This is a genomic window from Gracilibacillus phocaeensis (assembly GCF_900626275.1).
In the GTDB taxonomy this organism is placed as follows: Bacteria; Bacillota; Bacilli; order Bacillales; family Amphibacillaceae; genus Gracilibacillus; species Gracilibacillus timonensis.
The window spans coordinates 922,359-1,037,701 of the sequence record NZ_LR131145.1 but is presented as its reverse complement, the minus strand read 5'-3'; the positions used below and the strand labels follow the sequence as shown (position 1 = coordinate 1,037,701).

Sequence of the window (115,343 nt, the reverse complement as noted above, 5' to 3'; positions counted from 1 at the left end):
GTTGTTTTTGGCTGCCGAAGACGAAGAAAAAGATATCTTTATTTATATCAATAGTCCAGGCGGTTCAACTTCTGCTGGATTTGCTATTCTGGATACCATGCAATATGTGAAGCCAGATATTTGCACTATTTGTACCGGGTTAGCTGCTTCATTTGGGGCGATGCTGTTACTGGCTGGTACCCCCGGAAAACGCTATGGGTTGCCTAATAGTGAAGTAATGCTACATCAGCCATTAGGTGGGGCACGTGGTCAAGCGACGGAAATAGATATATCCGCCAAACGAATCCTAAAGCTTCGGAAGAAACTAAATCAGATTATTGCCGAGTGTACCGGTCAACCTATAGAAAAGGTGAAGACAGACACCGATCGTGATTTTTTTCTAACGGCAGAAGAGGCGAAGGAATATGGATTGATCGATCAAATTATTTAACAGGGGTGGAGTTCTTACGGAGACACTATCCTTTGTTGTGCCGTTTCTGCAATGGACAGGGAGATGCACTACAATGATATCGTACGGTGGTTATTCTTTCGGAGGTGAACATGGAAAAACGGTATATACCCCTAAACGAAAAGATACCTACGAGTCATAGAGGTTCGGGAACTAGACAGGAGATTGACCAGAAATTCGATGCGTCATTTTTATTGGGCTTTTTGAACAACCTCTATAAAAAGAGACTAGCTGATTATTATCGGTTGGTCCCTTTTATTTTATCGCAGTGTAACAGGCTGTGATCCCACTTTGGAAGATCTAACAGCCATTTGATTCAATTAACATTCCTTGGAGAATGAAGGTTCACTTTATTAGTAAGTCAAGTACTCCGTTCCCTTCTGCAAATGATTAAAAAATTAAGTAAGGAACCAAATAAGGCACGTACATAACGAAAGGGATCAAGTGAAGTAATGCTTATGTAACGAATTTGAATGAACAGGACAAATTAACATCCTAGTTTCATATAGAACGGATGAGTTATGTCCCTTTTCATTTTATAATCAAATCTTTTCCCTTTCTTTCCTGTCTCTAGTACCCTAGAACTGATGTGAAAGGGGTATTTGCTATGAAGCAGGTTTATTCGAGAGTGCTGCCATTTCGTGGTTCGCACTATGATTTTGGTTACTATCAAGGAAAACAATTACGGAATCATATGTTATTAGCTAACCGTGAGCGGCAATGGAAGGTAAGAAGACCGCTTTTTGATATTAAGCCGGATGAGACAAGGGAAATGTTTCTCAAGGTGGCACCACCGATCTGGGAGGAGCTAGAAGGTTTTCGGGATGCGTTGGAATGGCCGATGGAGCGTGTGCTCTTGGAATTTGGCGGGTATCGAGTACCAGTAAATCGTTCTGGCTGTTCTATTTTAACGGGCTCTGATTATCTGGTACGCAATTATGATTATCATCCGAAAACGTATGAAGGCTGTTACAGCATATACCAGCCCACAGATAGTGGTAATGCAGTGATTGGCGCGACACAAAAGGTGACTGGCAGATCAGATGGGATGAACGAGAAAGGGTTGGCGATGGGGTATACCTTCATTCACCGCAAAAGACCAGGCGATGGATTTGTTTGTAATATGATTGGCAGACTGATTTTGGAGCGATGTGATGATCGCGATGAAGCGGTTGATTTGCTGCAAAACATCCCACACCGAGGTTCTTTTAGCTATGTGTTATTTGATCAAAAACAGGCAGGAGCTACTATTGTGGAGACATCTCCAAGAGGAGTGGAGGTTCGACAAGGTATGGCCTGTACGAATCATTTTCAACGGTTGACCAAAGAAAATCGTCATTATCTAAAGGATTCTCAGCGTCGCTTGAATATCTTGGAGGATAAGCACGGCAATGCTTTAAATGGGGGAGAAGCATTTCGCCTGTTAAATAGCACAGAAAAAGGTGTTTTCTCTAAGCTGTACGGTCAGTGGGCAGGTACGATTCATACCTCTGCCTATTTTCCGGCAAAACGAGAGGCGTGGTTTGCACTTGGTGGTGATCAACAGCCAACCAAATTCGATTTTGCGGCATGGCTGAAGGGGCAGGCATGTTCTGTTTCCAAAGTGACTGGTGAAATAGACACAGCAATCCCGTTTGCGCATATGGAGAAGACGGATTGGTATCGTTCTTCAGTGGAGAAATAATAGTGATCATTTCTTTCTTTTTGATCAATGACATAGGAACAGGTGGCTTCTTGTATAGATATCAAAAGGAGCGGTGAATAATATGCCAAAGATTAGACCTAGTAGATCGATTCATAAATATCGTTAACATATTGTATCATTGATTTGCAGATTCTAAACCATATTTCCATCTGAATGGAATAGGGTTTTCATTGACTTCCTGAAGATAGAGTTCTATGCGCGCTTTTAACTCTTCTTTTGAGTGAACACGGATATGGCGAAGAAAGCTCTTGCTCATCTTGGCGAAAAAGGCTTCTATAATATGGAGCCAAGATCCGTGTTTCGGAGTAAATACAAACTCAAAGCGATTAGGAACGGTTTCTAAATAGGCTCCTGTTTCTTTCGATGTATGAGCAGAATGATTATCAAGCACAATTTGGATGCGTAAATCGGAGTCATAACGGTCATCTAACATTTTTAGAAAGTCTACAAATTCTCTGCTGCGGTGACGGTCTTCTACAGCCCCTATGACTTCTCCGGTGACCAAGTCAATACCTGCTAATAAGCTAAGCGTCCCGTGTCTAATATATTCAGAATCACGTCCAATGGTAGTATGTTTTCCGGGAACTGGCGGTAAATCTGCTGCTTTATTTTCAACCGCTTGAATGCCAGGCTTTTCATCATACGACAGCATCACATCCCAAACAGGCTGAAACTCCCCATCTTCAAGTGTCCACTCTATTTGCTGGTACACGTGAAGTACTTGAGCCATTTTCGTATCGAATGCTGGATCGCGGGTTTTATTCGAAAGCGAACATCGAGGACCTATTGCACCAGCGTTTTAAATTTTTGATCGGTACCAAGAATGTCTTTGCGTTATGTGAGAGACGCTCTGGATCCGATGTATGAGCAGTTCCGACACATGGATCACTGCAACGAAGATTATGAACTGTATTGCCAAACAGTCCCGATGAAGTGGGAGTATAAGCGGAAACGCCCTTATAAAAAAGATGTCCGCACCGAGCATCGACGCGTTTATCTTCATTTTTACTATAATATTGAGAAAGCAGCTGAAGACGAGAAAAAATTAGACCGAAAACTACTTCAATGGCGGAAAGAACTAGAAAATAATCAGCGACAGCCGGCGCATGAGACGAAATATAATACTAACACAACTCTAAAATCACCCTAAAACCCATTCTCTATGTGTAATCGATTGAATATCCTCTGGTGTGAAGGACATCATGGTCTCACAAAGCTGATCGACTACGGCTTCTAACGTATGAAATAGCTTGTTTGCGAAGCCTCTTTTCCTGATCTCGTTCCATATCTGCTCAATCGGATTCATCTCTGGTGTATAAGGTAGTATATGCAAAATGGTCACATTATTCGGAATGATTAGCGCTTTGGATTTATGCCAACTCGCATTATCACAAATGAGCACAATGTGGTTGTTCTCGTAATACTGAGATAACTCACTCAAAAAGATGTTCATACAAGCTGTATTCGAACGTGGCAAGACTAAAAAGAAACAATCGCCGTTCTGTGGACCAACTGCTCCGTAAGCATACCGATATTCTCGAATATGATGACTCGGGACGATGGGACGTTCTAAGGGTGTCCAACAGGATTTGGGTTTAGAAATGCGACCAAAACCTGCTTCATCTTGAAACATAACCAAGAGATCTTGATGCGGATCCTCTTCTTGTAATCGCTTTCTCATTTTTTTAATTTCGGATTTAATTTTTTTGCGCTTCAATGTCTTGAGCGCTGGCTTGTTTCGGATGATGCGGTCTTGGCGTTATTTTTCTCCACTTGTGTCGCTTCAATAGTTTATGAAATCCCCATTCACTTGTTTCTTTTCCAACCGCTTCTTGATAGGCGATATGCATTTCCTTTGTCGTAACGATTTCTCCTTTTTTTGATTTCTCCACGAAGGGAGCTAAAAATGCGGCCTCTTCTTCTGGAGTCATGAGAAAATGATTGCTCTTTCGCTTATCTACCGTGAGGGCCTCTAATCCTTTCTCCAGATATTTTTTAGTTAATACCGTAATATGACGTGGGCTATAACCGGTAATCTCTGCAATTTCCTTTCGTTTTTTATTTTGTCCAGTGAGTAGAACCGCCTGGATGCGAAGATGATACTTAGATAATGATTTATTTTTTAAAGCTGCGAGTAATTCATCCATATGTTTTTGAGTTAATTTATATTTTTTTGTCATGTCTATATTATATCACAGTTTAAAGATTTTTTAGAGTTGTTTTAGTATAAGCAGTTTTTTGACGTGCACACGACACCGAAACGTGGAACCAAGGCCACCGTGAAAGAAGAAGCTGTGCAGCAAACGAAACGGTATGTTGGTTTCTTTGCCCTCTTGACCAATGAGGCGATGGATGCTGTTACCGCTCTGGAGCTCTATCGTAATAAAGACTTGGTCGAAAAGGGTTTCCAAAACTTTAAAGATCACCTAAATATGCGTCGGGCAAGGATTTCCTCCGAACAAAGCTTAGATGGCAAACTATTTGTCGAATTTATTGCCTTGATTTATCTGGCTTATATCAAAAAACAAATGCAAGATCATCATTTATACCGTGATTACACCTTGCCAGAGATGTTGGATAAGCTTGATGTGATCGAATGCTTTGAAAAACCAGGACACCAACTTCAAGTTGGCGAATTATTAGAAGCACAAAAAGCCATCTACAAAAAAATGGATATTAACCCACCAACCTCGTTATGAGTTGGTGGGATTTCAGGGTATATTTTGTATGTCTTTTTATCGTACTTCCGCAGAATCAATGATTACGAGACGCTGGGAGGTCTCTTTGCAGATATGAGAGATGACATGACGCAGAAAAATATTGCTGAACAGTTATGGGAAATGTTTGATGAGCTATTGGACGTTGTCATCGCGGCAATTTCTGAATCTGGATCAATTGATATCAAAACCTTTAAAAAATCCCCAGAATACAAATATTTGGAGGATTTATTTGAGGCGTCATTTTTAGGAAATCAATTGTTTGGAAAGAATAACGCTGCTTAAATGCACAACATGGAATTAGTGAAAACACCGTAACAAGGGAAACCAGTCTATTTCATGCCTGAAATCCCTTGTGTTTTAGGGGTGCGAAACTTGAGTAATTATCTATCATTTATCCCCTTCCAAAGAAAATTACTAAAAAATAGCTTACCGATAGACTGGCACTCGGAAATGATGGTTGTTTTGAAAAAATATGCCTATTTTCAAAAGAGAGGTCTGTATAACTATGGATAATAAACACCTGTGGGTGGGTTTTATGGTTTGCGCCGGTAATAAAGGCTTTCTATCGTATGCAAACCACCAGTTCGCACTGGTGGTTTTGAATTTTCTAACTTATAATTATTTGGAATTTTTAACCACTCCTTCAAACCCTTCTTTAACTACCTTTTTTTGTATATTAGTAACTTCTTCTTCAACACTTAAGTCAAAACCTTCTATTAATTCTTGCTTTTTAATTTCAGATTGTTTAATTATCGAGTCGATATTTTGTTTATCACTCTTAGTAATCATATATGCTCCCATCGGTCCAGAAATCGGTCTATATTTTCCAGATCTAGGATCATTTTTCATTTCTGAGAAGTGCGGCATTTTTTCTAAGAACAATAAATACAATTGGCCATCTTTAAGTTCTATTATATTTTCCCAATCCACATTAACGCCTTCGTTGTTTTTACCGCCATAATTTATCAAATCTATCTTTTTATTCTTTTCAGTTAAATCGCCCTTCAATAATGTTTTTACTTTTAAATCATACTCAGTATATACTACGGTATTATCATTAGGAAATGGCATTATAGTTCTATCGTTTCCATCATTATCCTTTTTAGTTTTTGTAGTAGCTACTACAACTAAATCAGAATTTTTATATAGATCTTCTATTGATTCAGGTTCACTTTCCCATTCTGCAGAAATTTCTATTGACTCATTCTTTATATGATCTTCATTTGCAACTTGTTTTGTTCCATCAATTGTAGTCGTTAAGAAGCCTATTGATAGACTTAAGATACACATTGTTACAACAGATAAAAACATTAAGATTTTTTTCATCTTTTTTCCTCCCTCTTAATAAATGAAGTTTAATACAGATTTATCTCCAGATGTTAAGTAATTAACAGATCTCCCCCTACTACAATACATTAATCTACTAGAGCTTGAACTATGACCTAATCCAACACTGTGTCCTAATTCATGTCTTGCTGTTCCAATTTCATCAAAATAGGATCCATCAAACTTCAATTGATTTACTCTAATATGGATAGGTTTTACGTGTTCGTAGTTTTTATCAATCGGATACCCTCCCCACCATGAACCATCTGCTTTTGCTGTCCAACTAGCACCATAGTAATTTCCATCAGTTACATAAATATAACCGTATGAATGACCAGGATAACTACTTACTTGTGTAACATTCATATACGATTGACTGCTATTAAAATGACTTATAGCACTAGTAAATCTTGATTTTATAGTACTATCATTAAGCTCTCCTAAATATATAGGTGCATTCTTACTTTGCCATTTTGCCCCCATATACACATCGTTACTACATGCAAAAACTTCTTCACCAATAAATAAAGAAGCTACGCTTGAAACAAGTGATTGATCTTCGATGTTTGTACAATCTTCGGCTTTTACGCTATTACCTAAATAAATCCCAATACCAAAAAACACTATGCCTAGCAAACATAAACTGGTCAATATCCTGTAAATTTTTTTCACACTATCCCTCCTATTTATTCTTTGTTATATGTTAAATATAACTTATTTTACTTTTTCAATAAGAATTAGAAATAATAGTTTATTAATTTTTTAATCATTCTCCATTACTGTAATTTTTTCTGCACGAATAATATCCTCTTTACTTTTTCCCCATACTTTTACATAACTTCCTATATTTAATGTGCCTTCTATTTTTGTCTTATCATTAAAAACTATTGTATATACATTATAATCTGCTTCATTGTCTACTTCAGTGGGTCCTAATGTTATATGATTATTTTCTATTTCCAAAATCTCCCCTTGATAATCCGCTTTCAAAAAGATCCATAGAATAATTAATAGAGTAGCAAAGACAATAAACACTATAAAAAACTTAACAAATAGGTGCATTTCTTTTTTTGCATGTGTAGTCATTTAACCTCTCCTTTAGAAAAAAATAGTTACATACATGGGATAATAACTAAAAAGAGTGTTTATGGCAAACTAATTATGTAGGGATTGGCATTTAATTTATGCAGGGCCCTGCATAAATTAAATGGCCACTTGCCAACCTCTCCAAATAACTTTAAACTCCTCGTTGGACCAACAACGTTTAACAGGAGGATATTAGGAGATGTTAGCAGTGGCACAAGTTGATTATATCAGACATGAAGTAAATCAAAAAGGTGAAACATACGCCAGTGTGGGGAGACGGATGGGAATTGACCCCCGCACAGTAACTAAGTATGCCAATCAAGAGGAGTTCACGAAGAAAGAAAAGCAACAACGTAAATCACCAGTCATGGATCCCGTGAAGCCAATTTTGGATAAATGGATCAAGGAAGATTTAAAAAAGAAAAGGAAGTATCATAGAACAGCAAAAAGAATGTTTCAGGAACTAGAGAAATTCCATAGTTTCAAAGGATCCTACCGTACTGTTCGCAACTATGTTTCAGAACGTAAACGAGAATTAAAAGAGAATATGGAGAGCGCAGCATTGCCTCTTGAGTCAATTCCGGGTACGGCACAAGTTGACTTTGGGACAGCACCATTTAAGTACCATACCGAAGTGATTGATCTTCCTTATCTGGTAATATCCTTTCCAAACAGTAATACTTTTTACTTTCAGGTTTTTCCTTCGGAAAATACAGAGTGTTTACTGGAAGGGTTACAACGCATGTTCCAGCATATGGGAGGGGTTCCCAAAACGATTCGATTTGATAATTTATCACCAGCAGTAAAGAAAGTTCGGGCAAAAGGAGAGCGTGAGTTAACGGAGACCTTTGATAGATTTGTTCTGCATTATGGTTTTACATACGAGTTTTGTAATCCTGGTAAAGGTAATGAAAAAGGTCATGTTGAAGCAATGGTTAAATATGTGAGAAATAACTTTTTATTACCAGAGAATATAATTTTAGAACTGGATCCATTCAATGAAACACTCTGGGAAATGGCAGAGCAGGACCGCGATCGTTTGCATTATGAGAAAGGTATCCTTCAATCAGAACTATTTAAGGAGGATCAAGAAAATTGGCTTCTCTTACCTGAGAAAAGATTTGAATGCGCACGATATGAGGAGATAAAATCAGACAAATACGGATTCATTTCAATAGACAAGAAGCAATACTCTACTTCTCCTCGATTCGCCAAACAGAACGTGCGTGTATGCATCACATATAACGATATAACCATCTTGGAGGAGAATAATGAGGTTATCGTAAAACATCCAAGATTATATGGCATAAAGAGAAAATCAATGGTGTGGCAGCCTTATTTGAATCTACTATCGAAACGCCCTAGGGCAATTAAGTATTCAGGGATTTATGAGCAGTTCCCGCCAATTTGGACAGAATACCTACTTGATTGTACGGAGGAAGAACAAAAGAGTGCCTTGCGGTTATTGGGAGGGCTTTTAAAGAATGATGACTTTTCATTGTTGAATGAGGCTTTACAATTGGCCTCTACACATGGCCACCCAGATACTGATCAAATTAAGCATTGTTTCTATTCATTACTTAACCAAAACGATGCCCATACCGCCATTACACCAAAGGTGTCTATACCTAATGTGCCAAATGCGACAAGAGGGTTATCCCATTATGATTCCTTCTTCCAGAAGGGAGGGATCAGTCAATGAATGATCAAATAGAAGCTTACGCCAAACGTTTAAAGCTGAGTTGGATTAGAGAGAACTACAGCAATGTAGAGGCTGATAGTGATCAGGAATACCTCCTGAAGTTATTTGAGAATGAAGTACAGAACCGTGAGGAAAGGAAAATAAACTTACTACTAAAGCAAGCTGGACTACCCAAGACAGGTAGCAACCCTTACCAGTGGGAGCATATTCAAATTCCACAGGGCATTGACCGAGCGGGAGTTTTGAACGGAGACTTCATTAGTGAAAAGGAAAACCTTATTTTGTATGGCGGGGTTGGGACTGGGAAAACCTATTTGGCATCGTTAATCAGCTTAAATGCCATACATAGGTTTGGCAGTCGGGTCAGATTTTACACTGTGGCATCCTTGGTGAATAAATTAATCGACGCTAATCAGCAGGGAAACCTTACGAAACTAATGAAACAGATTGAGAAGCTGGATTTATTAGTATTGGATGAACTTGGCTATATTCCCCTCAATAAGGAGGGGGCAGAGCTTTTATTTCAAGTCATCTCTATGTGTTACGAAAATAAAAGTATTATCATCACAACTAACCTGCAGTTTGGCCAATGGAATCATGTTTTTGGCGACCCAATACTGACAGAGGCGGTTATCGACCGATTGATTCATCACTCGCATTTATTGCTTTTTACCGGAGACAGTTTCCGTTACAAAGAATCTTTATTACATGAGTAATTAGAGGTGGCAAGTGGCATACAAATTTAAATGCCATTTCATACATTTTTTACTTGCCAAATACACAAAAGAGTCAGTAAAAATCCACATAATGATAATTTACCGTCTTAATATCTTTACTAGATAAGGTAGAGGTCAGAGGTTAGAATATTTTACAGAGGTACAACTACTTCTACCCTCCTTTAAAATAAGTTATATAAAAGGTAACATTTTTTACTTTTTTATGTCTATAGCGAATTATAGCTTCTTTTGTCGAAAGAATTAAAGAGTAGAGTAAAGAAGAGAATCGCATGTAGTGACCACATGAGAAAAGCACCTCCTCAAAGTCGTTAATTGTTTTATACTACGCAAAAGCATATGAGGGGTTTTTTTATCATTTTTATTGAACATGATAAATGCAACTAACATCCCAGAAGAGATCATTAGTGACAAAAATGAAATCATTATTGTCAACATGTTTTCTATACCCATGAGCGTCACTTCCCTTCTTGAACATTGTCAAAGAAGGTAATATCGGTGCACCACCCCTCATATGAAGCCAATCTGTTATAGTATATATGTAAGTTTAATAGATCTGTTCGACATTATTTACTTGTTTTTTACCTAGTCTGATTATCCAATATAACAGTATCCATGGCAAAGCAAATATTGTAACCCGCTTTAGCAGATTAAATATACCATATCCTTTTTATTTCTACCTAGACGATCCAATTCAGCAAAGACAATAATATCCTTCTCACGTATAAACTACTTCATTTTTTGGTATTGTTTCCATTCAATATGCTGTGGAAAGTGGTTTCGATCGATCTATGTTCCCGAGAGACGTATCATGCGGGAACTTAATTCCATAAAATAACGGAATATGTTAGTGTAGGAAGTGCATGATACAAGGAGGATTGATCCATGGAACAGGAGGAATTGAAACAGGTGAAAGAGGAATTATATAAAGAGATCCTCGTTTTGCAAAATGATCAGAAATCGTTCAAGCGACGTGTCAGCACCATCGCAAATATGCTTGTTCCAGGTATAGGCTTCATCGTATATGGCAGTTCGGTTATGAAAGCAATTATTGTTTTTCTTCTTTTTATCTCGTATAACCATGTGTACTTCCATTATCTATATCCTGTTGCAGGCGGTACGGGTATTGTCAGTTTGTTCTATCTCCCAGCAGTCTTCATTTGGCTGATCAGCACCTTCATGGTCGCCAGTTTAGATGATTGAGTTTTTCTGCGGAAGCCCTGTGTCACAAACAAATCATAAATTCATGGTATATCAAGGTATAATCGAGGCTATTAGTGGGAATATGATACATACTATGACAAAATAGAGGAAAGAGCAACCTCTAAACGGTGAGCCAGATCAAAGAAGGAAAGGTGTAGAGATGGATTCTATCGTATTATCGATTGTTATCTTGCTTATTTTGATTATTGCGAATGGTGTTTTTGCGATGACGGAAATTGGAGTCGTTACATCAAGGAAAATAAGGCTGGAACAGAAGGTCAAAGAAGGTAATAAAAAGGCAGAAACAGCCCTTTACTTAGCGAACAACTCCAGTGAACTGTTATCCACGATTCAAATTGGTATTACCTTAATCGGGATTATATCGGGAGCATTTGGCGGGGCAGCCATTGCCGGAGATCTAAATGTGTATGTAAGAGAAATCCCGTGGTTAGCACCATGGAGTCTGCAAATAAGTATGGTGCTGGTAGTAACCTTGACTACCTTTTTGACTTTAGTGATTGGTGAATTGACACCAAAGCAAGTAGGCTTAACCAATCCAGAGAAGGTGGCGATGGCTGTTGCGCGGCCAATGTATTTCTTTTCGAAAGTCGCTAAACCGTTGATTTGGATATTAGATAAATCCACAGTTTTAGTGTTAAAAATGCTAGGGGTTAAAACCAATGAAGAACCGGATGTCACGGAAGAGGAAATCCAGCAGATGGTCGAACAGGGCGTACATAGTGGTCATATTGAAGAAATTGAACATGAGATGGTTGATCAGATCTTTTATCTGGGTGATCAGCGTATCAGTGACATTCTTACCCCAAGAACGCAATTAACTTGGATTGATATTGAAAGTAGTTTTGAGGAGAACATGGAATTGATCAGCAAAAGTGAACATTCTCGTTTTCCTGTGGGTAAAGGCAGTTTGGATCAATTCCTGGGGATGATACATACTAAGCGGGTGTTTGCCAAGCTGCAAGCCAACGAATCCTTCACGATACCTGATTGTATTGAACCGGCGTTGGTGTTACCAGAACATGTGAAGGTATTCAAGGCTTTGGAAACGATGAGAGAAGCAGGCAGTCATCAAGCTGTTGTTGTCGATGAATATGGTGGAGTGGAAGGATTCGTAACATTAAATGACTTTATTCAGGTGATTGTCGGTGAGATCCAAAGTGATGGTCACAGAGCCAAGGCTACGATTACACAGCGGGATGAAAACTCTTGGTTGGCGGACGGACAAGTTCCTTTTGACACTTTTTTACGTTATTTTGATTTGGAAGATGAAGTAGACATAGAAATACTAAAGGATACATCTTTCCAAACCTTAGGTGGATTTCTGACAAGCGAGATCGGTAGTATTCCAAAAGAAGGAGATTATATTTATTTGGAAGGCTGGAAGCTGGAGATAGTAGATATGGATCAAGTCCTGATTGATAAACTGATGATTACACGTGTTTCGGAGTAAGGGGGAGTTTGAACGTTTTGTATAGAGGTGAATCTTTCACCTTTTCTTTTTCTGTTTATTGTGAATGTTTGAACAATTATGAAGGCATAGTGCTGTCACTTACCTTGTGTAACTTTCACTAGCGTGAGAACCTGTAAATTACGGAATCAACATCCTATCTCAAAAGTAAAAATTGTGCACAAGCTGCCAAAAATCAAACCGTGTAAGCCGTTGGATTGCCCATTACAATAGAACATATGAGTAACGAAAGGAGTAGATCGATATGCTATATCCACAAATGAATGCGCAACGTATGCTAACCGAGCTGAATGGTTTTTGGCATTTTGCTGCAGATCAAGACAATAAGGGAGAAGAGAAAGGTTGGCCATATGGTATTCCAAGAGAACGAGAAGTCGCTGTTTCTGCAAGCTGGAATGAGCAATTTCAGGATTTAATGTATTTCTTTGAAACAGGTTGGTATGAGACAACATTGGAGGTTCCTAGCCATTTTCGATCAGAATTATTGTGGCTCAGGATTGGGGCAGCTAACTATCTCACAAAGATTTGGATCAATGGACAATACGTAGGAAGTCATGAGGGAGCGCATCTACCATTCGAATTTGAGGTTTCCTCCTATATGAAGTGTGGTCAAAAGAATACCATGATCATCTCAGTGGATGCTCAGATTAAGTCAGATCGCTTGCCGCCTGGAGATGTGGAAGAAGAGCAAGTGATTGGCTTTAAAGGACAATATCCGAATAATTACTATGATTTTTTTCCGTATGGCGGGATTAACCGTCCTGTCTATTTATATACTACAGCACCTACTTATATAAAAGATATAACTGTGAACACAGAAATACAGGGGGAAACAGCTGTTTTATCGTATGATTGTCAGATTAATCAGCCCTTTCAAGGTACGGCAGTTATTACATTGGACGAAGAGGCAGCCACGAGCCAAGTTACTGTCGACAACCATAAGCGTGTGACAGGGCAGTTAACCATTCCATCACCGAGGCTGTGGGGGATGGAGGATCCTTATTTATATGAGCTATGCATTCAATTATTTGACGATGAGATTTGTCTAGATAGTTACACACTGGAAGTAGGCATACGAGAAATCGAATTAATGGATCATCAGCTGTACTTAAATGGACAGCCTGTGTTCTTGAATGGGTTTGGTCTGCATGAGGATTTCCCTGTATTGGGTAAAGGTCTTAACCATGCCGTCATTGCGAAGGATATGAATCTGTTAAAATGGACAGGGGCCAATTCCTTTCGCACGTCGCATTATCCGTATAGTGAGGAATTCCTGCGGCAAGCGGATCGGCAAGGGATGTTAGTGATTGGGGAAACTCCTTTTGTTGGTTTTGTGCAAAGCCATTATCAAAACGATAAAATACAGGAGCAGGCCAAGAAAGTTATTGGAGAAATGATTAATAGAGATAAAAATCACCCGTCTATCATTGCCTGGAGCTTGGCAAATGAAGGGGATACCTTTGTCCCAGAGGCGAGCGCGTTCTATCATTCGTTATATCAATGCGCGAAGTCGCTGGATCCTAGCCGCCTGGTTACCATCGTAAATTGTGTAGATATCGAGGAAGATCATGCCCTGCAGCATTTCGATTTTATTAGTTTAAACCGTTATTATGGCTGGTATGAACAGGCTGGCCGCTTGGATGAAGGCTGTGAGATGCTGAGTAAGAAGCTTGATCGCTGCTTTGAGGTGTTCCAGAAACCGATTATTGTAACGGAGTTTGGGGCAGACGCGATTGCCGGTCTACACACCAATCCGCCAGAACAGTTTACCGAGGAATACCAAGCAGAAATGGTTACACGGCAATATCAGATCATTGCGGACAAAACCTATACGATTGGGGCCCATATTTGGTCCTTTGCCGATTTTAAAACAAGTCAGACACCTTCAAGAGTCGTTGTCAATCGCAAAGGATTGTTTGCGAGAGATAGACAACCTAAATTGGCGGCGCATCGTATCAAGGAGCTGTGGGGTGAATAACAAAAGCCAGTGCATACTACTGTTGATGGCCGGGCCACGTCAAGCCTAACCAAAAAATCCCCTTCTCTAATCAGAAGGGGATTCATCATATGGAATCATAGTCTCTCTTTATTCTGTCGCTTCACTTAACAAACTCTGTACTTCTTCTGGATCTGGCTCCAGACTTAAACCAGTATCCACGAGTGGGCTAAGTGTTGATACGGCCGGTTTTTTATTCCCTTGATAGAAAGAAATAAACTCTTCCTGATTAATAGAATATAAAACAGCCTGACGCAAGGCAAGATTAGAGGAAACCTCACGATCTTCCATATTGAAATTCAGATAGCTGACGGCGTTACTGTCATTTTGTTGTAGCGTTAAATGCTCATCCTCTGTAACTGTGTCATAGCGGTTCTCTGCTACACCATTAAAGATATAAATTTCATCATTACGCAAGGCATTCAATGTACTCTCTGCGTCTTGAATAAAGTTGACTACTACCTCGTTGATTCTCGGTTCATAGTCTGTACCAGGCATATAACCCGGATTTTTCAAAAATTGTGCTTCATAATCATTTTTAGAAGAGATAACGTAAGGACCGCTGGCATAAATTGTGTTCTCTTCACCGCTTCCTTCTGTAACGGTTCGTTGATCGCCATAGGCAATATCTTCATTGACATCATAATCATCTACATCATACGTATTAATACTTTCCACTTGTTCTTGGGATACGATACCTGCCGATTGGTGGGCTAGATAATTAAGTACCTGCGGGAAAGGATCGACGGTTGTTATCTTCACTACTTGGTAAACACCATTACTATTATCTGCTGCTGTTTTGTCAGTGGTTAACTCGTTAATATTGGAATCCAGACCACTTTCTAATGCCTCTTTGACGGTCTCACCATCGATTGAATTGGTTGATTCTAATTCGTCAAGATCACTCACAATATCAATCGTATCCATGTTTTCATGTAAGCTGTATGTGCGGTGATCTGGTACAGAATCGGGATCTTTGGCACGGTCTAAGGAGAATTTCACGTCTTCAGCGCCTACGCGTTCTCCGGTATCGACGGCTTCGTCATTCTCGATAGCGGCAAAATTAATATCATCCCGAAGCACGAAATAGTACTCTTGATTTCCATCCGCAATCACGTGATTCAGAGAAAGGGAACCATCCGAAACTACTTCATCATCATCCGTTAGATTAACTAATCGTACATAAAGATTTGTGTTCAAGGTGTTGATTGACCCATCATTTCCTTTAATAGGGTCCAAGGAAGTTAAAGAACCGATGGCTTGGTGCAATTGTAACGGCTCCGTCTCTCTCAATGATGTATCATTATAGTCCATTGCCTCCCATACAGCTGCCCGTGATTTTGGCAGACGGACGGTGGATTCATCTAATATCTCATGATTGACACCTTGTGCCTTATAGGATGTATATAATGGCGCGATATAGGCCTGATCAAAGACAATACGCTGCTCCAAATCCTTATAAGTCTCTTGATATTCATCTGGTAATTGCGTGCTGGCCAAGTCAACTAGTTCATCTGCTTCTTCATCTGCAAATAAGCTGTTATCACCATCCGATGTGAATAACGAGCGGACGGCATAGTCTGGATTCCCTGTTACCGTTGTCCAGCTATTAACAGCAATATCATAGTTACCTGCGTCCCGCTGTGTGGTAAAACTACCGTAGTCAGGCTGAATATTCAGCTCCACGTCAAACCCGTTACTTGTTAATTCATCACGTAAAATATTCATATCATCTTCATTCGTACTCATACCTAACAATTCGATGTGAGGTTGTTCACCGCCTCCTGAGTCCTCTGATGAATCCTCTTGTACGTCAGATTCGGTATTCAAACAGCCAGTTAATCCAATGACTAAAGCAAAAAATAGCAACATACTTAATTTTTTCATGTTTTCTCCCCCTGTTGTTTAATTTATTTTGGGATCTAAGGCATCACGTAGCCCATCCCCCAGAAAGTTAAATGATAATACTAATAAAATAATGGCTAACCCTGGAAAAATAGCTAAGTAAGGCTCTGTTTCTAAATACTCACTACCTATTCTTAATACATTCCCCCATTCAGGTATGTGCGGTTCCACACCTAACCCTAGAAAACTCAAACTGCTTGTGGCAATAACAGCAGTCCCAATGGTTAAAGTAGCCCGGACAATCATTGGTGCAAATGCATTAGGTACGGCATGCTGAAATAATATCTTCCAGTCGGATTCCCCTAATGATTTTGCGGCTTCAATATAGTTGAGATTAGCAACCATTAACACATTGGCCCGCATAGTTCTAGCATACATGGGAATAGATCCGATGCTTAACGCAATAATTAAATTGACCGTACTCGATCCAAAAGCGGCAATAATCGCAATAGCAAGCAAAATACCTGGTACAGCATAAAGGATGTCTAAGATCCGCATAATCGTTTGATCAATTGCCTCATGGAAATATCCGGATATGGCACCAAGAATACCGCCAATGACCATCGGAATAAGAGTGGTCAAGAGACCGATAACCAATGAGATTCTTGCTCCAAAAATGATACGAGAGAATACATCACGCCCAAAGTTATCAGTGCCAAATGGATGAGCAAGACTGGGGTCTGTCAGCAATGCTCCATAATTATTCGCCGTTGCAAAGCTCGTTACAAACGTTGCAAAGCTAGTAATAGAAATAGAGAAAATAAAAATAACAAATAATAAGCCAGTCATGGCAGTAAAGCTTTTACTTAATTTCATCCAGAAGAAATGCCACTTATCTTTGACGGATTCATCCTTATCGGACGCCTTTAAAAACAAGCTGTAGGCCAAAATAAGTCGGAAAATATTGCCGGTTATACTTAAGATGCATAATAACACAGCAAGCCATTTTATCGGCTTTCGCTTCTGTTGACTCACGTCAAGCTGCCGACTAAACAGGATCAGTAACACCACATCCAACAGCAGTAGGCCTAATAATACGGACATGGCAGGCAGAAAGGTGTTCGACACATAAGGCTTAAACAGATTAAAGGATGTTACCGCAATAATAAGAAAATCCGTGATCAGCATGTAATAAATAAAGGTATACTCGATGGAAGACCCTTTCTTTGATATACGAAAAGCAAAAATTGCGGTAAATATATTTCCACATAATAAAGAAAGGAATTGAACCCTGGCAAGACGTCTTGTTCGAGCTTGAACAGCCCCGTACACTAACAAGTCTTTCCGCAAGAAAACCAAAAGGATGAGCTGATAGGCACTGATTAAGCCATAGATAACCGTCAATAATGTAAGGGTGCCTTGCCATGATTGTGTAGCTATGTCATAACTGTTCCATAAAAAAATTAGGGTTAACCCAAGTGTTATGACAAAAGTGAAATAACCATGTTTATATAGCTCTGATTGTTTCAACTGTTGTTGATTTGCCCGATGACTCACGTTCTTCCCTCCTAACTATCCTTCATCTGTGATCGAATGCGTGGGTTTAATACAGCATAGAGAAGGTCTACAATCAAATTGACAATGGAAATGGCAATCGCAATATAAACCACACCGCCTAAGATGGCTGGTATATCTGGAATAAATTGCTTATCAACAATATAACTGCCCAATCCACTAATATTAAATACCTTTTCAGTAACTGCTGCACCACCGAGCATGACGCCGAATTGCAAGCCAATAACCGTTAAAATAGGAATCCAGGCGTTTCTTAGGGCATGTTGAATGAAAATCTTACGTTCCGATAGCCCCTTTGCCTTGGCCGTTATCATATAATCTTCGTGCATCACCTCAAGGATAGAGGATCGTGTCATCCGAGCAATCGTAGCTGTTAAACCAGTACCTAGCACCACAATAGGCATAATAAGAGACCAAGCATTCCCAGGAGAATAATTAGATGGTAACAAATCGGCATTAACAGAGAATGTTAGAATAAAGATTAGTCCTTGCCAGAAACTAGGGATAGATAAACCGATCAAGGCGATGAACATAAAACTATAATCCCAAAAAGAGTTGACCTTCGCAGCTGAGATCATGCCAATTGGTACGGCAATGAGAATCGCTAGAATCAGAGAAAAGCTGGCGATTATCAATGTTACGGGCAATCGGTTGGCAATACTATGCATCACATTTTCATTACCAGTATAAGAGAGCCCCAAGTCAAAGGTTAAGAAGCCTTTGATCGCTTCCCACAACTGCACCCAATAAGACTGATCCAATCCATATTGGCGATCGAATGCTACGCGCTGTGCTTCTGAAGCAGATTCACCAAGAATATTAGCAGCGGCATCCGATGGTGAAATATAAAGAATGGTAAAAACCATGATAATCACTGAAAATATCACAAATATGGTCATTACCAGCCGTTCAAAGACAAAACGGATAAAGGCTTGTTGGTAAATGAGACATAAAATATAAAGCAGACCACCTGGTATAAAAGTCCAAATAACAAATCGCTTATCTAATAATAGCTGTAGAAAGTATTCTTGATAGGTGGTAGGCATGAATTGTTCTTCTGCGAGTTCCTGAATAGCAGCCTCTTTTATTTTTGTGTCTGTTTCTCGACTGACAAACTCTTCTAATTCCGTTTGCTTCATAGTCTGATCAAAATATTCCTTTTTTTTACGAAACTGATCTTCGTATCTTTGTTTAAGTGACAGATATTCCTTCGTTTGTTTTAATTGATCGATTCTTTGTTGGACAAGTTCTGGATATTTCTCTTTCTTACGTCTATAAAGAAATAAGAGAAAAGCAATCAAATGAACTGGTAAACCGATCAACCATTGAATGTAATGTAGGAAAGGATATCGTTTTATCATCATAAAGCCTTTGGACAAGGCATTGGATCCCATTGACAACATTCACCTCCATAAATCTTGATAATTCCTATTGATTTAGTATAGAATGGAATATGAAGAATTATAGGCAATTTTGAAGTAGAAGTCAAATCAAATAAACTATATTGGGGTTATGACATATGCAAGATATATTAGCAGTAAAGAATTTATCCGTTACGTTTCATTCTGAACAGCAAGTCGTGTCATCCGTTCAACGGGTTTCCTTCTCGGTTGGCAAGGGAGAAACATTGGGTATTGTTGGAGAGTCTGGCTCAGGTAAGAGTGTAACAGCCAAGGCAATTATGCAGCTATTACCAGAACACACGGCAAGAATTGAAGCTGATGCCATTAACTATCAGAGCCAGGATATCTCGACATTTTCCAATAAAGGAATGCAGCAAATCCGGGGACAAGAAATAAGTATGATTTTTCAAGATCCAATGAGTTCGTTCAATCCAACGATGAAGATTGGTCAGCAGATTGATGAAATGAGTATAAAACACCGAAATCTGTCCCCGCAGGATGCGAGAAAGGAAACGATCGAGATGTTGGATTTGGTTGGCATTGGTGAGCCTCAACATCGCTACCATCAATACCCACATGAATTCTCTGGCGGGATGCTGCAGCGAGCGATGATTGCGATGGCTTTAGTCTGTCGTCCCAAGCTGTTAATAGCCGATGAGCCTACCACAGCACTTGATGTACGCATCCAAGCACAAATTCTGCAGTTAATGAAAAAGCTGCAGGAAACGATGGATATGAGTATTATTTTGATTACGCATGATTTCGGGGTGGTTGCCGGGATGTGTGATCGAGTAGTGGTCATGAAGGATGGCAAAACGGTGGAGCAAAATGATACGGAATCGATTTTTCAGCGACCCGCACATCCTTATACGAAACGATTATTAAACGCCTTACCTAGAATTGATCAGGAAAAGAAACACTTGGCACACAAGACCTTTACGAAAACCGAGCCATTGATGACCGTCCAGCAATTAAGAAAAATATTTCCATTGAAATTGGGCGGTTCTGTCCATGCGGTTGATCAGATCGACTTCCAAATTCACCCTGGGGAAACATTGGGGTTAGTTGGTGAATCAGGGTCAGGCAAGTCAACAACCGGACGTTTGATTTTACAGCTACAACAGGAAACGGCGGGAGAAATTATTTTTCAAGGAATGGGGATTCATCGTTTTAAACGTAAAGAGTTAAAGCAGCTCCGACGCGATGTGCAGATTATTTTCCAAGATCCGCATTCCTCGTTGAATCCAAGGTTGAAGGTGCTGGATATTATTGGCCAGCCTTTAGATATCCATAAACTTTGTCGCACTAAGCAGGAGCGTCGAGCGCGAGTGGAGGAGTTATTGGAACTGGTTGGATTGGAGAAAGAGCACGCCAGCAGGTATCCACACGAATTCTCTGGTGGGCAGCAGCAGAGAATTGGGATTGCTAGGGCACTTGCTGTTAATCCTAAATTCATCGTGTGTGATGAGCCTTTATCCGCACTGGATGTCTCGATTCAAGCCCAAATTGTCGACTTATTACAAGACCTGCAGCAAAAGTTGGGGTTGACCTATTTATTTATCGCACACGATTTAGCGATGGTCAAACATATTTGTGATCGAATTGCCGTCATGTATTCGGGTAAAATCATTGAAGTGGCTGAAAGTGAGGAACTTTATCGAAACCCGATGCATCCTTACACGAAGTCATTACTCGAGGCCGTGCCAATCCCGGACCCTATGTTGGAGGCGAAGAAATTAAAAGAGCATAACATTGTTTCTCAAGTCTATCATTTTGAGGAAAATAGATTAGAAGAAAAGAGTCCGGATCACTGGGTGCTTGTCTGAATGGTATGGTGCATTGCTTGCGAAAAAGACTTATGCTAGAATGTCCCCATTGCGGAAACCGATTAAATCACGAAATGATATTGTATTAGAATAGTAGACAATCTCCAAATATGTCCGTTAAAATAGATAATCAAATCAAAATCGAGCGGATTATAAAGTAATGAAGGAAGTAGAGCAGTGATGCTCTACTTCTTTTTAGTTGACATAATACGAGACCGTCCGGAAAAACGGGTAAACCGTCCAGTAACAGGGTGAAACCGTCAGTAAAAAGCCCAAAACTGTCCGGGAAGAGGCTTAAACTGTCCGGAACACACCCAAAACCGTCCGGAAAGCCGCTCTCTCCTTTTGTTAGGAAAAGATTTGCACTTGGTTACGGCCTCTCTCTTTCGCCAGGTATAATGCTTGATCTGCTTGATATAGCAATTGCTCTAAGGTGTGTTTATTTAAGTTGTCTATGCTGGAGATGCCTAGACTGATGGTAACAGGGATGGAGAGTGAATCGATTTTAAATGGGTGCTCCTCTAATTGCTGCCGCATGGTTTCAGCCAATTGATATGCTTCTTTTATATCCATGTCGTTTAACGTAAGGATAAATTCTTCCCCGCCATAACGAGCTAAGAGACAATGGTCGGGCAATATTTTTCGAAAAAGTTGGCTCGTTTCATTCAAAATACGATCTCCGACCTGATGTCCATAGGTATCATTTATTTTCTTAAAGTGATCAATATCGAAAAGGAGTATAGCAAAACTTTTTTTTGCTTGTGAAATGGCAATTTCTGCTCGCTGGAAAAAGGCCCTCCGATTAAGTATATTAGTCAGTTCATCATAATAGGCCAAGTATTCAAGTTGTGTCTGCATATTTTTCATTTTCGTAATATCCGTAAATATAACCAATCTACCACTATTTTTTGTAGTATGGGACAGAGGGGATACACGTAATTGAAACACACGTGGTTTATGCTGTCGATTGTAAGTGATTTCTGCTTCCAGTGGGCTTTCTGATAAACTATATGGGAAAGGAAGTCCCGATAAATTCTTCCAAATATGATAGAAATTTTGTCCATACATCTGTTGGTTAATGCCTATTAACATTTTCTGTGCTGCTTGATTATATTCCACTAGACGATAGGAATTATCCAAGACGATCACACCATTATCCATACTTTGGAAGATAACGTCTTTTGCAATAGGCACTACCGTAAACATTTGTGAAGTGGTGATGGCCCATAGGTAAAGAGTAGATGAAAGTCCTAATATCATCGGGACAGGGTCAATTCCAGATGGAGTTAAACCTGTTAAATAAAAGTAAGACATGACAATGGGAAGGAATTGCCCAAGTGCTAAGACAATAATTTGTTTCCAATAAGCACGGGCTGCCGTTTTTAATTGTAGTAACGTTAAAATAAGTGCAATAAACATAAATGAAAAAGTGAAAATGCCATGAACAATGTACCATATACCAACCTCTTGTTCCACATAAGGTGCGCCTAACAAAGGGTCAATTTGTAACGTGCGATAGTAGAGATGGTGCAAGTCGTTGGTTGCTACTAAAATAATGGTAATGGTTGGGATGATTAATAAAAGTAATACTCGTTTAAACGCTGTTTCCATCCCAAAATAGCGCAGGATAAATAATAATCCAAGTAGTGGAGAATAACCTATACCTATGTATTGTATAATGGTCCATGTCTTTATTTGTTCAATGTTGGTAGCAAGCAGTCCAAATGCACCGGCAAAACAATAGATGCTAATGGGTAAAATATAAATAATAAAAGTCCAGGCAATGCTTTTATAATAATGGCGACGTGCATAGGCAAAAACGGCTAAAACGAGGTTGATAACGCCAGACGTTACCATTAACGCTATAAAAGCTGTGATTTGTGAGTCCATAAGCTTACCCCCTTTCTATAATGTAGCATAAATAGGGGAGGATGAGGAGAAGTATTTATGAGATAATCGACATATTAATGTTAGTTAGATGATCTTATTTTTGAAAAGAGAGGTATTATCATGACTATTTATAATAAATTGGTTCGAGACTATATTCCTGAAATTATTGAAGAACAAGGGCAGTACTGTCAAATAAGAATAATGGATGAGAAATCTTATAAACTGGAACTAATACAAAAACTTAAAGAAGAATGGAAGGAATATCGAAAGGCAAATAATGACCAAGCAGCTGTCGAAGAATTAGCAGATATGATGGAAGTGGTGATAGCTTTAGCAAAAACACATCAAGTATCAGAGCAAACGTTATTGCAAATGAGGGAGCAGAAGCTTAAAACACGTGGTGGATTTGATAATAAAATTTTTTTAGAGGAAGTTAGCGAGTAAATAATATATGCTTGCGTGAGATTGTGGAAAGTCTATCGCAGAGCATAGGGTATTAGGGCAGATTATTGGATAAAGGTGTTATTTGTAAAAAATGCATATTAACAGAGGTTGCTCAATAATAGTGGTGTTCAAATATATACAATAGACTTTGATAAAGGAGAACCTATGAATATTAAAACAAACAGATTACAACTAAGAGAATTTAATGAATCCGATTGGGAGGCGGTGTATCCGTATACATCTGATCAAGCAGTGATGAAATACCTTCCTGAAGAGGTATTTTCAAAGGAAGATGCTAGGCAATTTGTTATAGACAATAAAGGAGACGAGGCAGAAAAGTATGCTGTTATAGAAATGGATACACACCAATTGATTGGACATATTGTTTTCCATCCTTATTTTGGCGACCACACCTTTGAGATTGGCTGGGTATTTAATCCTTTGTATCACGGAAAGGGCTATGCTACAGAGGCCGCCAAAGCTGTGCTTGCATTTGGTTTTAATCAATTGCATCTGCATCGAATTATTGCAACCTGTCAACCTGAAAATAGGCCGTCCTATCGTGTAATGGAGAAGATTGGTATGAGGAGAGAAGGATTTTTTAAACAATGTATTCCACACGGTGATGAATGGTGGGATGAATATTATTATGCTATTTTGAGAGACGAGTTTTTGGGTGTGAAATAAGGATGAAACTGGATAAATTCGGTTTTATAAAAAAGACGACTCATTTTACATTATAAAAGTGTGAGTCGTCTTTTCATTGTATATTATTTTTGTATTAAAATGTGCTTGTGTGGCTATATTTCTAAAAATCCTTATTCCCAATAACCTCTTGATACTAATGTTCCTATCCTATTCATAGCTTTTCTTTTTATTCAATTTTAAAGACTAATTCCTCTGAGCAAGTGCAGATAGCCCGCCATCCACATTTAAACATGCTCCTGTTACGAAAGAAGCTTCATCTGAGGCTAAGAATAGAATTCCATAGGCCAATTCTCTTGGGGTTCCTTGACGTTTAAGGATACCTGGTCCATCAGGATTAGGTTTAGTTACACTTTGATCTAGTTCTTTCCCTGCAGCTTCTGCCCTTTTAATATGGTAGTCGGTCAAGGTAGGACCGGGAAGAATAGCGTTGACACGTAGCTTCTCTTCTGCATGATCACATGCCATTGAGCGTGTAAGGGCAAGAACGCCTGCTTTGGTAGCATCATATAATCCCATACCTGGGCGCCCTACTACACCATTGGCCGATGAGACGTTGACGATAGAACCACCATTGCTTTCAGACATTATTGGAATAAAATGTTTACAGCAATAGCCCACTGCACGTAAGTTAATATCAAAGATAAATTGCCATGTTTCCTCATCTGCTTCCGTAACTGGTCCAAAAACACGAACCCCAGCATTATTGACAAGAATGTCTACTCGATTGAATTTATTCTTCACATCCAGAGCTACTCTCGCTATGTCTTTCTCACTACCCACATCTGCAGTTGCGGGTAGTGCGGGCAAGCCACCTTGATCAGCAATCAAATCTACCGTATTTTGCGCATCCGTTTCATAACGGTCCACTACTACAACTTGTGCACCTTCTTCTGCAAATAATAGACATGTCTCCCGTCCGATACCTGAACCGCCTCCAGTAACTACAGCCACTTTATTCTTTAATCTATTTCCAGTCATATTTCTATCCCCAATCTTTTATGATTTTTTATATTGTTTCCCATTGGATTGATATGTTTATACTAGACTATTGTTAAAAGTGTTCCAATTTTCTTCTATTTGTTCTGTATTCGATTCACCGCAGTAAATCAATAAACGATGCTTATATCTTTCTATTTGTCCTTGCTCTTGAGTCCACTCTCCACTGATGCATCTACTTGGAGAAATACCGAGCTGATCGTCTACCCTCCAAGTAACAGGGTGTTGTGGGTTATCTTGATGGTTCATCATAGCAATTCCAGCCCAGTTTTTGCGATTTTCAATGGGCATACTGACGGCAACCCAATTGGCAGGCTTTGCTTCAGCTTCCTCGTTTTCCAATCCGTAACTGTTAATTGCTCTGCCACCCAGCTCTTCTCTGAATGGCATACGCAGAAACAGCCCACCGGCTATGTGTTGACCAAAAGTAAGTAATGTTTCAGCTCGTAAAGACCAAACAAGATCTAATTCGTATTTATCACGATGGTCGGTAAATGTCCAAATTTGTTTTTCTGTGATCATGTGCGTTCCATCGGGCGCATGCCATTCCGTTTCTACTTTCCATGATGCTCTATTTTCTTTTAGGACTGGTTCAGATAATGGCTTAGGGCGAATGGTACCATCGTAACCACCTCTTAATCCTTCTTCCCAAAATCCAATATTATTAATATTATTGAATCCACAATAAAGCCCATGCTGCCATGGATGGTGAGATGGAGCATCCTCTGTTATGACTCCCACACCATCTGGTGAAACAATAGGATGAATGTATGGACGCTTGTTCGTTTTTGCATGTTGTGTAATTATAGGGGTACGTCCATTCTGTCGGTAAATATGAATGGTTTGTTTGGAACTTTTTGCTTGCAACATATTGAATTCAGTACGTTTCATGCGAATCACCTCCTTAAGTGATCGTTTATTGGGATTTAAATATAGGTATTTTTACGATTTCGCCATTCTTCATTGCCGATTCATGCGCGCATAGTCCTGCGCAAGTCCAATTTGCTGAGGTGAGAGCATTTGGGAAAGCATCTCGTTCTTCAAGAATGCTACTAATAAACTCATGTACTAAATGTGGATGAGACCCACCATGACCACTTCCCTGTGTAAAAGATAGATGTTGATTTTCTTCCGAATCATATACTCCTTCTGTTGTATAACGCTGAATAGGTTCAGGCAGAAAATGAGCGTAATCTGGTATGTTAACCCTTTTAGGCTTTTCTCCAGTGAAGACTACGGGATCTTCAGCTTCTAATTGCTGCCATTCAAAACTTTTCTTGTCTGCATAAACATCAAAACTTTCCACATATTCACGAGAAGTTTCAAATAGTGACCTGGTTACTTCCATCGCCAGATTAGAATCTCTTAACCTGAATAATGCGGACTCTACTGCAAAGGGTGAACCATATTTCGCTGTTAAATGATCTGATATGTTTCCTGATCCTAAACAGGAAACATACTCTACTTCTTTGTCAGTTAAAGCTAATAAAGGGCTTACAGCGTGAGTAGCGTAATGCATAGGAGGAAGTCCTTCCCAGTAACCTGGCCACCCTGCCATTTCTTGTTGATGTGCTCCTCTTAAAAATTGTATGCGCCCGAGTTCTCCTTTATCTCGCAGTTCTTTCACGTATAAAAACTCTCTTGTTTGGACAGCGGTTTCCATCATCATGTAATTTTTCCCATGCTGTTGCTGTGCTTTCACAATTTGTTGGCATTCTTCAATTGATGTAGCCATGGGAACTGTACATGCTACATGTTTTCCCGCTTTAAGAGCAGCAATGCTTTGCTCTGCATGTAAATGTATTGGTGAGTTAATGTGAACGGCGTCAATATTGTCATCATGAATTAACTCATCAAAATTTGAATATCTCATTTTAATGTCAAAATGATCACCTATACTTTGGAGATTTTTTTTGTTCCGTTGACAAATAGCATACATTTCGGTGTCTGGATGATCACGATAGATGGGGATGAATTCAGCTCCAAATCCTAGTCCGACAATAGCTATGTTCAGTTTCTTTCTCAATCAAATTCCTCCTTCGTGTTGGATTTTTATCTCACTATTAATCTAGTGAATAAATGATGGAAAGTCTATGTGATATCACGTTACTTTATTTAGATTTTTGAGGATGACTAATAATCAACCCTTAACACCACCTAAGGAAATCCCTTTTACGAAAGATTTTTGAACAAAAAAATAGAGTGCTATAATTGGTACTGCAATCAATACAGCGGCGGCCATTAAAGGTCCCCAAGCTGTGCTTTCTGTTTGCTGAAATTGTTGCAGGCCAATTTGCAAAGTGTATTTCGAGGGGTCACTTAGGTAAATTAATGGTCCCAAGAAGTCATTCCACGAAAACATAAATTGAAATAACGCAATCGTTAATATAGCAGGCTGGCATATCGGAAGCATAATTCTGAAAAAAATCCCGAACTCGGAACAGCCATCAATACGAGCGGCATCCTCCAAACTGTTAGGTAATTGTTTGAAAAATTGTCTCATTAAGAAAATGAAGAAAGGCATACCAAACCACAAGGGTAATATAAGTGGTAATAATCCACCTACTAGTCCAAGTTGAGAAAATAATAGAAACAAAGGTACCATCGTTACAGGGAATGGAATCATCATCACAGCCAATGTAATAACAAAGAGGGTGTCACGACCTTTCCATTTTAACCTTGCTAAACTGTATGCCACTATTGGGCAAGAAACCACAACTCCCAGTGTAGATAATCCAGAATAAATTAAAGAATTTTTAAAGTAAGTAAAAAATGGAATCATGGTAAGAGCATCATAATAATGTTGCCATTCCAATGGATTTGGTATTAGAATGGGTGGGTAACTAAACAATTGCGTATTAGGTTTTATGGATGAACTAAACATCCAGAAAAAGGGAAGCGCGAACAGTATTCCAGCTAAACTTATAAAAAAATAGGTTAATACTCTTTTTAATTTTTTATTCTTCAATTTCAAATCCCTCCTAATCATCACCTTGATAGAATACCCATCGTTTAGACGATTTTAATATAATTAAAGTGATAACCATGATAAGCACGAATAGAATCCAGGCCATAGCCGAAGCATATCCCATTCTCATATATAAAAAGGCGTTGTTATATAAATACATGCTATAGAACATTAGTGAATCAGCTGGCGAACCAGTGCCGGATGTTAAGGTGTATGGTAGTGTGAATTCTTGTAAAGCATTGATTAATCCCATTACTACATTAAAAAAGATAACTGGTGTTAAAAGCGGGATGGTAATATGCCATATTTTCCGAATAGGATTGGCGCCATCTACTTCAGCTGCATCGTAATACTCTTGTGATATATCCTGTAAACCAGCAAGATATATTAGAAACGTGTTTCCGATGATCCACAAAGACATCATGACTACAGAAGGTTTTGCCCAAGTAGGATCGCCCAACCACCCTGGCCCTGCTATTCCAACTAAATCTAAAAGGTAATTGACTAAACCAAATTGTGCTTCGAGTAGCCATTGGAATAAAATAGCGACGGCAACTGCTGGGACTAAGGATGGAATGAAAAATAGTGTTCTAAATATTCCTTGACCTTTAATTCGCATATTGAGTAATAAAGCGATCGAAACGCCTGTCACGACAGCCAAAGGGAGCTGCATCAAAGCATAAAAGAAGGTATTGCTGATTCCTGTCCAAAACATTGGATCGTTAAATAATTGTATATAATTACTTAGACCAACAAATTGAGAAACACCAGAGATATTGTAATTTGTAAAACTGTAATACATGGAACTAAGCAATGGATAGAAATAAAAAACACTTAATCCAATAAGCCATGGGAGTGCAAAGATAACTCCATATTTTGAACGTTTTCTTTCTATGGTACTTTTCACTTTTGTTTTAGTAGCTTGCTTATTCTTTAGTGAAACTGACTTCATTGTGAACCCCCCATACTATTTCGATGTGTGAAAAAGGGGAAGATTCCCCTTTTTTTGTTATTCCCTTCTGGCTTCTTCCTGATCAATGGCGTTATTAATGGTTTCATTAATTCTATCCAAGATTTCTTGAGGCGTACCTTGCCCATCAAGAACGAGATCAGGTGCTTTCGCTAATTCATCCCACATCATATTTCCAGCTAATACAACTGGTCGGTGCTTCCCATTTGGCAATACATCTAAGAATGGCTGATGATTTGGAATGTCGCCAAATAATTCCTCGTTCACTTCCGGAATCACCGAATATTCTCCCTTAATTTCTTTGAATCTTTGCCCCTCTTCTGTAGAACTAAGCCACTTTACAAATTCCCATGCTGCTTCCAAACGATCTCCTTCTACTCCCTTTGGTATAATGAGTGCTCTTCCCCCTAAAAAAGTCGTGAAGTCATCGCCAGTCGGAGTAGGGATATAGGAAACTCCGTAATTCAAATCGGGGTTGTACTCTGCTATTTGTTCCATAATCCAGTTACCTTGTACTACCATAGAAACTTGCTCACTGATAAACGGGTCTTGTGCTTCGCTTCCCTCTGAATTTGCAAAACTTAGTACATTTTCCGCACCTATTTCGGAAGCGAAATCAGTCATCCACTCCAATGCCTCTACCACTTTAGGATTGTTTGCGGTCACTTGGTTAGAATCGTCCACAAATTCGCCCCCAAAAGACCAGCCCCAAGAATATAACCAGCCCTCTCCAAGCCAAGGAATCAGCCCATACTGTGTAAACCTACCATCTTCTTGTTTCGTTAGTTGGAGTGCTGCCTCCTCTAGTTCTTCTATGGTCGTAGGTGGATCTTCAGGATCTAGTCCTGCCTCTTCAAAGTGATCCTTGTTATAATATAATGCCCTTGAAGTACCGTCATATGGCAGGCCTAAGATATCCCCTTCAAAGGTTGATTCCCCCCATGCCCAATCGTAGTAAATATCTTGATTAATCCCATCCCGTTCTGCCAAATCGTTTAGTAAGGTTAATGAATCCATATATTCTGCAATTCCATAACGGCTTGCCAACATCACATCTGGTGGATTTCCTCCTGCAACTGCAGTAACTAGTTTAGAGGAAACAGAATCTCCACCATCAGCAGCTACATATACTGGTTCAACTTCTATATCTGGATGTGATTCATTAAACGCGGCTACGGATTGTTGGATTTCTTCACCACCTGGACCTACTTCCCAATTATGCCAATAGGTTATTTGAGTCACACCATCTTCAGACTGCTCACCATTCGTGCCGCTGCCTTCTTCAGTAGAACAACCAATGATAAAAAATAAAATAAATATGGAAAATACGAGTGATAGTAAGCGCATACAATTAGGTTTAAACATTTTCATTTCTCCTTTGTAATGTATACTTCTTGTTATATGATCTCTCGATAAGACGTAAAATTGCTTGTTAAGTTACCTCCTTTCTCCCGTTTGTTAAAATTCCCCTTCTGTTGATGTGTTTGATTATTTCATTACCTGGATTCAGAGTGAGATATAAAATCTGAATGGAATGCCGAATATCTTAGCTCGTAGTGTAGGTAATTAACGCAAGTATAGGTAATTAGCAATTTAAAGTCTATGAGATATTACGTTACTTTATTTTGATTTTTCGTATTGGCATGAAGCCTTATTTATTTCTGACAGTCAGTTGAATATACGACATGTGCGAATTTATCTTATTTAGATTTTTTTGTTAAAAATGTAGATTTATTAGTTGGATTTTCGATATTGGCCTGGAGTTAGTCCTGTTTTTCTTTTAAAAAGTACATTCATATACTCGAAATGCTTGAATCCAATCTTTTCAGCTATTAAAGATAAAGGTAAGTCTGTTTCAGATAGCAATTGTTTCGCAAGATTTACTTTCACTTCCAATATTTCCTGATGAGGAGTTCTCCCTAGTGCTTTTTTAAATCGATTATCCAGCACACTTCGTGAAACAAGGACGTGTTTCAGGATATCTTCGACCTTAATATCTTCATAAGCATGGCTTCGAATCATTTGGATAGCTTCTGAAACCAGTTCATCCTCTACGGTGACAACATCAGTAGATACTCGTGTTAATAGTGTGATTGGGGAAAATAGCTGCAGCTCTGGTTTAACCTTTTCTCCAGCCATCATCAAATCTAAAATTTCCGCTGCTTTATATCCTGTGTTTAGTGTGTCTGGAACAATGCTAGATAAAGATGGATCAGAAAGGTTACAAAGCAGCTCATCATTATCTACTCCTATGACTCCTGCTTGATAAGGTACAGCTATATCAGCGAGCTGACATGCTTCTAGTAATTTTTGACCTAAGATATCATATGAAGCCATAATTCCAATTGGCTTAGGTAATGTTTTTAACCATTGAGCCATATCTTCCCTATCTTTAGTCCATGAGTTGTTCCGATTGGATTCGAAAGTATGGCAGTCGAAACCTTTGCTTTTCACATAATTCATAAAAAAATGGTACCTTTGTCTAGCCCAAGGGAACTGCATTTCACCACAAAAACCAAAATGCTTAAACCCTTTACTAATTAAATGCTCGGCTGCCATGGTAGCAATGGCTTGATTATTGGTTTCAACACAAGGTAGCTGAGGTAAAAATCGATTTGCACTCACATCGACAGTTGGGAGATTAATGTCACTTATAATGGAGGCAATTTCTTTCGTTTCTATTCGTGCAATAATTCCATCACCTTTCCAGTTTTTAAGCCAGCTAAGATCTGTATGGTCTCTGCTGTGTTCTCCTAAATATATCGACCAGGGACGATTCTCATTCAAGTAAGACTTGATTCCTCGAAGTAATCCTCTTGCATACTCATTGGATGTTTCGATAATAAGGGCTACATGATAGTTCGGTTTTTTTGTGTGATTTGTAAGATAATTCATAATTTCCACCTTTGATTAGTTATTTAAAGAATTAATTCCTTACTTTAAAAATTTAAAAGGTTAATAATCCGCTTTCAATAATGTTTTTTGATATTTCAATTGCTTATTAGCAAATAGAAAAGAAACAATAGGAAGGATGATTGCTTGTCTTGTTTATCAATCAATAGCTATGATGATTTTTGGAGAGTAGATTGTTTATATTTGTTGAAGTATTAGCAAATTTTCCTCATTTTATAAAATCATTCCTTTCTATAATTAATGACCAAAGAACAATAGAAGCTGTGTCAGTAATACTACGAACGTGGTAAAATTTTTTTAATGGTTAATTGGTTTACCTAGTTTATAAAATACTACAATCGAGAACTTAATTCAATGTTTTATTCTCAATTGTATTGGTTAATTTGATTAGATTGGAGGTGTATTTTACTATGAATGAAAACTTCATTGGAGTCGGGGATCGTTTATTGGATCGAATGAATGATTTAGGGCTAAAACAAGTGGATGTATCTAAAGCTACTGGTATTTCTAAAAATGCAATGAGTAATTATGTGAGCGGTAAAAGAGTTCCTGACACTGTAGGAATATACAAACTTTCCAAATTTCTTTCTGTTTCCATCGAATGGTTACTTACTGGAGAGGAACAGCCTATTATAAAAGAAAAAACTTCATCTAATGAATTTCAAATATTGGATAGAATACGCAAGCTATCAGATTATAATTTAATGAGGATTATTGGATACCTTGATGCATTGCTAACTATAGAAAAAGAATATAGTGAAAAAAACGTGTTATCTAATTCGCTGTATGAAGAAGAGGCTACAGAAAATGGGGGAGAAGAGGCTTAATTTTAATTCCTTTTGGTAAACTTATTAACCATGTATGATTTTACAATAAAGTTTAAAGCAAAAAACCATTTCCTTATTTTAAAAGTGAATACTTAGTACTGTAATAGAAAATGGAGCGAAAATAAGAAATATGTTATCTTTTCCAAATCCCAGCGCTGCATGGCTTAAGACCACAACGCTTATAAAATGCTTGGTGTTTTTCTTGGAATGTTGCTGAAACATGATCTAGTTTGCGCAAATTCGCTTCTTCTAACAACCTGCGTACCAGCTTGACACCGATACCTTTTCTCTGGTAATCGGGATGAACGATAATGTCTTCCATATAACCGTGTAAATTACCAGGACTGGAAACATAACCAAACGCTATGAGTTTACCTTGATGATCTCTGACTGCGCCCCAAAAATAAATGTGATCAAGTAGTTCAGGGTATAATTGGTCGTGACGATCCCAGCCTACAGATTCCCTTAAATCAGGAACTTCACTCTTTGAAATATCTGAATTTATTTTTACATGATACATGATAGATCACTCCTCTTTATGCCATGCAGCCTCTTCCATGTACACCTCATGGCATTAACTCTTTTTAACACAAGTATACAACAAAAAGCGCTATAAAACAGAAGTAGTTTTTAAAGTCTTAAAGCACGTTTAACTCCGTGATGATAGCGCGTAAATGATAGACGAAAAAACTCTTACTTCACCATATCTACACGGCTTTCCATGTATAACCCAACCCAATTTAACAAAGAATAACTCGGAAGGTATACTTTTTTACCACAGTTGTGTCAATTATTGTTCTTTCGATATTTCGGTTAGCGTATTACACTGACGATAAGGGTGATAAACATGTTATCTACTAGACAAAAGCAGTTGCTAGCAAGGCTTATCGAAAGTGAACAGTTTATGACGGTGGAGTTTCTGGCCAAGTGGTTGGAAGTCAGCGCGAAAACGGTTCGAAATGATTTAGACACATTAGCGAGTTTTCTGGAAGGGAGGGACAGCTTGCTACAAAGAGTCCCGGGTAAAGGAGTACAGCTTGTGACCGATAATGAGGAAAAACTTTTGGAGTCACTAGAGCTTACAGATTCTCTGCTTGATAGAGAAGTTCAGCTAACGATGATTAGTTTGTATCTACTGTTGAATAACAAGGTTACGATACAGGATGTAGCGGATGAGTTCTTTCTAAGTCGGACTAGTGTGCAGCACCTTCTTCGAGAAGTGGAGGAGCTCTTTGATCAATATAATTTGCAGCTTTCTAAAGAAGTCAGGAAAGGTTTATTCGTTTACGGCACAGAACGAAGCAAACGAAAGGCCGTTTTTTATTGGTTAACGAGACAGGGTACTAATCTGGATACGTTATCAAGATGGTTAGCGATAGCAAGTGCAGAACAGGAACTGGCCGAGGAATGGATAGATATCTGCGAGCAGGAACGTGGTGTGGCATATAGTGAAGATTCTCGGCCCGCTCTCGCTATTTACTTAATATGGTGGAAACGTCGGGTGGATGGAATGCATATTGTTTTTGTTCCAAAGAAACAGCGGATCGCTAACCCTGTTTCAGGCGGTGTAGCTACTTATTTAAATCAACTGTCGACGGATCAAGCATTACGAGTAAATGAGGAGAATTTTATCCACCAAATATTTGATCAGATCAAGGTGGTCAAATATAAATTTGAAGCTAATGATTTGGATCATTATCAAAAGGAATATACTTTTTGCCGTTATCTTATCGACCAAATATCAAGTATTCTTCAGGTGAATTTATCTGCAGATAGGAAGCTAAACAACGATTTAATATATCATGTGAAAGCAGCATTCCTAAGGATTGAAGAAGGAACGGAGATCGACAATCCTTATACGGAAGAAATCAAGATACGATTTCGAGCCATTTACGAGATGGTTCATCAAATCACCCTTGATATAGGGTATCGCTTGATTGCGGCGGAAGTAGCTTATCTCACGATGCATATCAGCTCAGCACTAGAACGAAGTAATAGTAAGAGATATTTACCGAATGTGATTGTGGTTTGTACAACGGGATTAGCCACTTCTTCTATTCTCATGACCAAGTTAGAGCATATTGAACCAGGATTTAATTTGTTGCGTATTGTTCATTCGCAAGAGCTGGAGCAGGAATTAGATCCAGAGGAGATTGATTTTATTCTCACGACGAGTAAACAGGCTGCACCAAATATCAGTGATATCAAAACGTATCGCGTCAGCCCCTTATTATTGGATGACGAGAAAGCCAAAATTCAACATGAGGCACACAAGATTGTCAATCGCAAACAGCTCCAGCGATTTAATCAGGTATATCAACAGCCAAGGTCTGTTGTGCCAACCCTTTTCGATGAGCAAATACACTATCACAAGTCCCAAGACTGGTACGAGGCGATTGCACTGGCGGCCCAGCCATTGTTACAAGCAGGCTATATCAAACAAGGCTACATTCAAGAAATGATTATGTCTGTGGAACGCAATGGCACGTATATGGTATTTCTTCCTAAGGTGGCGTTTGTCCATGCTCATCCAGATAATGTGCTCAAAGAAGGAATCAGTATGACCATTTTTGATGAAGAACTCGTCTTTGGTTCCAAAAATCCGGAAAAAGTAAAAATCATCATTGTGCTAGCCATTAAAGAGTCTCACAATCAGGATTTTCTACAATTATACCGCTACTTGGAGAACCCAGAAGTATTCCATCAATTATTGAATGACCGTAAGGAGAAGTGGAGGAAGAAGAATTGAAACAGTTGCAAAAGGATCAAATAGTAGTACAAGTAGAAGCAGAGAACTGGAAAGAGGCGATTGAAGTCTCTGGTCAATTACTAATGGATTCAGGAGCTGTGACCAAGGAATACGTGCACAGCATGGTTCAATCGGTTGAAGAGAATGGACCCTATATTGTCATTGCTCCTGGGATTGCAATGGCTCATGCAAGACCGAGTGCGAGCGTACTTGAAAATGCATTGGCGCTGGCCATTTTAAAGAAGCCTGTTCCCTTTCACAGTAAAGAGAATGATCCAGTCGATTTGGTGTTTTCATTCTCAGCAAAAGGGGATGCATCGCATCTGAAAATGATCGAACAATTATCCCTGTTTCTGATGAAAGAAGAAGCAGTGAATCAGTTAAGGAATGCACAATCTACCGAAGAAGCTTATCAAATAATAACAGAAGGAAGTGTGACGAATGAGTAAATTAAAAATAATGACAGTATGTGGTTTTGGTTTAGGATCTTCGATGGTATTAAAGATGAATTTAGAGGCGGCACTAAAAGACCTAGATATAGAAGCAGATGTAACGACAGGGGATGTGAGTTCGGCAACGGGATCAGACAGTGATTATATTTTCACCAGCAATGAGCTAGCCGGTAATCTCAAGGCTTCTACCTCTACGCCAGTAGTCGTTATCAATAGCTTTGTTGATAAGAACGAGATTAAAGAAAAGGCACAAGCAGAAATAAAAGCCTGATAAATGGATGTTCCAAAAAGTTCCGTTAAGCGAACTTTTTGGAGCGTATACGATTTAAGAAAGAGAGGGATAAAAAGTGGAATCAGTTATGAATTTTGTTATTGAAATTATCCGTGAGCCGGCCATCTTTTTAGGCTTAATCGCATTATTAGGTTTACTGTTATTGAGGAAAGATTTTTCGACGATTGTATCGGGTACAGCTAAGACGGTGATTGGGGTTGTGATTTTAACCCAAGGGACAAATATCTTGGTTAGCTCGATCGAACCCTTAACGGCAGGGTTTAACCTTATGTATGATATTCAGGAGTCTGAGGTCAATCCGGCAATGGGATCAGATCAAGTACTCAGTCAATATGGTACACAGATTGGAATTGCCATGTTGGTAGCCTTTGCGATCAACTTGCTAGTAGCCCGTTTTACTAAAATTAAACACGTTTTCTTAACCGGTCATATGCTGTTTTGGTTCCCGTTTGTTTTCGTTGCTATTGGGGTGGAAAATAATTTAGGGAACACCCAAATGATTATTTTTGCTTCGATTATGACGGCTCTATATATTATTATTGCGCCAGCATTATTACGTCCGTTTGTTCGGAAAGTAACAGGGTCAGATGATTTTATTATTGGGCACCCAACTACGATCTTATCACTTATTTCCGCAGGGGTTGGTAAGCTGTTTGGTAATAAAGGAAAGTCATCAGAGGATATCAAGTTTCCAAAGTCTACTGAATTTTTACGGGAAATCAGTATTACTTCCTCGATTACGATGTTTCTCGTTTATCTGGTAGTAAGTATTATTATCGGGTTTAACACGGCAACAACCACCTTTGGTGCCGAGCAGAATATCGTGATTTACAGCCTAATGCAAGGGGTTCTATTCGGTGCTGGTTTAACGATTTTATTACTTGGTGTGCGGATGATGCTTGCTGAAATTATTCCTGCCTTCCAAGGGATCTCGCAGAAATGGATTCCTAACGCAGTACCAGCACTGGATGCACCGATTTTATTCCCATATGCGCCGAACGCTGTGTTAATCGGTTTTATTGTATCAATGATTACATCGGTGGCAACGATTTTTATTACGGGAAGTTTAGGTGTTTTTAGTTTTGTAATTGTGCCACTTACCATTACTTGTTTCTTTGAGATAGGGACAGCCGCTATTATCGGAAACGGTACCGGCGGGTTAAAAGGTGCGATTGGAGGCTCAGCCGTGGCAGGGGTTGTGATGATACTGCTGGTAGGATTATCAGTACCTGTTTTAAATGGCACCATAGCCGATTGGATTGTGATCTTTGGTGGAAATGATTTCTCTCTATGGTCATTTATTGGTGATTGGATAGCGAAGATATTTGGATAGGATGGTGAGAAGATGACATACATGAAGGATTATCATGCAAAAATTACCGAGGCATTGGATTGGATCTTGGAGAAGGAAGAAAATGAAATTGGCGAGGCGGCTACATGTATGGCAGATGCCGTAATGGCTGGGCAGTCTATCTATTTATTTGGTGCTTCTCATGCTGGTATTGTTGCGGAAGACGCCTTTTATCGAGCGGGCGGATTTGCCTTGTTTAATCCGATTTTCAGCCCAAGTTTGATGCTCAATGTAGAGCCAGTTACGTTGACCAGTCAATTAGAAAGACTGGAGGGATATGGCGATATCCTGTTAGATGCCAAGCCAGTAAAAGCAGGCGATGTGCTATTTATTCATTCTGTATCAGGTAGAAATCCGGTAGCGATTGATATGGCATTAGCGGCGAAAGAAAGAGGAGTAACGGTGATAAGCTTAACGAATGTAACTTACTCCAAACAAGTCTCCTCGCGCCATTCTTCTGGGAAACGTCTATTTGAAGTCAGTGACATCGTGATTGATAATGGCGGTGAACCAGGGGATGCCGTAGTGTCCATTCAATCTCTTTCGCAAAAGGTTGCTCCTATTTCGACCATAGTGGGAAGCTATACCATTCATTCGATTGTACTAAAGATGATTGAGATTTTTGAACAAAAAGGAACAGATATCCCGATTTTTCGAAGTGCTAATTTAGATGGCGGCGATGATTACAACGCAGGGTTATTTGATCGGTATCAAGACCAGATTCATTATATGTAAGCAAGAACACTCCTGTGCTGCTATGGCTCAGGAGTTTTTGCTGTTGACACAGATACTTAACAGGAAGGCTCTTCTTGGCTGCTCGGTGATGTCATTGCACAGCCGTTAAGGAATGGCTCCAATGCTCACCTTTTGGTTCACCAATAATCCCTTGATAGATAGAAAAAATCTGTTCTCCTCTCAGAAAAGTCCCGGTGACGCGTGTACCAATTTCCATGCCGATATAGGGGCTGTTTTTTGGATGTTTATAATAAAGATCTTCTGGCTGTATGGTATAGCTTTGACTAGGATCAAGCAATATTAGATCGGCGTCATAACCGGGTGCCAGCCTTCCTTTATTCGGAATGGAGAATCGTTCGGCTGGGTTGGTGGCGATAAGTTTAGCGAATTGGACGACGCTCATTCCTCGCTTATTAACGGCTAAGTCAAACATGAGGTCAACATTGTTTTGACAGCCGGTTATTCCGCCCATTCCCTCGAATATATTTCCCTTTTTTAAGGCAGGACTGCACGGAGAGTGATCAGAGCTCAGCCAATCAATGTCGCCATGGAGAAGAGACTGCCATAATGCTTCCTGTTCGGACGGATATCGAAGCGGCGGCTGACACTTGGCAACTGGACCAAGACCCATGAAATCTTCCGCATTCATTGCAAAATAGTGAGTACATGATTCTAATGTAATATCTACTCCTTCTTGTTTTGCTTGCTGGATTAATTGCACAGCTTCCCAAGAACTGACATGGACGATGTGGACAGGACATTCTGTTTCTTTAGCAAAATAAATAACACGAGATACTGCTTCCACTTCTGCCATGATCGGTCGGGAATCTACAAAATCATAGGTCGTTGTTTTTCCTTGTTTTATTTTCTTTAAAGCCAGACCATCTGTGATCTCGGCATTTTCACAGTGGATAAGCAGTATTTTGCCGAGCCCAGCAATCTTTCTCATTCCTTCCAATAGAGTGAAGTCATCAATGCTTTTGAAATCATCTGGTGTTTCCGCTTGATAGGTAGATAGGAAGCATTTAAAGGCTACAACTCCTGCTTCCGTCAATTCCTCCAGGTGTTCGAGGTTGTCTGGTGTTAAGGCACCATAAAAGGCGTAATCACTATAGTTTTTAGTCGATGCCTTATCTATTTTCTGTTGTAGGGCGTTTCGAGTAGCAGTAGTGGGCAATGCGTTCAGCGGCATATCAATATAGGTAGTCGTTCCACCTGCAGCCAGTGCCTTTGATCCCGTTTCAAATCCTTCCCACTCTGTTCTGCCGGGTTCGTTGATATGCACATGGGTATCAATCATACCTGGAAGTACATACTGTCCCTTCGCATCAATCACTTCATGTATAGACTGGTGCGGCTGGTCTTTGCTAATTCGTTTGATTTTCCCATCTATTATCTCCATATTTCCTTCGATGACGTCATCTTCTGTTACTATTTTTCCATTTATAATCATGCTCGCGTGTGACATATTGAAAAACTCCTTTTCCTTATCTAACTTACTGCTCATCATAATCAAGAACACGATAATTGCGAAGTAGTGTGTCAACTAATGTAACAATGAACTTGAAGCATGATTGTTTTCATAAGATGATAGGTGCCATAACAAAATAGTTAAAACAGGTCAGTTTTTTAGAGGAGAGATATAGAATGTCTAGTTTGATTTTAGAAAAATTACAGTGGCTTGCCGGTTATGGCTGGGATGAGCAAGGGGGGATAACGAGACTGGTATACTCAGATGCTTGGCAACAAGCACAGCAGGCCTTGAAGACATGGTTAGAAGAAGAGGGTTTCAGTGTAGAAGTAGACGCTGCAGGGAACGTCATTGCGTGGATACCAGGTGCGGAATCACCAGATGAATGGATTATGACAGGGTCCCATCTAGATACAGTTGTCAGTGGAGGAATATATGATGGTCAATATGGCATTGTTGCTGGAGCCTTGGCTATAGCAAAGCTGGTAAAGGAATATGGAGCCCCAAAGAAAACCATAGCGGTAGTTGCCTTTGCTGAAGAAGAAGCAAGCAGATTTCCCTTTGCCATGTGGGGAAGCAAGAGTATGTTTGGAAAGGCAACGATAGATGATATCAAAGGAATTAAGGATACTGCTGGATTGTTGATGGAACAGGTGATAAAGGAATTGGGATACTCTGGTACACAAGAACCAAGAAAACAAGTAGAAGCCTTTGTAGAATTGCATATAGAACAAGGTAATGTGTTAGAGACAGAGGAGATCGATGTGGGTATTGTTCATAGTATTGTAGGACAGAGAAGGCTACGGATTACTGTTACAGGGGAGGCAAATCACGCGGGAACAACGCCAATGGCTTATCGCAAGGATGCAATGAAGACGGCAAGTCTAATGGTGAATCGTCTCTTGTCCATAGCAGATGAATGGGGGGATCCGCTTGTGGCAACGGTCGGCCAATTTGAATTAGAGCCAAATATTTCGAATGTCGTACCAGGTAGTGCCCATTTCACTTTAGACGTTCGTCATATTGATGAGCAATCGTTAGAAGAGGCAGCCAATAAAATGATAGCAGAAATAGAACTAATAGCGAAAGATCAATCCATCGAGGTAGCTATCGAGACGTGGTTTTCTTCACAGCCTGTGCAAATGAATGAACGGATTATCCAGCAGCTCATACAAAGCTGTAAGAAACAAAAGATCCCATATAAGTCCATGCACAGTGGTGCTGCCCATGACTCCCAAGTGGTAGCAACAACGGTACCAACAGCGATGTTATTTGTACCGAGTAAATCAGGAATCAGCCATTCGCCTTTGGAGTTTACGGAAGAAAAGAGTTTGATTCAGGGGATGGAGGTATTAGAAGATACCTTATTTCGATTAGCATATGAAGATGACAAAAATTAAAAAGTTTGGGAAATTATATGACAAGGTGATTGCCGATCGTGCCATAAGTATATAAAAATAGAGATAACAAATAAACAAACACTTTTGTGTAGGAGGATGAATCGATGTTGAATCGAAGCCGTAATAGAGTTGGGTTGTGGGCAACTGTAGTAGGGTTAGTTTTACTTTTATTAACTGCTTGTGGAGGTGACCAAGGCGGTCAGGCAGATGCTTCTTCTGAAGTGTCGACAGCAGACAGCATCACCTTGGGTTATGCAACCTGTGCACACTGTTTGCCGATGTCATTAACACCAGATTATGTGGAGGATATAGATGTAGAAGCAACAAGCTTTGCTTCAGGTAATGATGTACTGACAGCCTTAGTTTCCGGGAGTTTAGATGTAGCGCAAGTAACCTATCTTCATTACATTACTGCTCTGGATAAAGGATTTGATTTGGTCGCCATATCTGGTCAGATCAATGGAGGATCAGAGATCGTAGTTGGAAATGATGTACCTCTTGAGGCAGATGATTGGGATGGATTTAAAGAATTGATTGAAGAGCATAAACAATCTGGTGAGAAATTCCGTGTTGCTGCTTCCAGAGGGAATGCGCAGGATATTCACATGCGAGGCGAATTCATGCTGCATGGTATTGATCCCGTAGAAGACCTAGAGATTATTAATATTGCGAACCCTGCTGACCACGCAAGTGCTTTAGAGAGTGGAGAGGTAGACATGATTTCCACTGTAGAGCCATTCGCTTCACAGATTCGTCTAAGTGAAGCAGGGAAACATTTTGTCTATCCTTATGAACAGGATGCAGGTAATTTAACTAATTTAATCGTTACGCGCTCCGATGTGATTGAAGAAAAAGAAGATGCCATATATGAAGTAGTAGATGGCGTGGTGAATTTAGTAGATGATCTAGAGGCTGATCCAGAACTTTGGGTAGACGTCTTAGGTGAAAATACTTCTTTAAGTGAAGAGGTTAGTAGAGAAGCATTGGAGAACTCTTTTCCAGATTATCAAATGCACTTGGAGGAAACACTGGCCATTGCAAACATGATGGAAGAGCTTAACTATATTCAATCTGATGTGACAGAAGAAGCGGAAGCGAATATGGACTATCGCTTTATTGAACAGGCGACGGGTAAAAGCGCCGAAGAATTAGGAAAGTAATAACGACAAATGGACGAAACGTTGCAAAGCGCCAAAGAGAAAACATATCAAAAGGGGAATGAACATGAAGCTGGCAGAGCAGACAACATCATTTTTATTAAAGATTATCGTACCAGTTACTTTTATCCTGTTATGGGAGTTTTTATCAAGGGCAGGCATGATATCAAGTTCTTTGTTACCTGCCCCTTCCAGTATCCTAGCAGCTTTGATGGATTGGGTATTTGGAACAACAGGATTAGTAGAATCAAATAGTGGTCAGTGGCTGACGGACGCGGGAAATAGTGCACTGAGAGTACTGATTGGATACAGTATTGCGACAGTAGCAGCGATTGCTGTTGGTATTATGATTGGCTGGTGGAAGCCGATGGAGAAATTAGTAGAACCGACGATTCAAATGCTCCGTCCGATCCCACCAGTAGCATGGATACCGCTAGCTATTATTTGGTTTGGGATTGCCGATAAACCAGCGATATTTTTAGTTTTTCTAGCAGCGTTCTTTCCCATTTTAATCAATACGATTCATGGCGTGAAATCAGTTGATAAGAATCTGGTGCGTGCTGGAGGCATGATGGGGGCAAAACAATGGCGCATCTTACGCTATGTTATTTTACCAGCAGCCCTTCCGAACATTATGGCAGGGATGAGGATTGGTATTGGTGCAGCATGGATGTTAACCGTAACGGCAGAGATGGTAGCTGTAAACAGTGGTTTAGGTTATGTGCTTTGGGATTCCTACTATTTCCTAAGATATGACTTGGTTATCGCAAGTATGATAAGTATTGGTTTACTAGGATTTTTGACAGATTTCGCCATTAAAAAAGCGAGTCAAGCATTACTTCCGTGGCAACGGGGAGCCTCGATTGAAAATATATAGGAGGAATGATAAAGATGGCTTTTTTAGAAATAGACCAAGTGGATAAGATATTTACAGACAAAAAACGTAGTACCGAGGTACAGGCGCTGAAAGACATTCAAATAAACATTGAAGAAAATGAATTTGTCTGCTTGCTAGGAGGAAGCGGGTGTGGTAAATCTACTTTGCTTAACTTGGTGGCAGGGTTTGAAAAGCCAACTACCGGTGAGATTCGTATGAACGATAAGAAGATAGATTCGATGGGGGCAGATCGAGGAATGGTCTTTCAACAGCCAACATTAATGCCTTGGTTAAGTGTGCAGAAAAATATCGCTTTCCATCTAAAACTAAAAGGTGCAAGCAGAAAGAAGAAAAAGGAAGAAGCGCAAAAGTATATTGATATGGTGGGCCTAACCGGTTTTGAAAAACATTATCCCCATGAATTGTCTGGAGGGATGAGCCAACGCGTAGGAATTGCAAGGGCACTTCTGCAAAATCCGGCCCTTATCTTAATGGATGAACCATTTGCGGCCCTTGATCCGTTTACGAAATCGGAAATGCAGGAAGAATTGGCTCGAATTTGGCAGGAGCATCAACGTACGATTATATTTGTCACCCACTCGGTGGAGGAAGCCTTGACGCTGGGGACGAAGGTCATTGTTCTAAGTAAACGTCCAGGTCGGGTGAACAAGATTATTGACCTTGATATGGAAAGGCCTAGGGATTCCACCTCCCCTATTTTTAACAAATATAAGCGTGAAATTTTAGCGCTTATTGATCAGAATGAAGAGCAGCCTTCAGAGCAGGCGTCTATCCATCAAGTGATTTAAGGGGAGAATCATTCTATGTGTACGATGTTCATGAAACGTGATCAGGAAAATGCTTTGCTATTTGCCGCTAAAACGGTAGATACCCCAGATACGGTACTTACATTTGACTATCAACCAAGCTCGTTGCAACATAATGGCTATTTTTTCTTTAAAATGGGCTGGCAGGAAGGGATTAATTCTGGCATGAATGAAGCAGGGCTGGCGGTGCTCTCTTCTTATGCCAGCCTAACAGAACATCCACCTAGTAAGAATTCAGAATTGGTGGATACAAGAGGTACGGCCAATGAATATGTACTTCAACACTGTAGCCATGTACAGGATGGCCTGCAAACTCTAGAGCGGCAATTGCAACAGACGCCGAGTGATGTAGGTGGTATTCATTTTCTAGTCGATGCCAATTATACGATAGGCATCTTGGAACATGACCCTGTTACAAGAGAAATACAACAGCAAATAATAGCGGATAATTCGGTTATTCGAGCTAACCATCCGCTTTTATTAAAAGGGCGAGGAGCAGAAGGCAGTGACCGTAGCATGCGATATGAAAAAGCGACACAAGCAATAGAAAATATTCAAGGAAAAGCGTGGCTGGCGCATTTGCAAGAGTTGTTGAGTCAGCACGTAGCACCGGGTGAAGATCAGCTAGGTCAATTATGCATTCATCAGTTTGAAAATACAGGGTCAAGGAGCAAAGATCTTACGCCACATTCCACGGCGACTGCTTTAATCTTCGATGTGGCAAATAAACGATTTATCTACTCAGAAGGCTCTCCTTGTAATGGACAATGGAAGATACTATCAATGGATGAGAAAGTGGTGAGATAAGTGTTATTAATAAAGGGAGACATCATCACCATGAACGAAACAGGGGATATACTACCTCAAGGAGCAATGGTTATTAATGATGATAAGATAGAGGCAATTGGTGAGGAAGTGACATTAAAAAAACAATACCCTCAGGCAGAGATAGTGGATTGCTCCTCCATGATGATTATGCCAGGTTTTGTTAATCCACATTACCATGGCGCGCTGGTCGTCAATCGTGGAGTGGGTTCTGATACCGGTGTTCCGCCATTATACTCACGTAATGTTCCTCAGGGTGTGTTGTTAACAGAGGAAGAATGCGATTTATTTAATATTTTTGGTTATGTGGAGGCCCTTCGAGCAGGTAATACCTGTATAGCCTCTAACTACATCCAATCAATGAAAAGCATTACTGCTATGAAAGATTTAGGGCTTCGTGCTGTTATCAGCGAACGGATTCATAATATTGATTTTTTCAGGGTTCCTGAAGGGATCTATGCATTAGATGCGAAGGCGCAAGAAGAAACATTAGCCAAAAATATCGAGATAATCGATAAATGGCATAACCAAGCGAATGGCAGAATCACTTGTCATTTTGGACCGCATGCACCAGATACCTGTACCACGAATTTCTTAGCGGAAATCACCTCGCTTGCCAAGAGGTATGACGTGGGCATTACCACCCACCTTGCGCAAAGTAAGATGGAAGTAGCTGAGATCCAGCGAAGGGATGGGGTTACACCCGTACAATTATATCATGATTTAGGAATTCTAGGCTCTGGAACGGTAGCCGCCCATTGTATCCATGTCACAGAGGAAGATCAAGCGTTATTAGCCCAAACAAATACCAGCGTCGCCCACGTTCCAGAAGGGAATTTAAAAAAAGGGGATATCGCACCTATTGCAGCACTTGAAGAGAAGGGGGTCAATGTAGCGATTTGTACGGATTCGATGTCTGGAAGTATGTTTGAGTCGATGCGTTTTGGCTTGGCCGTACATCGGTTGTCATCAGGGAATAGGACAGAACCGAACCCTCGTCATATCTTGGAGATGGCAACACAAAAAGGCGCCAAGGCCTTAGGGATGGATCATGAGATAGGTTCATTGGAAGTTGGTAAGAAAGCTGATTTCATTGCAATTCATAAAAATAAGTTTCATATCGCTCCTATTGTTTCCAGATATGGAACGCTGGTTCATTCCGTGCAGGCCAGTGATGTAGCACATGTGTGGATTGATGGGGAATGGTGTGTGAAAGACGGTCATGTAGCAGGCATCGATGAAGGACAGTTGAGCAAGGAAGTACAGCAAATATCTGATCGATGTTGGAGCCGCTATCAATAAATGAAAACAAAGGGGGAGTAGAATGTCTCAATTTTCCATAGAAAAATCAAAGCCATATTATGACCAAGTTTATTATAAGATACGTGAAATGATTATCTTCATGGAATTAAAGCCGGGAGAACGCGTTTATGAAGCGCAACTGGCTCGGTTTTTCCATACTAGCCGGAGTCCGGTAAGGGAAGCTGTGAAGACTTTACGTAAAGAAGGATTACTTATTATCGATGATAAATCACGTATTTTTGTTTATGCCCCCACATTCGATGATATTATTCAAATTTATCAATGCAGAACCGTATTAGAGTCATTAGCCGCCAAATTAACCGCCCATGTAGCAACAGATTCTCAAATCAAAAAAATCGGTAAGGTGATAGAGCAAACTGAGTTGCTGCTGCCTGATGAAGTAGAGAATCGAGAACAATTGATCCGATTGAATACAGAGTTTCATCAGTTAATCATTCAATACAGTAAGAATCATTTACTGTATAAACAACTGGAATCTATTCATTCATTAAGTTTTTTCTTTCGTGTATTAAATTTCAAAGGTACCCACCGGGGGAAAGAGTTATTTGTGGAGCATGAACAAATTTATCAGTATATCAAACAACGAAACAGTGAAATGGCTGCGCAGGCGATGACCAAACATATTGAGAATGACTTAATCCATTTTTGTGAAATAAATGGAGAAACATATCAGGCAATCAAGTGAAGCGTTGTGCCGCAGGGATGTCCTATGGCCAGATAAAATAAGGGGGCAGAAAATAATGAGAACAGAACCTAAGAAGATAGGGATGCTGACACCATCATCCAATACGGTGTTAGAGCCAATTTGTATGGAAATGGTACGTGAATTACCCAATGTAACCTGTCACTTTTCTCGTTTTGAAGTGACCAAAATCTCACTGGAGGATGAGGCATTAGCTCAATTCGATTTTGAGCCGATGTTGCAGGCTGCGGAATTACTGGCACATGCGGAGGTGGATGTCATTGCCTGGAATGGTACATCTGGCGGCTGGCTGGGATTCGATGTTGATGTGAAGCTATGCAAAAAAATTGAAGAAAGAACGGGAATTCCAGCTACAACATCGATGTTATCTCAGGTAGAGGCATTTAAAGCTCATAATATCAAAAATATTCACCTGGTAACTCCCTATATTTCAGAGATTAATACCTTGATTGCTGAACAATATCAACAATATTGCGATATTGAAACCTTACAAGCGAGAGGACTAGGACAGACGGTCAACCGCTCCTTCAGTCAAGTCGCCGATGAAAAGATTGAAGCGATGATTCAAGAAGTGGCCGAAGAGCAAGTAGATGGTATTAGTATGGTATGTACGAATTTTCCTGGTATTACAAAAGTGGATTATTACGAAAAAAAATACGGCATTATTATTTATGATACGATCAATACTTTATTGTGGCAGTGTTTACGGATGATGGGTCAAGAAACGGATACCGTCAAGGGTTGGGGAGGTATTTTTCATACTGGTCCGTTGGTAGTTAATAACTCATAGAAAGGGGTTTACGTAATGGCGAATATTTTTATTTCAGGGAAAATCCCTGAGGTAGGCTATGCATTGCTTGATGGTCATGATTTCGATGTGTACACAGGCGAAGAATTGATAACGGAGACAGAATTACTCGAACGGGTGCAAGATGTAGAAGCACTATTGACGCCATTATCGACAAAGATAACGCGACAAGTAATGGAAGCAGCTCCGAGTCTAAAGGTAATAGCCAACTTTGGGGCTGGTTTTGACAATATTGATATAGCAGCGGCAAAGGAAAGGGGTATTATAGTGACTAATACGCCAAAGGTTTCCACAGAGGCGACCGCAGAATTAGCACTTGGTTTGATGATCAGCTTAATGCGTCGTATTCCAGAAGGTGATCAATTATGCAGAACTAAAGGATTTAACGGCTGGGCACCGCTGTTTTTCTTAGGAAGGGAATTAACGAATAAGAAGCTGGGAATTGTAGGTTTTGGCAAAATCGGTCAAGCGGTAGCTAAGCGAGCGCAGGCATTTGGTATGGATATATATTATACAGGTCGTACACGTAAGCCTCAAGAAATAGAGGAAAGATATAACGCCACCTATCTATCCTTTGCTGAGCTTTTGGAGACAAGTGATGTCATTACTGTCCATTCAGCTTATACAGAAGATACGCATCATCTCTTTACGAAAAAAGAATTTGAACAAATGAAAGAAACGGCATACTTTCTTAACTTATCAAGGGGGCCAGTGGTAAAAGAAGTGGACCTTGCCGAAATACTGAAGGAAGAAGGTATTGCAGGAGCGGCGTTGGATGTGTTTGAGTTTGAACCAGAGATTACGGCAGAGCTTAAGTCAATGGACAATCTGGTTATCACACCGCATATCGGAAATGCAACGATCGAAACGCGTAATAATATGGCCAAGCTATCGGCCGAGAATATTTTAAAGGTGTTGTCCGAACAACCCGCGTTGACACCTGTGTTGTAGATGTTATTTAAGAAATACCACAACATAAATACCCCTGTATCAAGGTTAATTGGCACAGGGGTTATGGTGGTCTGGAAGTTTACCACGAATGGACTATACTTAAATCCCTTGATATCCTTCCTTTACATGTACAATATGTTCAAACCCTTTTCGTTCTAAGAGGCCTACTGCGATCGAACTTCTTACACCCGATTGGCAATGTACATAAATCGGCTCCTGTTTATCAAAAGGTACGGGCTGATTTAATAATTGTCCATGTGGCAGGTGATGTGCTTGTGGCAAGTGTCCATCTGCCCATTCTGTTTCATTGCGGACATCTAACACATTCCCTTCGTCACCAGTGATGTCACGACTGTGTACATGTTGGGTGATGACTTCATCTTTGGGTGGTAGGTAGCCCTTGACTTGATCAAATCCGATCAATTGTAATACATGTGCAGCTTCTTGCACCTGCCAACTTTCACCGATAAGAACAGCCGGTTGATCATAATCGAGATACCAACCGATTTGATTAATAAAGTTTTTATCAAATGGAATATTGATACTGCCGCGTAGATGGCCGCCGTGATAAGCGGTACGTGAGCGAATATCGAACATTAACTCCTTGCGATCATCTACTTGCAAGGGGTATACCTGATATGGCTGGAAAAGGCGATGCCCATTTTGATTAAGCTCCTTCATATTGGCAAAGTGATGGGGTGGTGCTGGTTGATCTGCTGTTAATTCTTCGATAAAGGATTGCTCATCACGTTCTTGGAGGGCCCAGTTGGTTTGTTTCTCATATCCTAATGTAGACATAGGAACAGCACCTAATGATTTCCCACACGGGCTTCCTGCCCCATGACCAGGCCAGATTTGCAGGTGATTTGGCAATGCCTTCACGCGTTGAATAGATTGGAACATCTGCTTGGCACCAATTTCTGTAGAACCGGCGATTTGGACAGATTTTTCTAATAAGTCAGGGCGACCAATCGATCCGACAAATAGAAAGTCTCCTGTAAATATCCCCATTGGTACATCTGCTCCGCCTCCAACATCCGTTAAAACAAAACTGATACTCTCCGGGGTATGACCTGGTGTATGCCACACTTGCAGTTCAACATTGCCTACTTTAATGATATCACCGTCCTTTACACGCGTCGCGGGTCCTGGTAAATGGTTATAACTTAATGCTTGATCGCCTTCTCCAGAGATAAACATGTGCGCTCCCAGTTGATGGGACACATCACGAAGTCCTGAGGCAAAATCGGCATGAATATGTGTCTCGGTGACATGGGTAATCCGCAATCCTTCTTGCTCCGCAACCTCTATATAAGGTGTGACATTCCTAATGGGGTCAATAATAATCGCCTCACCTGTTCGTTGACAACCAACTAAATAAGACATCTGTGATAAATATTGATCATAGAATTGTTTAAAAAACATCATTAGCTCCCCTTTTTAAATAAATAAGTGGTGATCCGCGTGCTGTGTGTGCCCTATATAAGTACCTACTCCACCTAATTGTATCTCTGGACGTAATTCTTCTTGCGTGATGCCCATTACATCCATGCTCATCGTGCAGGCGATTAATGTAACATCTTGTTCAATCGCTTGATCGATTAGGGCAGGTAGGCTATCGACATTTTTCTTTCTCATCATAGCTTGCATCATTTTATTTCCGATACCAAGCATATTGAGCTTAGAGATCGGCATGTGTGCAGGTGTTTTTGGTAAAAATTTATCAAACCATTTGGCCATGCCTGTTTTTCTTACTTGTGATTTTTTTCGTTTCTTCAAAGCATTAAGCCCCCAGAAGGTGAAAAAGATTGATACATCCTTCCCGGCTGCCCTGGCTCCATTGGCAATTATCATCGCGGCTAAGGCCTTATCCAAGTCCCCGCTAAACAGTACAATCGTCGTTCCGTTTTTGGAAATCTGTGGATCCTGAGGTTTCCCCTCATTTTTTTGGATAACGGCGGTGACCTGGGTTTCGTCATGTTGCAGATCTACTAATGCGTGTCCCGTTTGCTGTGCCCAGCTTTGAACATCGCTGGCGAAACCGACATCGGTGACGGTCACCTCTAGTTGTTCGCCTATGTTAAGCAGTTGTATTTCCCGGTTGACATTTACAATCGGTCCGGGGCACTGCATGCCGCTATAATTAAGTTTTTTTCGCTGGGATTGAACGGACGATTTCTCGTTTACCTGTTTGTGATCGTCGGCGCTAAAAGAGCTATAACCTCCATCCAAGTTGACGACATCGAGACCTTGATCGGCTAAAAATTCTCCGGCCTGCTTACTGCGGTTTCCTGACTTACAGTAGATGTAGTATGATTTTGGCTCAGTCGGGTGTGTTTGTTCGATGGTGGATAAAGGAACAGAAATGGCTCCTTTGATATGGCCAAGTCGATATTCTTCCTCCTCGCGTACATCAAGCAATTGGTTATTTGCCCCTAAGCATTCTAAGTCTTCTTTACTAAAATCCTGAATCGGAATGGTTTTTAACTTCATTATATCCTCCTTCTAAAATACCTATAGGGGTATATTAATATAAAGAAATCATTTTGTCAAATACCCCATTAGGTATTTGACGTGGTTGCAGAAATCCAGTATATTTGCTTTACAGAATAAAAAAGGAGAATGTAGCAATGGAGTATAATCAAAAAATGATTAATCGTATCAAACGTGTACAGGGGCAATTGAATGGTGTAATCAAAATGATGGAAGAAGAACAAGATTGCAAAGAAGTAGTTACCCAGCTAAGCGCCTCGAAGGGATCCTTGCAGCGGCTGATGGGTGTGATTATAAGTGAGAATTTGGTTGAATGTGTGAGAGAAGCGGATCAAGAAGGAGCTTCTTCCCAAGAAATGATCAACGAGGCGATCGAATTGTTGGTGAAGAGTAAGTAAGGATGAGCGTATGATTGATGTGAAAATACTTGGAAGATCATTGTCTAATATACGAAAAGATGAATAAAATATTGGAAACAGGGGCAATGTTTTGAGAGAGGATAGTTCAGTCTTTTAAGTTGAGCACCTCTTTTTTTTTATAACAACCTGTGTTTTCTGCTATATGAGATAAAGAGATTTTGGTGAAGCGAAATTAAACGTAAAAATAAAAAATTCTTTACTATGGTTTTTTTTTGATTTCAATAACCAATATTCCATGAAGTTTTCCCCTAACAGTCCGGTTAATTGATATGCTCGTAGGAGTTTTTATGTAGGTTAGAAAAGGAAGAATTGGTGGATAGCTATGTGCAAGTACGGTGATGGAAAACTGCTAGAAATTCCGTATTTCACCTGCGAATTTTGCTAAAAGTAGGTTACAATAGGGGAGGAGATTGTTCATTTCAACCTGCTGATAGCAATCTGACTCTAGGATAGAAAAAGAAAGGAGGAGGACTTAATGTTGGCGGTGATTAGTGATTTTTTCATTAACCTATGTATCATTATTGCCCTCCTTTTTATCTACTTACAAATCAGGTGGAAATTGAACTGGCAAGACAAGCCTTACTTTCAATTGAGTATTATAGATGGGGCTGTTGGTGGTTTGATGGGGTTTATCTTAATGAATTTTTCCATTGAGGTGTTAGGCGATACCTTAGTGGATTTACGTTTTATACCAGTACTGTTGGTAGTGATGTTTATCGGTCCTTATCCCGCTGTTATTAGTACGATACTAATTATCTTAGGAAGGTTTACACTAGGGATGACTACTTCCTCTGTTGCCTCGCTTATCTTAATGATAGCCTTAGTAACAGGATTTATTCTGATCAATCGATGGTACGAACCAAACCAGCAATCTTATAAAAAAGCGCTGCTGATGATTTTGTATTCTAATCTAATATTTACGATTATCATGTCTGCGCTCATTCAAGATGGGATGCTTTTAGCTCAGTTTATGCCTGTCTATTGGATAGTGTCTTTTATTTGTGGTTGGACAGCCATTTTCTTCATGAAGTATATTCAACAAACGCAATACCTGTTAATGAAATATGAACAAGAATCGGCAACGGATTTTCTGACTGGATTAAATAATGTACGTCAATTTGATGCGCTTTGGAATAGACTAGCAAGTCATGCTCGAGAGAATGGCGAACAATTATCGCTGTTGGTCTTGGATGTGGATTATTTTAAGCAGGTGAATGATACCTATGGTCATGCAGCGGGAAACTATATTTTGACAGAACTAGGTGTGATTTTTAAAAATGCGACACGTTCACTGGATGTAGTTTCTCGCAATGGAGGTGAGGAGTTTTCGATTATTTTGCCGAATTGTCCACATCAACAGGCTTTAGCAACGGCCGAGCTTATACGCAGTAATGTTGAATCTCATTCTTTTGCTATATCCTCCGCTTTTTCCATTAAGATCACCATTTCTATTGGGGTTGCCACCTATCCAGATACCGTAAATGATCCGGTGCGTATTGTCCGTATGGCAGATGAGTGTCTCTATCAAGCAAAGCATCTGGGGAGAAATAGGGTTTGTGATCGAGTGGAAAGCTGAAGGCAGACTGTTGTCAATGGGGACGTTACAGATGGTATTTTATACGACTCGGGTTTTGAGCTCAGAAAATGGAGTAACGGTCATTAAGAAATATGGTAAACTATGTGACAGGATGTAAACTTGTTAGAAAGCAGGCGATAGCATGGCTCTACAAAAAGGATTTATATAGTATGAAAAAATGGTTTCATCGTTCTTTAAAAAATCAACTCACTGTCTTTATCTTAGTAGTAGTATTAATCCCAGTCGGATTACTTGGCCTATTTTCCTATTTTATGACAGTACAAGTCTCAAAAGAGCGTGCAGTTGTCTCTGGTCAAGGTTCCATTAATCAACTAGAAGATACGATGACATTTATAATTGATGATATTGAGAATATATCCGTATTTTTGATTGGTCACCAAGCCGTTCAGGATTATTTGAGCCACGAAGGTGATTTGTATGCGGAACGAAGGGAAATATCTGGTTTTCTTTCAAATCTCGCTTTTTCTAAACGCTACATAGAAAACATTGTCATTACTCCTATCAATAATAATGAGCGCATCGCTACATCCATAACAACAACAGAGCCGGAGTTGGATAAGGAGGATATGGCAGAGGGAAATTGGTGGTCAGTGAAAGAAAGAAACGATACGTTAGATGGAAAAAGGGATATGATTACCTTGATTCGCCCGGTAAGAAGCACACATAATTTTCGATTGTTAGGTTACCTCACGATAAGTCTTAGCCAAGAAGTCCTTACCGAGTATTTAAATTCGATTGATCTGGAGTGGAATGGCTCGGTATTAATTATGAATGAAGAGAAGGTATTGGCAGCAAATAAACAAGAGGCAACTGCGGATTTAGACGTTAGGACACTGAGCGAACAAGTACAAAAATGGACTAATAAAGATAGCTTTATCTATGAATCAGCTAAACAAAAGGCAACTGTATTCACTAGGAATTTGCCAGAAGTCAACTGGAGTTTGGTGCAGGTCATTCCATTTCAGGAGTATAGTTCACAGAACCGTTATGTCTTGTGGTTAACTATTTATGCCGTCATTTTGGCTGTGATATTAATTACCAGTTTGGTTATTTTTTTCATCGCAAAGGTATTTAAACCTTTAACTTCTTTAAAAGATTCTATTCAAAAATCAACACCAGGCGAGAAAATGAAAGCGGTTATTTCTAATGAGGATAATGAAATTGGTGATTTAATTACTAGTTATAATGACCTGAATGCGAGAATTGCGATGCTAATGGATGAAGTGAGGAAGAATGAGTCGTTGAAGCGAACGGTTGATATGCAAGCGTTGCAATCGCAAATCAATCCACATTTTCTATATAATACATTGGCATCTGTGCATTGGATTGCTTTGAGCACCAAATCAAATGATATTGCAAAGGTCGTTTCCCATTTAAGCAGTTTTTTACGGTTTAGTTTAAATAAAGGAAATGAGTATTGCACGGTGGAGCAAGAGGTAGGAAACCTTGTTCATTATTTAGAAATATTAAAAATACGTTATCCGAATAGCTTTCAACTCCATTTAGACATTCCGGAAGAAGTAAAACAATATGCCATGCTAAAATTAGTATTACAGCCCTTAATTGAAAATAGTATCACACACGGATTTTTTTCTGTTGATGATTATGATGGTAATATTGAACTGGCCATTAGGAAAGAGGGAAGCAATTTATTTTTTGTGGTGAGGGACAATGGAACGGGGATATCAACGGAATCATTAGATCAAATAAAACAGCAATTTAAAGAGGATCAGGAGACCGAAGTCGTTGTTGGGAAAAATTATGGGTTGCGAAATGTCAATTTACGGTTAATCTTACATTATGGTATCAGATCGGGCCTGCAAATTGATAGTAAGCAGCAAGGGGGAACGGTAGTTTATTTTTCTATTCCTATACAAGGGGTGAGAGAATGAAGGTATTAATTGCAGATGATGAAGTGATTATCAGAGAGGGCATGTCTAACGTCATTCCTTGGGATGACTATGGTTTTCGTTTATTACCTCCCGCTTCTTCTGCAGAGGAAGTGATCCAGCAATTAGAGGAGGGCGTGATTCCAGATATTTTGATCACAGACATTCGGATGAAGGGAATGACAGGACTAGAATTAGTCTCGTATATTACTAAACAGCATTATCCGGTCGAGTCTATTCTGTTGACCGGTTATGATGATTTTGAATATACCCAAGAGGCTATCCGACAAAGTGTCTGTGATTACTTATTAAAAACGAGCTCCCCTGATGAGATCATTGCGGCTGTTAACCGTGCCAAGTCTAGACTGGAAAGAGTAAGGGAATACGATCAGTTAAAAGAGTCAGAGGGAGAGCGTATGGTTATTGAATTATTGAAAGAGGCGATCTCTAATCGATCCACGACTTGGGATTATCGTTCGTTCGTTGAAGCAATGCCATTTTTAGAAAATCCTCCCTATCAACTTCTGATGGTAGATGTGGATGAAGACCCTCATCAACTTCAAGCCAGCGAGAAATTATGGAATAGTTATATCGAGGGCAAATGGTTTATCTATTATAATCAAATATTGATATTGGTGAGACGAAAAGAGTATCTCAAAGATGATTATCTTTTGCAAATTGCTTCCCGAAAAATACATGAGATCTATCACAAACCAATGATGATGAGCACGGTAGTTAGTTCTTTAAATCAATTGCCAGCATTATATCAGCAATTACTTTCTTTTTTGCCCTATCAAAGGATCCTGCTAAACGATCGAATGATTACCGAGAAGAATATTACAAATAGGCATGGTATTCCTTATACAGAGCGGATGGTGATACATAAAGAAGAACTCCTTCACTGTTTGAAAGAGGGGGATGAAGAAAAGCTTCGACAATGGATTGAGGATTTTGTGGGTTGGTTAATGAATCATCCCGAGGCAACACCAGAATCTATTCAATTCTACGTTCAACATTTATATATTGAAAGCATCCGTTCTATGAATCAATTCGTCGAGGAAAAACAGCCGGAAAAGTACGAATCGATTCCACCGTTCCAACAGTGGTTCCAACAACCAAAGCAAGAATTGTTTGTACGATTATCTATGATTATGTCCAACTTTAGGTCGGATTACCATAAACGGACTGACTATGTAGAATATGCGATGTCTTATATGGAGAACCATTTAGGAGAGCCGCTCTCATTAAGAGAAGTTGCTGAGACTATCCCAGTGCACCCAAACTATCTTAGTGAAGTGATCCGTAAGAAGACAGGCAAAGCCTATATGGAGCTTTTAACAGAATTACGTATTCACAAGGCGGCAGAATATTTGCAGTATACATCCATTAGTGTAAAAGAAATTACAGAATTAGTAGGATATAAGGATAGTAAATATTTCACAAAGATATTCAAACGCTTTTATCAAATGACACCAACTCGTTATCGGAGCAAGATTCAGTAGTATAAATACAATGCTGTGTTTAATCATGCCCGGACCCTTCCATGTTCGGGCATTTATAATTGCTACCCGTGTGATTCCTTTTCTGTGTCTTTGTGTACTGATAAACATATGCAGAAAATAATATCTGTGATTTGTCACCCCTCACCTGTTAAATCCCTACCTTATTAAAATGTAAGCGCTATTATAAACTAGATGTAAGCAAAGAAAAAGGAGTGGTTCATAATGAAAAGGATGCTTTTATGGTTTGTTATGCTTTTACTAATCTTGGCAGGATGTGGAGAATCAGATGAAGAAAGCGGTGGTAATAACACTGATTCTGATAATGTAACCTTATCGATTTGGCATAACTTTGCTGGCGATGATTTGCGGGCAAAATCGGTGCGAGAAATGATTGCTCAATTTGAAGAGGATAACCCTAACGTAGCGATTGATGAACAGGCTATTCCAGTGGACGGTTATCGCCAGCGAATAAGTACAGTTGCAGCTGCTGATGAATTACCAGATATTTTTTTAACGTATGCTGGTAGTTTTACGGATGAATTTCAGGAGAATGATTTAATCCAGCCGATTGATTCTTTATTTGAGGAGAATCCGGAATGGCGTGATGGTTTCTTGGCTGGTGCTTTAGATCCGTATGACTATGATGGAGAACTGTACTCGGCACCAGTTGCTATGTCAGCTACCTCGTTCTTATATTATAATCGTGATTTGTTTGAAGAGCACGATATAGAGGTTCCACAAACATGGGAAGAACTTATCTCCACCATTGATTATTTTAATGAAAAGGATATTACCCCAATTGCTATGGGGAATAAAGCACCTTGGGTGGCACAATCTACGACATTAGGTGCGATTGCTGATCGGGTGACAGGAACGGATTGGTTTATGAACGCTGTTAATCAAGATGGAGCCAGTTTTACGGATCCTGAATTCATTGAGGCATTAGGATACTTTGAGGAACTTGTTGCACATAATGCCTATTCAGATGGAGCTAATAGTATGGATAATACACAGGCAGAGCAGCAATTTGTGCAGGGCAATGCAGCGATGATGATTAATGGATCATGGACAATTAGCAGTTTGGCAGCGTCTGCTGCGGAGGAAGATTTAGAAAATATCGGCATTGCCACAGTACCTGAAATCGAAGGGGGATCTGGTTCTGGTAACACGATTACTGGTGGGCCAGGTGGCGGTTTTCTGCTAAATAGTAAGACAGAAGGGGAAGCGAAAGAAATAGCACTAGATCTTATCTATACGTTGAGTAATGAAGAGGCACAAAAAACAATTGCGGAAAGTGACTCCATGGTTATGTATAATTTGGAACTTGATCGGGAAGTAGTAAATCCTTTGTTTTATGAGGCATTTAATTTGATTCAAGAGGTAGAATTTGCACCAGTTTATGATCTTTATATGACGTCGGCGGGTGCTGAGGCAGTAAATAATGGCTTGCAGGAAATTATGTTAGGTGGCGATGTGGAGTCCATTGCGGAGAACATTCAGCAGGCAGAAGCGGGAAATCAGTAATGAAAGAATTCCAACAGTGGACGGTTTCCGCTGTTGGATAGTAATTGCCTCGTAAGGAAAGGAAGGGATCGTATGCAATCAAAAGTAAAATTAACGGGTTTATTGACCATAACACTACTCCCGGCCCTTTTCATTTATAGTTTCTTTGTCATTATTCCAATTTTCTGGTCGTCTTACTACGGCTTTTTTGAATGGACAGGGTTAGGCGATACTACTTTTATTGGTTTGCAGAATTATTTGGAGGTTATTCAAAGCCCTATCTTCTGGAAAGCCTTTAAGAATAATTTGATTATTGTTGCTGCCTCTGTGCTTGGTCAAGTGCCAATAGCATTAGGACTGGCCTTGTTACTAAGAAAAAGCAATATGTTTCAACGCTTTGTTCGTTCTGCCGTTTTCTTACCTATGGTCATTTCCACGGTAGTAGTAGGATTGATTTGGGGTTATATCTTTGATCCAGAGTTGGGAGTAGTTAACACAGTACTTCGAACAATTGGATTGGAGTCTTGGACAAGGGCTTGGCTGTCTGACCCATCCGTAAATATGTATGCCGTTTCGGTTCCGATTATCTGGAACTATATTGGCCCCTACTTAATCATTTTTATAGCGGCGATTCAAAATATTCCTGGAGAAATTGAAGAGGCGGCCATTCTTGATGGGGCATTAGGCTGGCGTAAATTAGTGTATATTATTTTGCCAAACATGTGGGGAACGATCAAGGTGGTCATTGTCCTTTGTATCTCTGGGAGTTTGAAGGCCTTTGATCAAGTCTTTGTCATGACCGGTGGTGGACCGGCGCAGTCTACTGAAATTTTAGCCACTTACATGTACAATAACACCTTTCTTGTGTATCGTTATGGTTTTGGTTCCGCTATATCTACGATGATAATTATTTTGAGCATGATTTTGATTGTCATCAGCCAGATATTCATGCGCAGAAAAGATGAGGCAGGAGGAGGTATCTAGATGAGTACAGAAGTTTATCAAAAGAAGGCTTCGTCTAGTGTTTTCATTAAAGAATCCTTGTTTAAAATTCTGAAGTTTGGGTTCTTAACTGTTTTTTCGTTACTGATGATTTATCCATTGTATTGGTTGATCACTAGCTCAGTAAAGACAAACGAGGAATTTTTTTCTCAACCATATTCTTTTCCTACCAAAATAGAATGGGAGAATTTTCAACGGGCCTGGGAAGTAGCTGGGCTTGGTCAAGCAATGATTAATTCGGTAATAGTGACCATTGCAGGAACTATATTAACAGTGTTTCTTGGTGCTTTAACGGCATATGTATTGTCCCGGTATTCATTTAAGTTCAAAGGTTTTTTGATGGTATTCTTTTTATTGGGGATGTTAATTCCAGTGCATAGCACATTAGTGCCTTTGTTTACGATGATGAACGAGGTAGGCTTGCTGGACACATATTGGGCACTCATTCTGCCCTATACAGCTTTTGAGCTTCCAGTTGCCATCTTTTTAACAATGGCTTATATGGGCACGATTCCCAAAGAATTAGAAGAAGCTGCGGTTATAGATGGCAGTGGCTATTGGGGAATATTTTTTCGGGTAATGCTGCCTTTAAGTGTACCTGCCATGTCTACTGTTGCAATCCTGGCATTTCTGCGCTATTGGAATGAATTTGTTTTCGCATTGGTATTTATTAATGACAGTTCACTTAAAACGTTGCCATTAAGTCTGGCGATTTTTTCGGATGGGTTTAGTACGGATTATGCCCTGACCATGGCTGCTATGACGATTGCGGTTGTTCCGACAATAGTGATGTATCTTATTTTTCAGGAGCAGATTATGAAAGGGATGGTAGATGGATCGGTCAAGGGATAATAAAGAAAGGAAAGGTGACAAATGGATACGTTTCTGTCTAAATACGCAATTGTTATTCAAACGATTTATTGGTTTGCTTATTTACAAATGCTATGGCTGATTTTTTCTTTGGCAGGGTTGGTTGTATTTGGTGTGTTTCCTGCTACATATGCGCTACTGAGTGTATGGAAACAGGAATCGCTCACTTCTAAACAGACCTTTCAAATCTTCCGTGAGGTTTTTCGTCGTTCCTTCTTTGTAATGAATGGAGCGGGCATTCTATATGGTGTGATGGCGGGTTTGATTAGTATGAATTTGCTTTTTATAGAAGCTGTTTATATAAGGTTGCTTGTCTTGGCTTTCCTTGGCTTGATTTTCTTGAGTATCGTTCATTTTTTGCAATACTTTGAACGTGATAAGCCACTTATCCATCAAGTGAAGCGTGCTTTTTTACTTCTATGGATGCTTCCGAAAAGCAACGTAGGACATATGGGCGTGTTGGTAGGTATGTTGCTATTAGTTGCATTTATGCCTGGACTTGCTCTTTTCTTTGGGATGAGTGCAGCTATGTTTTTGGTTAATAAAATTGGATATTCTAAAGAAAGTGAGCAGTTGCAGCATAAATTGAAGACACACCAGCTTTCTGCTACTTAGTAGTGGGAAACGGAATGATCCATTTAGACATTTCCTTATCTGTCGAATCTATATAAGTTAGCGATCTCACTTTCGCAAGCAATCCTGTTGACTCTTCATTCCTCACCTTGTATGTTAGAAGAGATTAATCATAGTATTTTTGTATGAATTAAAGTGTTAAATGAGCAATCTATTAGGACATACGATACAGTGGAGGAGGAACGATTCATGAAGCGGATTTGGCAAGGCTATATCGTTGCACCACTTATTTTAAAAATATCGATTGCCCTCATTTTAGGTGTTGGTGTTGGTTTGATTTTTGGAGAGGATGCAGCAGTATTAGCGCCATTTGGTGATCTTTTGCTTCGTTTACTCACCTTTCTCATCATCCCGCTCATTTTATTCACACTAATCGTTGGGGTGAATTAAACAAATATTGGGAATTTAGGACGAATGGGCGGAAAGGTATTTCTCTATTATCTGCTTACTTCTGCTGTAGCCATCGCTGTTGGAATTGCAGTTGCTAGTATTTTTTCTCCAGGGACAGGGATGACGCTGGATACAGATCAGGAATTCGAAGTGCCAGACAATCCTGGTATTACAAGTGTTCTGTTAAATATTGTGCCAGAAAATATTGTAACTGCCTTTAGCGAACTAAATCTTTTGGGAATCATTTTCACCGCGCTTGTTTTCGGGATCGCAATCGCTGCTCTGAGATCTTCTGAAAGCCATAAGGAGCTTGGAGAATCTGTTTATCAAGTCATAGATGGATTAAACGAAGCAACCTTAAAGATTATGAAGGTTATATTGCAATATATCCCGGTTGGTATATTTGCTATCATTGCAGAAACGGTTGGTGATCAAGGTGCAGATACATTGCTAGAATTAGGAAGTATGGTTGTCGTTCTCTATATTGCATTAATCGTTCAGGTCGGATTTTATATGATGTTCATGTTTCTAACAAAAGTACCACTGAAAACATTTTTTACCCATGCGCGTACGCCGATGATTACCGCTTTTGTTACACAAAGTAGTTCGGGATCTCTCCCCTTGACATTAAATGCAGCTAGAGACATGGGACTTTCCAAAAGTCTTTATGGATTTAGTCTTCCATTGGGTGCAACGATAAACATGGATGGAGCTGCCATGCGTATTGCCGTATCCGCCGTATTTGCCGCCAATATTATTGGTGATCCGTTGAGCTATATAGAAATGCTGCAGGTCGTATTGATCGGAACATTAGCCTCGATCGGAACAGCTGGTATTCCAGGTGCAGGTATTGTGATGATTGCTACCGTATTTGTGCAGGTAGGTCTGCCCATGGAAGCAGTTGCCCTGCTTACCGCAGTAGACGCCCTGATTGGAATGGGGTGTACAGCGCTGAATGTCACTGGTGACTTGGTCGGTACATCTATTATTGACAAATCAGAAAAGAAGCGGAAATGAAGTAGTGGTTAAACGATGGTATATCGTTTGCAATAAATGGTTACACGACAAAGTAATCACCTTCCAATAAAAAATATTCACGAAATAAGAAAAAGCTATAAATAACCTAACCTTCTAATAGCCTAAGGAATAGATATTGATCCATAGGAGGTTAGGTTATTTTCTTTTTGCATGTCTTTTTATTAATGATTATCGTTAATTGTTTATTGAATAATATAAAATAAACCGTTATTATCAAAATAATCAACAAACGAAAAGAGGATGATTATATATGGTTAAGAAAAAAGTAAGTCAGCTGCTGCCTCAACGTTCTGGAAGAATGATAACGTTACTCAATGTTGTCAAGTGGTTTACGCTTGTGTTTTTAGTCTATACCATAGGAGAAGCAATTTGGTCTTTGTTTCTGCCTGCCTCTGCATTTGAGGCGGAATCGGGTGTGAATGCTTGGCGTATCGATGGACCAGTGGTTGGAAATCTGTTATTTAGTGCATATATTCCTTTTGATATTCTATTATCTGTCGGTCAGTATCATTTTGAGGCGAAACATGCCTTTATTACCTATGTGTTTTTTAACGGATTAACCTTTTCCCTCCCGCTCTTGTACGGAATTCGGCAAATAAAAACGATACTAGCCTCTATTGCAGAGGGTCGTACCCCTTTCTCTGATCAGAATGTGAAATGTTTACAACGGTTAGCCCTTATTTTGTTTTTATATGGAATTTTTGGAAAACTCATTATCAACCTTGCTATGTCCGTGTTTGTAACTCAAATTGTGAGTATCAGTCTCTCGATGATTATTAGTTATTCTGCCCTGATTGCAGGTTTATTATTTTTTGTTGTGGCGCAAATCTTCCAATATGGAACTTATTTGCAAAAAGAAATGGATGAAACGGTGTGATGAAAGATGCCGATTATTATTAGAGTAGATCGTATGCTAGCTGAGCGGAAAATGAAATTAAATGATTTGGCAAGGATCACGGGAATTTCCAATGTTAATCTTTCTAAATTAAAAACAGGCAACGTTAAAGCGATACGATTCTCGACATTGGAAGCTATTTGTAAGACATTGCGTTGCCAGCCGGGTGATATATTGGAATATACAGAAGATGAAGAACAGGATGAGGCATAAAAATATCTGTTTTTCGATTGGGAACAGATTAGCTTAGAATATTTCGTTTTCTATGTAGTGTATTTGTTTATTTTTCTGTGATAGGGAAGCGACTCAGCAAGCCCTGCACTTGGTTTTTACAAACAGTTTGTTATACATTCCAAGTGTTATACAAAGCGTCTTGAGGTAGGCTTATGATACAATAGGGCAGTAGGAAATGAACATGAGGAAAGCGGGTTTATATGGAGTTCTTCATTTTTATGGTGATTATTTTTCTTGCTTCCATCTTGCAAACTAGTACAGGTTTTGGTTTTTCTATTTTAGCGACACCATTCCTATTATTATTGTTTCAGCCAATGGAAGCGATTCAAATTAACTTGATTTTGTCATTAGTCATATCGTGTGCTTTAATTGCGAAGATCAGAAAAGATATAGACATGGGGATTCTTAAGCGTTTTGTGCTAGGGAGTCTGCCAGGCTTATTACTAGGAATATATATTTTCTTGGCTATGGATATCAATGGTCTGAAGCTTGCTGTTAGTTTGATTATTTTAGTGTTAACCGTGTTGTTGATTGGTAGATGGCGATTGCGTCAAACAAAGAAACGCGACCTTGCGATTGGTGGTTTATCGGGAGCTTTTACAACCAGTATTGGGATGCCAGGTCCACCGCTATTGCTCTATTTTTCAGGGACGAATACGATTAAGGAAACGTTACGAGCCACCACGTTGGGCTATTATCTGTTTATCTATTTTGCCAGTTTGATCGTACAAATCATATTTGCTGGCACGAACCAGACGGTTTGGTTATCTAGTTTATGGGCATTGCCGGTGGTGGGCATTGGATTAGTAGCTGGTCAATGGTGGTTCAAAAAAATGAGCCCGCGATTCTTTCAAGTGTTGACTTACTTATTATTAATCTTCACAGGTATTTACTTATTACTGGAGAGTATAAGATGAAGCGTCTTTATCAGCAGTTTGGCAACAGATAAAGAGAATGGAGGTAGAACATGACATATTCCTTAACAGGTAAACTAGCTCTAGTAACTGGTGGCTCTAGAGGATTGGGAAAAAGTATTAGTGGAGCCTTGGCGGCAGCTGGGGCAACCGTCATTGTCAATTATGCTAATGATGTAGAGAGTGCTGAACAAACGGTGAAGTGGATTCGGGACAATGGCGGTGAGGCGAGAGCCGTGCAGGCAGATGTGACCGATGAAGAAGCGGTAGACCAGCTTATTAAGCAAATTGGAGAAGAAACAGGTGGTACGATTGATATCTTGGTTAATAATGCGACCGGAGCTCAGCCACAATTATCGATTGAAGAGAGCGAATGGACCGATTATGAAGCGCAATTTCGCTTTTTTGTGAAGGCGCCTTTATTACTAACAAAAGCTGTCCTTCCAGGCATGAAGATGAAGCGGAGTGGTCGTATTATCAATATTGGCAGTGAGGTCGTTCAGCTTGGTAATGCTCGTTTCGCCAATTACGTTACAGCGAAGTCTGCACAGTTGGGTATGACGCGGTCATGGGCAAGTGAACTTGGGCCGTTTGGAATTACCGTGAACGTAATTAATCCAGGTTTTATCCCTGTGGAGAAGCACGCAGAAACCCCAGCAGATGTATTAGCGCAATATCAAAACAATGTCCCGTTGCAGAGAATGGGAGTGCCTGATGATATTGGAAATGCTATTGTCTTTATCGCAGCGGATGAAGCAAACTTTATCACAGGACAATCGCTGTCTGTTAATGGTGGGAATACATTTGGGGTATAAGTCTTAACATAGAATAGGATAGATAAAGTAAAATATATCAAGGGTTATTTTTTAGCCTCTGCTAATGTCTATTCGTTGCACAGGATGCGGCTCATGGATGTTTGGCGGATAATTGCATCGAAAAAAATGCGTCAACATATAATAGAAAGGTTGAATCGAAATGGAATTAGGTATTCTGACAGATACCATCAAACGTGATTCGATAGAAGAGACCTTGGAAGTGATCAACTCGTATGGTTTGCATTATATTCAGCTAGATTTAACAAGTGCTGGCCTCCCTACCATGCCGGAAAAAATTGAGGTAGAGATGGTCAAAAGAATCAAAGATGCTGCTCAAGAAAATGATATTACGATTAGCGCAGTTTCTGGTACTTTCAATATGTCCCATCCTGATGAGAATGTGAGACGGGCTGGTTTGGAGCGGTTGGAAAGCCTTGCCGTAACGACCAAATCAATGGGTTCCTCCGTAATTACTTTGTGTACAGGAACAAGGGATGAGGAAAATATGTGGAGGTGGCATCCGGATAATAATACGCCAGAGGCTTGGCGTGATATGTCGGATTGTTTGAGACAAGCTTTGGATATTGCAGCAGAGCATGATGTTATCCTAGCTATTGAAACAGAGGCCTCCAATGTGGTGAACACAGCAGCGCGTTGTAGAGAAATATTGGATCAAATGCAGTCGCCTCACTTGAAGGTGATTATGGATGCTGCCAACTTGTTTCAACTTAATCAATATGATCAAATGCAAGCTACCATTCAAGAAGGATTTGATTTATTAGGGGAAGAAGTGGTTCTTTCTCATGCGAAGGATCTCTCTGCCGAACCAGGACGGAGTTTTGTTGCAGCAGGAGAAGGGATTCTTGATTATGATTATTACCTCGCACAGTTGGCTCAGGGATATGATCATATTCCGTTAATTATGCATGGATTATCGGAAGCACAGATCCATAAGAGTATGGAATTTTTAAAACAACATATGATTTAGCAAGAAAAAAGGCGCCGTCGTACAGGTTGATCTGCTGTGCAACCAGGCGCCTGCATGATGATTGTGCTAGGTAATAGTTCCATCTTTTAGCAAGCTATTTTGTTTATTTGTTATAAAATAAGATAGCACATTTCAATTGTTACCGATAACAAATAGTGATATAATAAAAATTATCTCTATTCTATGTAAATACGTGAAATTCACAAGAATCATAGTCAATCCTTGCAATCTCGTTATGTTATCGCTATCCTTGAGGGTATAACGTACATAGAATGGGGCTATGGATATGGTAACAATTTATGATATTGCGAAGAATGCCAATGTTTCACCGATGACGGTATCCCGAGTGATCAATAACTCGGCTAATATCAAGGCAACCACAAGAAAGAAGGTGGAGAGGGCCATTGCTGAATTGGGTTATATACCAAATGCAGCAGCAAGAAGCCTTACCTCGAACCAAACGAAGACCTTAGGGCTCATGTTACCAGATATTACGAACCCTTTTTTCTCTAAAATTGCCAGAGGGGTAGAAGATATGGCGGTAGAGAGAGGTTATCGTGTGTTAATTAGTAATACCGATGAAGACAGTCAAAAAGAGATCAACTATATTGACATGATGATCTCGGCTAGGGTCGATGGTGTATTGTTGGCACCTACTAGTGACACAACGATTAATCAGATTGAACGATTGAGGCAGCATGATATTCCAGTGGTATTGCTTGACCGAACCATTGAAGGGTTTTCTGGGGATTATGTGATTGGTGATAGTTATGCAGGAAGCCAACAGCTTGTGCAGCACTTGATTGATGGAGGCCATCGAAATATTTCCTTAATTAATGGACCATCTAATGTGTCAACGGCAAGAGAGCGTGCCCGAGGTTATTTGGAGACGCTTGAGAAAAACGGGTTGGAGCAGTATGAACATTATCTTTCGGAATTAGATTATAAGCATGCGCAAGAAGGTAAGGCCAAAAAAATTCTCGAACGTTTATGGAGTCTTGATCCAGATCAGCGCCCTACCGCTATCTTTGCAGCGAATAACTTTATCGCCGTGAGTTTGATTAGAACCTTGCGGGAGATGGGGCTAAGCGTGCCAAAGGATATATCGGTGGTTTGCTTTGATGAGGTAGAGCCTGTGGTGTATTTTGATCCTTTCTTTACAGTATCTGCTCAGCCAGCCACTGAATTCGGTCGAGTGGGGATCCAGCTGCTCATTGATCGGGTGGAAAATAAAGAGATGGATGAAGCAAAAAAAATCGTCCTTCAGCCAGAGATTCACATCCGCAAATCAACATTAAAAAGATAGGCAAGCAGAGGGGCAGGAACGTCGCCCCTTTCATCGGTTTTGTAACCGTTTTATCCATTGCGTTCAACATGATGAAAGGTGTCTCATTTTATGTTACCGGTAACGAATGTATCGTGCATTAATAAGGAGGGGGATGTAAATGAACCATGTAAGAGAACAATTGGGTTTATACGCAAAGAAGCTTGTACAATCCGGACTGGTAGTAGGGGCTGGAGGGAATTTAAGTATGCGGGAAGGGGAATACATGTATCTTTCTCCAAGCGGCTTTGATCTACAAGAAATTGGTGAGGATCAATGGGTGAAGGTGCACATTGATTCTGGTGAGATACATGGTGATTTAAAGCCATCTTCAGAGATCCTCATGCATCTGGCATGTTTTCGAAAAAGGCCAGATATTGATTCTGTTTTACATGCGCATCCTAGTTATTCTGTTGGGGTTTCTTCTGCAGGTCAGGAGATACCGAGTATGTTTCCGGATTTTCCAGCCATGATTAAGCAAGTAAGGTACTTAGAATATATGATTCCGACCACCCATGTATTAGCAGATGCTGTTGCAGATGTGGTGGAAGAAACCGATGTGATTGTTATGCGGAATCATGGGGTATTAACCGTAGGGAAATCGATCAAAGAAGCCTATTTTTTTATGCAATTAGTAGAAGAAGCGGCTAAGGTCTTCACGATTTCAAGCACAGTGGGCACGCCACGACTATTATCGACGGAAGAGTGCGAAGACCTGCGTAATCTTTCCAGTGAAAAGTATCGAGCCAAATTGTTGAAGGATGAGGGATAACATGAAGAAGATATGGGCATTTGACATAGGTGCTTCTAATGGAAGACTGATGCTAAGTAGCTTCAACGGGGAAAAAATGTATATGGAGGAGATACACCGGTTTGATAATCACCCTGTTCATGTAACAGGCCATGACTATTGGGATATTCTTCATATCTTCTCAGAGATGAAAAGAGCCATGCAAATTAGTTTACAAAAAGGGCATACCAATATTGAAAGTATGGGAATCGATACATGGGGAGTGGACTTTGGCCTGCTTGCAGAAACGGGAGAGTTATTAATGAATCCATACAGCTATCGAAACCCTCGTAATCAGCAGGCAATGGAAGAGGCGTTACAATGGATTAGTTCAGAGGAATTATTTCGTTTAACCGGAGTGGAGACGGCGGCGATTAATACCCTATTTCAATTGTATGCGATCCAGAAAGAGCATCCAGCATTATTAGAACAGGCCGAGACCTTATTACTGACGCCGAGCTTATTGTCTTATTTATTCAGTGGTGAGAAATACAATGAGTTTACGATCAGTTCAACCACGCAAATGCTTGCTATAAGAGGAAGGAAGTGGGAGACTTCCATCTTGGAACAGCTAGATATTCCGACCCACATACTGACTCCATTAGTCGAATCGGCGACCATCGCTGGGGAGACATTGCCAGCTATTAATCAGGAATTGCAGATGGATGCGATCAAGGTCGTCCATGTAGCCGGACATGACACAGCCAGTGCCTTGGCCGCACTACCATTAGCAGATGTCCCATCCGTCTTTATGAGCTGTGGTACCTGGGTGTTGATTGGTGTACCTATAGCTGAGGCTGTTACTGATATCAAAGCAATGCAATGGGGATTTACCAATGAAGGGACGATCGATGGTGGTGCGCGGTTACAGAAAAACAACATGGGCATGTGGCTGTTGCAGCAGTGTCGCAAGGTGTGGGAAAGACAAGGAACGGTCACTGATTTTGATCGTGAAAATAGATGTTTTATAGATGCACCACCCTTTCGTTCGTTGATTAACCCGGATGATCCGCGATTTTTCAATCCAGATAATATGGTGGAGGAAATCCAGCATTTTTGTCGCGAGACTGCTCAGCCGGTCCCGGAAACACAAGGCGAGATGATCCGCTGCATTTTAGAAAGTCTGGCTCTGAAATACAATTGGGTCATTCAGCGATTAGACCAGCTTACAAGAGAAAAATTGAACCGTATACATATGGGAGGTGGAGCCATTCGTAATCAGCACTTATGTCAATTAACCGCAAATGCCACCGGGCGGGAAGTGGTGGCAGGACCTATTGAAGCAAGTTCTATTGGAAATGCGATCGCACAATGGATAGCGTTAGGGGAAATAGCTGATATGCAAGAAGCGCGAGAAGTCATTCAGCATTCTTTTCCAGTGACACATTATTACCCCGAAGATTCAGCAGAATGGCAACAGGTGTATCAACGCTTTACTCAATATATAGAAGAATCGTAGAGGAGGAAGAAAAATGACAGCAACTAGCAGATGGATAGGAGAAATGCCGAAAATCGGAATTCGTCCGACAATTGATGGAAGAAGAAAGGGAGTACGGGAATCGTTAGAAGAGAAAACGATGACCATGGCAAAAACCGTAGCGCAATTACTAGCTGACAATCTGCATTATAACAATGGAGAGCCAATTCAGACGGTGATTGCTGATACTTGTATTGGAGGCGTAGCGGAGGCTGCACAGGCAAAAGCCAAATTTGATAAAGAAAATGTTGGCGTTACCATTACGGTTACTCCTTGCTGGTGTTATGGTTCTGAAACAATGGATATGAACCCGAATCGACCGAATGCCATCTGGGGTTTTAATGGAACCGAACGCCCAGGAGCCGTTTATTTAGCAGCTGTTTTGGCGGCGCATAATCAGAAGGGTATTCCTGCTTTTGGTATATATGGTCATGATGTGCAAGACATTGAGGATCAGAGTATACCTGCCGATGTGAGAGAGAAGCTACTCCGTTTCGCACGTGCTGGGATAGCGGTGGCTATGTTGAAGGATAAATCATACTTGTCGATTGGTTCGGTGTCGATGGGGATTGCCGGCAGTATGGTGAATGAAGAGTTTTTCCAAGAATATTTAGGCATGCGTAATGAATATGTTGATATGTCAGAATTAACTCGCCGGGTAGAGGAAGAGATTTATGATAAAGAGGAATTTGCCCAAGCCTATACTTGGATAAAACAAAACGGTGTGTTTGGATCAGATATTAACCAGGAAGAAAACAAACGTACAGACGAGCAAAAAGATGCCGATTTACAAATGAACATTAAAATGACCATGATCGTCAGGGATTTGATGGAGGGTAATCCAAAGCTTGCGGAGATGGGCTTTGAAGAAGAGGCAATGGGACATCATGCTATCGCATCTGGTTTCCAAGGGCAGAGGCAATGGACTGACCATTTTCCTAATGGTGATTTTATGGAGGCAATCTTAAACTCTTCCTTCGATTGGAATGGTATTCGCGCACCGTATATGGTAGCAACTGAAAATGACACTTTAAATGCAGCCACCATGCTGTTTGGTCATTTATTAACCAACCGTGCACAGATTTTTGCCGATGTGCGTACGTATTGGAGCCCTGAGGCAGTGAAGCGTGTAACCGATCATAGCTTAGCAGGACATGCCGAGCAAGGGGTTATTCATTTATTAAATTCAGGTGCAGCGGCATTAGACGGGACCGGTGAACAAGAAGTCGATGGTCAGCCAGTCATGAAGCCGTTCTGGAACATTACAGAAGAGGAAGCAGACAAATGCATGCAAGCAACTGAGTGGCGCCCAGCCAATACGGAGTATTTCCGTGGTGGGGGATTCTCCAGTAATTTTAAAACAAAGGGAGAAATGCCAGTTACGATTGCCCGTGTTAATTTAATCAAAGGATTAGGCCCAGTGTTGCAGCTCGCAGAAGGATATACCGTTGACCTGCCGGATAAGGTGCATGCCACATTAAATGACCGTACTGATCCAACATGGCCCACCACATGGTTTGTACCTAGGCTAACCGGTGAAGGAGCATTTCGTGATGTGTATTCCGTGATGAACAATTGGGGAGCCAATCATTGTGCAGTCAGCTATGGTCATATTGGAGCCGATCTCCTTACCCTTGCTTCCATGCTCCGTATTCCAGTGAATATGCACAATGTACAGGAAGAAGCCATCTTCCGTCCAAGTGCTTGGAATATGTTTGGTACGAATGACTTAGAAGGAGCGGATTATCGGGCATGTCAGACGTATGGGCCGTTGTATAAATAGAAAAAATATAATTCCAGACGGATATAAGCGGCAGCATCATGATAAGTTATTGCAAGAATGAACGTTGTAGCAAAGTAAAAAGTAGTACAGCCAAGCTAGGCTGTACTACTTTTTAGTGTGCGTTACTCCGTCAACTGAATAAACGTCTCATCTTCATAAACCGGTTCTAGTAATGGATCACTGTAGGCAACATCTCGTAACTCAGAATTTAAGGCAATCGCCTCTTCCAAATTTGCAAGACCATCGTCTGTATTGCCTTGTTGAATAAGTGCCACGCTCAGACCATAGAATCCGACACCCTCTTCAGGAAACTGTTCGGTCATATCGGTATAAAAAGCCTCTGCCTCTTCCAATTTACCTGCGTAAGTAAGCATTAATCCTTTATAGTCCATATTGTCTATTTCACGTTCAGGTTCTAATTCAATCAGTTTTTCAATATAGGGAATGGTGCCCTCATAGTTTTCCGCTAAGTCATTGGAATAAACAAGGTACCGAAGTGCGTCAATATCTTCTGGATATGTTTGTAAGTAATCCTCTAGAAAAGGAATGCTTTCCTCATATCTTTCTAAGAAATAAAGGGATACCCCTTTTCCGTACAAGGCATAAGGTGCGGTTGGATCTATTTCCAACGCCTTGTTGTAGTATTCTAAGGCTTTTTCATCTCTCTCTAACATGGAGTGTGCATTGCCCATATTGATAAATTGCTCAGGTTCATCTTCACTAATATCAATCGCCTTTTGGGCAGCGACAATCGCTTGTTCATACTCATCTAGCTCATTTAACGATAAGGCTAGATTCGTATAAGCGCTGTCTGATTGGTCATCAATCTCCACCGCTTCTTCTAATGTTTCTTGGGCTTCTTCATAGCGTTCCAATTCATTTAAAATATAGCCTTTCTCATTGAGCAGATAAGCATCCTCTGGGTAATCGGACAATCGTTCATTCACATCGACCAGTGCAGTTTCAAATTCTCCTTGTTGATACCAATTATCATAATCTTCCCTTGAAAAGGAAGTATCCGTTGAACTAAGCAGACTACAGCCTGTCATGATGAAAAGTAATAAAGTGCTTAAGATGAATGTTTTTTGTCTCATGTTTTCCCCCTGGATAAGCATTGAAATTAATTTGCAAAAGAACAATATATATTGTAATACAAATGAAATATAAAAGGAAGTATTATATACAATAAAAGTATTAATGAATCAATGTGAGCATAGTGTACACTTCATTATCTTCAAGTGCTTCTTTCATACTTAGATTATTTAGATTGATTAGTATTTGTTTTTTAAAAAACTTTATGGTATCATCAATTTCATTATTTTTTTCAACAGTTAGGTTTATGAAAAACTAATTATCCATATGATTGGCTTTTGAAGGAAACCATGCCTGACTAGTTATGATGAAGGATAATAAATATTAATAACACATTTCACATATAGGTAAAACAATACATATCAACAATTTTTGAAAGCGGTATCACTAGTGGGTTTGTATTGAAGTAAAAGTAATAGTGACAATTTAAAACAAAAACAACATATTGATAACGCTTACTTTTATCGTTATGATGAGGACAGTTAATAAATTGAAAAATAGAAAAGGAGGGATGCAAATTATTTACTGGTAAACTGAATTTTGTTGTAGTTAAACAATAAAGTAAGAATTAGTTATCACATGTTCTTAGTATTTAAAAAGCAGATTAGAATCCCTTGTTTCAATTGCTATTTCTAAGAATAGAACGATCAATTGGCATTAATTGTTTAATTTTAGGATTATACAGGCTAGTCCTGTTTAAGGAGTTGATATGAAAAAAGTTGTTATCTATGAAAAAATAAGGGGAGAGGTTAAATGATGAAGAGAAATTTTTGGTTATCAATAATGTTTTCAGTACTTTTAATTATTTTAATAGCATGTAACACAGATGACTCAGCAAATCAAAATGATGGTGAAAATGATAGCGATAACAAATCGGTTGAGGTAAATAAAGAGGGCTATCCAATTGTAGATGAAGAAATAACATTATCATTAATGGCTCCTGGTACCGGTATCGCAGAATGGAAAGATATGCCTACATTACAAGAATACTCAGAGAAAACAAATATTAATTTTGATTACGATACGCCACCATTAAGTGATTTTCAAACCAAATTGAATTTAGCATTTGCAAGTGGAGATATTTCAGACATTATATTCGGTGCCTCAACAGATGACTTAACACCAAGTATGGAAGTTAATTATGGTGAACAGGGTGTTTTAATCCCTTTAGAAGAATTGATTGATGAATATGCTCCAAATCTTAAAGCATTGATGGAAGAAAATCCAGAAATAGAAAGGTCAATCACCACGACAGATGGACATATTTATGTATTACCAGCTATCAATCAACATCCTACATCAGCGTGGCCAGCGGGTCCTATGTGGTTTAACGGTGAATGGTTAGATGCACTAGGTGTAGAGGAATTACCAAAAACGACGGATGAGTTATATGAGTTGTTAGTGCGTTTTCGTGATGAAGATCCCAATGGCAATGGTGAAGCTGATGAAATTCCTTTAATTGATGTCAAAATGGAAAGTACAAGAAGATGGTTGCTAGCCGCCTTTGGAATGAAAGAGTGGGGAATTGAAGAAGTTGATGGAACAGTTAGATATGCACCAATCACAGAGAATTATAAAGAATATATAACGTATATGAATAAATTGTATGACGAGAAATTACTTGATCCCGAGACCTTCTCACAAGCGGATGAACAGAAAAAGGCAAAAGGACAGCAAAATAAATTAGGTTTATTTCCTGATTGGTTTTCTTTCTTTACAACAGGGCAAACGGAAGAAGAAGCAATGAATAATCCGATGTTTCATCCTTTGACAAGTGATGTGTCACCGGAAATAGTTTTACCTGGAAATCCTGGAATTAGTAGAGGGGCTTTTGCCATTACCAAAAACAATGACTATCCTGAAGCTTCCATACGATGGATTGACTATCTCTATTCTCAAGAAGGGCGAGATTTCTTTGATCAAGGACCAGAAGGTTACTTGTGGGAAGAAGGCGAGGATGGTCAAAGAGTTTTTAAAGATGTTCCTGAAGAATTCGATAGTAGTGAAGATTATCGTGGTTCTTTAACACCAGCATATGCTATTAATACACCAATGCTAGTGGATTTAGTAGAAACCGCACCAAGATCTGATTTTGAGTTATTCATTGAGGAAGAAACGAAAACGAAAGTAGATGCATATGCAGAAACAGCGTATCCATTAGTTTACCTAACAGAGGAGGAGCAAGAAGAAATTAACACAATTGAAGTGGACTTAGAGTCTTATGTAGAACAAATGGAAGCAAAGTTTATCACAGGAGTAGAACCATTAACAAATTGGGATAAATATATAGAAACAATCGAAAACATGAATATTGATCGTTATGTAAAAATTTATCAAGCTGCATACGATCGTTGGGCAGAAAACTAATAAGGAATGAAATCAAAGGCTTGTTATTTATATCATCGAGTATGATAACAAGTCTTTGACACACCATAATTTGCTGGAAGAAATTTTACATAAGACAACAAATTGCTATGAATAAAAAGTAGCTATTAAATCGAGTGGAAAAAGAGGTGAGACCGATTGATAGAACAACAGGTTGATCAATTACTAAGTCTAATGACTTTAAAAGAAAAAGTAGGACAATTAAACCAAAAGCTATATGGCTGGCAAGTATACAAAAAAGAGGGGGACAAATATGAACTAACAGATATATTTAAAAAACATGTTGAAGAATTCCAGGGGATTGGAGCACTATATGGTTTATTCCGAGCAGATCCATGGTCAGGTATCCATTTTGATAATGGTATTCCTTTAGAAGATTGTAAATATGTAACAAATATGATTCAACGATATTTAAAAAAACATACAAGATTAGGTATTCCGGTATTATTTTCAGAAGAATGTCCTCATGGCCATCAAGGATTGAATAGTATTGTCTTTCCAACACATATTGGTTCCGGTGCCTCGTGGAATCCAAAACTCCAACAAAGAGTATCAAACTATGTAGCAAAGGAACTACAGGAAAAAGGGGTGCATCTTGGACTGGTGTCAACGTTAGATATAGCAAGAGATCCGCGATGGGGTAGAACGGAAGAGTGTTTCAGTGAAGATCCGTACTTATCATCTAAAATGACGGAAGCAGTAGTAAAGGGGATGCAAGGGGATAGCAAAAAAGCCCCGAAAGTTCTAGCAGTGTTAAAACATTTTGCTGCTCAAGGTTCTGCAACTGGTGGCCATAATGCCGGACCAGCCTTAATTGGTGAGCGTGAATTAAGGGAAATACATATTCCACCAATGAAAGCAGGGATTGAGGCAGGAGCATTAGCATGTATGGCAGCATATAACGAAATTGATGGTGTTCCTTGCCATTCCAATCCATATTTATTAACAAATCTTCTGAGAGATGAACTTGGATTTCAAGGCTTCGTAATGGCGGATGGTGTCGCTTTAGAGAGGTTACTTCAACTTACTGGTAATATAGGTTTAGCAGCGAAATATGCACTAGAAGCAGGTGTAGACTTAAGTTTATGGGATGATATATATACTAATATAGAATGTGCAGTGAAAGATGGACAAATAGCAGAAGAAACAGTAGATAAGGCAGTGAGAAGAATTCTATATGTGAAATTCCTTTTGGGTTTATTTTCTGCAGATTATCAAGAAGATACTACATCCATTGTAAACCGAGAGGAAGGTAGGAAGTTAAGCGTGGAAATTGCTAGGGAATCGATTACCCTTCTTAAAAATAAGCAAAATCTATTACCATTAGCAAAAGATAAGCGAACAATTGCTGTTATTGGCCCCAATGCAGATCATGTGTATAACATGCTTGGAGATTATACACCACCGCAACGGGAAGATGCTGTTGTGACGATAAAAGAAGGAGTTTCTTCTATTGTCAATGATCATTGTAAAGTGTTGTATACAAAGGGATGCGATATTCGATCAGAGGACAAATCTGATTTTGAACATGCGAAAGCAATAGCAAGTTTATCAGATGTGCTTATCTTAGCATTAGGCGGTTCGAGTGCTAGAGAATTTGGAATGTCGTTTCATACAAATGGTGCAGTAATAAATATGGACCAATCACAAATGGACAGTGGTGAGAATGTTGACGTAGAAAATCTACGATTAGGTGGAGCCCAAGAGGAATTGGTACAAGAGTTAGCAGAATTAAACATCCCGATGATTGGTGTCCTTGTCCAAGGGCGTCCACATAGTATCAAGAACATTGAACCTTTTCTGGATGCTATTTTAATTGGTTGGTATCCTGGACAACAAGGCGGTAAGGCAATAGCAGAAATTATTTTTGGGGAGATAAACCCTAGTGGTAAATTGCCAATTTCTATTCCATATTCTTCAGGGCAGCTTCCCGTTTACTATAACTATAAAGATAGCGGTGGAAAAAAAGATTACTATGATGGTTTAGGAGAAGCGATGTACAGTTTTGGCTATGGGCTTTCTTATTCTTCTTTTGATTATCAATTTGATTCAAAGCAAGAATTATTAATTAAACGAGAGGCATTAAATAAAGGTAAGGTAGTAGAACTTCCGATTGAAGTAACGAATGACGGACCTTACGATGGGTACGCTGTGATGCAATTATATATAAAAGATATCGAATCATCTGTTACTCAAAGAATGTTAGAATTAAAAGATTTTCAGAAAAGCTGGATTCGAGTGAACGAAACCAAAACAATCACATTAACTTTAACAAAAGAGGATTTGTCAGTATGGAATTTACAAATGAAGCAAGAAGTAGAAGCAGGTAAAGTATTGCTGATGGTGGGGGATTTTTCCAGAGGGTTCATCGAAAAAGAACTGATTATTAATGAATGAGGGATAACTATGCAAAGAATTTATCGTTTGATCAGACAGTTAAGAGAATTACAACATATTGATGTAATTACGATCAATAATTGGCATTCAAAAATATATATCTATGAAGAGGCAGCAACTTACTCTTTTATAAAAGAAAATAAGATAACGATTGGCGATCATCTGATTAATTCAGGGGAAACTGCTTTTTTAAAAGCGACTATTGATCTCCCGACTATTATCGATGGAGAACTTGTCGGCATTACTTTTAAAGTAGCAGGACCAGGTGGTCAACTTTCACATTATGAGGCATTATTATCTATCAATGGAGAACCATTACAAGGGTTTGATCGCAATCGTTCCTTTTATAAACTTCCGACCTATCTATCCAATGAAACGTCATTAGAAATGGAGCTAGAATTATTTAATCCTGTTGGTATACCAGAGGATCATTTGAGAGGATTTAATCAAGTGGCTAGTGCAGAAACAGATCCACCGCCACTCTATTTAGAGAGTAGCAAAGTGGTAAAAGTAAGCAAAGAAGTGCAAAATTTATTGTTCACGGTACAAACTGCTTGTTCTACTTTGGATTTATTGAAAGAGGAACCTTCTCGTTCTAATGTTCTATACCGTACATTATCAGAAGTTGCTGATGCATTTCGCATCATCACAGATATGGAGTTAATGGATGGAGCATTTATAGAAAAACAAGATAAAAAGGTACGCAATGTATTGGGATCATTAGCCGGTTATCGAGAAGGCACGATTAAAGCAATTGGTCAATCACATATTGATGTTGCGTGGCTGTGGCCATTAAAGGAAACGATTCGTAAAGCCTCCCGTACTTTCTCTACTGCCAGCACATTGTTAGATGAATATACCGATTTTGAATATGCACAAAGCCAACCACAATTATTTGAATTTGTGAAGAAATATCATCCCAAAGTATTTGAACGTGTAAAAAAACAAGTATCTTCGGGCAGGATGGAAATTATCGGTGGGATGTGGGTTGAACCAGATCTAAATATACCATCAGGAGAATCTCTAGTTAGACAGTTACTCTTTGGTAAAAAATATTTTCAAGAGGAGTTTGGACAAAAAACGAGGGTAGAATGGTTACCTGATACGTTCGGTTATTGTGCTTCATTACCCCAGCTGTTAAAAAAGGCTGAGATTGATTATTTTATGACTACTAAACTGAATTGGAATGATACGAACCGTTTTCCTTATGATTTGTTCTATTGGGAAGGAATCGATGGTACAAGTATTCTGTCTTATTTACACACGATTTTAGGCCAGCAAACAACACCGAAAGACATTAAAGAAACATGGAATAATTTTAATCAGAAGAAAGTATATGATGAGCGAATGTTAGTGTATGGCTATGGTGATGGAGGAGGTGGAGTTACTCGTGAAATGATTGAATCTCTAGCGCGTTCTGAGTCACTTCCAGGTTTACCAGACGTAAAGTTCAGTAAAGTACATGATTTTTTTGACCATGTGAAAGATAGAGGGCCAAATTTACCAACATGGTATGGTGATTTATATCTGGAGTTGCATCGTGGTACTTACACTACCCATGCAAAAATGAAAAAATATAACAGATTAGTAGAGAATTTATTTCGTACCCTTGAGGTTTGGTATTCTTTCAGTTATTTATATTTAGGTGTTGCCTATCCGAAAGAAAAAATAAATGAATTATGGAAATTAATTATGTTAAATCAATTTCATGATATTGTACCTGGGACTGCCATTGAACCAGTTTATCAATTATCGCGAAAGCAGTACGAAAAAGTGTTGCATGAAGGCCAGGAATTACAACAACAAGCATTAAGCCAGATTGTTTCTTCTATTCATACGGAAGGATCTGGGAAGCCTTATGTTGTATTTAATAGTCTTGGTTGGGATCGAGAACGAATTTTTATATTAAAAGGGGGGAAAGAGTTACTAAATAAGACGGTAGTAAACCAGAAAGGAGAACCTTATCAAGCTGATTATATCAAGCTCAATGATACAGAATTTGAAATGCAAGTAGTGATTTCTAATGTTCCACAATTTGGATATAAAACCGTATGGCTTACAGATTCAAATACCAATCATTTAGTAGCATCGAAAACGTTTATGAAAGAATGGGAAACGGTTTATTATAAAGTTCTATTTAATGATAAAGGGTTTATTACAAGGTTATACGATAAAGAAGCTGATAGAGAAGTGGTGGAGACAGGGCAACTAGCAAATGAGTTACAGCTATTCGATGATCTACCAACAAATTGGGATGCCTGGGATGTGGACCCGGAATTTGAATCACAGCAATTAGATGTAATGGAATTAATTGAGGCAAAAGTTATCTATTCAGGTACTGTAACCGATGAGCTTTCTTTTCAATGGAAAGCTAACCAATCAATAATTACACAAAAAATTATTTTTCATCACACTTCGAAGTTAATTGATTTTCATACGGAAGTTGATTGGAAAGAAAAACATAAGCTATTAAAGGTAGCCTTTCCTGTAAATATATTATCTGCTCATGCAACATATGAAATTCCGTTTGGGACGATCCAACGCCCGACACATAATAATACATCTTGGGAACAAGCGCAATTCGAAGTGTGTGCGCAGAAGTGGGCGGATCTATCAGAAGGGAATTATGGAGTTAGCTTAATGAATGATAGTAAGTACGGATACGACATAAAAGGGAAAAATATTCGTTTATCACTTTTACGTGCACCGAAATGGCCAGATGAAAGTGCTGATATAGAGAAACACGAATTTGTGTATTCATTATATCCACACATCGGTGATTGGAGAAATGCGCATACAGTACGTAAAGGACATGAACTTAATACAAATGATTCTATTATTCAGACGGATAAACAAAAAGGTAAGCTTCCACCTTCTCATTCATTTATTAGTATGGAAAGCAAGAGTACTATACTAGATACCATAAAATTAGCTGAAAATGGAAAAGGTATTATTATGAGGTTGTATGAAGCAGAAGGAAGTGAGACAATAATGGAGCTTAAACTAAAGGATAAACTAATCTGTTATGAAACAAATTTGCTTGAAAAACCTATTAACGATCCTCGAAAAGTTAATGACTTAGAAATGAAATCCAAACCTTACGAAGTTACCACGTTCTGTGTCACTAAAAATGGAAGAGAAATAAATGCAAAATTTGATTAATTATTGGAAAGCATAAGGTAGCGGTAAATTTAAAATAACATAGTATTCATATAGTTCAGCTAATGTTTCCATCAAAAAAATATATATTGCTCAAATAACCTCGTCGTGTTTATACTCTTTCTTTAAATGGGTATATGGGGTTATTTTTTTCTGTGTTGCTTGTTCAGATTAAAAAAATAGGAAAATAGTATAGTTTTTGGCTTTTCATATTCGGTTAAATCAACAAAGTCAGAAGGTAAGCGATTGCAATGCACGATAAATTATTTTAGACTTAATGCAGTAAGAGGAATAAGTTTTGGTGCGAATGGGAAATAAATCACTAATAACAAGGGATGTTGGATTTATTTCTTGTGAAATGGGGTGTTTCTTTAGATACTTTTTGCAGTTAGTGGAGAAAGTGTGTGGAGGTGCAGATTTGAAAAAACATCGTACCGGCGACTTAAAGTTTATTCAACAATTAAATGAATCTGTTGTTTTAGAGGTAATTAGAGAGAAGGGTCCGATTTCACGAAGTAAGATTGCTAAGGTGCTGGAAGTAAGTCCTACGACTGTAACATCAGCTGTTAATCTATTAATGGCCAAGGAGCTTGTCGTCGAGGATGGAATTGGCATTTCTAGCGGAGGAAGGAAACCGGTTCTTTTACGATTTAATCCAACTGCTCATTCTATCATCGGGGTATCTGTCACCAATACGAAGATAACCATTGCGGTATTAGACTTACATGGCAATATTCGAAAGCGCGAAGTCCATCCAACAAATTATGCAAAAGGGAAAGTGATGGTGGAACTGTTAGTGACAAAGGTGAGCCAATTTGTACAATTATACGAAGACTTGCCACACTGTCAAGGTATTTCTGTTGTATTGCCCGGTATTATTGATGCACAACACGGTACCGTATCTTACAACTCTAAATTAGACTTATTTGATGTACCCTTGGCCAAAATCATAGAAGAGCAGATTCATCTTCCCGTATTTATTGATAATGATGCGAATGCATTAGTATTATCTGAATATTACTTTGGATCTTTTACACATTATAAGAATCTCATCTATATTACGATCGACGAAGGAATCGGTTCAGGGATTATGATCAATGGACAAATCTTTCGAGGCAGTAATGGAAGTTCTGGTGAAATAGGACATACATCGGTTGTCCCAGATGGTATGAAATGTGAATGTGGTAGCAGGGGTTGCCTAGAGAATTATGTGAGCTGGCCAGTAATTTATGCCAAAATCGTAGCTGCTATGATGGCGAATGCTATACAGTCCACTATGTATACCATGATAGGAGGTGATATTCGTAAGCTAACGCCAGAAGTCTTTTTGAAAGCGCTACAGGAAGAAGATCCGTTAGCTTTACGTATCATGCAAGAAATGGTTCGCTATTTATCGATAGCGCTTAAGAATTATATTCATTTATTCGATCCGGAAGCGATTATATTGAGCGGCAGTGTGGTTCAAGGGAATCAGCTGTTGGTAGAGCAATTGCAGCAGGCCGTGAAAAAGAAAGTAATCCCAAATTTAAGAAGTAAAATCAATATACAACTCACACCTTTAGGCAGTGAAAATCGGATGGTAGGCGCTGCAGCTGTATTGTTTAATAATAAATTTAGATTTACATTCGCCGCGTCAGACTAACGCGGAATTATTAAACACGTTGGAGGAGATAGAATGGGAAAATCTGTACATGTCATGCTTTGGATGATGGTATTAGGTGTACTGTTAGTAGGGTGTGGATCCAATGCAGGTAGTGACGCCAATACACTGGAAGTAGCTTTATGGGATGAAAAAATTAGTGGAGCAGTAGAAGCATCCATTGAAGAGTTTAATCAAGAACATCCAGATGTAGAAGTGAAAGTAACCTATACACCTTATGACAATTATTTTACCAAATTAAGAACAAGCCTAGGTGGAGGCAGTGGTCCGGATGTGTTTTGGATGAACGGTCCAAATTTCTATGAATATATGTCTTTTGGGTTAATTAAAGATCTGGAACCATTTATTGAAGAAGACAGCGAATTTTCTAAGGATGTCTACTTTGATTCGATGATTGATTTATATTCTCATGAAGATCATTTGTATGCAGCTCCTTATTTTGCCGATATCGTGGGACTGTTCTACAATAAACGACTTTTTGACGAGGCAGGTTTAGACTACCCTGATGAATCATGGACGTGGGAGGATATTAAAGAAAAAGGCGAGTTACTCACGGACCAAGAGAATGGAGTATATGGGTACTCAGCAAGTGTGGTAAGCAATCAAGCTGGATACTATAACTTAATTCCGCAGGCTGGGGGCTACATGATCAATGAGGAGAAAACAAAATCGGGTTTTAATTCGCCAGAGGCCAAAGAAGCCTTTACTTTCATGCAGGACCTGATAAATGAGGGAATCTCACCATCGGTTCAGACGCAAATAGAGACCAATCCTAGAGATTTGTTTATGTCAGGGAAGATTGCTATACATCCTGAAATCTCGGTTAATACGGAAATGTTTTATGATGAACTGGGGGATGATGTGGGTATAGCTCCATTACCAGCCGGTGAGAAAGAAGGTTCTATAGCTCATGGTATTGGTTGGGCTATGAACGGGGATACCGAGAAGGAAGAACTAGCATGGGATTTAATAAAGCATTTAAGTGGGGAGAAAGGGAATCAGTTTATTGCAGAATCAGGTTTTAGTATCCCTGCTCAAGAAGAGATGAGTGATTTATGGGTGGATTCCCTACCGGAATTGGATTTACAAGTGTTTATCGATGCGCAGGAAACCTCCTTTCCTTACCCAGTATCACAAAATACGATACAGTGGCAAGATGTCGAGCAGGCCGAAATTCAAGGGGCATTTTTAGGATATAAGCCTTTAAATCAAGCACTAGATAATGTCGTGCATGAAATGGATTTAATCTTGGAAACGGAGCAAATAGATTAAAAAGTCCAGCAAACTTTACTGATCAAACTTTTTGAACATGCAATTACAAGAAGGGAGTTTCGAATGAATGAATAACTCAAGTGTGCTTACTAAACCGAAAAGAAGCAGACGTAAACGCCAGGAAGCGCTGTGGGCCTATCTGTTTATTGCTCCCACTTTATTAGGGCTTTTCGTTTTCTATATGATGCCTGCCCTTGCTTCCTTTGGTCTCTCTTTTACCAATTGGAATGGAATCACCTCTCCAGAGTTTATTGGTTTAGACAATATTGTTCGACTGTTTCAATCTGGATCCTTCTTAAGAACACTGCTTAACACGTTTGTATTTACGTTTGTGTCCGTGCCATTAGCCGTGATTTTTGCGACAGGAATCGCTGTCCTGTTGAACCAGAAGATCAGGGGAATGGTCGTTTATCGAACCATTTACTTTCTTCCAGTAGTAACCATGCCGGTTGCAGTGGGGATGGTGTGGAAGTGGTTGTATAATACAGACTATGGTCTGATTAACCATGTGTTAGGAGCCCTTCACTTACCACAGCCTGCATGGTTGTTCAATCCGAGTATTGCTTTGTTATCCGTTATTGTTGTTTATGTTTGGATGACAGTTGGTAACAATGTCATCTTAATTTTGGCTGGTTTACAAGGCATTTCGCAAACTTATTATGAAGCAGCACAAATAGATGGCGCATCCAAATTTAAACAATTAATGACTATCACCATCCCTTTGCTGACACCGACTTTGTTTTTCGTGTTTATCACTGGGATGATCAGTTCATTACAAGTGTTTGACTTGATTTTTATCATGATTGGAGATAGTCATGTGTTACTAGAGCCATTGCGTACGCTTGTATACGGGGTCTATGAATCTGGGTTTGAATATTCACAAATGGGTTATGCCTCCGCACAAGCATTCTTGTTGTTTTTAGCGATATTAACCGTTACGATCATTCAATTTGCCTTCCAAGACAAATGGGTGCATTATGATGGATAATAAGGAGGAGAACGATGGATAGGAAATGGCTGATTCATTTGGTGTTGATTCTTGGTGCAGTGGTAATGGTCTCCCCGTTTCTCTGGATGGTGCTAACCTCTCTAAAATCATTTGGGGAGGCGATGCAAGTACCTATTACTATTCTCCCCGAGGAATGGCTGATTGAAAATTATGTGGAAGTATTCTCAAGTGTAGATCTTTTAAGGTATTACTTTAATACGTTCATTGTGACCTTTGGTAGAACGTTGGCGCAGATTATCCTATGTTCTCTTGCAGCTTTTGCTTTTGCAAGGATGGATTTTCCTGGTCGAAACATTATCTTTATGGTTATTTTATCAGTGCTAATGGTGCCGATGCAGATCATTTTAATCCCTAACTATGGTATATTAACTACATTGGGATGGATCGATACCTTCTATGCCTTGATCGTTCCGGGGATGTTTAGTGCGTTTGGCGTATTTTTGTTAAGACAATTCTTCATGGGGATTCCGAAAGAGTTAGATGAAGCGGCGACGATTGATGGCTGTTCCTATTTCGGTATCTACTGGCGCATTATTTTACCAAATGCTACTCCGGCATTGATAGCATTAGGTATCTTTACTATTTTAGCTTCTTGGAATGACTTCCTGTGGCCGCTGGTTATGACAAATTCAGAAGAAACAAGAATGTTATCTGTTGGTATTTCGGCATTTCAAGGCCAGTACTCGACGGACTATCCTTTGTTAATGGCAGCGGCCGTATTATCTACCATTCCAATGTTGATTATATTTGTTATTTTACAGAAACATTTGGTCTCAGGAATTGCTTTACAAGGAGTTAGAAGATAATAAAAAAAGAGGTGTAAAAACAGATGAATGCTTTAGTTTTAGGAGCAGGAACCATGGGTAATGCCCATGCCGCTGCTTATGCAAAAATGAAAGACGTGACGCTTAGCGGCATTGTCGATGTGAATTCGGAAAAGGCGGTGCAGCTAGCAAACAGGTACGGCACCAAAGCTTTTGCTTCTTATGAAGAAGCAAAACGCCAACTAGCAGATATCGATGTCGTATCTGTCTGCTTGCCAACACCGTCTCATAAAGAAGCGGTTATTCAGGCTGCCCAGGATAAATGTGATGTGATATGTGAGAAGCCGCTAGCCCGTCATTTGGATGATGCAAGGGAAATGATGGATGAATGTAAGCAGCAGGGTGTGCACTTGTTTGTCGGTCATGTTGTGCGATTTTTCCCAGAATATATTCAGGCAAAAAAAGTAGTAGATTCAGAGAAAATAGGTCAGCCGATTATGGCAAGAACAACCAGAGGTGGATCATTCCCTGAAGCCTCCAACGACTGGTATGCCAATTTTGCCAAAAGCGGTGGTGTTATTTTAGATACGGTCATTCACGATTTTGATTTTCTGCGTTGGTGTTTTGGAGAGGTAGAGCGGGTCTATGCCAAAACAAGCAGAGGTAGAGCTGCTGGTAAGATAGAATATGCCTTGATCACCTTGCGTTTTGAAAGTGGTGTTATTGCGCATGTGGAAGGAACATGGGCTCATCAGAAATTCCATACCAAATTAGAGATTGCTGGTAAAGAAGGGATTATTGAGCATGACAGCTCTAAGGTCAATCCTGTTGTATTAGAGAAAAGTGCTGCGGCGAATGAGGCTGGTGGAGTTGCTGTACCTTCAAGCCCAGCTAAGGATAGCCCTTATTATTTAGAAATACAGCATTTTATTACATGTATAAAAGAAGATAAAGCACCGATTGTAACGGCAGAAGATGCCTATGAGGCTGTGAAGATAGCCTTGGCAGCTTTGGAATCTATTAAGCTAGGAAAACCAGTCTATCTCAAGGAATTTACCGGTTTGGAGGGAGTAAAATGAAGGTAGGTATTATTAGTTTTGCTCATGGGCATGCGTTTGGTTACGCCAACGCCTTGAAGAATATAGAAGGTGTAGAGTTATATGGCATTAGCGATGAGGAAGAAACAAGAGGAAAGCAGGCAGCAGAGCAATTTCACACCAACTATTTTGCCGATTATCATGATTTATTGAACGAGCCCATCGATGCTGTTGTGATTACCTCAGAGAATCAAAAGCATCTGGAACATGTAAAAGCAGCGGCAGAGCATGGCAAACATATATTATGTGAAAAACCGTTATCGTCTAACGTGCAAGACGCCGAAAATATGATTCAGATTTGTCACAATAAAGGTGTTATTTTACAAACGGCTTTCCCTGTTAGGTTTAATACCCCGATTCAACACGCCAAAAAAATGATTGATGCGGGTGAGTTAGGTAACATTATCGCAATCAAAGGTACGAATAGAGGAACAAACCCGGGAGGCTGGTTTGTAGAGAAGGATAAATCAGGTGGTGGGGCAGTGATTGATCATACGGTTCATGTCGTGGATATTATTCGCTGGTTTACCAAGGCTGAAATTGCTGAGGTGTATGCCGAAGTAGATGATAAGTTATCGGACTATGAGATAGACGACACGGGTCTATTAACGATGGAATTTGATAATGGTATGTTTGCTACGCTCGATTGCAGCTGGTCGAGGAATAAGAATTATCCTACTTGGGGAGATGTCACGTTGGAGATTGTCGGCACAAAAGGCACGCTCTTTGTCGACGCCTTTGCACAGAAAATGGATGTTTATCATGCGGAAGGTGTTCGTTGGAATGCCTGGGGAGACAATATGGACGCTGGGTTAGTCGAGGATTTTGTACGGACAGTAGAAAGCAAAGGAAAACCTTCTATCAGTGGTGAAGACGGATTGAGGGCACTGGAAGTTGCGATGGCAGCTTATAAATCATCGGAACGAAAAGAAGTAGTAACCCTCGAGCATCTGTAAAGATATTAGTGAAGAGAATCAATGTAAATGCTGAAACCATCCCTTTTTGAATGTTGATAGGGATGGTTTCCGTGCATTTGTGCGATTACAAATAGACCATTGATTTCCCCTGATTAAATTGCTGGAAACTCTTAATCCAGAATTTTTATTGAAATGAATTTGTTCAAACTTAATGAAGCTTCTTTTTTGAGGAGCTTGCCATTAACCAGTACTATAACAGAAGAAGGTGTTTCCTATTCACAGCGCAAAAAGAAAACATAATGTCGTAATCATTGCTTTAGTTACTGCTTGCTGTATACTTGGCGATTCTATGCTTTATATTGCGCTCCCCATTTATTGGAGAGAAGCTGGTTTGGATGGTGTTTGGCAGGTCGGTGTGCTACTTGCTGTTAATCGATTTATTCGCCTGCCGCTAAATCCCTTTGTTGGTTGGCTGTATGAAAAAATGTCCTTAAAAATAGGGTTGTTATTTGCTGTCATTCTTAGTGTAATGACAACTGCAGGTTACGGATTGGTAAAAGGATTCCTGGCATGGTTGATTCTCCGTTGTATTTGGGGGCTAGCTTGGTCTTTTTTACGTATTGGGGGGCTATCAACCGTGGCCGTTTATGGTGAACAACATAAGCAAGGAGAGGCAATGGGCTTATATAATGGTCTTTATCGGATGGGGAGTCTTGTAGGTATGCTTGTCGGCGGTGTGCTGACACCATTTTTAGGGTTAACTTGGATATCTTTATCTTTTGGTCTGGTGTCCGGCATCGGTGTAGTGATACTCGGTGTATTTTTTCAAAATGAAGCGTCTTTATCGAAAACAAAATCGACAGACAGAAAGAAAGGAATCCTCGGATTGGATATTTTGAAGGATTATACCCTTATTATGAGCAGTAGTTTCGTTGTTACATTTATAATACAAGGGGTACTTATGGCAACTTTGTCATCACTTATCATTTATCATTTCGGGGAAGAGGTAGAAATTCTGAATGTAGTCATCGCCGCTTCAGCTCTTTCAGGAATATTACAAGCACTACGGTGGATGTGGGAACCTTTTTTAGCGACGAGGGTTGGTATTTGGTCAGATGGTTCGAAGGGGAGGAAACCGTTCTTCATTGGATCATTACTCTTGGGAAGTATAGGGTTACCAATGCTAGCTTTTTCATCCATCCCTTTGATTTGGATATTTTTCACTCTATGTGTGTTGCTAACATCAACTGCATTAACAACACTCATGGATGCAATGGCTGGCGATCGTTCTCATGAAGCTGGAACTGTTCGTTTTTTCACTTATTATACGGTTGTGCAGGATACAGGAGCAGCTTTTGGCCCATTTGTTGGTTATCTTTTGCTGTCACTCACGTTCGGTTATGAAATGCTTTATATAGGCTGCGCTGTATTGCTTCTTGTGTTAGCGGTGGGTTGGTTTATTCAATTCAAAAAAGAAAAGCAACAGGTGTCTATTTTATAGAATAGTAATTAGGTGAAAAACATCACTATGTTTAACTATATATTTACTCTCTCTAATATGATTCGTAGCAAACTGAAAAAATGTTGCGATGATTAGATAGAATGGAATCGTATTATCTCTAACCTAAGTGGAGAAATACGGAAACCATTCTTTTTTATCTAAGGTGTTGTTTAGGATTTACTTGCGCAGATACAGATATACTGAATTTATATTAGTTTAACCACCACTGTCCCCCCACTTCCTAAATTCACAAAGAAATCTAAGAGGGGACAATGTAAGTTGATAAAGTCTGGGCCCATCTCACTTCATCGGTGAACGGTGTCAATCTCTAACCCATCATAGCTCGTGATAACACCTTCCTGTTCAGACAAGGCTTTCATTTCTTCATAAGTCAATCCACCATTATGGGAGAAGTGGTTGGCGACAAATGTGGTGTCTGGAGAACACAAACCACGTGCACGCAATTCTTGTATGAGTTCTTTATTATGTTCCCAATTCATATGGCTTTGGTTTTTGGCCTTGGTTTGCGATGTGCAATCTAACGAGACGATGGAAAGACGGATATTCTCTTTCTCTAAATAAGTAAATGTTTCTTCATAAGGATAGCCGGTATCATGGGTAGTAAGCAAGGTATCTTTTCCATCAGAAATGGCAAAATTAAAACTATCCTGTTGAAACCAGCCGTGTCGAGCAGGGAATGGATAAATCGTATAGCCGTTCACCTCAAATTTCTGATAGGGTTGAATTGTATGGTAGTGTAATGCCTTCTCCTCGCTTCCGCCTTCCAACTTTATGGCCTTGTCGTAAAAACTCTTAACCGTTTGATTGCCATAGACATGCAGGCTTTTATCTAACCCTGCTGCATAACCCGGCAATCGAAAGGCAAGATCTTCGGGATAGAAATGATCTGAATGCCAATGAGAAATTAACAGATGCTCTAAGTCGTTATAATGGAGGTTATATTTTATCATATGCAAATAAGCATCACCTGGAAAGTCAATCATTAATTGTCCATCATCTAAGATGAATTGACTTTGTGTTCGCACTTCTTTACCTTGTGTTATTCGGGCGTTGTTACAGACTCGACATTTACAAAAGATGGCTGGCACTCGTTCTGCAGCACCTGTTCCTAAATAAGTTAACTTCAAGATCAATGCCTCCAATAAATAAAAATGTTAATTACTAAGAATGATACAGTCCAACATGAAAGACAGCAATATCTCTTAGCTTAGGTTCATCAGCACTTTCTGTTACTTCTATGATCACCTCTTTTGCCATCACTGGCGGTATAGCAATGATTTGTTTATGACCAACGTTTTGTCCCTGATAGACAGAACATACCACGCCTGATTTCTTGGTTTTGATCGTGAGCTGAAACTGTTGTATGTTTTCCCCATTGGTCAAGTCTTCTTCTAGGATAACATGGTCAAAGAAAATTGGTTTTTCAGGACGATACCGCCAGCAATGACCATCCCGTTGAAATGGAGAGAAGGAAACCAATGGATTCGAAAATCTGTGCTCGATCGCCTCCTTGAATTGGTAGAGACGCTCTACATCTGCTGTGGGCAGTTTCCCTTGCCGATCTGGTCCAATGTTGAGCAGCAGGTTGGTACCATTGCCAATCGAATGATAGTACAGTCCCATTAATTCTTCCACACTCTTGATTTGGTCCTCGTTATTTTCACTATAAAACCAGGTATCTCTTAATTGCACATCACATTCTGCTGGGAGCCATTTACGCTCCTGTAAGGTGCTTTGTTCATCAGCATAGATTGAAAATTCGGTAGACTCTACTTCATTCCAAGTAGGAGTAGGGGCAAGCCCATCTTCATTGCCAATCCATCTAAACTGGGGATCGACCATGTTAAAAATAAGAATATTGGGCTGCAATGATCGAATCTGCTTCACAATTCTTGGCCAGTCATATTCATGATCTTCTGAACCTGCCCCATCAAACCAAAGAATGTCTATTTCGCCGTAGTTGGTCAACAATTCAGTGATTTGATTAATAAAATAATCGTCGTATTCTTTCGCATCTTTATTATAAAAGTCCACAGAACCGTCATAAGGGGAATAATATAATCCAATCTTCAAGCCATAGTTACGGCAGGCATCGGTGAATTCTTGGACGACATCGCCTTTACCATCTTTCCAAGGAGACTGTTTGACAGAGAAATCGGTATAGGCAGATGGCCAATTAGAAAAGCCATCATGGTGTTTCGCTGTGAGAACGGCATATTTCATGTTTGCCTGTTTTGCTGCTTGAACCCATTGATTACAATTTAAATCTGTGGGGTTGAAGGCACTTGGAGACATCGTTCTACTATCAAAATCGTGGTATCCTTCATAAAAGGTGCGAAGTCCAAAGTGTAAAAATAATCCATATTCCCAATCTTGATAGGCTAACTGCATGGTGCTAGGTTTCATCTTTTCTAGGTTTGACATGTTCTCTCTCCCTTTACATAAGGAAAAGGAGAAACGGTGAGAGGCGTTTCTCTTTTTCCTTGCTGTGGTTTATTTATATTTTTCATCGTAAGCAGTTTGATAGATTTCCATATACTCTTCCAGCCCTTTTTGATGTAAGGTGTCGATATATTGGTCCCATTCTGAATCAAGGTCCGAAGATCCGGTAATAAAGGCAGCTGTCATTTCCTCAATGTATTCGGTAATCGATTGTTCGAGCTGTGCTAATCGATTAGATTCTTCTTCACTAAAGAAAAGCTTAGGCATTGGTTCTATTTCGTCTGACAGATAAGGTTCATATTGTTCTGTAGCAGCCCATAATACTTTCTCCTGGTCTCCATCAGGTACTGCCTGACCAGCACGAAATGCTGCTGTACGAAGAGAAGGACCAGTTTGATCCCAGAATGCGTTATGGATCGGTTCTTCACGCGGAATCATTTCATATTGAGCAGGATTTCCGTCTAATCCAGTGGTTCCCTCCTCGGGCACTTTCCATTCTTCATCTTCACGTCCTAGAACGGATCTCATCGTGATTTCTTCCTGATACATGGCATCGGCCCAGCGCAGTGCAACGTCAGGATGAGCTGCCTTGTCTGTGATGATAAACTCAGATGGTCTCGTTACAGGGTTAGGCAGTGAGAAAGTAACACGTTGTCCATTTGGTCCTTCTAATGGAGGGATCGCTACATAATCAGCTAATCTGCCTTGTTGGTCACTGAAAAAACTTGGAACTGCAGATACGGCTGTTCCTAAAAGAGGCGCTTCTCCGTTTTCTCCTAATTGTTTGAATTGTTCTTGGTTTTGCGTAAAAGAGCCTTCGTATATCAAATCCTCTTGGTAAAGATCATGAATATACGTCAATGCTTCTTTGTACTCCTCTTTATCCCATGGCACTACTACTTCGCCATCTACTACATGGGTATCACTATAGATGAAGGGGTCGATTAAAAAGCTAGACGGTGCAGCTATATCTCCATGCCAGCCATTGTACATGCCTGCTAGCGGGATTTCATCTGCTTCTCCATTACCATTCGGGTCTTCTTCTTTTATTGCTACTAATAATTCTCGGTATTCTTCTGTTGTGGTTGGAATCTCAAGGCCAAGTTCATCTAACCATGGCTGATACACCCACATTTTTTGTGGCATAGTACAATGATAGCATTCGTTTACTTGTGGCAAAGAGTAAATTTGTCCCTCAGGTGTGGTAATAGCATCTTCTACAATTGGCATTTCTTCCAGCATTTTTTTTGTTTCAACACCGTATTCTTCGATGAGGTCATTTAATGCCAAAAAGGTACCGTTATCGCCATAAATACGTAACTGAGCCGGGCTTAATTCTAAATCCATGATAATATCAGGGTATTCTCCGCTAGCTAGCATAAGGTTTAGTTGTTCTTGAGCACCTTCTTCAGGAAGTACCTCCCAATTGACTTTCACCCCGGTTTTTTCTTCATACCATTCAGTGAATTCATTGGTTTCGAAGTCTTGCACAAGCGCATTACTAGGTATTACTACATTCAATTCGACTTCTTCTTCCACAATAGGGAATGTACCTGCTTCGGTTACGATGGGCTCATAATCTCCACTTTCTCCACCAGTAGATTCGTCATTGGAACATCCTACGATCAACATGGTCATGACCAACAAGATGAAACATAAGCTTTTACTTGCATTTTGCATGCTTAACCCCTCCTAAATAATATTCATCTAATGTCCTTGTTTATCACTTACCCCGATGTTTTCACCCCCTTTAAATGAAATAGCATGTTAACCTTTCAAGGAGCCAATCATTACGCCTTTGACAAAGTGTTTCTGAACAAAAGGATAGATAATTAACACAGGCAGTGAAGCGACAACAATCGTAGAGTATTTCAACAACTGCTGCAGTCCGATCCGATCTTCCATTCGACTGACATCTCCCATCATGGAGGGATCGATTTCGTTCTGCACCAAGATATCCCTTAATACCAGCTGCAATGGAAATAGGTTAGCGTCACGTAAGAAAATCAAGGCATTGAAGTATTGATTCCAATGTCCGACAGCGTAAAATAAAGTCATAACTGCCATAATAGGAGCTGATAGCGGTATCACTATTTTGAATAAAAATTTAAAATCATTACAACCATCAATTTGGGCAGATTCCAATAATTCGTCAGGAATAGTAGATTTAAAAAATGACATGGTGACAATCACATTAAAGACAGCTAAGGCATTGGGCAATAATAAGGACCATCTCGTGTTTAACAAACCTAAGTCGCGAACTAGAAGATACATAGGGATTAATCCCCCATTAAACATCATTGTAAAGACAAACAGAAACATAAATATATTTCGACCCCTGAAGTCTTTCCGTGTTAGGGGATAGGCGGCTAAGATGGTTAACGCAACGTTAATGATCGTCCCAACTACCATATAAAATAGAGAGTTGGCATACCCTGTCCAGATTGCTTCATGCTTAAATACCTCTTTATAACTAGTTAAACTGAAATCAACGGGTAACAGCCATACCTTGCCAGTAGACACCGCTTGTGCAGAGCTAAAGGACGAACTAATGACAAAGATTAATGGATAAAGCACCGAGAGAACAAAGAGAGACAATAGTACATAATTACAAATCGTGAATATTTTATCGCTTTTTGTTTCTTTAATATGCGAATGCATCTTCTCACTCCTTTTCTATAAAAATGAAATATTCTATGCTTCTACCATAGTCCCTGCTTGGTTACTTTTTTTGCTAATTGGTTGGAACCTACTATTAGAATTAGCCCAACAACTGCTTTGAATAATCCAATGGCTGCAGAGTAGGAATATTGCGGAATCATTCCTGTGAGCCCCACTTTATAGACATACGTATCGATCACCTCAGAGGCTTTTAAGTTCAATGGGTTCTGCATGAGCAGCACTTTTTCAAAACCGGTATCTAAAAATCCTCCCATATTAAGAATAAGAATGATGATTGCGGTAGGCATGATACCTGGTATATCGATATGCCATATTCGTCTTAATTTAGAAGCACCATCGATAATCGCAGCTTCGTGTAGTTCTGGACTAATACCAGCCAAGGCAGCGAGATAAATAATACAGCCAAACCCAACATTCTGCCATACGTCTGTCCAAACAAAAATGGATTTAAACAGGCTTGCTTCTCCCATAAAGTTAATCGTGTCAAATCCCAAATTACTCAATAAAGAATTAGCCGGTCCTCTTGGATCTAGAATAATAAAGATAATCCCAACCATCACCACAACGGAAATAAAATGTGGTGCATAGGTTATCATTTGAGCCGCGCGTTTAAACCGTTTGTTGTAGATGTAGGTTAAACTTAAGGCTAATACAATGGGCAGAGGGAAGGTGGCTAAGACCTGATATATACCTAACAAGATGGTGTTTTTCATTACCCGCCAGAATTCAAAAGAACTCATAAAGGTGGTGATATGATCCCAGCCAGTCCAGGGACTGCCCCAAATTCCTAAGGATGGGTTGAAATCCTTAAAGGCAATAATGGCACCATACATGGGCAGGTATTTGAAGATTAAGATATACAGTAGTGGCAGGGCAAAAATGACGTATAATTGCCATCCATTCTTGATATCCTTTAATAGCTTGGACCTTTTCTTCACACCTAGTTGTTTGCCAGCATACTCGCTTGTCATTTTCAATGTTTGTTTCCTCCTCACTTTTATTTTGAGTAGATTTTGTTACCGATAACATTTTGGCGAATAGTATCTATATCATTTATGAGTTATAGTTAATTGTCTGATTAGGACAAGGGTGAATCAAGCAATAACTTACTCCATCAAATTTATTAAGTTGGTCTAACTATACAATCGTATGTAAGCGTTGTCAAGTAATTTTTTGAAATACTTAGATTTTGATTTTTTAGGGTAAACTAGAAACGATAGATTCTTTAATATAAAACTTATTCCTGCTGAACACCTATTAGAATAAGGGATTTAAGAAATATGGAAATAAAATATGAAGTTTTGAATAAGTGTATTGACAACGCTTACACAGAAGTGGTATAGTTTTCTTAACTTAATAATTCCATTGGAATAAGTATGGTGGTTTGTTAATGATTCAGCCAATAACTTTTTGATGCGGTTCTATGAAATATGTAACTATTCATCATTTAGCTGAATCTTCCGCTTACTTTCAAAAAAGCAGCCGTATGAAACAGACAAATATTGATATTAGATTGGAATGTGTATAACGATGAAGAGAACGGGTGACCTCAAATTAATTCAAGAATTAAATCGGTCTATAATCTTAGAAACAATTCGCAAATACGGCCCGATTTCAAGAAGTGAGATTGCCAAAAAGAATGACCTAAGTCCAACAACGGTTACCTCTGCTGTCACCGAGCTTATTCATGATGGCTATGTCAATGAAGGCGGAACAGGGGTATCCAGTGGTGGTAGAAGACCTATTCTTCTGCAATTTTCGCCAGATAATCACTTTCTCATTGGTGTTTCTATCTCTTATTCTAAGATAACTATTGCAGATATTAACTTAGAAGCAGAGATTAATATCAAAAAGATTTATCCTACCAAGGGATATACAGGTGCAGTTTTGGTGAACTATTTATTGCAGTTATTAGAGGATTTTTATGCCACACAGCAAGATCATAGACAGTGCGTTGGTATTTCTATTATTATCCAAGGGGTCGTCGATGCTAAGAAAGGAATCGTTCATTATAACCCGGTGTTGTTACTGGAAGATGTCTACTTGCGTGATTCTGTGGAACAGCATTTTCAATTAACGACATGGCTTGAAAATGATACGAATGCTTATGTTCTGGCTGAAAAGCAGTTTGGTCATTTTCAAGAGGTGGAAAATCTGATCTATATTACGATTGGTGAAGGTGTTGGTTCAGGAGTTATCGTGAATCATTCATTGTCCCGTGGTGAAAGCGGAGGTGCTGGAGAATTTGGCCATACTAGTATTGATTTGAATGGCAGACCATGCAGGTGTGGAAATAAAGGCTGTTTAGAAAATTATATAAGCTGGCCGGTTACCGCCAATAAGATAATGAAAGAGATAGAAGCTGGTCGGGCAACTTTGTTAGCTAGTTATCTTACTGAGCATAAATCATTCATTACACCTTCAGAATTTGTCGAAGCAATAAACACTGGGGATGAATTAGCGGTTGAAATCAACTATGAAATAGCTACCTATCTCTCAGCAGGAGTGGTTAATTTGGTTCATTTATTTAATCCAGAGGTGATTATTTTAGGGGGGGATGTCACGAATCAAAACCCAATCTTATATGCATGCCTGAAAGATATGGTGAAGGAGAGATCTTTGAAGACCTTATATAAAGATATATCAATCACTTCATCTTCTCTGGGCAAGGAATTTGAAATGGTAGGAGCGGCATCTGTTTTATTGCAAGATAAGTTTCAGTTTAAGCTTACTCATGATTCGAACAGACTAAAAACAAGTTTATAGGAGGATGATTATGCTCACAGGTATTAATCAATGGTGTTACCCAGCAGACACAAGTTTGGAACAAGTATTGGCTTACAGTAAAGAAGCGGGATTCGATACTGTGGAATTAAACGTGAATCCTGCTGGAGGTATAGGGTTGACGATAGATTCAGCCCCGGAAGATGCCAAAAAGATTAAGCGCTTAGCAGACGAATATGGTGTGCAGATTAAGAGCCTATCCACTGCATTGCTATGGCAAGTGCCTTTATCATCACCAGATGAGGCCACCCGAGCGGAAGGGCGCAAGGTGATTGAGAAGCAAATTGAATTAGCCGCCGCAATGGATATTGACACGGTGCTTGTCGTGCCTGGCTCTGTATCAGAGGATGTCTCCTATGATCAATGTTATCAACGCAGTCAAGCAGAACTTAAGAAAATACTTCCTATAGCGGAGCAGCATCAAGTACATATTGGAATTGAAAATGTGTGGAATAAATTTTTGCTTTCTCCAATGGAAATGGCACGTTATGTTGACGAGTTAGATTCCGAATATATCGGCGTTTATTTAGATATTGGAAATGTGTTGCAATTTGGCTATCCTGAACAATGGATTCGTATACTGGATCAGCGTATTCGCAAGGTACATGTCAAGGATTTCAATACAGCGACAGGAAATATCACCGGATTTGTTCATCTATTAGCCGGCGATGTTAATTGGAAAGAGGTCAGCAAGGCGCTGAAAGAGATAGGTTATGATGGACCAGTAACCGCCGAATTATCACCTTATAAGCTTGATCCAAAAACGCTGGCGATCGATACGGCAAGACATATTCAATTAATCATAAATGCAGGTTAAGAGGAGGAGAATGAATGACTAAAGTGAAGGTAGGATTTGTTGGTGTTGGAGGAATTGCAGCTACTCATTTGAAAAATCTTTCTGCCAATGAGGCGGTGGATATCACTTCTGTATGTGATATTGTTGAAGCGAATGCTGTAAGAGTAGGTGAAGAACATCAGGCAACTGCCTATACCAATGCTGAGGAGATGTTGGATAACGAAGTACTTGATGTTCTGTTTATTTGTGTACCACCATTTGCACATGGAGATGTCGAAGAAAAGGCTGCAAAAAAGGGCATTCATTTAATGGTTGAAAAACCAGTTGGGTTAAATGTCGAAGAAGCCAAACGAAAACAGGCTGTCATTAAACAAGCTGGTATTATCTGTGCGACCGGTTATTGTTTGCGCTATCTTGACACGGTTAAAAGGGCAAAGGAATATTTGGCAGATAAAGAGATTGCTATGGTACGTGGTCACTATATCAGTGGTTTTGTAGAAACACCTTGGTATCGCACGATGTCTAAGTCAGGCGGACAGCTGGTAGAACAAGCTACTCATATTATGGATATGATGCGTCATTTAGGTGGAGATATCGATAAGGTGTATGCCAATATGGCTTTGCGTGTTTCTGATGAGATAGAGAATATCGATATTCCAGATGTTACATCAGTAAACTTCACCTTTACTAATGGAGCGGTTGGTCACTTGGATTGTTCAATTACACAAACGGATCATCGTATGGGAGTGGAAGTATTAGGTAAGAATTTCCGTGTAACCATTGATGGAACAGGTCTTACAATTTTAGAAAATAACGAAGTGGTTAGCGCTGATGCAGAGGTGGATTTTTATGCAGAACAGGATCAAGCCTTTATTGATGCGATTGTAACTGGAAACACAGATGGCATTTTATCCGACTATACTAATGGCTTGAAAACGTTAGAGGTAACTTTGGCTGCAAATGAATCACAGAATTCAGGCAGTGTAATTGCTTTAAGATAATTAGCTATGGTGAGAAAAAATAAGGAAGCGCCAAACTTGTGTTTGGCGCTCTAATATAGAGTAGCTACAAAGGGGGCTGGCAAATGTTAAAAGTAGCTGTAATTGGTTTAGGAAAGATGGGGAAGCGTCATGCAGAGGCTTGGCATAGTCTTGACGGTACGGAGTTAGTAGCACTGGTAGGTCGTGATGAAAGTAAGTTATCACCACTTCTATCGAAATGGGATACGGCCTACTTTGCGAATGTACAGTCATTGTTAGAGAAACAGGATATCGATGTGTTGGATATCTGTTTACCGAGTTTTTTACATTTTGAAACGATTACTGCTGCCATTCAAATGCAGGATCAGTTATCGATTGTTTGTGAAAAACCATTATGTCTAACGGGAGAACAAGCAGAAGAAATTCAGGCATTGAGTGCGCAAAAACAGGCACAGATTTTTGTCGGGCATACCCTTCGATTTGATCCGGAATATAGTGCCCTCCGAACCCGTGTGTTGAAAGATGCGGTAGGTGAGCCTGGGGTGGTTCGTCTTTCGCGAAAAACAGCCTTTCCGGGAGGGTGGTTTGCTGACCCCACCAAAAGTGGAGGTATTATGATGGATTTAGGGATCCATGATTTAGATTGGTTGATGTGGACATTCGGTGATGTCGAACGAGTAATGGCTCGTCATATTACAAAGAGCGAGTTCGAATATGCCCTTATTACTGTTCGAATGAAATCTGGAGTAATGGCTCACATAGAGCTATCCTGGGGTGCAGATCGTTTGCAGTCAGCAGTGGAAGTCGCCGGTAAAGAAGGACTCCTTGTAGCAAGTAATGAAAACAAAGAGGCGATAAAAATCCACCAGTTTAATGCTTCATCTAATAAGGGATATCTATCCGCTGACCTTATTGGTGAATCACCTATTGTTAGACAGTTGAAACATTTTAGGGATTGTATACGAGAGGGAGTTACTCCTGTTATTTCATTACATGATGCCGTCCAATCCGTCAAAGTGGTGGAGGCTGCTATTACCTCAGCACAGTTAGGTCAAGCCATACACATGGGGGAGGATTAAAAAATGAAAGTAGGAATGATTAGTTTCGCACATATACATGCCACGGCTTACGCCCAGTATCTGTGTCAGCATCCGGATGTTGAAATAATAGGGATCTGGGATGACAATGTCAAACGAGGCAGGGAAATGGCAGAATTCTACCAAACTCGTTTTTGTAATGATCTATCACAATTATTAGCGACAGAAGTAGAAGCGGTTATTATCTGCTCTGAAAATGTAAAACATAAGGAACATGTCATCGCCGCTGCTCAGGCAAAGAAACATATTTTATGTGAGAAACCGATAGCGACATCACTGGATGACGCCAGAGCTATGATTGACGTCTGTAACCAAGAGCAGGTTACCTTGCAAATTGCTTATCCCGTTCGTTTTTCTCCCGTTATGCAGCAAGTGAAGAAAATTATCGAAGCTAAAGATATTGGCGATGTAGTAGCGATTAATGGTACGAATCATGGGCAAATGCCAGGAAGTTGGTTTGTTGATAAAACGCTTTCAGGAGGCGGTGCTGCAACGGATCATATTGTTCATTTATTGGATGTTACGCGATGGCTGCTAAACGATGAGGCGAAGTCTATATATGCTGAGCTAGATACTAAATTTCATCCGATTGATGTCGAGGATTGTGGCATTGTTTCGTTAGAGATGGAATCAGGAGTGATTTTCACAATTGATCCAAGCTGGTCTCGACCAAAGGTCTTTCCAACTTGGGGTGATGTGACGATGGAGATTGTGGGAACAGAGGGAAGTCTTAGCATTGATGCATTTAAGCAACACTTTTTACTTTATAGTGACAGGAAAAATACCGTACAACAACTGCCTTGGTTAGAGGATATGGATCAAGTACTTATCAATGATTTTGTTCAATGTATACAGCAAAAGCGTGAACCATCTATAACAGGAGAGGACGGATTGCGAGCATTAGAAGTAGTGAAAGCTGCCTATCAATCTGCGGAGATAAATCAAGTTGTGCCAATTGAAAAGGTTGAAGTATAGTACCAAATGACGTGTACTTGAAAGGGGTAGGTAAGGATGGCATCGAAAGCTATTTCTGAACAAATGGGAGTGAAGAAGGTCAAGAAAAAAATTTTCTCTTCTCGTGATTGGGCAGGCTACATTTTATCAGCACCTTTGATTATAGGAATCTTTGGTTTTGCTATATATCCAATGGTCGCAGCATTGATAATGAGCTTTCAAAGGACAGCCAATTCTTTAACTGGGGAATGGGTAGGCTTAAGCAACTACACTTATGTGCTTGGAGATTCACTTTTTTGGAAAGCTGTTTATAATACATTTTACATGGGTGTTTTGTCTGTAGTATTAGGTGTCTCACTATCTTTTATTCTTGCGACACTTATTCATAACATACCATGGTTGAGGTGGAAGAATTTCTTTAAAGGAATTTATTTTCTTCCGAACGTAGTTTCCTTGGTGGCTACAAGTATTTTGTTTACTCTCTTATTTAATTCTGGCCAAGGAGGAATCCTAAACTATTTTATTGGTTTTTTCGGTTTTGAGCCAGTGGGTTGGTTTACTGACCCTTCGGTAGCTAAATTTAGCATTGTTTTAATGACTCTATGGGGAATGTTGGGATATAACACCATCATATTTATTGCAGCACTTACAAGCGTACCAAGAGATCTATATGAAGCGGCTGAAGTCGACGGAGCAAATTGGTTTAAGAAATGGTTGTTCATTACGATTCCTTATTTACGTCCTATTATTATCTTTATGGTTATCATGGGAACCATTACAGCAATGAAGCGTTTTACAGACGTTTGGCTTATTGGTGGAACAGCTGGAAACCCAGCAGGTTCGTTGATGACTGCTGTTCTATACATTTATCGCAATGCTTTCTTCTCTTCAGAAATGGGTGTTGCCACAGCTGCTTCATATTTATTGTTTATGATGATCTTAGTCTTAACTGTTTCATTATTATTGTTTAATCGAAAGAGTAATTTTGATTAGAGAGGAAGATTAAGTATGCAGCCTGCAATAGATAAAACGATTATGAAAAAAAATAATGGGGATCAAACACCAAATCAAACAATGACAAAGAAGAAGCGAATGGGTAATTTTATCTTGGTATTAATCTTATCTATTGGTTCGTTGGTAATGGTTATCCCATTTTTATGGATGGTGTTTACAAGTTTTGATTGGCAAGCAAGATTGAATATTCCCTTTCCACCAAGATTTTGGCCGGAAGAATTCTCCACAAAAACATATACCTTGGCATTTTCAAATATTCCAATGCTGAAATATATTTTTAATTCACTTCTTATTTCTGTAGGAGTTATCTTCGTTAGTCTATTCTCAGCAGTTATGTCGGGATATGCAATTTCAAAATTAAAATTTAAAGGAGCAGCAGTTGTCTTAGTATTGGCCCTTAGTACGATGATGATTCCATTTGAGATGACTATGATTCCTCAATATTTATTGTTCAATAACTTAAATTTATTAGATAGCTACTGGGCATTTTATCTTCCTGCCTTGAATTTCGCTTTTGGCACTTTCTTAGCCAAATCTTTTATTGATCAATTACCAGGTACATTGCGAGAAGCGGCAATTATTGATGGAGCAGGAGAAATTAAAGTATTCTGGAAGATTTATCTACCTTTATGTGTACCTATTTTAGCGACAATGGCCATTTTGCAATTTTTGGCTGTTTGGAACGATTTATTATGGCCATTATTAGCCTTGCAAACACCAGATAAATTCACCATTCAATTAGGGTTAGCAACATTTTCATATAATAAAACGACTCCAATGCCATCAGTTATAATGGCGGCAACAACAGTAAGTTTAATACCAGTTATTATTACGTATTTATTCCTGCAAAGATATATTGTTGAGAGTATAGCGCTTTCAGGGATAAAACAATAAAAACTAAGAAGAAAGGAGATAAACTTACAAAGAATTGTTAATTTTTGATGGTTAATATTACACACAAAAAAGGGGAGTTACAAATGAAAAAACAGTTTGGGTTCCTAATGTTAATGATGTTTGTGTTGTTGCTAGTTGCTTGTTCTAATGATTCAGATACTGCGGGGGAAAGTATGGAAGACATTGAAGTTGTTTCTGAGATAGAAGGTACAGTTCGGGTAGCTTTAGCCGGGTTCCAATTAGAAGATGGAATTGATCCAATTACCGCTGTGGAGAATAAAGGAATGGAAACATTTATAGAAGAACAATTTAAACCAAGATATCCTAATATTGAAATTGAGTTAACACAAGTGCCTTGGGAGAATGCACAAGCCAAACAAACGGCAATGTTGCAATCAGGTGATGCTGACGTATTGTATACAGGGGGAGCATTTGCTACTCAGTGGTATCAGCAAGGATTACTACGTGATTTAGATGATTTAATCGAAGAAGATGAGGATTTTGATTCTAGCATTTATTTAACTGGAGTATGGGAGAACTCTTATAGTGTAAGATCTGCAGATGGTGAGCACCAATTTGGTATTCCTGCTATTCTCGGACGACGTGTAATTTCTTATGATAAACAGCTATTTGACGAATGGGGAGTTGATTATTTATCAGATAACCCCACACCTGCGGAAGTTCTAGAGAAAGCTGCACAAATGACTGGCGAGAATCCAGAAACAGGTGAAATGAACTATGGACTTTGGTTTGATGGAAAATCTCTTAATTTGTCCACTTTTGTTGCTTTAACCCATGCATTTGGTGCAACAGGAGGAGAGGGAACATTAGACGATCCTAAGAATATTGAATGGAATTTGAATTCTCCTGAAATGGTAGAGGTATTTGAATGGTTAGAAGAGGCAGCACAGTATCCTCCATCAGATTTTTTAAATGCTCAAGGTAATGAAAATTATGGACTTGAGTCGAATAATATCGGTATCTTTTTGGATAATGATGGTTCGACTGTTATGGCTGAGCTAAGAGCTAATGATAATGAAGAGTTGGCGGAACGTTACGAAGCCACATTAAATCTTGGACCAGATGGCGAAGGATGGGTAGCAGTTGATCCGTATGTTATGGCGAAGAATGCTGAGAATGTAGAAGCTTCGTGGGAAGTACTGAAGTTCTTCACTGGTTATGAAGCGCAAAAATTCAATTATGAAGAGTATACTAATACACCTACTTTAGCAGAAGCAGATTTCGTATCTGATCAAGATATTTACATGGCTAAAGCAGCAGAGATTGCTGAGGTGTCAACTTCGACCTTGATGGATGAAGCAAATCCGTTCTTTGGTAGTGAAATGGCACCAGCAGTTAATGGGTTCGTCAGTGAAGCACATAATGGTGAGACACCAGATATCCAAGCATATTTAGATGATTTACAAGAACGAGCAGAAAGATGGTCTGCTAATCAATAAATTAAAAGCAGTTTAGTCGGAGAACTAGACTAAACTGCTTACTTTTTTAAAAGTACTTTCCGTACTTAGAAAGTCAAAGTCCATGTAATCTTTTAAAGTTATAGGGACAATACGTTAAAATAAACAAGGAGTGATCATATGAAAATAGGATTAAGTTCATATAGTTTATTTGCGGCGATGAAGACGGGAGAAATGACGATATTGGATGTGATCGATTGGACAAGTGAACAAGGATTTGAGCATATTGAAATCGTGCCGAATCTGGGCTTTGCATGGGAAGACGATCATTTAATCGATCAAGTTCGGGAGCGTGCAGCGGAAAAAGGGATTGAAATTTCTAACTATGCTATCGGAGCCAATTTTTTGCAGCCGACAGAAGAAGACTATCAAGCGGAGATTCAGCGGGTGAAAAAGGAAGTGGATATCGCTCATCGGTTGGGAGCAAAGTTAATGCGTCATGATATTGCCTCAAGGGGAATTCCAGAGACAACCATTGCTAATTTTGAAAAGGATTTACCTTCATTAGTAAACGCATGCCAAGAAGTGGCCGATTATGCCCATCAGTATGGGATCACAACAAGTATCGAAAATCATGGTTATTATATCCAGCAGAGTGATCGTGTTCAGTCCGTGATTAACCATGTGGATCGGGGGAATTTCAAGACAACAATGGATGTAGGGAATTTTCTTTGTGCGGATGAAAGTCCGCTGGCGGCTGTTCAAAAGAATATTGCGTTTGCTTCCATGGTGCATATTAAAGATTTTTACCAGCGGCCGGCTCATCTTAATCCAGGAGAAGGCTGGATACCTACTATCGCCGGTAATTATTTGCGCAGTGCGATCATCGGTCATGGAGATATTCCGATGCGGGAAGTGCTGCGAGTGATTAAAGCATCTGATTATGACGGGTATGTGTCGATCGAATTTGAAGGTCTGGAAGAATGTAAACTTGCCTCGAAATTAAGTTTGACCAATCTGAAAAACATGTGGCAAGAAATATAGGAGGGTATTAATCATGAAGATAGGTGTTATTGGAGCAGGGTCGATTTCTGGAGCACATTTCGAGTCGTATGCTAATAATGAACAAGTAGAAATTTTTGCGATTTGTGATCTAAATGAAACGCGGGCCAAGCAAAAAGCAGAACAATATGGGGCAACGCATACGTATACCGGTTACCATGAATTACTGGCTAATAAAGAAGTCGAGGCGGTTAGTATCTGTACATGGAATAACACGCATGCCGAGATAGCTATCGCAGCACTTCAAGCAGGGAAACATGTACTAGTGGAAAAGCCGTTGTGTAAAACTGTGGAAGAAGCCTTAGCGGTAGAGGAGGCTGTTAAGTCTTCTGGTAAAACGCTCCAAGTTGGTTTTGTACGACGCTATGCTGCCAATACGGAGATTGTCAAACGCTTTATTGATAATGGAGATTTGGGTGACATTTATTATGCCAAAGCGACCTGTTTAAGGCGATTAGGCAACCCAGGTGGCTGGTTTGCGGATAAAGAAAGATCCGGTGGTGGCCCTTTAATTGATTTAGGTGTACATATCATCGACATTTGTTGGTATTTAATGGGGAAACCAAAGGTGAAATCAATCCGAGGGAATACGTACCATCAGCTAGGAAATCGTTCGAATGTAGAACATCTGGATTTTTATAAAGCGGCTGACTATGATCCCAATAAAAATACCGTAGAAGATATGGCGAATGCCCTGATAACCTTTGAAAATGGTGCATCTTTAATGGTAGATGTCAGCTTTACCCTTCATGCCAAGCAAGATCAAATGGCGGTTAATTTGTATGGAGATAAGGGCGGTGCAGAACTAGAACCATCACTTGAAATTATCACGGAGAAATATAATACGATGTTAAACGCAACCCCGCAAACGGATCATCATAGTTTTAATTTCCAACAGGCATTTCAAAATGAGATTGATTACTTTGTAGATACTATTAACGGAGATAAGGAAACACGCAGCCCTGTGTCAGATGGGGTAGAGATGATGAAAATCCTTTGTGGAATTTATGAGTCCAGTGAAAAAGGTAAAGAAATTCAATTTTAAGCGTATCTAGATAGGCCATGTCAGGTGAACTGGCATGGCTTATCTATTGGAGAACAAGGGAGTTGGAAAACATGAAAAAATATGGGCTGCTGAAGCTGTTTTACTTTATGTTTACAATGTCGACAGGGGCCTTTCAATTTTTGAATCTATTTTATGCTGACTTTGGTTTGGATGCGCGTGAGATTGGGATTTTGTTTGCAGTAGGGCCAATGGTAATGATTGTGGCACAACCGTTTTGGGGCATGGTAACGGATTATATGAATTCTGCCAAAGTAACGCTTGGTGTGATGATTGTCGGTGCGGCTGCAACGATCCTCTTTTTTCCGATATCAAGTCAATTTGAGCATCTGTTATGGTTAAATATTCTCTTCTTTTTCTTTCAAAGCGCGATTCCGCCGATTGCGGATGTGACGGCAATGGCGATGCTGGATAGCCGGAAAGAGTTTGGCAAGATCAGGCTGTGGGGTTCGTTAGGCTATGCGGCAGGTGTCCTGGTGGTAGGGCGGCTGTTGGATATCTTTGGTTTAAATCTGATGTTTATCTTGCACAGTGTGTTGATTGTTGTAGCCTTGTTTTTGGCCTTGAAATTACCGGTTCAATTGGCGGCGAAAAAGGAATTCCATTTGAAAGAAGTACTTGCCTTATTCCGAAATCATCGTTTTGTTTTGTTTCTTTGTTTTAGTTTTATGGTTCATTTGACTGTGCACGCCAACAATTCCTTTTATTCGATACATATGCAGGACTTAGGAGCTTCTATCAGTTTAATCGGATTCGCTTTACTAATTAAATCGATTCTAGAAGTGCCCTTTTTCTCGTTATCAAGACAATTAATGAATGCCTTCTCTTATCCTGTTTTGTTAACAGCGGTTGCCTTTGTGTATGGAATGAGATGGCTTATACTTGGCGTTAGTACCAATATAGATATTTTGCTGTGGTCACAAATCCTATTGGCTTTATCCTACAGTATTCAATATTTTGTCGCTGTTGCTTATGTCGATGAATTAACCCCTGAGAATTACCGAGCTACTGGTCAGACAATCTTTTGGGCCGTTTCTCTTGGCTTAGGTGGAGTTGTAGGGAACATGTTAGCTGGCTGGGTGCTGACCTTTATGACCATTGAACAGATGTATCAGCTGGCTACGGTTGTGGCCTTAGCCAGTATTGTGATCCTTTGGCTGAAGCCTAAAAAGAAAACGTTACAAGGAAGTTGACGATCATCAGAGGGTAACTGCCCCCTCTGATGATTAGAGAAAGGTAACTTGTTTATTCGCCAAGCTCTTAATCTGCGCTAGCGATTCTACGTGGTAGCCTTTGTCGCGAAGCAGCTTTCCACCATCTTGAAATGCCTTTTCAATCACAATACCAATTCCTGCAACCTTTGCCTGTGTTTGCTCGATTATCTTAATTAATCCTAATGCTGCTTGACCGTTAGCTAGAAAATCATCGATAATCAGCACGTGATCAGAGGCTTCTAAAAATTTAGAAGCAATCGAAATGGTACTTGTTTCTTGTTTGGTATAAGAGTATACGTCTGCTGTCATCAGCCCTTCTGTCAGTGTCAATGACTTCTTTTTACGGGCAAAAATAACCGGAACGTTCAAAGAAAGACCTGCAAATATGGCAGGGGCAATTCCAGAGGATTCAATGGTAACAATTTTTGTAGGTTGTTGATCACGAAAATGGTTGGCGAAAGTCTCTCCAATATCTTGCATCAAAGCGGGGTCTATTTGATGGTTTAGAAACTGGTCTACCTTCAGTACCTTTTCGGAAAGTACGACGCCATCATTGATGATTCGTTGTTTAAGTTTTTCCACGACTGTTTCCTCCCTGATGTATGGTTTTACTATTTTACCATATGGAATGGGTGAAAGCAGAGCTCAGGACCTATCACGAAAAACAGAAAACACTCTCAGTCAAAAAATAAATAAAAATGGACAATACTAGCCATTTTATTATCTAATCATATACAATAAAATGAAAAGATCAGAAGATTGAAGGGGAGAGATATGGAAGAAACCCTGATAGCAAGTTATCGGCTGCAAGGTCCAGTAGGTGAAATGCAGGCACATTCTCACAAGGAGTATGAGATTTATGTCTTTCACGAGGGCACGTGCCGCTATTTGATTCACAACCAAATCTATGATTTACAGCCTGGAGATATTCTGTTAATGGATGGATTAGCCTTGCACAAACCAAATGTACCTAAGGATAGTGTGTATGTGAGAAGTCATGTGCATTTTACACCAGATTTGGTGTTGCCTGTGTTAGAAGCGATGGGGGCTGTTTCATTATTAGATGTCTTCGATCAGCTACATCATTGTTTGATTCGCCCCAGTCAATTAGGTGAGCTCCAACAAGTAGAAACGCTTATCCATCAAATAGTGGAGGTTGAGCGTCTGTTTGATACAGAATCCTATGAGAAAACATGGGAACTTAAAACATTAGTGGTGCAGCTGTTGATTGTAGTGAATCAATTAGGACAAAGAGAATCCCATAAGGTGATGCCAGATAAAATGGACAAGGCAAGACATGCGGAGAATATTGCTGCTTTTATTCAAGGACATTTTCATGAAAAGCTGTCAATCCAAAAGATTGCAGATACTCTTAATGTGAGCAGGTTTTATGTCTCTCATGTGTTTAAAGAGATGACAGGTTATACCGTGATGGAATATGTGATGGCGGTCAGACTGCAACAGGTGAAATATTTGTTAGAGATGGATACGGATAAGTCCATGCAACAAATTGCTGATCAATGTGGTTTTGAAAGCGCTTCTCACTTTAGCCGTTTTTTTAAACAAAGTGTTGGGATGACGGCAAAACAATACCGGAAACAGCGGCTGCAGATTTACCACAGCGTTAAGGGTTCGTAAGTTTTCCGGCTATAGGAGAGGTAACCAACAGTGGGTATGGAAACCAACGATCCCTAAACCTCCTGATAAGTCTCGCTTTACCACAGCGTTATACGCTTGTAAGAATATAAATTCATATATATTTTGTCAAGGAGAGAGGAAGAGAAAATCATGTTACGAATAGGTGTGATTGGTCTAGGAGACATCTCGAAGATTCATGTTCCGGTGATCACAGAACATCCGGAAGCAGAGCTGATTGCCGTTTCTGATATCGATGAAGAAGCATATAGCAGTTTGCCTGATATTCCGTGTTATCCGGATTACCGTACCATGTTGCAGGAGGAGAAGTTGGATTGTGTGCATATTTGCCTGCCACACCACCTGCATTATCCAGCAACAAAAGTGGCCGTAGAGCGGGGGATTCATGTTATTTTGGAAAAGCCGTTGGCGCACACGCTAAGCGATAGTCAGGCAATTGTGGATTTAGAAGCCGCCAATCCTCATGTGAAGATAGCTGTCAATTTGCAGAATCGACTGAATGAAACGGTGGAATGTTTACAAGAGTTGGTGCAAAGTGGTACGTATGGCGATCTGTTAAGTGTAAAAGGCTTGGTAGCATGGCACCGCCCCAAATCGTATTACGAAGTGAAACCATGGCGGGCTTCTATGGAAACAGCAGGCGGTGGTGTGATGATCAATCAATCGATTCATACATTAGATTTGCTGCAATGGTTTGGTGGTGGAATTAATACAATCCGCGGTTCTATCGATACATTACTAGATTATGGTTATGATGTAGAGGATACGGCAAGCGCCTATATTACGTTCGAGAGTGGGGCTACTGGCTTATTTTTTGCTACAAATGCTAATGGCGATAACTCGTCGGTGGAGTTGCAGCTTATCCTAGAAAAAGCTAAGTTTACGATAAAAGACAGCATATTAACCATAACACAGGTAGATGAAGAAAAGAAAATACTGGCGGAGGACCGTAAATTACCTGGTAGCAAATTTTATTATGGAGCGAGTCATGCGAAGTTAATTAACCATTTTTACCGCCAAATAGAGCAGGATGGGGATGATTATATTCATGCCAAGGACGCATATTCGTCGATGGAAATGATCGCACTGATAAATGAATCTTCACGAACCAAACAGACTTTGTCTCGAAAAGTAAGCACCAATAAATAATAAAAAAGATAGGAGTGTCTTCATAATGAGTAAAGCAGATGGAATGAATTATGCACCAAAAGGAAAGCCGAATCCAGTCGTTCAAGAGGGGGAATTTGTTTTTGCAGCTGCTGCGTTGGACCATGGTCATATTTATGGGCAATGCAATGGTTTAGTTGAAGCAGGTGCCACCTTGAAGTGGGTATATGATCCAGATCAAGCTAAGGTGGACGCTTTTCTAAAAACGTTTCCGCAAGCACAACAAGCGACCTCGTTGGAGGATATATTGCAGGATGAGGAAGTGAAATTGGTAGCGGCTGCGGCCATTCCTTCCGATCGAAGTGCACTTGGTAATCGTGTGATGAAGGCGGGTAAGGATTATTTCACTGATAAAACACCATTCACTACATTAGAACAATTAGAAGAAACAAAGAAAGTTGTTGAAGAGACAGGGCAGAAGTATATGGTATATTATAGCGAGCGATTGCACGTTGAGAGTGCCGTTTTTGCAGGTCAGCTCATTCAAGAGGGAGCGATAGGCAGAGTATTGCAGGTTACAGGCTTCGGTCCACACCGCCTAAATGCCCCAAGCAGACCAGATTGGTTTTTTGAGAAGGAGAGGTATGGTGGGATATTGGCGGATATTGGCAGTCATCAGATTGAACAGTTTCTCTATTATACCGGTAATACCAATGCCGAGGTGGTTCATAGTAAAATAGCAAACTATGACAATCCAACTTATCCCGAACTAGATGACTATGGTGATGCCACATTAGTTGGTGGAAATGGGGCAACCCAATATTTTCGTGTCGACTGGTTTACCCCGGATGGATTGAGTACCTGGGGTGATGGAAGAACCTTTATTACGGGAACAGAGGGAACGATTGAAATTCGAAAATATGTGGATTTGGCAACGGATAAAGGTGGCGACCAGCTTTATTTAGTGAATAAAAACGGTGAACAACACTTCAACCTGCAAGGCAAAGTAGGCTTCCCATACTTTGGCGCATTAATTAAGGATTGTATTCATCGAACGGAAGAGGCAATGACACAAGCTCATACGTTTAAAGCAGCAGAATTATGCTTAATCGCCCAGAAGCAAGCCATGAAAGTAGAATAAAGAATAGAGGTTATCCTAGAGGTCTTATCGACTTCTAGGATTTTTTTGTGTCAGATGATGATCTAGAACTATGAATGGTTATCATATGTAAGTGTGTACGAACAGCATCTACCCATGCCTTTATCATATCGTAAGCGATCAATACTCAAGTGTATAGAAAAATCCCCAACCCTGCGATAAACTGTTCTAGAAAGAGGAACAGAAGGGTTGGGGAGATTTATCCTTATTTCTTGTTTCGTGGCTTTGGCAGCGTTCTTTCCTGGCAACGTTCTTTGACGTGGGAACGCCATGGCAAATAAGCCTTCAAATCTTCCTCATTGGTTAAGGTGGGAAGGTTAGGAAGTTCTTCGAGTAAATAAATGATATATTTTTCGGGAACGAGGTTATTTTGTTTCGCTGTTTCGATGATACTCATGATAATCGCAGCGGCTGTCGCTCCTTCATAGGTGGCGCTGAATAACCAGTTTTTTCTTCCCATCACGAAGGGTTTGATGGCCCGTTCGGCTCGGTTGTTATCAAGCGCTAGTTTCGCATCTTTCAAGACCGTGCGAAACGTGGACTCGTATGTCAAAGCATACTGTATCGCTTCGCCTAACTTGCTGCCGGATAAAGGATCTTGTTCCCGTAACCAATCAAAAAAGGCATCCATTTTGGGTTTCAAGATGGTTTGGCGTTTCTCCAGCCTTTCCTCATCGGATAGTTTGGACCACGCGCGCTCATACGTGAAGAATTGGTCACACCTCTCGGCTGCTTGTCGACTCAACGCATCAGCGGGACAATCCTTTGGCATCGCGTCTATGAATTTGCGACGAACATGCGCCCAACACCCGACCAACTCTACGTTAGAAAGGGCTTGATAAGCTTTCCACATATCACAATGGATGTACCCTTTATACGTATCAAGGAAGCTTTGGGCGACATGGGCTCCCCGACTTGGATCGTGATGATAGAGCGTGATCGGCTTTTCACTATATTTGGCGCTTAAAAAGGTCCAAAAATGCGTATTCACGGTATCACTTTCCAATACCCGATACGTTGTTTCATCGGCATGTAACATCGGCTGTTGAAGTAGCGTGTCTTTCAACAGTTGATAAAAAGGGGCTAAATAATAATCCGACACTCGTATATGCCAATTGGCAATTTGTTGGCGCGTAATAGGTAAACCAATGCGGTGCCAACCTTTTTCTTGACGATAGGCAGGTACTTTTAACTCAAATTTCTGATGAATGGACTGGGCAATAATCGAAGCAGAACCCAAGCTATTATCGATAGGCGCTTTGGGAACTGGTGCTTTGATAATCTTATCTTCTGGTCCCTGCTTGGAACAGGTTGCGCACTTATAAGCATGTTGGTAGTGCACCTTTCGTTGAAGCTTGGCAGGAAGGTAAATGACTTCTTCTCGCACGGCATAGCTCCCGATAGCGTCCAGCGTTCCCTTGCACGTGGGACAGGTACAGGCTTCCCCCTCCAGTTGATGGTGAACAGGATGCTCCGGAAACTGGTCTAAGATGGCTTTTTTTCTGCCTTTCGTTTTCTTTCGTTTCACGGTAACTTCCTCGATTTCCCCTTCCACGATAGGAGGGGCTTCTGCTGCATCAAAGAAGGTGAGTTGATGATCAGGAGGTAGTGTTTCTTTGGATTTACCGAAGATTTTTTGGGTGAGGTAAGCGACTTGTTCCCGCAACAATGTCAGCTCATTCGCTTGTTGAGCGAGCTGAGCTGTTAATTGTTCAATTTGTTTCACTTGTGCTTCGTTGATTTTTAGTAATGTCTCCTCGGGACTCATACGCGTTTCTCCCTTTTATTTTCTAACTATATTATACCATAAAAGGGATATAAAAGCACTCTTTATTTAATAAAAGGCGCGAGAAGAAGCGATTTGTATCGGTGGATCAATCGAAAAACCACGGAGTAGCCAATCCACTTGTTGACTGGTCAGTTCCCGGGCTTCTTTGGTCGTTCGAGGCCATTTTAATTGCCCATTTTCAAACCGTTTATATAACAGCCAGAAACCTTCTCCATCCCAATGCAGCATCTTGAAGCGATCCTGCTTGTTTCCACAAAAGAAAAACAACGCTTCTTGAAAAGGATCTAAATGGAATTGGGATTGCACCGTATAAGCCAACGAATCAATCCCATACCGCATGTCTGTTTTTCCACATACAATATAAAACCCTTTCGCTTGCTTTAAATTAACAATCAAATAGAAAAACCTCCTGTATCTTTGTCTTACCATAAGTGTACAGGAGGTGATGCTGCATTTATAGATACTTGGTTATTGATCGCTTACATCATATCTTCTCGTACCCGCACGACAATTTTTAAATGGAGGTGTCTATATTACTTCTTCATTTATATCCACAATCCCATTTCTATATTTTCCCTTTTAGGTGACTAATAATGCTTATGAGTCATTAAATAGGTGTAACCAACAGTACAATTACAACACACAACAAAAGTCGCTTAAATATGCAGTTTTAAGCGAATAATAAGAAAAACGGCTATTCATCAGAGCAATCTCAGACAAAACCATAGCAAAGAGGTGCGAGCCTGTCAGCCAAACGATTGTTAAAATAAGGTCATTGCTTCAATTATAAAACGCTTACAACGAAGGGCTTGTTGATGCATTTATCACAAACTTTTCACTATCATTATCTATGTTACGGATAACATGACACAAGGGGGAGATAAGATGAAAATAGGTTGTTGTGCTAGTCTGGATCAGGCGGTTATGCTGCAAGAAGCGGGTTTCGATTTTCTGGAGGTGCCGGTTGTCTCGTTGATGGGAGAGAATCAGCAGCAGGTAAATGAACGAATCAAGGCTTACCAAGACAGTCCGTTGCCGGTTGAGGTATGTAATATATTGCTGCCGGGTTCGCTGAAGGTAACGGGTAATCAAGTAGATCAACAAGCACTGGATACTTACTTAGCAAAAATGTTGCCACGTGTGAAGGAAATTGGAGCGGACACAGTGGTCTTTGGGAGCGGGGGTGCCAGGACTTATCCTACTGACTTTTCAGCGGGGGAAGCCCATCGTCAAATCGTACATTTTTTACAAATGGTGGCCAGGTATGCGGAATCATTGGAACTGACGATGGTGATAGAACCATTAAATCGAGAGGAGAGTAATGCAATTAATACCGTCTTAGAGGCAACAGCGCTGGCAGAAGAGGTGAATCACCCGTCTATTAAGGTACTAGCCGATTTCTATCATATGCAAAAAGAACAAGAACCTTTAACAAATATTGCAAAAGCAGATAGGTGGATTAGGCATATTCATGTGGCAGATAGTAACAGGTTTGCTCCAGGTACAGGTAGCTATCCTTATCATGATTTGCGAGAGCAACTGGAATCAATAGACTATCATCAGCGCCTATCTATAGAATGTCAATGGAAAGATATGGAGGCCGAGGCCGCAGAAGCTAATAGATTCCTGCATGAGATTTTCTGACTGGAGTAAACTTCGATTTAACCATCAAAATTGAAGGAGAGAATGGCGATGAATGATCAGACGACAGAAAACGTGCGTGTTTTTTATAAGAATACGTCGGTAGATTTATACACCCATAACTTCTATACGCATTCTCACTCGCATTACGAAATCTATTACTTTCATGAAGGAGATTGTAAGTATCTGATCGATGACCATGTGATTCAGTTGGAGAAAAATGATCTTATCATTATGAATGGATCCTCCTTGCATGGCCCGCATCCACAACGAGATATACCATATATTCGAAGTGTAGTGGAGTTCTCGGCAGAATGGACACGACCAATTATTCAGCAATTAAATGTGCCGATGCTGTTGGATCCCTTCGAGAAACTGACCAATTTCTTATTTAGAGGGATTGATCAAAAATATCATGAGAAATTGATTGCGATTTTAGAAGATATTCATTTAAAAAAACTGTACTTAGCTGATTTAACAGTATCAGAATTGGAGAAGGATTTATTAGAAGGACAGATTACCAATCGTTTGATTGAACTATTATTTATTATTTATGAGATTAGTAATAGTGAGTTGATTCAAATACCATTGGCGAATAATGAGAAAAATAATCATGTCAACCGATTAATATCCTGGATTGACCAGAATTATCAACGCGCCGTTACGTTGGATGAGATGGCGGAAAATTTACACCTAAGCAAGTATTATATGTCGAGAATTTTCAAGGATGTTACTGGTATGACCGTTATGCAATATCTCATGAATAGAAGATTAGTGCGCACGAAGTACATGTTGGAGATGTATCCAAGTAAATCTATGCTGGATATTGCAATGGAGTCAGGTTTTGAGAGTTCATCCCATTTTAGTAGAAAATTCAGGCACCATTATCAAGTAAGCCCTACCGAGTATAGAAATTTACGCTTATCTCGTTGTAAGCGGTTGTAAATCTTGTTTTATTCATTTGAATATAACAGAGTTGCGGTATAACAACTCACTAAACTGATTAGTAAGCGTTATCAAGCAAAGGAGGCGGAAGTCTTGTCTACAAAGAAAACAGAAACGGAAC

100 protein-coding genes and 3 pseudogenes (2 of these 103 cut by a window edge) are annotated in these 115,343 nt (G+C 39.7%); 73 read left to right on the top strand and 30 right to left on the bottom strand.

What is annotated here, in order from left to right; all coding sequences use genetic code 11:
• On the top strand, positions 1 to 430 hold the 3' portion of the coding sequence (gene clpP / locus E0E32_RS20915; protein ID WP_066189493.1) for an ATP-dependent Clp endopeptidase proteolytic subunit ClpP. 143 nt of this gene lie to the left of the window's left edge; only the last 430 of its 573 coding nucleotides appear in the window; its start codon lies off the left edge, out of view; the stop codon is at positions 428 to 430.
• 625 nt (positions 431 to 1,055) lie between these two features.
• Entirely contained in the window at positions 1,056 to 2,132 is a 1,077-nt protein-coding gene (locus E0E32_RS20910) for a C45 family autoproteolytic acyltransferase/hydrolase (RefSeq protein WP_130860728.1), read from the top strand.
• Between the two features lie 136 nt (positions 2,133 to 2,268).
• On the opposite strand, the gene E0E32_RS20905 is transcribed toward E0E32_RS20910, so the two are convergent.
• Entirely contained in the window at positions 2,269 to 2,940 is a 672-nt protein-coding gene (locus E0E32_RS20905) for an IS630 family transposase (protein WP_262361297.1), read from the bottom strand.
• 36 nt (positions 2,941 to 2,976) lie between these two features.
• On the opposite strand from E0E32_RS20905, the gene E0E32_RS20900 reads away from it, so the two are divergent.
• Positions 2,977 to 3,303 (top strand): hypothetical protein, encoded by a 327-nt coding sequence (locus tag E0E32_RS20900; protein ID WP_165445117.1) that lies wholly within the window; start codon positions 2,977 to 2,979, stop codon positions 3,301 to 3,303.
• Here E0E32_RS20900 and E0E32_RS20895 read toward each other — a convergent pair.
• Both E0E32_RS20895 and E0E32_RS20890 read right to left on the bottom strand, forming a co-directional pair.
• Complete coding sequence (locus E0E32_RS20895; protein WP_066191219.1) at positions 3,295 to 3,834, bottom strand: IS630 family transposase; 540 nt, start codon at positions 3,832 to 3,834, stop codon at positions 3,295 to 3,297. The two genes, E0E32_RS20900 and E0E32_RS20895, sit on opposite strands and share 9 nt — an antisense overlap.
• A 16-nt stretch (positions 3,835 to 3,850) precedes the next feature.
• Positions 3,851 to 4,333: a helix-turn-helix domain-containing protein gene (locus E0E32_RS20890; protein ID WP_078059983.1), complete on the bottom strand. Its 483-nt coding sequence runs from the start codon at positions 4,331 to 4,333 to the stop codon at positions 3,851 to 3,853.
• A gap of 45 nt (positions 4,334 to 4,378) precedes the next feature.
• Here E0E32_RS20890 and E0E32_RS20885 point away from each other — a divergent pair.
• Positions 4,379 to 4,852 (top strand): annotated as a pseudogene (locus tag E0E32_RS20885) (IS1634 family transposase); the annotation flags it as partial.
• A gap of 18 nt (positions 4,853 to 4,870) precedes the next feature.
• Positions 4,871 to 5,155 (top strand): annotated as a pseudogene (locus tag E0E32_RS20880) (IS4 family transposase); the annotation flags it as partial.
• 336 nt (positions 5,156 to 5,491) lie between these two features.
• On the opposite strand, the gene E0E32_RS20875 reads toward E0E32_RS20880, so the two are convergent.
• The 3 genes from E0E32_RS20875 to E0E32_RS20865 form a co-directional block, all read right to left on the bottom strand.
• Positions 5,492 to 6,199 carry a hypothetical protein gene (locus E0E32_RS20875; RefSeq protein WP_066189515.1) on the bottom strand — a complete coding sequence of 236 codons (708 nt, stop codon included), beginning with the start codon at positions 6,197 to 6,199 and terminating at the stop codon, positions 5,492 to 5,494.
• A gap of 15 nt (positions 6,200 to 6,214) precedes the next feature.
• Complete coding sequence (locus E0E32_RS20870) at positions 6,215 to 6,871, bottom strand: matrixin family metalloprotease (protein WP_066189517.1); 657 nt, start codon at positions 6,869 to 6,871, stop codon at positions 6,215 to 6,217.
• A 90-nt stretch (positions 6,872 to 6,961) separates the two neighbouring features.
• Positions 6,962 to 7,285, bottom strand: a complete 324-nt coding sequence (locus E0E32_RS20865; RefSeq protein ID WP_066189532.1) for a hypothetical protein — start codon at positions 7,283 to 7,285, stop codon at positions 6,962 to 6,964.
• A 199-nt stretch (positions 7,286 to 7,484) separates the two neighbouring features.
• Here E0E32_RS20865 and istA point away from each other — a divergent pair, with 199 nt between their 5' ends.
• The 5 genes from istA to uidA all read left to right on the top strand — a co-directional run bounded on the left by istA (position 7,485) and on the right by uidA (position 14,391).
• Positions 7,485 to 8,987, top strand: a complete 1,503-nt coding sequence (gene istA / locus E0E32_RS20860) for an IS21 family transposase (RefSeq protein WP_130860725.1) — start codon at positions 7,485 to 7,487, stop codon at positions 8,985 to 8,987.
• A complete protein-coding gene (gene istB / locus E0E32_RS20855) occupies positions 8,984 to 9,703 on the top strand; it encodes an IS21-like element helper ATPase IstB (protein ID WP_130859135.1) in 720 nt (239 codons plus the stop codon). The genes istA and istB overlap by 4 nt, the downstream gene beginning before the upstream one ends.
• 903 nt (positions 9,704 to 10,606) lie before the next feature.
• Positions 10,607 to 10,924, top strand: coding sequence for a hypothetical protein (locus E0E32_RS20850; protein WP_066189534.1), 318 nt, complete (start codon positions 10,607 to 10,609; stop codon positions 10,922 to 10,924).
• Positions 10,925 to 11,084: 160 nt separating this feature from the next.
• Positions 11,085 to 12,395, top strand: a complete 1,311-nt coding sequence (locus E0E32_RS20845; protein WP_066189535.1) for a hemolysin family protein — start codon at positions 11,085 to 11,087, stop codon at positions 12,393 to 12,395.
• 262 nt (positions 12,396 to 12,657) lie between these two features.
• Positions 12,658 to 14,391, top strand: coding sequence for a beta-glucuronidase (uidA, locus tag E0E32_RS20840; protein WP_066189537.1), 1,734 nt, complete (start codon positions 12,658 to 12,660; stop codon positions 14,389 to 14,391).
• 108 nt (positions 14,392 to 14,499) lie between these two features.
• Here uidA and E0E32_RS20835 read toward each other — a convergent pair whose 3' ends face one another.
• From E0E32_RS20835 to E0E32_RS20825, 3 genes are read right to left on the bottom strand one after another with little or no spacing between them, the layout of a single operon-like run.
• Entirely contained in the window at positions 14,500 to 16,296 is a 1,797-nt protein-coding gene (locus E0E32_RS20835) for an ABC transporter substrate-binding protein (RefSeq protein WP_130860724.1), read from the bottom strand.
• 18 nt (positions 16,297 to 16,314) lie between these two features.
• Positions 16,315 to 17,811 (bottom strand): ABC transporter permease, encoded by a 1,497-nt coding sequence (locus E0E32_RS20830; protein ID WP_130860723.1) that lies wholly within the window; start codon positions 17,809 to 17,811, stop codon positions 16,315 to 16,317.
• Between the two features lie 11 nt (positions 17,812 to 17,822).
• The gene (locus tag E0E32_RS20825) at positions 17,823 to 19,223 is read right to left on the bottom strand and encodes an ABC transporter permease (RefSeq protein WP_286172017.1); all 1,401 of its coding nucleotides are present in this window, start codon (positions 19,221 to 19,223) and stop codon (positions 17,823 to 17,825) included.
• A 125-nt stretch (positions 19,224 to 19,348) separates the two neighbouring features.
• Here E0E32_RS20825 and E0E32_RS20820 point away from each other — a divergent pair, with 125 nt between their 5' ends.
• Positions 19,349 to 21,058 carry an ABC transporter ATP-binding protein gene (locus E0E32_RS20820; RefSeq protein WP_066189549.1) on the top strand — a complete coding sequence of 570 codons (1,710 nt, stop codon included), beginning with the start codon at positions 19,349 to 19,351 and terminating at the stop codon, positions 21,056 to 21,058.
• 348 nt (positions 21,059 to 21,406) lie between these two features.
• Here E0E32_RS20820 and E0E32_RS20815 read toward each other — a convergent pair whose 3' ends face one another.
• The gene (locus E0E32_RS20815; protein ID WP_130860722.1) at positions 21,407 to 22,948 is read right to left on the bottom strand and encodes a histidine kinase N-terminal 7TM domain-containing diguanylate cyclase; all 1,542 of its coding nucleotides are present in this window, start codon (positions 22,946 to 22,948) and stop codon (positions 21,407 to 21,409) included.
• A gap of 120 nt (positions 22,949 to 23,068) precedes the next feature.
• Between E0E32_RS20815 and E0E32_RS20810 the strand changes: the two genes are divergently transcribed.
• Together E0E32_RS20810 and E0E32_RS20805 are read left to right on the top strand one after the other, a co-directional pair.
• Entirely contained in the window at positions 23,069 to 23,392 is a 324-nt protein-coding gene (locus tag E0E32_RS20810) for a nucleoside triphosphate pyrophosphohydrolase (protein ID WP_130860721.1), read from the top strand.
• 165 nt (positions 23,393 to 23,557) lie between these two features.
• Positions 23,558 to 24,079, top strand: coding sequence for a GNAT family N-acetyltransferase (locus E0E32_RS20805; protein WP_130860720.1), 522 nt, complete (start codon positions 23,558 to 23,560; stop codon positions 24,077 to 24,079).
• A gap of 204 nt (positions 24,080 to 24,283) precedes the next feature.
• Here the strand turns inward: E0E32_RS20805 and E0E32_RS20800 are convergent, their stop codons facing one another.
• The 7 genes from E0E32_RS20800 to E0E32_RS20770 all read right to left on the bottom strand — a co-directional run bounded on the left by E0E32_RS20800 (position 24,284) and on the right by E0E32_RS20770 (position 31,929).
• Positions 24,284 to 25,078, bottom strand: a complete 795-nt coding sequence (locus E0E32_RS20800) for an SDR family NAD(P)-dependent oxidoreductase (RefSeq protein ID WP_130860719.1) — start codon at positions 25,076 to 25,078, stop codon at positions 24,284 to 24,286.
• A 57-nt stretch (positions 25,079 to 25,135) separates the two neighbouring features.
• The gene (locus E0E32_RS20795; protein WP_066189572.1) at positions 25,136 to 25,987 is read right to left on the bottom strand and encodes a DUF6807 domain-containing protein; all 852 of its coding nucleotides are present in this window, start codon (positions 25,985 to 25,987) and stop codon (positions 25,136 to 25,138) included.
• A 25-nt stretch (positions 25,988 to 26,012) separates the two neighbouring features.
• Complete coding sequence (locus tag E0E32_RS20790) at positions 26,013 to 27,122, bottom strand: Gfo/Idh/MocA family protein (RefSeq protein WP_130860718.1); 1,110 nt, start codon at positions 27,120 to 27,122, stop codon at positions 26,013 to 26,015.
• Between the two features lie 114 nt (positions 27,123 to 27,236).
• Positions 27,237 to 28,064, bottom strand: coding sequence for a carbohydrate ABC transporter permease (locus tag E0E32_RS20785; RefSeq protein ID WP_235817475.1), 828 nt, complete (start codon positions 28,062 to 28,064; stop codon positions 27,237 to 27,239).
• 13 nt (positions 28,065 to 28,077) lie between these two features.
• A complete protein-coding gene (locus E0E32_RS20780; protein ID WP_066189584.1) occupies positions 28,078 to 29,016 on the bottom strand; it encodes a carbohydrate ABC transporter permease in 939 nt (312 codons plus the stop codon).
• Positions 29,017 to 29,073: 57 nt separating this feature from the next.
• Entirely contained in the window at positions 29,074 to 30,399 is a 1,326-nt protein-coding gene (locus E0E32_RS20775) for an ABC transporter substrate-binding protein (protein ID WP_165445116.1), read from the bottom strand.
• 369 nt (positions 30,400 to 30,768) lie between these two features.
• On the bottom strand, positions 30,769 to 31,929 hold the full coding sequence (locus E0E32_RS20770) for a XylR family transcriptional regulator (RefSeq protein ID WP_066189586.1): 1,161 nt from the start codon (positions 31,927 to 31,929) through the stop codon (positions 30,769 to 30,771).
• Between the two features lie 428 nt (positions 31,930 to 32,357).
• Between E0E32_RS20770 and E0E32_RS20765 the strand changes: the two genes are divergently transcribed.
• Positions 32,358 to 32,774: a helix-turn-helix domain-containing protein gene (locus E0E32_RS20765; protein WP_130860716.1), complete on the top strand. Its 417-nt coding sequence runs from the start codon at positions 32,358 to 32,360 to the stop codon at positions 32,772 to 32,774.
• A gap of 133 nt (positions 32,775 to 32,907) precedes the next feature.
• Here E0E32_RS20765 and E0E32_RS20760 read toward each other — a convergent pair whose 3' ends face one another.
• On the bottom strand, positions 32,908 to 33,294 hold the full coding sequence (locus tag E0E32_RS20760) for a GNAT family N-acetyltransferase (protein ID WP_066189593.1): 387 nt from the start codon (positions 33,292 to 33,294) through the stop codon (positions 32,908 to 32,910).
• Positions 33,295 to 33,621: 327 nt separating this feature from the next.
• On the opposite strand from E0E32_RS20760, the gene E0E32_RS20755 reads away from it, so the two are divergent.
• The 5 genes from E0E32_RS20755 (at position 33,622) to E0E32_RS20735 (ending at position 38,353) form a co-directional block, all read left to right on the top strand.
• The gene (locus tag E0E32_RS20755; RefSeq protein WP_066189596.1) at positions 33,622 to 35,523 is read left to right on the top strand and encodes a BglG family transcription antiterminator; all 1,902 of its coding nucleotides are present in this window, start codon (positions 33,622 to 33,624) and stop codon (positions 35,521 to 35,523) included.
• Positions 35,520 to 35,972 (top strand): PTS sugar transporter subunit IIA, encoded by a 453-nt coding sequence (locus tag E0E32_RS20750; RefSeq protein WP_066191232.1) that lies wholly within the window; start codon positions 35,520 to 35,522, stop codon positions 35,970 to 35,972. The genes E0E32_RS20755 and E0E32_RS20750 overlap by 4 nt, the downstream gene beginning before the upstream one ends.
• Complete coding sequence (locus E0E32_RS20745) at positions 35,965 to 36,246, top strand: PTS sugar transporter subunit IIB (RefSeq protein ID WP_066189598.1); 282 nt, start codon at positions 35,965 to 35,967, stop codon at positions 36,244 to 36,246. Before E0E32_RS20750 ends, E0E32_RS20745 begins: the two co-directional genes overlap by 8 nt.
• An 88-nt stretch (positions 36,247 to 36,334) precedes the next feature.
• A complete protein-coding gene (ulaA, locus tag E0E32_RS20740) occupies positions 36,335 to 37,600 on the top strand; it encodes a PTS ascorbate transporter subunit IIC (RefSeq protein WP_235817476.1) in 1,266 nt (421 codons plus the stop codon).
• 12 nt (positions 37,601 to 37,612) lie between these two features.
• Positions 37,613 to 38,353: an SIS domain-containing protein gene (locus E0E32_RS20735; protein ID WP_066189607.1), complete on the top strand. Its 741-nt coding sequence runs from the start codon at positions 37,613 to 37,615 to the stop codon at positions 38,351 to 38,353.
• Between the two features lie 91 nt (positions 38,354 to 38,444).
• On the opposite strand, the gene allB is transcribed toward E0E32_RS20735, so the two are convergent.
• Positions 38,445 to 39,821: an allantoinase AllB gene (gene allB / locus E0E32_RS20730; RefSeq protein WP_130860714.1), complete on the bottom strand. Its 1,377-nt coding sequence runs from the start codon at positions 39,819 to 39,821 to the stop codon at positions 38,445 to 38,447.
• Between the two features lie 179 nt (positions 39,822 to 40,000).
• Here allB and E0E32_RS20725 point away from each other — a divergent pair, with 179 nt between their 5' ends.
• The 9 genes from E0E32_RS20725 to E0E32_RS20685 all read left to right on the top strand — a co-directional run bounded on the left by E0E32_RS20725 (position 40,001) and on the right by E0E32_RS20685 (position 48,695).
• Positions 40,001 to 41,224 carry a M20 family metallo-hydrolase gene (locus tag E0E32_RS20725; RefSeq protein ID WP_130860713.1) on the top strand — a complete coding sequence of 408 codons (1,224 nt, stop codon included), beginning with the start codon at positions 40,001 to 40,003 and terminating at the stop codon, positions 41,222 to 41,224.
• A gap of 104 nt (positions 41,225 to 41,328) precedes the next feature.
• Entirely contained in the window at positions 41,329 to 42,384 is a 1,056-nt protein-coding gene (locus tag E0E32_RS20720) for an ABC transporter substrate-binding protein (RefSeq protein ID WP_130860712.1), read from the top strand.
• 64 nt (positions 42,385 to 42,448) lie between these two features.
• Positions 42,449 to 43,258, top strand: coding sequence for an ABC transporter permease (locus E0E32_RS20715; protein WP_130860711.1), 810 nt, complete (start codon positions 42,449 to 42,451; stop codon positions 43,256 to 43,258).
• A 14-nt stretch (positions 43,259 to 43,272) separates the two neighbouring features.
• Positions 43,273 to 44,067, top strand: coding sequence for an ABC transporter ATP-binding protein (locus E0E32_RS20710; RefSeq protein ID WP_066189618.1), 795 nt, complete (start codon positions 43,273 to 43,275; stop codon positions 44,065 to 44,067).
• 15 nt (positions 44,068 to 44,082) lie between these two features.
• On the top strand, positions 44,083 to 44,892 hold the full coding sequence (locus tag E0E32_RS20705) for a carcinine hydrolase/isopenicillin-N N-acyltransferase family protein (protein ID WP_066189621.1): 810 nt from the start codon (positions 44,083 to 44,085) through the stop codon (positions 44,890 to 44,892).
• Positions 44,893 to 46,212 (top strand): amidohydrolase family protein, encoded by a 1,320-nt coding sequence (locus E0E32_RS20700; RefSeq protein ID WP_130860710.1) that lies wholly within the window; start codon positions 44,893 to 44,895, stop codon positions 46,210 to 46,212.
• A 22-nt stretch (positions 46,213 to 46,234) separates the two neighbouring features.
• A complete protein-coding gene (locus E0E32_RS20695) occupies positions 46,235 to 46,918 on the top strand; it encodes a GntR family transcriptional regulator (protein WP_066189627.1) in 684 nt (227 codons plus the stop codon).
• A 55-nt stretch (positions 46,919 to 46,973) separates the two neighbouring features.
• A complete protein-coding gene (locus tag E0E32_RS20690; RefSeq protein ID WP_130860709.1) occupies positions 46,974 to 47,726 on the top strand; it encodes a maleate cis-trans isomerase family protein in 753 nt (250 codons plus the stop codon).
• Positions 47,727 to 47,741: 15 nt separating this feature from the next.
• Complete coding sequence (locus E0E32_RS20685; RefSeq protein ID WP_066189631.1) at positions 47,742 to 48,695, top strand: 2-hydroxyacid dehydrogenase family protein; 954 nt, start codon at positions 47,742 to 47,744, stop codon at positions 48,693 to 48,695.
• A 99-nt stretch (positions 48,696 to 48,794) separates the two neighbouring features.
• On the opposite strand, the gene cstB is transcribed toward E0E32_RS20685, so the two are convergent.
• Positions 48,795 to 50,120 (bottom strand): persulfide dioxygenase-sulfurtransferase CstB, encoded by a 1,326-nt coding sequence (gene cstB / locus E0E32_RS20680; protein WP_066189633.1) that lies wholly within the window; start codon positions 50,118 to 50,120, stop codon positions 48,795 to 48,797.
• A 15-nt stretch (positions 50,121 to 50,135) separates the two neighbouring features.
• Positions 50,136 to 51,191, bottom strand: a complete 1,056-nt coding sequence (locus E0E32_RS20675; protein ID WP_066189635.1) for a DsrE/DsrF/DrsH-like family protein — start codon at positions 51,189 to 51,191, stop codon at positions 50,136 to 50,138.
• 134 nt (positions 51,192 to 51,325) lie between these two features.
• Between E0E32_RS20675 and cstR the strand changes: the two genes are divergently transcribed.
• The 18 genes and pseudogenes from cstR to E0E32_RS20585 all read left to right on the top strand — a co-directional run bounded on the left by cstR (position 51,326) and on the right by E0E32_RS20585 (position 71,251).
• Positions 51,326 to 51,586, top strand: coding sequence for a persulfide-sensing transcriptional repressor CstR (cstR, locus tag E0E32_RS20670; protein ID WP_066189638.1), 261 nt, complete (start codon positions 51,326 to 51,328; stop codon positions 51,584 to 51,586).
• A gap of 496 nt (positions 51,587 to 52,082) precedes the next feature.
• The gene (locus tag E0E32_RS20665) at positions 52,083 to 53,183 is read left to right on the top strand and encodes a GGDEF domain-containing protein (protein WP_130860707.1); all 1,101 of its coding nucleotides are present in this window, start codon (positions 52,083 to 52,085) and stop codon (positions 53,181 to 53,183) included.
• 170 nt (positions 53,184 to 53,353) lie between these two features.
• Positions 53,354 to 55,096, top strand: coding sequence for a sensor histidine kinase (locus E0E32_RS20660; protein WP_165445115.1), 1,743 nt, complete (start codon positions 53,354 to 53,356; stop codon positions 55,094 to 55,096).
• Entirely contained in the window at positions 55,093 to 56,595 is a 1,503-nt protein-coding gene (locus E0E32_RS20655) for a response regulator (RefSeq protein WP_130860705.1), read from the top strand. Before E0E32_RS20660 ends, E0E32_RS20655 begins: the two co-directional genes overlap by 4 nt.
• 222 nt (positions 56,596 to 56,817) lie before the next feature.
• Positions 56,818 to 58,119: an extracellular solute-binding protein gene (locus tag E0E32_RS20650; protein WP_130860704.1), complete on the top strand. Its 1,302-nt coding sequence runs from the start codon at positions 56,818 to 56,820 to the stop codon at positions 58,117 to 58,119.
• 72 nt (positions 58,120 to 58,191) lie between these two features.
• The gene (locus E0E32_RS20645; RefSeq protein WP_130860703.1) at positions 58,192 to 59,082 is read left to right on the top strand and encodes a carbohydrate ABC transporter permease; all 891 of its coding nucleotides are present in this window, start codon (positions 58,192 to 58,194) and stop codon (positions 59,080 to 59,082) included.
• Positions 59,083 to 59,952 carry a carbohydrate ABC transporter permease gene (locus tag E0E32_RS20640; protein ID WP_066189652.1) on the top strand — a complete coding sequence of 290 codons (870 nt, stop codon included), beginning with the start codon at positions 59,083 to 59,085 and terminating at the stop codon, positions 59,950 to 59,952. It begins immediately after the preceding gene.
• A 21-nt stretch (positions 59,953 to 59,973) separates the two neighbouring features.
• Positions 59,974 to 60,585, top strand: a complete 612-nt coding sequence (locus E0E32_RS20635; RefSeq protein WP_066189655.1) for a DUF624 domain-containing protein — start codon at positions 59,974 to 59,976, stop codon at positions 60,583 to 60,585.
• Between the two features lie 207 nt (positions 60,586 to 60,792).
• A pseudogene (locus tag E0E32_RS20630) lies at positions 60,793 to 62,010 on the top strand (dicarboxylate/amino acid:cation symporter).
• A gap of 271 nt (positions 62,011 to 62,281) precedes the next feature.
• Positions 62,282 to 62,908 (top strand): DUF2975 domain-containing protein, encoded by a 627-nt coding sequence (locus E0E32_RS20625; protein WP_130860702.1) that lies wholly within the window; start codon positions 62,282 to 62,284, stop codon positions 62,906 to 62,908.
• Positions 62,909 to 62,914: 6 nt separating this feature from the next.
• Positions 62,915 to 63,139, top strand: coding sequence for a helix-turn-helix domain-containing protein (locus tag E0E32_RS20620; protein WP_130860701.1), 225 nt, complete (start codon positions 62,915 to 62,917; stop codon positions 63,137 to 63,139).
• A gap of 221 nt (positions 63,140 to 63,360) precedes the next feature.
• Positions 63,361 to 64,077 (top strand): sulfite exporter TauE/SafE family protein, encoded by a 717-nt coding sequence (locus E0E32_RS20615; RefSeq protein ID WP_066189665.1) that lies wholly within the window; start codon positions 63,361 to 63,363, stop codon positions 64,075 to 64,077.
• 50 nt (positions 64,078 to 64,127) lie between these two features.
• Positions 64,128 to 64,889, top strand: coding sequence for an SDR family NAD(P)-dependent oxidoreductase (locus E0E32_RS20610; protein ID WP_066189669.1), 762 nt, complete (start codon positions 64,128 to 64,130; stop codon positions 64,887 to 64,889).
• Positions 64,890 to 65,049: 160 nt separating this feature from the next.
• Complete coding sequence (locus E0E32_RS20605; protein WP_130860700.1) at positions 65,050 to 65,877, top strand: sugar phosphate isomerase/epimerase family protein; 828 nt, start codon at positions 65,050 to 65,052, stop codon at positions 65,875 to 65,877.
• Positions 65,878 to 66,163: 286 nt separating this feature from the next.
• Positions 66,164 to 67,183: a LacI family DNA-binding transcriptional regulator gene (locus E0E32_RS20600; RefSeq protein ID WP_066189677.1), complete on the top strand. Its 1,020-nt coding sequence runs from the start codon at positions 66,164 to 66,166 to the stop codon at positions 67,181 to 67,183.
• Positions 67,184 to 67,322: 139 nt separating this feature from the next.
• Positions 67,323 to 67,973, top strand: coding sequence for a class II aldolase/adducin family protein (locus tag E0E32_RS20595; protein WP_066189680.1), 651 nt, complete (start codon positions 67,323 to 67,325; stop codon positions 67,971 to 67,973).
• Position 67,974: 1 nt separating this feature from the next.
• The gene (locus E0E32_RS20590; RefSeq protein WP_130860699.1) at positions 67,975 to 69,450 is read left to right on the top strand and encodes a rhamnulokinase; all 1,476 of its coding nucleotides are present in this window, start codon (positions 67,975 to 67,977) and stop codon (positions 69,448 to 69,450) included.
• A gap of 13 nt (positions 69,451 to 69,463) precedes the next feature.
• Positions 69,464 to 71,251, top strand: a complete 1,788-nt coding sequence (locus E0E32_RS20585; protein ID WP_130860698.1) for an L-fucose isomerase — start codon at positions 69,464 to 69,466, stop codon at positions 71,249 to 71,251.
• Positions 71,252 to 71,373: 122 nt separating this feature from the next.
• On the opposite strand, the gene E0E32_RS20580 is transcribed toward E0E32_RS20585, so the two are convergent.
• Positions 71,374 to 72,345: a tetratricopeptide repeat protein gene (locus tag E0E32_RS20580; protein WP_066189685.1), complete on the bottom strand. Its 972-nt coding sequence runs from the start codon at positions 72,343 to 72,345 to the stop codon at positions 71,374 to 71,376.
• 751 nt (positions 72,346 to 73,096) lie between these two features.
• Between E0E32_RS20580 and E0E32_RS20575 the strand changes: the two genes are divergently transcribed.
• The 10 genes from E0E32_RS20575 (at position 73,097) to E0E32_RS20530 (ending at position 88,504) form a co-directional block, all read left to right on the top strand.
• The gene (locus E0E32_RS20575; RefSeq protein ID WP_235817477.1) at positions 73,097 to 74,710 is read left to right on the top strand and encodes an extracellular solute-binding protein; all 1,614 of its coding nucleotides are present in this window, start codon (positions 73,097 to 73,099) and stop codon (positions 74,708 to 74,710) included.
• Between the two features lie 156 nt (positions 74,711 to 74,866).
• A complete protein-coding gene (locus tag E0E32_RS20570; RefSeq protein ID WP_066189687.1) occupies positions 74,867 to 77,125 on the top strand; it encodes a glycoside hydrolase family 3 N-terminal domain-containing protein in 2,259 nt (752 codons plus the stop codon).
• Positions 77,126 to 77,134: 9 nt separating this feature from the next.
• The gene (locus E0E32_RS20565) at positions 77,135 to 80,287 is read left to right on the top strand and encodes an alpha-mannosidase (protein ID WP_130860697.1); all 3,153 of its coding nucleotides are present in this window, start codon (positions 77,135 to 77,137) and stop codon (positions 80,285 to 80,287) included.
• Between the two features lie 415 nt (positions 80,288 to 80,702).
• A complete protein-coding gene (locus tag E0E32_RS20560) occupies positions 80,703 to 81,926 on the top strand; it encodes an ROK family transcriptional regulator (protein ID WP_066189693.1) in 1,224 nt (407 codons plus the stop codon).
• A 33-nt stretch (positions 81,927 to 81,959) separates the two neighbouring features.
• Positions 81,960 to 83,216, top strand: coding sequence for an ABC transporter substrate-binding protein (locus tag E0E32_RS20555; protein ID WP_066189695.1), 1,257 nt, complete (start codon positions 81,960 to 81,962; stop codon positions 83,214 to 83,216).
• Between the two features lie 67 nt (positions 83,217 to 83,283).
• Positions 83,284 to 84,204 (top strand): carbohydrate ABC transporter permease, encoded by a 921-nt coding sequence (locus tag E0E32_RS20550; RefSeq protein WP_066189697.1) that lies wholly within the window; start codon positions 83,284 to 83,286, stop codon positions 84,202 to 84,204.
• Between the two features lie 14 nt (positions 84,205 to 84,218).
• Positions 84,219 to 85,031, top strand: coding sequence for a carbohydrate ABC transporter permease (locus E0E32_RS20545; protein ID WP_066189699.1), 813 nt, complete (start codon positions 84,219 to 84,221; stop codon positions 85,029 to 85,031).
• A 23-nt stretch (positions 85,032 to 85,054) separates the two neighbouring features.
• Positions 85,055 to 86,068 (top strand): Gfo/Idh/MocA family protein, encoded by a 1,014-nt coding sequence (locus E0E32_RS20540; RefSeq protein ID WP_066189701.1) that lies wholly within the window; start codon positions 85,055 to 85,057, stop codon positions 86,066 to 86,068.
• Positions 86,065 to 87,042 (top strand): Gfo/Idh/MocA family protein, encoded by a 978-nt coding sequence (locus E0E32_RS20535; RefSeq protein ID WP_066189704.1) that lies wholly within the window; start codon positions 86,065 to 86,067, stop codon positions 87,040 to 87,042. Before E0E32_RS20540 ends, E0E32_RS20535 begins: the two co-directional genes overlap by 4 nt.
• Positions 87,043 to 87,268: 226 nt before the next feature.
• Positions 87,269 to 88,504 carry an MFS transporter gene (locus tag E0E32_RS20530; protein ID WP_286172016.1) on the top strand — a complete coding sequence of 412 codons (1,236 nt, stop codon included), beginning with the start codon at positions 87,269 to 87,271 and terminating at the stop codon, positions 88,502 to 88,504.
• A gap of 305 nt (positions 88,505 to 88,809) precedes the next feature.
• Here E0E32_RS20530 and E0E32_RS20525 read toward each other — a convergent pair whose 3' ends face one another.
• The 5 genes from E0E32_RS20525 to E0E32_RS20505 all read right to left on the bottom strand — a co-directional run bounded on the left by E0E32_RS20525 (position 88,810) and on the right by E0E32_RS20505 (position 94,620).
• Positions 88,810 to 89,652 carry an MBL fold metallo-hydrolase gene (locus tag E0E32_RS20525; protein ID WP_066189707.1) on the bottom strand — a complete coding sequence of 281 codons (843 nt, stop codon included), beginning with the start codon at positions 89,650 to 89,652 and terminating at the stop codon, positions 88,810 to 88,812.
• 34 nt (positions 89,653 to 89,686) lie between these two features.
• A complete protein-coding gene (locus E0E32_RS20520; protein WP_066189712.1) occupies positions 89,687 to 90,949 on the bottom strand; it encodes an alpha-L-fucosidase in 1,263 nt (420 codons plus the stop codon).
• A 69-nt stretch (positions 90,950 to 91,018) separates the two neighbouring features.
• Positions 91,019 to 92,647 carry an extracellular solute-binding protein gene (locus tag E0E32_RS20515; RefSeq protein WP_066189716.1) on the bottom strand — a complete coding sequence of 543 codons (1,629 nt, stop codon included), beginning with the start codon at positions 92,645 to 92,647 and terminating at the stop codon, positions 91,019 to 91,021.
• An 87-nt stretch (positions 92,648 to 92,734) separates the two neighbouring features.
• Positions 92,735 to 93,628, bottom strand: a complete 894-nt coding sequence (locus tag E0E32_RS20510; RefSeq protein ID WP_130860695.1) for a carbohydrate ABC transporter permease — start codon at positions 93,626 to 93,628, stop codon at positions 92,735 to 92,737.
• A 41-nt stretch (positions 93,629 to 93,669) separates the two neighbouring features.
• On the bottom strand, positions 93,670 to 94,620 hold the full coding sequence (locus tag E0E32_RS20505; RefSeq protein ID WP_066191241.1) for an ABC transporter permease: 951 nt from the start codon (positions 94,618 to 94,620) through the stop codon (positions 93,670 to 93,672).
• A 559-nt stretch (positions 94,621 to 95,179) separates the two neighbouring features.
• Between E0E32_RS20505 and E0E32_RS20500 the strand changes: the two genes are divergently transcribed.
• The 11 genes from E0E32_RS20500 (at position 95,180) to E0E32_RS20450 (ending at position 106,904) form a co-directional block, all read left to right on the top strand.
• Positions 95,180 to 96,415: an ROK family transcriptional regulator gene (locus E0E32_RS20500; protein WP_130860694.1), complete on the top strand. Its 1,236-nt coding sequence runs from the start codon at positions 95,180 to 95,182 to the stop codon at positions 96,413 to 96,415.
• A 10-nt stretch (positions 96,416 to 96,425) separates the two neighbouring features.
• Positions 96,426 to 97,250, top strand: coding sequence for a sugar phosphate isomerase/epimerase family protein (locus E0E32_RS20495; RefSeq protein ID WP_066189726.1), 825 nt, complete (start codon positions 96,426 to 96,428; stop codon positions 97,248 to 97,250).
• A 14-nt stretch (positions 97,251 to 97,264) separates the two neighbouring features.
• Complete coding sequence (locus E0E32_RS20490; protein WP_130860693.1) at positions 97,265 to 98,230, top strand: Gfo/Idh/MocA family protein; 966 nt, start codon at positions 97,265 to 97,267, stop codon at positions 98,228 to 98,230.
• Between the two features lie 83 nt (positions 98,231 to 98,313).
• Entirely contained in the window at positions 98,314 to 99,288 is a 975-nt protein-coding gene (locus E0E32_RS20485) for a Gfo/Idh/MocA family protein (RefSeq protein WP_130860692.1), read from the top strand.
• Positions 99,289 to 99,291: 3 nt separating this feature from the next.
• A complete protein-coding gene (locus tag E0E32_RS20480) occupies positions 99,292 to 100,281 on the top strand; it encodes a Gfo/Idh/MocA family protein (protein ID WP_130860691.1) in 990 nt (329 codons plus the stop codon).
• A gap of 36 nt (positions 100,282 to 100,317) precedes the next feature.
• The gene (locus E0E32_RS20475) at positions 100,318 to 101,253 is read left to right on the top strand and encodes a carbohydrate ABC transporter permease (RefSeq protein WP_130860690.1); all 936 of its coding nucleotides are present in this window, start codon (positions 100,318 to 100,320) and stop codon (positions 101,251 to 101,253) included.
• A gap of 81 nt (positions 101,254 to 101,334) precedes the next feature.
• On the top strand, positions 101,335 to 102,168 hold the full coding sequence (locus E0E32_RS20470) for a carbohydrate ABC transporter permease (protein ID WP_130860923.1): 834 nt from the start codon (positions 101,335 to 101,337) through the stop codon (positions 102,166 to 102,168).
• Positions 102,169 to 102,251: 83 nt separating this feature from the next.
• Positions 102,252 to 103,628, top strand: a complete 1,377-nt coding sequence (locus tag E0E32_RS20465; protein ID WP_130860689.1) for an extracellular solute-binding protein — start codon at positions 102,252 to 102,254, stop codon at positions 103,626 to 103,628.
• A 138-nt stretch (positions 103,629 to 103,766) separates the two neighbouring features.
• Positions 103,767 to 104,630 carry a sugar phosphate isomerase/epimerase family protein gene (locus E0E32_RS20460; RefSeq protein ID WP_130860688.1) on the top strand — a complete coding sequence of 288 codons (864 nt, stop codon included), beginning with the start codon at positions 103,767 to 103,769 and terminating at the stop codon, positions 104,628 to 104,630.
• A 13-nt stretch (positions 104,631 to 104,643) separates the two neighbouring features.
• Positions 104,644 to 105,693, top strand: coding sequence for a Gfo/Idh/MocA family protein (locus E0E32_RS20455; protein WP_130860687.1), 1,050 nt, complete (start codon positions 104,644 to 104,646; stop codon positions 105,691 to 105,693).
• A gap of 71 nt (positions 105,694 to 105,764) precedes the next feature.
• A complete protein-coding gene (locus tag E0E32_RS20450) occupies positions 105,765 to 106,904 on the top strand; it encodes an MFS transporter (protein ID WP_165445114.1) in 1,140 nt (379 codons plus the stop codon).
• 33 nt (positions 106,905 to 106,937) lie between these two features.
• On the opposite strand, the gene E0E32_RS20445 is transcribed toward E0E32_RS20450, so the two are convergent.
• Positions 106,938 to 107,507 (bottom strand): xanthine phosphoribosyltransferase, encoded by a 570-nt coding sequence (locus tag E0E32_RS20445; RefSeq protein WP_130860685.1) that lies wholly within the window; start codon positions 107,505 to 107,507, stop codon positions 106,938 to 106,940.
• Between the two features lie 192 nt (positions 107,508 to 107,699).
• On the opposite strand from E0E32_RS20445, the gene E0E32_RS20440 reads away from it, so the two are divergent.
• From E0E32_RS20440 to E0E32_RS20430, 3 genes are all read left to right on the top strand, one after another.
• Positions 107,700 to 108,563 carry a helix-turn-helix transcriptional regulator gene (locus E0E32_RS20440; RefSeq protein ID WP_066189760.1) on the top strand — a complete coding sequence of 288 codons (864 nt, stop codon included), beginning with the start codon at positions 107,700 to 107,702 and terminating at the stop codon, positions 108,561 to 108,563.
• A gap of 150 nt (positions 108,564 to 108,713) precedes the next feature.
• Complete coding sequence (locus E0E32_RS20435; RefSeq protein ID WP_066189762.1) at positions 108,714 to 109,730, top strand: Gfo/Idh/MocA family protein; 1,017 nt, start codon at positions 108,714 to 108,716, stop codon at positions 109,728 to 109,730.
• Between the two features lie 25 nt (positions 109,731 to 109,755).
• Positions 109,756 to 110,829: a Gfo/Idh/MocA family protein gene (locus E0E32_RS20430; RefSeq protein WP_066189763.1), complete on the top strand. Its 1,074-nt coding sequence runs from the start codon at positions 109,756 to 109,758 to the stop codon at positions 110,827 to 110,829.
• A 223-nt stretch (positions 110,830 to 111,052) separates the two neighbouring features.
• On the opposite strand, the gene tnpC is transcribed toward E0E32_RS20430, so the two are convergent.
• A complete protein-coding gene (gene tnpC / locus E0E32_RS20425) occupies positions 111,053 to 112,615 on the bottom strand; it encodes an IS66 family transposase (protein WP_235817537.1) in 1,563 nt (520 codons plus the stop codon).
• Positions 112,616 to 112,681: 66 nt separating this feature from the next.
• Positions 112,682 to 113,032: an IS66 family insertion sequence element accessory protein TnpB gene (gene tnpB, locus E0E32_RS20420; protein ID WP_205410304.1), complete on the bottom strand. Its 351-nt coding sequence runs from the start codon at positions 113,030 to 113,032 to the stop codon at positions 112,682 to 112,684.
• A 489-nt stretch (positions 113,033 to 113,521) separates the two neighbouring features.
• Between tnpB and E0E32_RS20415 the strand changes: the two genes are divergently transcribed.
• From E0E32_RS20415 to E0E32_RS20405, 3 genes are all read left to right on the top strand, one after another.
• Positions 113,522 to 114,280 (top strand): sugar phosphate isomerase/epimerase family protein, encoded by a 759-nt coding sequence (locus tag E0E32_RS20415; protein ID WP_130860684.1) that lies wholly within the window; start codon positions 113,522 to 113,524, stop codon positions 114,278 to 114,280.
• A gap of 48 nt (positions 114,281 to 114,328) precedes the next feature.
• On the top strand, positions 114,329 to 115,222 hold the full coding sequence (locus tag E0E32_RS20410) for a helix-turn-helix transcriptional regulator (protein WP_078059990.1): 894 nt from the start codon (positions 114,329 to 114,331) through the stop codon (positions 115,220 to 115,222).
• Positions 115,223 to 115,315: 93 nt separating this feature from the next.
• Positions 115,316 to 115,343 carry the beginning of a carbohydrate ABC transporter permease gene (locus E0E32_RS20405; RefSeq protein ID WP_078059991.1) on the top strand. The gene runs 920 nt beyond the window's last position, so the window shows 28 of its 948 coding nt (coding positions 1-28); the start codon lies at positions 115,316 to 115,318; the stop codon falls past the right edge of the window.

Bases quoted from the DNA above. Each gene is read 5' to 3' on its own strand.
- E0E32_RS20910 (WP_130860728.1), top strand. From the start codon at position 1,056: ATGAAGCAGGTTTATTCGAGAGTGCTGCCATTTCGTGGTTCGCACTAT.
- E0E32_RS20900 (WP_165445117.1), top strand. From the start codon at position 2,977: ATGTCTTTGCGTTATGTGAGAGACGCTCTGGATCCGATGTATGAGCAG.
- E0E32_RS20895 (WP_066191219.1), bottom strand. From the start codon at position 3,834: ATGAGAAAGCGATTACAAGAAGAGGATCCGCATCAAGATCTCTTGGTT.
- E0E32_RS20890 (WP_078059983.1), bottom strand. From the start codon at position 4,333: ATGACAAAAAAATATAAATTAACTCAAAAACATATGGATGAATTACTC.
- E0E32_RS20875 (WP_066189515.1), bottom strand. From the start codon at position 6,199: ATGAAAAAAATCTTAATGTTTTTATCTGTTGTAACAATGTGTATCTTA.
- E0E32_RS20865 (WP_066189532.1), bottom strand. From the start codon at position 7,285: ATGACTACACATGCAAAAAAAGAAATGCACCTATTTGTTAAGTTTTTT.
- istA (WP_130860725.1), top strand. From the start codon at position 7,485: ATGTTAGCAGTGGCACAAGTTGATTATATCAGACATGAAGTAAATCAA.
- istB (WP_130859135.1), top strand. From the start codon at position 8,984: ATGAATGATCAAATAGAAGCTTACGCCAAACGTTTAAAGCTGAGTTGG.
- E0E32_RS20850 (WP_066189534.1), top strand. From the start codon at position 10,607: ATGGAACAGGAGGAATTGAAACAGGTGAAAGAGGAATTATATAAAGAG.
- E0E32_RS20845 (WP_066189535.1), top strand. From the start codon at position 11,085: ATGGATTCTATCGTATTATCGATTGTTATCTTGCTTATTTTGATTATT.
- uidA (WP_066189537.1), top strand. From the start codon at position 12,658: ATGCTATATCCACAAATGAATGCGCAACGTATGCTAACCGAGCTGAAT.
- E0E32_RS20835 (WP_130860724.1), bottom strand. From the start codon at position 16,296: ATGAAAAAATTAAGTATGTTGCTATTTTTTGCTTTAGTCATTGGATTA.
- E0E32_RS20825 (WP_286172017.1), bottom strand. From the start codon at position 19,223: ATGGGATCCAATGCCTTGTCCAAAGGCTTTATGATGATAAAACGATAT.
- E0E32_RS20820 (WP_066189549.1), top strand. From the start codon at position 19,349: ATGCAAGATATATTAGCAGTAAAGAATTTATCCGTTACGTTTCATTCT.
- E0E32_RS20815 (WP_130860722.1), bottom strand. From the start codon at position 22,948: ATGGACTCACAAATCACAGCTTTTATAGCGTTAATGGTAACGTCTGGC.
- E0E32_RS20810 (WP_130860721.1), top strand. From the start codon at position 23,069: ATGACTATTTATAATAAATTGGTTCGAGACTATATTCCTGAAATTATT.
- E0E32_RS20805 (WP_130860720.1), top strand. From the start codon at position 23,558: ATGAATATTAAAACAAACAGATTACAACTAAGAGAATTTAATGAATCC.
- E0E32_RS20800 (WP_130860719.1), bottom strand. From the start codon at position 25,078: ATGACTGGAAATAGATTAAAGAATAAAGTGGCTGTAGTTACTGGAGGC.
- E0E32_RS20795 (WP_066189572.1), bottom strand. From the start codon at position 25,987: ATGAAACGTACTGAATTCAATATGTTGCAAGCAAAAAGTTCCAAACAA.
- E0E32_RS20780 (WP_066189584.1), bottom strand. From the start codon at position 29,016: ATGAAGTCAGTTTCACTAAAGAATAAGCAAGCTACTAAAACAAAAGTG.
- E0E32_RS20775 (WP_165445116.1), bottom strand. From the start codon at position 30,399: ATGTTTAAACCTAATTGTATGCGCTTACTATCACTCGTATTTTCCATA.
- E0E32_RS20770 (WP_066189586.1), bottom strand. From the start codon at position 31,929: ATGAATTATCTTACAAATCACACAAAAAAACCGAACTATCATGTAGCC.
- E0E32_RS20765 (WP_130860716.1), top strand. From the start codon at position 32,358: ATGAATGAAAACTTCATTGGAGTCGGGGATCGTTTATTGGATCGAATG.
- E0E32_RS20760 (WP_066189593.1), bottom strand. From the start codon at position 33,294: ATGTATCATGTAAAAATAAATTCAGATATTTCAAAGAGTGAAGTTCCT.
- E0E32_RS20755 (WP_066189596.1), top strand. From the start codon at position 33,622: ATGTTATCTACTAGACAAAAGCAGTTGCTAGCAAGGCTTATCGAAAGT.
- E0E32_RS20745 (WP_066189598.1), top strand. From the start codon at position 35,965: ATGAGTAAATTAAAAATAATGACAGTATGTGGTTTTGGTTTAGGATCT.
- ulaA (WP_235817476.1), top strand. From the start codon at position 36,335: ATGAATTTTGTTATTGAAATTATCCGTGAGCCGGCCATCTTTTTAGGC.
- E0E32_RS20735 (WP_066189607.1), top strand. From the start codon at position 37,613: ATGACATACATGAAGGATTATCATGCAAAAATTACCGAGGCATTGGAT.
- allB (WP_130860714.1), bottom strand. From the start codon at position 39,821: ATGTCACACGCGAGCATGATTATAAATGGAAAAATAGTAACAGAAGAT.
- E0E32_RS20725 (WP_130860713.1), top strand. From the start codon at position 40,001: ATGTCTAGTTTGATTTTAGAAAAATTACAGTGGCTTGCCGGTTATGGC.
- E0E32_RS20720 (WP_130860712.1), top strand. From the start codon at position 41,329: ATGTTGAATCGAAGCCGTAATAGAGTTGGGTTGTGGGCAACTGTAGTA.
- E0E32_RS20715 (WP_130860711.1), top strand. From the start codon at position 42,449: ATGAAGCTGGCAGAGCAGACAACATCATTTTTATTAAAGATTATCGTA.
- E0E32_RS20710 (WP_066189618.1), top strand. From the start codon at position 43,273: ATGGCTTTTTTAGAAATAGACCAAGTGGATAAGATATTTACAGACAAA.
- E0E32_RS20705 (WP_066189621.1), top strand. From the start codon at position 44,083: ATGTGTACGATGTTCATGAAACGTGATCAGGAAAATGCTTTGCTATTT.
- E0E32_RS20695 (WP_066189627.1), top strand. From the start codon at position 46,235: ATGTCTCAATTTTCCATAGAAAAATCAAAGCCATATTATGACCAAGTT.
- E0E32_RS20690 (WP_130860709.1), top strand. From the start codon at position 46,974: ATGAGAACAGAACCTAAGAAGATAGGGATGCTGACACCATCATCCAAT.
- E0E32_RS20685 (WP_066189631.1), top strand. From the start codon at position 47,742: ATGGCGAATATTTTTATTTCAGGGAAAATCCCTGAGGTAGGCTATGCA.
- cstB (WP_066189633.1), bottom strand. From the start codon at position 50,120: ATGTTTTTTAAACAATTCTATGATCAATATTTATCACAGATGTCTTAT.
- cstR (WP_066189638.1), top strand. From the start codon at position 51,326: ATGGAGTATAATCAAAAAATGATTAATCGTATCAAACGTGTACAGGGG.
- E0E32_RS20665 (WP_130860707.1), top strand. From the start codon at position 52,083: ATGTTGGCGGTGATTAGTGATTTTTTCATTAACCTATGTATCATTATT.
- E0E32_RS20660 (WP_165445115.1), top strand. From the start codon at position 53,354: ATGAAAAAATGGTTTCATCGTTCTTTAAAAAATCAACTCACTGTCTTT.
- E0E32_RS20655 (WP_130860705.1), top strand. From the start codon at position 55,093: ATGAAGGTATTAATTGCAGATGATGAAGTGATTATCAGAGAGGGCATG.
- E0E32_RS20650 (WP_130860704.1), top strand. From the start codon at position 56,818: ATGAAAAGGATGCTTTTATGGTTTGTTATGCTTTTACTAATCTTGGCA.
- E0E32_RS20645 (WP_130860703.1), top strand. From the start codon at position 58,192: ATGCAATCAAAAGTAAAATTAACGGGTTTATTGACCATAACACTACTC.
- E0E32_RS20640 (WP_066189652.1), top strand. From the start codon at position 59,083: ATGAGTACAGAAGTTTATCAAAAGAAGGCTTCGTCTAGTGTTTTCATT.
- E0E32_RS20635 (WP_066189655.1), top strand. From the start codon at position 59,974: ATGGATACGTTTCTGTCTAAATACGCAATTGTTATTCAAACGATTTAT.
- E0E32_RS20625 (WP_130860702.1), top strand. From the start codon at position 62,282: ATGGTTAAGAAAAAAGTAAGTCAGCTGCTGCCTCAACGTTCTGGAAGA.
- E0E32_RS20620 (WP_130860701.1), top strand. From the start codon at position 62,915: ATGCCGATTATTATTAGAGTAGATCGTATGCTAGCTGAGCGGAAAATG.
- E0E32_RS20615 (WP_066189665.1), top strand. From the start codon at position 63,361: ATGGAGTTCTTCATTTTTATGGTGATTATTTTTCTTGCTTCCATCTTG.
- E0E32_RS20610 (WP_066189669.1), top strand. From the start codon at position 64,128: ATGACATATTCCTTAACAGGTAAACTAGCTCTAGTAACTGGTGGCTCT.
- E0E32_RS20605 (WP_130860700.1), top strand. From the start codon at position 65,050: ATGGAATTAGGTATTCTGACAGATACCATCAAACGTGATTCGATAGAA.
- E0E32_RS20600 (WP_066189677.1), top strand. From the start codon at position 66,164: ATGGTAACAATTTATGATATTGCGAAGAATGCCAATGTTTCACCGATG.
- E0E32_RS20595 (WP_066189680.1), top strand. From the start codon at position 67,323: ATGAACCATGTAAGAGAACAATTGGGTTTATACGCAAAGAAGCTTGTA.
- E0E32_RS20590 (WP_130860699.1), top strand. From the start codon at position 67,975: ATGAAGAAGATATGGGCATTTGACATAGGTGCTTCTAATGGAAGACTG.
- E0E32_RS20585 (WP_130860698.1), top strand. From the start codon at position 69,464: ATGACAGCAACTAGCAGATGGATAGGAGAAATGCCGAAAATCGGAATT.
- E0E32_RS20580 (WP_066189685.1), bottom strand. From the start codon at position 72,345: ATGAGACAAAAAACATTCATCTTAAGCACTTTATTACTTTTCATCATG.
- E0E32_RS20575 (WP_235817477.1), top strand. From the start codon at position 73,097: ATGATGAAGAGAAATTTTTGGTTATCAATAATGTTTTCAGTACTTTTA.
- E0E32_RS20565 (WP_130860697.1), top strand. From the start codon at position 77,135: ATGCAAAGAATTTATCGTTTGATCAGACAGTTAAGAGAATTACAACAT.
- E0E32_RS20555 (WP_066189695.1), top strand. From the start codon at position 81,960: ATGGGAAAATCTGTACATGTCATGCTTTGGATGATGGTATTAGGTGTA.
- E0E32_RS20550 (WP_066189697.1), top strand. From the start codon at position 83,284: ATGAATAACTCAAGTGTGCTTACTAAACCGAAAAGAAGCAGACGTAAA.
- E0E32_RS20545 (WP_066189699.1), top strand. From the start codon at position 84,219: ATGGATAGGAAATGGCTGATTCATTTGGTGTTGATTCTTGGTGCAGTG.
- E0E32_RS20540 (WP_066189701.1), top strand. From the start codon at position 85,055: ATGAATGCTTTAGTTTTAGGAGCAGGAACCATGGGTAATGCCCATGCC.
- E0E32_RS20535 (WP_066189704.1), top strand. From the start codon at position 86,065: ATGAAGGTAGGTATTATTAGTTTTGCTCATGGGCATGCGTTTGGTTAC.
- E0E32_RS20520 (WP_066189712.1), bottom strand. From the start codon at position 90,949: ATGTCAAACCTAGAAAAGATGAAACCTAGCACCATGCAGTTAGCCTAT.
- E0E32_RS20515 (WP_066189716.1), bottom strand. From the start codon at position 92,647: ATGCAAAATGCAAGTAAAAGCTTATGTTTCATCTTGTTGGTCATGACC.
- E0E32_RS20510 (WP_130860695.1), bottom strand. From the start codon at position 93,628: ATGCATTCGCATATTAAAGAAACAAAAAGCGATAAAATATTCACGATT.
- E0E32_RS20505 (WP_066191241.1), bottom strand. From the start codon at position 94,620: ATGACAAGCGAGTATGCTGGCAAACAACTAGGTGTGAAGAAAAGGTCC.
- E0E32_RS20500 (WP_130860694.1), top strand. From the start codon at position 95,180: ATGAAGAGAACGGGTGACCTCAAATTAATTCAAGAATTAAATCGGTCT.
- E0E32_RS20495 (WP_066189726.1), top strand. From the start codon at position 96,426: ATGCTCACAGGTATTAATCAATGGTGTTACCCAGCAGACACAAGTTTG.
- E0E32_RS20490 (WP_130860693.1), top strand. From the start codon at position 97,265: ATGACTAAAGTGAAGGTAGGATTTGTTGGTGTTGGAGGAATTGCAGCT.
- E0E32_RS20485 (WP_130860692.1), top strand. From the start codon at position 98,314: ATGTTAAAAGTAGCTGTAATTGGTTTAGGAAAGATGGGGAAGCGTCAT.
- E0E32_RS20480 (WP_130860691.1), top strand. From the start codon at position 99,292: ATGAAAGTAGGAATGATTAGTTTCGCACATATACATGCCACGGCTTAC.
- E0E32_RS20475 (WP_130860690.1), top strand. From the start codon at position 100,318: ATGGCATCGAAAGCTATTTCTGAACAAATGGGAGTGAAGAAGGTCAAG.
- E0E32_RS20470 (WP_130860923.1), top strand. From the start codon at position 101,335: ATGACAAAGAAGAAGCGAATGGGTAATTTTATCTTGGTATTAATCTTA.
- E0E32_RS20465 (WP_130860689.1), top strand. From the start codon at position 102,252: ATGAAAAAACAGTTTGGGTTCCTAATGTTAATGATGTTTGTGTTGTTG.
- E0E32_RS20460 (WP_130860688.1), top strand. From the start codon at position 103,767: ATGAAAATAGGATTAAGTTCATATAGTTTATTTGCGGCGATGAAGACG.
- E0E32_RS20455 (WP_130860687.1), top strand. From the start codon at position 104,644: ATGAAGATAGGTGTTATTGGAGCAGGGTCGATTTCTGGAGCACATTTC.
- E0E32_RS20450 (WP_165445114.1), top strand. From the start codon at position 105,765: ATGAAAAAATATGGGCTGCTGAAGCTGTTTTACTTTATGTTTACAATG.
- E0E32_RS20440 (WP_066189760.1), top strand. From the start codon at position 107,700: ATGGAAGAAACCCTGATAGCAAGTTATCGGCTGCAAGGTCCAGTAGGT.
- E0E32_RS20435 (WP_066189762.1), top strand. From the start codon at position 108,714: ATGTTACGAATAGGTGTGATTGGTCTAGGAGACATCTCGAAGATTCAT.
- E0E32_RS20430 (WP_066189763.1), top strand. From the start codon at position 109,756: ATGAGTAAAGCAGATGGAATGAATTATGCACCAAAAGGAAAGCCGAAT.
- tnpC (WP_235817537.1), bottom strand. From the start codon at position 112,615: ATGAGTCCCGAGGAGACATTACTAAAAATCAACGAAGCACAAGTGAAA.
- E0E32_RS20415 (WP_130860684.1), top strand. From the start codon at position 113,522: ATGAAAATAGGTTGTTGTGCTAGTCTGGATCAGGCGGTTATGCTGCAA.
- E0E32_RS20410 (WP_078059990.1), top strand. From the start codon at position 114,329: ATGAATGATCAGACGACAGAAAACGTGCGTGTTTTTTATAAGAATACG.